Origin of the sequence: Microcoleus sp. A006_D1, from assembly GCF_036702805.1 — a bacterium.
Taxonomy (GTDB): domain Bacteria; phylum Cyanobacteriota; class Cyanobacteriia; order Cyanobacteriales; family Microcoleaceae; genus Microcoleus.
Genome location: NZ_JAUBVZ010000003.1, coordinates 408,618 through 523,960 on the forward strand (window position 1 = coordinate 408,618; position 115,343 = coordinate 523,960).

Genomic DNA, 115,343 nt, shown 5'->3' on the forward strand with positions numbered 1-115,343 from the left:
GTATCGAAATAGGTTTGGCTGTGGAAATTATCTTAACAGTATCTGCGGTTAGCCGATTCATCAAATATTTATGTAGTTCGATCGCCAATGGTTGGCCTCAAAAGGTTTATCATCTGATTAGCAGCCGCGTTGCACACGTGTATCGAAATAGGTTTGGCTGTGGAAATTATCTTAACAGTATCTGCGGTTAGCCGATTCATCAAATATTTATGTAGTGCGATCGCCAATGGTTGGCATCAAAAGGTTTATCATCTGATTAGCAGCCGCGTTGCACACGTGTATCGAAATGGGTTTGGCTGTGGAAATTATCTCAACAGTATCTGCGGTTAGGCGATTCATCAAATATTTATGTAGTGCGATCGACAATGGTTGGCATCAAAAGGTTTATCATCGGATTAATCCTAATTTGTGGGACGTTGCTCTGAGCAGCGTCCAAAATCCGCAATGACTTTTCTACAATTATGTTATATATAGCCGCACTTATTCCGATGATAATATAGCATAGATATAGCAGACTGTCAAGCAAAAAAACATGAAAAATATCGAATCTTCGAGGCGAGTTCTTGTTTGCCAAAACCGCACTTGTCGCAAGCAAAGTGCAGCCAAGGTACTGACAGCTTTTCAGAAATTGTCCGGTGCAGAAGTTGAAGTTGTAGCTAGCAGTTGTTTGGGACAATGCGGCAACGGGCCGATGGTGTTGGTGCTGCCAGAAGAGGTTTGGTACAGCGGTGTTGCTGAGTCGGAAGTTGCTGCCATCACCGAGCAACATTTGCGGGGTGGAAAGCCGATAGAGAGGATGCTTTACCGCAAGTTTCACCGGGTTTCTAAGTAGTCATGCTCGAATTTAAGCAAATTCTTCCGCACACAGCCGGCGCAGAATTTCGGTAACTTCGGCGGCGACTCTGGCGTCGAGTTCGATCGCTTTGCGATCGCCACTGCTGGAACCGTCTAAAACTTTTTCGGCCCGCAAAGTCAGGGCTAAGGTTCTGAGTTTAGCAGGCTTTCCCGTCGCTTTCGGGCGATCGTCCACAAACCGCACTAAAGCCACATAAACTGTTTCGATCGTTCCCCTCCTCGAACTCACTCCATAACCCAATTTTGAGATAATTACCGGAGCAGAGATGAGGCTATCCATACCCAAAGTTTTGATTGCTACGTCCGCGTATCGAGCGGTGTCATGTCCCATTGCTCTCACAATGCTTTCTAAGCTGCTCCACTGAGAGCCTTTCATGCGCGATCGCTGTTCGAGATGGAAGTGCCATCCTAGCATAGAAATCAGCCTGGTCAAGTCATAAGCCGATACGGAATTATTTTGTTCGCGGCTGTTTTCGGCGGCAGTTAGCAGCACTTGTTTTTTGCTGAGATCGAATATTTTGGGGTTGCTTAGATAAGAGATGTCGCCGTAATCGCCCTGAAAAGTTACGTCGTTATTGCCAGTAGTTTGCTTCAGCCACTGCTCTAATCCTGTGCGAGTATCAAAGCGTTTGAACATCGCGGCTAAGGAGTTTGAACTTGCTATATTTTCGGTATAGCTAATCATGTGTTTTGCTAAATCGTAAAAGTAAAGATCGTGTTTTTGCCCATTTCCATCTCTAATCACGCAGTTGTCTATGTCACAGTCGGGATATTTGGTATTTAGTTGACTGACGATATTCAGGAGCGGGATAATTTTAGTGGCGCTCCAAAATTCACCTGTGGTAAGTGCATTTTTTCCCAGCCACTGCGCCTGAATTTTGCCCCCGACAAAAGTGCCAATGCAAACGCAGGCTTGTTTGATGTCTTCGTGGAGAAAGTTTAAAGCTTGAGGGTTAATTTGAGGTAGTTCTCCGAGGCTGGGAAATAAGTTAAGTTTGAGGGGGCTATTGGCTGGGGGACTGTAGCTAATTACTTTGATGCCATCGGGTTTCTGTTTGAGATAATCGGGATAGTTTTTAATTTCTTTTTGGTAAATAGAGTTTTGAATTCCCCGGTCTAAAAAGGCTAGTTTTTCTGAGTTTGCATTGACATCTATTTCGGTTTGGAGGTAGTTTTTGAAGATGCGCGATCGGTCTTTTGCGAGTTCGAGGGAGGTGAGGTTCATGAGAATAGTTATTAGCTGGTTGCGAATAAGTAAATAACTATACTAGGATTTAGCCCAAGAAACCTGGTTGCAGACAGCAAGTGCCTCTAGGACTAGATATCTGAGTGCGAGTTTGGCGATTCGCTGCGAGATAGCTAGGCTTCACGTGCTTTTTTGCCGTGTACTTGAATGCGTTTGTCGGTTTTTTGTTTCCTAACCCAAGAGAGAAATTTCTGGAGTTGGGGATCATTTTTGAGTTTTTCTAGGGTGTTGAGCTCTTGGGCTAGGTGTTTGTTGTCGAAGAGAGAGTGAATCTGGCGGTGACAGGCAGAGCAAATGTCGATCGTCGGGCTGGGATCTTCATTTTTGCGCTTGGTGTTTTGTTTGGGGATGAGGTGGTGGGCGGTTAATGCTTCCATTTGTCGATCGCACAATTGGCACTGCATAATTTCCTCATTACTGCTGGATAGGAGAATTGCTACTTTAAATTTAACGTCATTTAGGGCGATCGGCTTTGAGAGAGTGACTAAAGGTCGATCGCACTTCGCAAACAATAAAAAACCCCCTGTAGGGGGTTTTAATTGCTGGTGGGGCAGGAATCTTGCCTGCCCGCTAAGTAGAAAAGCCTACGCTCAAATCACGTACAGCAGCACAAACAAAACAATCCAAATTACATCGACAAAGTGCCAGTAAATCTCAGTCGCTTCGATGCCGAAGTGGTGTTCGCTAGAATAGTGACCTTCCACGCGCGATCGCCAAACTACCCCAGCCATCAGGATTACACCAAACGTCACGTGCAAGCCGTGAAAAGCAGTCAAAACGTAAAAGCAACTGGCATACAAATTAGTCGTCAAGCCAAACTCTAAATGAGTGTATTCGTAAACCTGACCGCACAAGAAAACGACGCCCATGGCGATAGTCACGAGCAACCAATTTCGCATACCCGTCGCATCATTCTTTTTGATGGCAGTATCCGCATTGTGAATCACAAAACTGCTAGCAATCAGAATTACTGTATTAATTCCCGGCAGCAATAACTCTCGCGCGGGCGTACCTTCAGGCGGCCACATGGGAGCCATCGCCCGATAAATCAAGTACGCGGCAAACATACCCATAAATATCATGCCTTCAGATCCCAAGAACACAAGTACGCCTAAGATTCGGTGGTCGGGATGCTCTTCGCCGTGGGCTTCTATTTCGGCGCTGTGGTGGTAATTGAGAGCTGTTTTTGCTGGATCAATCGCAGGAAGTTGTTGCATAATAAATTGCTAGTTGGTAATGGGATTTTGAAGGAAGAGGGAAGTTCGGCAGCGGATTTTGTAAAGGATTTAACGGATGTAACGGATTGCAGGAAGAGGGAAGAGGGAAGAGGGCATTAGTGTCAACTTAAGACTAAAAGCGATGAGAAATCTCGCTTTTATCCTCTTGCGAGATCCCCTAAATCCCCCTTAGGTCGGGGGACTTTGAGTGTGTCCGGTTCCTGCCTTAAGAAGGGGGACTTTTATCGCTTCCGGTTCCCCCCTTCTTAAGGGGGGCTAGGGGGGATCGAGAGCTTAATCGTCAGACAACAGATCGGTACTACGTTTGACCTGTTTGTTGACATTAATGACTGATGACTCATGATTCATAACTGATGACTAATTGCCATCTTGACTTTCATCAGCAGGAGAATCAATGTTTATCTCGGATTCAGGCTCGACCAAAGTTGCAGTACCGCCAAAGAAAGCGGAAGCTTGAGCCTCTGCGATCGGAATACCGCGTTTCTCGCCACTGGCGCTGGCGATCGCATTTTCCCTCAACTTCAGCCTGAGACGTTCCCCAGTGTTCTGAATTTTTTCCATGCCGTAATCGTAAGGCCCGGTTGCCAATACCGGCACTCCTTCAAAATTTTCGATGGGTGGCGGCGAAGTCGTCATCCATTCCAAACTCAAAGCTTCCCAAGGATTATCACCTGCTTTCGGGCCGTACCTCCAACTCCAAATCACGTTAACAATAAACGGGATTGTAGAGACTGCCAGCATATAAGCGCCGATCGTACAAATGACATTAATGGTGGTAAATTTCGGATCGTACATTGCCACGCGCCGGGGCATTCCTTGCATCCCCAAAGCGTGCATCGGCAAGAAAGTTACAGTAAAGCCCACATAGGTTAAAACAAAGTGAACTCTACCCCAAAATTCATTAAGCATCCGCCCAGTCATTTTGGGGAACCAGTGGTAAAAAGCAGCGTAAATTCCAAACACCGAGCCGCCAAACAGCACGTAGTGTAAGTGAGCGACGATAAAATAAGTATCGTGAACGTGAATGTCGAAAGGTACGGAAGCTACCATGATCCCGGTGATGCCGCCGAGGACGAATGTTGAGATAAAACCCATCCCAAATAGCATGGCGCTGACTAACCGGAGTTTGCCGCCCCAAATTGTTGCTAACCAGCTAAATATTTTAATTCCAGTTGGTACGGCGATGATCATGGTGGTGATCATGAAAAACATCCGCAGCCAGCCCGGTGTGCCGCTGGTGAACATATGGTGCGCCCATACGATTAAGCCTAAAAAGCTGATGGCGAGACTGGAATAGGCGATCGCCAAATAACCAAAAATTGGCTTGCGCGAGTGCACTGGCAAAACTTCTGAAATCACCCCAAAAAAGGGCATGATCATAATGTAAACTGCCGGGTGCGAATAAAACCAGAATAAATGCTGGTAGACGATGGGGTCGCCGTTGCCAGTCGGGTTAAAAAATGCCGTTCCTGCTAACAAGTCAAAGGATAGCAAAATCAAAGCTGCTGCTAACACTGGAGTAGCAATTAAAGTCAGCGCTGAAGTCGCAATCATTGCCCAGCAAAACAAAGGCATTTCATTGAGACTCATGCTGGGAACCCGCATCGTGAAGATGGTAACGGCAAAATTCACCGCACCCAAAATCGAAGAAGTTCCCAGGAGCAAAACGCTGAGAATCCAGATTTCTTCCCCAGCTTGAGCAGTAACTAAGCTCAAAGGCGGATAGGAAGTCCAACCCGCCTGGGGAGCTCCGACCAAAAAACTGCTCAACAGCAAAATGCCGCCTACGGGAATCAACCAAAAGGCAACGGCATTCAGCCTGGGAAATGCCATGTCTTTTGCCCCAATCATTAAGGGGAGCAAAAAGTTAGCAAATCCGGCGCCTGCGGGTACTATCCACAGGAAGATCATCACCGTGGCGTGAACAGTAAATAAACTGTTGTAGAGTTCGGGGGTGACAAAATCGGAGTCTGGTGTGGCGAGTTCGGTTCGCACGATAGTTGCCATCACGCCGCCGATTAGATAGAATCCAAAAGTTGTAACTAGGTATTGAATACCAATGACTTTGTGGTCGGTATTAAAAGTGAAGTAGTCTCGCCAATGTCTGTCGGCCGGCGCTGTTCCGCGAGCCTCAATGTTGGCAGTTTCTTGGAACTGTGCTTGTGTCATATTTATGAGTCATTAGTTATTAGTCATTAGTTATTAGCTAAGGATAAAATACTCAGTGCCAGGAACTAATGACTATTTTTAGTGATGAGTTGGGTGAAGTTGTTCCAGAATTTCGGAATTGACTTTTATTTCCCTGACGAAGGGAGCTAAAAATTCCCCATCTGACAATTTCTCGGGATTGACTGCAACTGCTTGCTCTAAGTTTTGAGTGCTAGCAACTTCTGCTTGCTGTTCTTTCACCCAACTGTCAAACTCTTCGGGGGTGTGAACTACTGCTACAGCTTTCATCGCTCCGTGATAAGCGCCGCACAATTCAGCACAAACAACTCGGTATTCGCCGACTTTATTTGCTGTAAATCTCAGTTCGCTCGGCCGCCCGGGAATTGCATCTTGTTTGAGGCGAAATTCCGGCATCCAAAAGGCGTGTAGTACGTCTTGAGCTGCGATATTTAGCTGCACGTCGCGGTTGGCTGGCATATGCAGTTCGCCGGAACTAAGGCCGCTTTCTGGATAGCTAAAAATCCAGGCGTATTGCAAACCCATGACATTTACAACTAAGTCTGGTGCTTTGTCTTCATTTTCTGGGGAAGCGCCTACGCCTAGAGCAATCCGTTTGTCCGGCGGAATTTGAGGGGTGTTTTGGGGCATATCTGACAGCGTGGCTGCGATCGCACTTCCGCGCATTTTAGATTGCGATTGCATGGTTCCGTGGTCGTGATTCCCCATCGGATCGAGGCCTCCCATTGAGTTGTAAATCTCAAAACTGTAGACTCCGATTCCTAAAATTATCACCGCTGGCACGGCTGTCCATAGAATTTCTAAAGGAAAGTTGTCATGCCAAGGTGGGCCGTCGGTGTTGTCTCCTTGACGGCGACGGTATTTAATTGCTGCAACGATCAGAATTCCCTGAACCATGATAAATAGTCCGGTGGAAATGGTCATCATTGTGTTGAAGAGTCCGTCTATCTGGGATGCTTCATCAGAGGCGGCGATCGGCATTAAACCGTGATTCTGCCCGTACCAGAGACTGATCAGAGTCACTCCGATGCCGGCGAGCATGGTGAGGATGGAACTTGGAATGTTCACGCTGGTACCTTGTAGTAGCGACACTTCTTCGCTTGAACAATATGGGAAGCGCCTCTGGGTTATCAATTTTTAATTGTAAATTGACATTTTGAGGGTAATCCCTATCTTAACGCTTACTTAAGGCTTCGTATTTTTGGGCGATCGCTTGTTCGCATTAATACGACTTATGTCCCTTGACAAAAATCACTAAAAATGGTAAAAAATCCTTTTGTTTGGCGGCTAAATTTGAGATTTTTTCTCAAACACCATTAAATGCTGCTGGGGCAACATCTCTTTTGTCTCTTTCCATACTAAACCAACGGCTGCCATTTCTTTTTTCACCTGCTGCTGCGTCATTTTGTGCAAGCCTTTAATGGGGATGAGCGGATTTTCGCCCCGATACTCGATCGATACCGTGCGGCCTCCGGGTTTGAGGGCTTTGACAATTCCTTGCATCATTTCTCTGGGATATGCAAATTCGTGATAAGCATCGACCATCACAACTAAATCTACGCTATTTTCCGGCAAATTCGGATTGTCGATATTTCCCAAAACTGGCTCAACATTAGAGATATTTTTTTCTTGTTTGTTCAATTCAATAAAATTGAGCATCTCCGGCTGCACGTCAACTGCTAAAACCTTTCCTTGGGGAACTAGGGGAGCGATGCGAAAGCTAAAATATCCAGTTCCTGCTCCAATGTCTGCTACAATATCGGTTGGTTTTAAATCGAGATTATTTACTAATCGAGCTGATTTTTCTTCCATGCCGCGGGATGGTCTTTCCAGCCAACCTGCGCCTTGATATCCCATGACTTGGGCAATTTCTCGACCCATGTAAAATTTGCCGGTTCCGTCGGGATTGTGGACTGTTCGCTGCTGGTAAATTGCATCGCTGTTGCTTGTGTCAGTGGCATTGGCTGCTGTGCAAGCGTTCTGCGATAATAGGCAAATTATTGTTAAGATAATTGCGGTTAATGGTTTAATAAATTGTGCGGTTTTTCTCACGATATTTTTGATTTTGTGTTTGGTATTTGAATGTTTGCTCGCGAGCGGGTGCCAAATCTCGAATTATCATCAAACTCTGCGATTGCTTCGTTCCTCGCAATGACATGATGGGGTTTATTTATTTCCATCTAATTCTGACCAAATTTAATTGACGGCGGATGATAATAATTTGATTGTACCAGCATTTGCATCGATTTCGACTTCTTTGCCGATCGGCAAAGTGAACTTATCCCGAATGTGTCCCACCATCGAACCGTACCAAGCGGGAATATTCAAGGGGCGAACGTGATCCGTCAAGACTTGAGCTAAGGTGAGGGACTCTTGGGGTTTTTCAGCCTCGCACTTGGTGCACTGTCCGAAAATAAAACCGGATATTTTATCGAGAATGCCAGCTAATTTAAGCTGCGTCAACATTCTATCGACGCGATAAACCTCTTCGCTAACTTCCTCAACAAACAAAATACTCTTTTCCCACTCCGGCAAATAAGTCGAACCCACCAGTGCTGCTATTACTGATAAATTGCCGCCGATTAGTTTTCCCCTAGCTGTGCCGCGCCGGATTGTTTCAATGGGCACAGTTTTGGAGTTTTGGAGAGTCACAGAACCTCCGTCAAACAAAACTTTCTTGACGTAATCTATTGTAAAAGGACTCCAATTTGATACACCTAAAGGGCCATGAAAAGTAACTATATTAGTTTTAGCATGAATTGCCAATAATAGCGCCGTAATATCGCTGAATCCCATGATAATTTTGGGATTGTTGCGGATCATATTGTAATCCAAAAGCGGCAATATCCGACCGCAGCCCCAGCCACCCATCCCAGTAAAAATAGCTTGCACTGAGCCATCGGCAAAGGCTGCGTTGACATCGGCGGCGCGATCGGCATCTTTGCCTGCTAGATAGCCGTAGCGGTCGTAAAAATGCTCTCCCAGTTTAACTTTCAAGCCCAGGTTATCCAGAACTTTAAAAAATGGCTGAACTTCTTTTTCGTAGCTGAAGGCGGCAGGATTGATTAAGGCTACGGTATCACCGACTTGTAGGCGGCGCGGCTCGATCGCACTTTTGGGAAATAGGTTGGTTTGGGCGATGGGCAAAAGCTGAGTACCAATAGCAGTCAGCCCAAAAGTTCTGAGCAGATAGCGGCGGGGGAGAGTCATAGCTGTTAGGTGATTTGTGCTATAATTGTATAGCAAAGTTTCTGCCAGCCCAGCTAAAAATTGCCATTTCCCAATGAAAACAGAAAGTAAAATCTCAGCTAAAAAATCCTGGGCCAAATCTTTAGCCCGTCCTGCTGCGGAGTTTCCGCTGACTCAGCTATCAGTTAAAAGCGGTAAAATTCCCGAGGGATTGCGCGGCACTCTCTACCGCAACGGGCCCGCACGTTTGCAACGCGGCGGCATGAATGCGGGACATTGGTTTGACGGCGACGGTGCAATTTTGGCGGTGGATTTTAGCGATGTTGGTGCTACGGCTGTTTATCGCTACGTGCAAACAGCGGGATATCAAGCTGAAGAAAAAGCTGATAGATTTCTCTACACTAATTACGGCATGACTGCACCGGGCCCTGTGTTGTTGCGGTGGACTAAACCTGTTAAGAATGCTGCGAATACTTCTGTTTTAGCTTTGCCCGATCGCCTTTTGGCATTATGGGAAGGCGGCGCGCCTCACAGCCTCGATTTGGAAACTCTGGAAACTCAGGGAATCGACAATTTAGGCAATAAGGATAGTAAATTTGCTTATTCTGCTCATTGTAAGCGCGACCCGATTACTGGGAATATTTTTAACTTTGGAATCACCCCAGGCTTGAGTACAAAGTTGAATGTTTATCAAAGCGATTTTACGGGCAAGATTGTTAACAAAGCAACAGTTGCTTTAGATGGGATTCCGCTGTTGCACGATTTTGTGCTTGCTGGCAAGTATCTGATATTTTTTGTGCCACCAGTGCGACTAAATCTAGCGCCAGTGTTAGCAGGAATTGGCAGTTATGGCGACTCCTTTGAGTGGAAACCGGAGTTAGGAACTCAGATATTAGTTTTTGACTCCGAAACTCTTTCTTTAGTTAGTCGCGGCGAAACCGATGCTTGGTTTCAGTGGCATTTTGCTAACGGTTTTGTCACCGAAGATGGTGAAGTTGCAGTTGATTTTGTGCGCTATGCTGACTTGCAAACTAATCAGCGACTGAAAGAAGTACCGACAGGTGAAACTCGCACCGATGCGGAGGGGACTCTTTGCCGAGTGCATCTCAATCCTCAGACTGGGAAAGTGATAGGAATAGAAGAATTGTTGGATAAAGCTTGCGAGTTTCCGGTTGTACCTGCTTCAGAAATTGGCCAAGACTCGCGGTATATTTATCTGGCAATGTATCGGGCTGATGTTGATATTGTAGCGGAACGTTATGGTGCGATCGCCCGTTTGGACACGCAAAATGGCAATCTCACAATTGCCGACTGCGGCGAAAATCGCTATCCCGCAGAGCCCATCTACGTTCCAGATATTTCATCGGAGAAAGGTTGGATTTTGACAGTTGTTTACGACGGCAATTCTGATAGCAGCGAAGTGTGGATATTTGACAGCAACGGACTTTCTCGCCCCCCTATTTGTCAGCTAGAATTGCCCGGTGTCATACCTTTGAGCTTTCACGGTACTTGGAAATCCGCAGTCTGATAATTATGTAAAGAAGTGTTGCGGAAGATTTATTAAAAATTGTTGCCGCTTTTCTGTCAAGTTGTTAAGGTGTGTGTAGAGAGGAAATTCTCATATCTAGGAGGTGTGGAATTTATTCTCTACATTGCTCAATTATCCTGTGCTACTTTAAGCGCATTTTATGCGCGACTGCACAGACTCTCGTATGTCTCCGCAGACTGAAAGAGGGCTTACACAAAGAAACCCGGTTTCTGACAAAAATAAGAGGTTTAGCGACAATAAATCTAGGAAGAAACCCAGTTTCTGACACCCTGTAAGTCCTCTAGGAAAAAGCGGTAATAAAGCCCGCTTTGGCATGATTCCAGACTATGTTTTCCCATCTCAGGTTTGTCTGCTTGAATGAGGTTGACCGACCATATTTTTGACCGATTTCTGGCCAACCAAAAGTTTAGTTCAGCTCACGCGCACGTCTACGATTCAAAAGGTTTGAGTTTTGAGTTAACTCCACAAATCAATTAGGTATATCGAAACTAGATAGCCTTGCCCAAACTTATTAATTATGAGTTGTTACCGCGAAAACATTCAACTCATAACTGATAATTCATAACTCACAACTCATAACTCCGTGCTGCGGTGAGCATCAAAATCAGAGGGTTTAATCTATGCAGCTTCAAGGAAAAACAGCTATCGTTACAGGGGCTTCGCGCGGCATTGGGCGATCGATCGCCCTGGAATTAGCCAGACAAGGAGTCAAACGCTTGGTGATTGTCGCACGCAACCGCAAGCAATTAATCGAATTGGCAGAGGAAATCGATGTTTTTGGCACAGAAGTAGTGCCGTTAGCTTTGGATTTAACTCAGTCAGTAGCGGTGAATATTGCGATCGCCCAAGCTTGGCGAGATTGCGGCCCGATTCACCTGCTAGTCAACTGTGCTGGCGTTGCACACCAAGCATCTTTCTTGCGTTCCCCGCTACCGTTAATTGAGGAAGAAATCGCCTTGAATTTGCTGGGAACTTACACAATTACCCGCTTGATAGCGAGGCGAATGGCTGCTCAAAAAGACGGAACAATCGTCAATGTTTCGAGCTTGATGGGCAAAATTGCCGCTCCGACAATGGCCACTTATTCTGCTACCAAATTTGCCATTTTGGGATTCACCCAAGCTTTGCGTAGCGAGTTAACTCAGTACAATGTTCGAGTCACAGCTTTGCTGCCATCTCTAACAGATACTGACATGGTGCGAGACTTGGAGCAATTTCGCTGGGTAGTGCCGACAACTCCCGAAAAAGTTGCCCTAGCACTTGTCGCGGGTTTGCACAAAGATGCGCCGGAAATTTTGGTGGGATACCAAAGTCATTTAGCAGTTTGGTGTCACCGCATTGCCCCTTGGTTGCTGGATTTTGTGTTGCGGATGGCGACTCCACAACTTTCACAGAAGTCGCGGGGCGATCGCAAATTGCGGGAGGCTTTGGCTAGCGGGCGATAAACTAATGTAGCGTGCTTATGGCGCACCTTACGGCTATATGTAGGGTGCGCCATAAGCACCTTACAGCTATTAATCTTGCCTCTAATCACTTTTGAAAAATGATATTATTTCCACTCGCCTTGCAGGGTAAAAGCCGCCCAATAATAGGGAGACTGCCATTTTTCCTGCTGCATCATTTCGATCTGTGCGGCCCTCAAAGCTGCCGCCGGCGCTAACTTTTGTTGCACCATTTTTTGATAGAACTTTTGCATTAACACAGCAGTTCCTTCATCATCCACATACCACAAACTCACCGCCACCCGCTGCGCCCCCGCATACATAAAACCCCTTGTTAATCCCACCATTCCTTCGCCTTTAACATTCTGTCCCATTCCCGATTGACAAGCACTTAAAACCACTAAATTTGCCGCCAGTTTCAAGTTGAAAATATCCGTGAGGCGCAAGAAACCATTGACAAGATTGGCTTTATCATCTATCATCGACATCAGAATTCCTGACAATTCGGGATTTTTGCTGTTAGCCATGCCGTGGGTGGCGAAGTGCACGATTTGATAATTGGCTAAATTGCGATCGGTAGCAGTAGTGCGACTGGCATCAAAATCAAGTATTTGACGGGTAGAAGCTGAGGAGAATAAGCTGGATATTGTTTGGGCTTCTTGGCGGGTAAATGGTAGGCGTTCGGGCGGCCATCCCCGATTAGAAGCGCGAAGCGATCGATTTAAACCGAGGTTGTTTGCTTCTAATTTTTCTGTTGTTGCTTGGGTGATTTTTCCTTTAATTCTTTCATCGTCTGGACTGAAAACAGGATCGGCTAAAATTGCTAAAGTTTGGGTGGGTGGTTTTCTATCTCCGTAATTTTGCCTGAGAATGGCGAGAGTTGAGGCAGAAGGCAGAGTGATAATTTCATGTTCGACAATTAAGGGAACATTGGTATTTTGTCCGGCGGTTTGGGGAATAGTTAAAGCTTGAAAAGGGGTATAGTGCAGCACGCCGTCGGGAACAATTAATAAGCGTTTGTTTCCTAATTGGGCTGCTGCGGGTTGTAAAATCACTTGACCCAGATTTGCACTTGCTTGGGCAACTTTTTGGGTAATATCTCTGTAAATTGGGCTAGTTATTGCCTCTAGGAAGTTCTTAGCTGCTGTTTCAATGTCGGCGCGTTTTGGCAATTCATAGCTGGTGAGTCCTGTTGATGTCACAACCCACAAGTAACTGCGCTCTTCGCCGAGGGAATATTGCAATAAAATCGTGTTTTCATCGAGAATCTGTTTCTGAATTTCTGGCCGTGTTAAAGGTTGGGGTTGGGTGAGGGCAGCGTAGCGGGGGCTGGATGTACGAATCCCGGTTTGAAGTTGCTGATATTGTTGCAAAAGTGCGAGGCGCTGTTTGTCGATTTCATCGATTTTAGTTTGATTGGGATTGGGGGTGCTGATTGTTTCGATGCGCTGCTTTTCAATGGCATCGAGTTGCTGTTGCACGCTCTTTTCTTGTTGCAGTAAATCGGGGGAAATACCTTCGCGAATGTTGGCGTTACTTTCTTGGAGGAGTTCGAGGAGACTGCGGGCGCGAGAACGTTCGCTGGCTTCTAAGGCTTTGGTATCATAACCGGATTTAGGATTAGTTTTGTGCAGTTGCATTAACAGGTCAATGTAGAATTCGTAGTAGTTCTGTACTGTGGCAAAGTATGAGGTTCGGAGTTCTGGACTGGTAATTTTGGTGCGGAGGTTTTCGATTATTTTGATAGAGGCTTCAATGTTAGTGAGGGCTTCAGTGAGACTGCCTTGAGCGCGTTTGGCATCGGCAATACTATAGAGGGTGTTCGCTTCTCCACTGGGATCGCCTACTGCCCGAAACCGGGCCAGGGACTGGTTGTAATACTCTAGCGCTTTCTGTTTTTCTCCCAAATCGTAGTAGACACTGCCGATGCTTGCGAGGGTGATGGCTTCTCCACTGGGAGCCTCCACTGCCCGAAACAGGGGCAGGGACTGGTTGTAATAATCTAGCGCTTTCTGTTTTTCTCCCAATTCTGAGTAGAAACTGCCGAGGTTGAGGAGGGTGCGAGCTTCTTCACCGCGATCGCCCACTGCCCGACTCAGGGGAAGGGACTGGTTGTAATACTCTAGCGCTTTCTGTTTTTCTCCCAAATCGTAGTAGACACTGCCGATGTTGGTGAGGCTGTAGGCTTCCCCACTGCGATCGCCTACTGCCCGACTCAGGGGAAGGGACTGGTTGTAATACTCTAGCGCTTTCTGTTTTTCTCCCAATTGTGAGTAGACACTGCCGATGTTGATGAGGGTGTTCGCTTCCCCACTGCGATCGCCTACTGCCCGATACAGGAGAAGGGACTGGCCCAAATACTCTAGCGCTTTCTGTTTTTCTCCCAATCCTATGTAGATATTGCCGATGTCGGTGAGGGTGTTGGCTTCCCCACTGCGATCGCCTACTGCCCGATACAGGAGAAGGGACTGGTTGTAATACTCTAGCGCTTTCTGTTTTTCTCCCAATCCTTTGTAGATATTGCCGTTCTTGCTGAGGGTGTTCGCTTCCCCACTGCGATCGCCTACTGCCCGATACAGGAGAAGGGACTGGCCCAAATACTCTAGGGCTTTCTGTTTTTCTCCCAAATCTGAGTAGACTCTGCCGATGTTGATGAGGGTGTTCGCTTCCCCACTGCGATCGCCTACTGCCCGACTCAGGGGAAGGGATTGGTTGTAATACTCTAAAGCTTTTTGTTTTTCTCCCAAATAGTAGTAGACAATGCCGATGTTGTTGAGGGTAGCAGCTTCCCTTTTAGCGTCGCCTACTGCCCGACTTAGGGGAAGGGATTGGTTGTAATACTCTAAAGCTTTTTGTTTTTCTCCCAAATAGTAGTAGACATTGCCAATGTTTTTGAGGGTGTTAGCTTCCCCACCGCGATCGCCCGCCTCTCGATACAGTTTTAATGCTTCTTCATATTTGACGATCGCACTTCTTAAAGCTTCCACCGTTCCTTGCTGGTAAAGTTTCTTTGCCTCTTCAAATACTTTTTCAGCAGCCTCGCTACTGTTAGTTTGTGCTGTTTGTACGACTTTGCTAACGGGCACGGCTGCTGCAACTGGCTGACTTAACTGAAGTGAAAGTGCGATCGACATACTAGCCAAAAACCATTGAGTGCGATCGACGAGCATAGCCACCCCTTTTGTATTTGATTCAATCTTAGTCACTAGCTCGCTTAGTGTAAAGGCAGGAGGAAGTGAGGGCGATCGGCATTTTTGCTAGAGTGAACGAGTAGTGCGATTCCCTGCGGGATCGCTACGCCGCGCGTACTTTTTCCCAGCATGAACAACATCCTAACTACCCCCGATCCCGTAACCAGCCACTGGGATTGCCCCGAATGCGGCGGCACCGGTACCCTCAGCCCAGAAATTTGCCCTGTTTGTCTCGGAGCAAAATACATCGATCTCGCTACAATAACGAACTGGATGCTCGATTTTATGGAATCTCGCGGCTGCAATCAAGCTGAGATCGATCGATTGCGAACCGAAAACCCAGACCCGCTGACATTAACATTTTGCCTCGAACTTTGTATCGCCCTTAAATAAACAATGATATCAAGTCTGCTTAATTGCTTATAAATCATTTACGGGCATCGGGCATGGTCGGAAAAAAACGCAGTCTACAAGTTGATTTAACTGAAACGAAATAATGCCCAATGCCCTATTCCCAATGCCCTATTCCCAATAATTCATTTTCCATGCACAGGATGTTGACCGTAATAAGGCAAAGCGTCCGACCAATTAGGGCGACTTCCTTGTTGCCACTCCAAATAAGCCAAATCCAACACACCAGAAACCGACGCACCCAACTCGCTACCAACTTCAATCAACTGATAGGAATTTCCCCAACTTTCCAGCTTTTCCTGCCAAGATTCCGCCGTCATTACCGCATCGGAAAACAACTCAGTTACACCAGAATTACTGTTAACTGAATAAACAGCGCCAAATAATTGACCGCGCTGTGCAGGCATTTGCAGCGCAATATCCTGAGTTGACATAGATTTTTTACTGCTGCTGCAAGCGACAGCCGCCAAAGTTGAAATTGCAAAAACCGGAATATCCAACTGTTGAGCCAAAGTCCGCGCTGTCACCATACCCATGCGAGTCCCCGTGAAACCTCCGGGCCCCTTCGCCACTGCAATAAAAGCCAAATCCGCCCAAGTTTGCGGCGCGATAAACTCTACTAAATGCTGATGCAAATCTGTGGCTAAACTGCGGCCCAAATTCCAAGTTTGGCAGCGATCATCGCCCGCAAAATTGCTGATTGCTAAACCTAATTCGGGTGTTGAGGTGTGCAAGGCTAAGCCGTATTTTTTAACGGATGTTCCGTCTGGGAGATTGCTATTCACGATTAATGATAATTTTCCTTAACAAAAAACAGAGGCAAAGCGACAACCAAGCAACCCAAAAGAATCCCAAATATTCCCGTGTTTAAAATCCTGGAATTACCCATGCCACCAGTGAGCAGAAACAGCACTACTAAACTGGCAAATAAATTCTTATTCGCAAATTCTTTGTCTTGAGAAACTTGATGTTTGACCACCATAAAACCGGATGCAACTATGAGCGCGAACCAAGAATTAAAAATGACGATTTGAGAGCCAAAGATAAACCAAACTAAAGCAAACATGAGCGAATCGAGCCAGAAATCCTGAGTTCTCAACTTCGGCAGCCAAAATTCTTGGGTAGCAACAGGGGCGATTTTCTTGGCTAATTGATTGTGTTGCAGCCGCAGGAGTTTGTTTCTCAATTGAATCTTGGGATCGATTTGCAATACTTCTTTCCACTCGGGGAGGCGAGAATTGTTAACTCTTCCCAACAGCTTAACGGCTGCGACTTTGTTTAACTGCAAATCGGTGAGTCTGGTGGCAATTATTTGGGATAAGTGCGGATAGTGAATGGGATTGTCTTCGGTTCTGTTGATGACGATATTGAGCTTTTGCTTGGCTTGACTGACTTGGATTGTAACATTGTACGGGGCGATCGCATCTTGTAAAGCTTGCTGAATTTCGGCTTGTTGTTCCCGACTCAAAAGCGACGGTACCGGTGACAGCGCAGGCTTCGATTCTGCGGGCGTTTCCGGCGCATCTAGCACAGGTTGCGCGTCTAAATACACCGGCTTGGGGTTCAACTGCCGGATGACTGCTGATGCTGAACTGTAGCGCCGATTGGTGGCACTTTGGAGCATGGTATCGAGGATGCGGCCGAAATCGTCACTAACAGCACTCTTCAAATAATTTCGCCAAGCCCAAGCATCCTCTGCGCTGTCGAACAAATCGAAGGGAGGAATGTGAGTCAGCAAGTGAATGCAAGTAACACCCAAACTGTAGATATCGCTGGCAAAAACTGCTTTTCCCATCAATTGTTCTGGGGCTGTATAAGCAGCACTGCCGATAATTGTACCAGTTTGTGGCAATCCGGTTGCTGTTACTTTCTTGGCTGCACCAAAGTCTACTAAAACGATATCTTTTTGGAATGGAGATGGTTGATAGGAATTTTCTAAGGCGGGTAAAGGGGCTGGAGATAGTCGGCGGCGAATGATATTTTCTGGTTTGATATCGCGGTGAATAACTTTGGATTTGTGGACAAAGTGGAGCACGGGCAATAAGTCGTTGAGAATTTGCCGAATTTGATTTTCGGTGAATGCTCCTTTTTGTGCTAATTCTTGGGCGAGGTTTTTGCCGTCTATAAATTCTTGTACTAAATATTGTCTGCTGTCTTGTTCAAAATGCGCGATTAATTCTGGAATCTGGGGATGTTTCCCCAAGGTTTCTAGCTGGGCGGCTTCTTGGTGAAAAAGTTGGGCGGCTTTTTCGGCGGCGGTGTTTTGTGGTAAAAATTGCTTGATTACGCACTGCGAAAACATCGGCGGTTTGGTTTCATCAACTGCTAAAAATGTTCTGCCAAATCCTCCTTGTGCGATCGGCTTTATGGTACGGTAGCGAGATGCTGATGGCGATTGTTCGTTAGTTAACAACAATTTTGAGCCGCAACTTTGGCACAATTCTGCATCACCTGGATTTTGCGGATTCTGACAAGTTGGGTTTAAGCAATAGGACATTTGATTTTAGATTTTGGATTTTAGATTTTAGATTGGGGAATTGAGGATTTTAGAATTGATAATTGGTAATTGGTAATTGGTAATGGCGAATTGGGAATTGGCAGCCCCAAGCTAGTAACACATAACTAATCACAAACGACTAATGACCAGTGACGAATGACGTTCGCGAGCGGGGACGCTCGCGCTAATGACTGATGACTGATGACTGATGACTGAGGGCGGGTTTTGTCCTTTTTTTAGTCATTTGTATCATATATCCTTAGCTAAACCCGCCCCTACTACTACTGATGACTAATGACTAATGACCAATGACTAATGACTTCTTCGTTAAGTCGGTACAAGTTCACCCGGCCGCAATTTTGCCCATTTACCGGTCTCTTGTTTGAAACTTTCACAGCCAACTACATCCCATTCCATTTCAATTTCATCTTGGCGGGGGCGAATGTTGACGTTGATAGTGGGTTCTACGGGGTCGAAATCGGGTGTTTCGGTGAGGTGGATTTGTTCGTGCTGTCCTTCTACGGCGTGGTAGGTGAAGCAGCGGTCTACATAGTGGCAGTTAATACAAATACACATTCTTGATATCCTCTGTGCATTTCAAAAAGATTGGTGAATTTCGAGCTTTCTGTTAATCTAGCGTAGCAAGAGCTTTATTGTGTGTAAGTTTATTTATTTTTGTTGCAATGTCGAATAGTTTGCCACCTGCTTTATCTCCTGAGACTTGGCCGTTCGATTTGGAACTGCTGACACCGCCTGTTTATTTGGTGGGCGGTGCGGTGCGGGATGCGCTGCTGGGGCGCCGATCGCACTTTTTTGATTTGGATTTCGTTATGCTAACACGGGCGGTGAAAACTGCTCGAAAAATTGCCGATCGCACAAAAGCTGGATTTGTCTTGTTGGATGCCGAACGACAGATTGCGCGGGTGGTGTTTGCGGGCGGTACGGTGGATTTTGCGGAGGCTTTCGGGGGGAGTCTGGAGGGGGATTTGCACCGCCGCGATTTTCGGATAAATGCGATCGCCTGCAATCCTTTTACCGGAGAAATCATCGATCCTTTGGAGGGTCAAACTGATTTGCGGTTGGGTTTGCTGCGGATGATTTCGCGATCGAATTTGGAAGATGATCCGCTGAGGCTATTAAGAGCTTACCGTCAAGCGGCACAGTTGGGTTTTGCGATCGAACCGGAAACACAATCTGCGATTCGGGAATTAGCGCCGTTGTTGAGTCGCGTGGCTGTGGAACGGGTGCGGACAGAATTGGGTTATTTGTTGAGCAATAATCACGGTGTTCCTTGGATTTGTAAGGGTTGCGAAGATGGTTTGTTTTCTATTTGGTTTGAAAGTGCGATCGACCGTTTCGATATTTTGACAAAAATTGACTTGTGTGCTACAAATTTGGCGGTAATTTATCCAGAGTTGGGGATAGAGTTTTCGCGATCGATTCGAGATACGATTAAAACGCCGTTGTTGGCAATTGCGAAGTTAGCTATTTTGGCAAATTCCGACCCAACAATCGCTGAAACAGAGTTGCTGCGGTTGAAGTACAGCAATGCAGAGATTAAAAGTGCGATCGGGCTTTTGAAATACTTGCCAAAATTGCAAGCAAACCCAATTGCGGAAATGTCTTTGCGAGACCAGTATTTTCTGTTTCGCGATGTCGGAATAGTATTTCCAATTTTAGCAGTTTTAGCCCTAGCGGCGGGAGTTGCAGTTGATGAGATTTCGCTGTTAATTAATCGCTATCTCGATGCTGATGATATTATTGCTCATCCCACACAATTAGTTAGCGGTAATGAGTTAATGGAATCTTTGAATTTGCCCAGAAGTCCGCGCATCGGTCAATTATTAATGGAGATTCAATTAGCGCGGGTGGAGGGGAGAATTGCCACTCGCGAAGATGCGCTAAAATTCGCGGCTGATTTTGTTGATGTTGATTGATATTTCGGAAATATTGCAACATTATGATCTCTACAAAAATCTCTTGACAACCATCCATAGAATTACTATCATTGAAGTGATGATTATGCAAGAAAAATAGTTAAATGGAAGCTGTGAGTCTGATATCATCTGTGAAAGCAGCGAATGGGAGATTGCGAGAAGTTTATCAAAGCGAATACGGCATTCTCTACCAGGAAGACTGTCTCAAGTTTTTAGGTATTATTCCCGATTCCTGTGCGGATATTGTGTTTGCAGACCCGCCATTTAATCTCGGCAAAGATTATGGTAACGGTACGAGCGATATGTTGAATTCCAGCGATTATCTTGCTTGGTCAAAACAGTGGCTAAAAGAAAGCATTAGAGTCCTTAAACCGGGCGGGAGTCTATTTATTTTCAACTTGCCAAAGTGGTGCATTGAGTACGGTGCATATTTAAACCAACAGGGCATGGACTTTCGTCACTGGATAGCCTGTAGAATGCCTAAAGCCTTTCCTCGCGGCAAGAAAATGTCTCCCGCACACTACGGATTGCTTTACTACACAAAAGGCGAACCAGCCGTTTTCAATAAAGTTTATACGCCGATTCAAGTTTGCAGACATTGTGGCGGAGAGATTAAAGATTACGGCGGACACCGCAAAAAATTAAATCCTCAAGGTATTAACTTAATGGATGTTTGGGATGCTTCCGAAGATGTTTGGGAAGATGCTTCAGAAGATATTCGAGAACAAAATTTGTGGACGTTAATTGAGGAAATGTGGACAGATATTCCGCCAGTAAGACACCGACAGCACAAGAAAAGGGGAGCCAACGAATTAGCTCCGATTATGCTGGAACGCATCATTGCTATGGCATCGAATCCGGGACAGGTTGTAATCGATCCTTTTGGAGGTTCTGGCACTACATTTTATGCAGCAGAAAAGTTGGGCAGGTATTGGCTGGGCACAGAAATCGGCGATATTGAACCAGCAGTGAAGCGGTTACAAGACTTGGCAAATGGCAACGTAGAAAATTGGGAATCAGCAAGAGGAAAGACAAAACATAAAATCCGACAAATTAAACAAAACGAGTCAATCCAACTCGAATTGTTTTCTTGAACAACAACATTTTATATTAAAGCGCGACCATCTGTGCCTTTAGTAATTGTGGGTACGCTGCTGTCAACGGCATCATGTTCAATAACAAATATGGCTAAAAAACCTGCTTGTATGTTAACAGCACGCCAGACATCAAAGTAAGGTTCTAGTTCCTCATAGTTACCAATTCTATCAGTCAGATAAGGGTACAGTTTGCGGCTGGGCAAGACTAATGCTGTCCCTAAAAAAATACCTCGTAAAATACCGAGAACCAGTTTGTTAACACTGCGGTGACTTGATGAGATATTTCCGGTTTCCCATTCTAAGGCAAATAAATCCTTGTCTAAAATTTTGGTAGCATCCACTCTTCCAGGGGATCTAGTTGCAAATCTGATTTGAGTTTCAAGCTGCCACCCAAAATTGTCCTGAAGAGCAGCCATACAAGCAGTTTTGATAGGTTTAACACCGTTTCCGTGCCTGGTTGGATTTATCGTAAAGTTTGATGCGCCCACTGGCCAGGCGATGGCGTCAATAGCAATCCTGATTTCATTTTTAATCACTCCCCATTCTGCTGACTCCTCAAAGTTACCGCGACTAATAAGTGATACTTCTTGAACTATCTTCACAGGATACTAACCCTGTTCGTTGATAGTTGCTGTTAATTCTGTCGGCAATTCAAATTTACCATCTGTACCCGCTTCAAACGTAAAAACTTTCAACACTGCATCCACATTCAGCGGCCCGTAAATGTGCGGGTAATCCTCACCTGCGGCAAATTCATACTTAAGTTCTGATTCTACTTTTGCCGAGTCAATCGACAGCAGCAGTAATCCTGTTTGTCCCACAAAAAATTTATTGGCAGATTTCAAAACTTGCGGTAAAGTCGAACAGTGGATAAATCCTTCCGTATCTAGCGTATCTCCGCGATAGGATTGCACTTGTTTTGCTTGTTCCCACTGTTGGCTGCGGGTGATGTGAAAGATGACGCTCATAGTTAGATGGGTTTTAAGTGCGATCGACAATTGGCAGTAAAATCTGAGAAGGACAACTCCCGCCGCAACTTACTGTCAGCGTCATAATTTTAGCATCAATTAACCGCGCTGCACCGGGAGGCTCACCAGTTCCCGGATTCACGTCATAAGCGGGAAAACAAGCCGCACTCAAACTCAGGCGGAAAGCATTACCTTTGGCAATTTGCATACAAGTTGCTTGCAGCACAATTCTTACAGGTGTTTCACCTGAATTCACCCGCACATAACCTTGAGTAAAATTGTAGACGCTGCCGCTCTCTTTTACCTCAGAAAGTATCGCGCACAAATCAAAACTCGGCGCATCTGCGGTACAAAATACTTCGACAAATACTTCTCCTGCGACGCGCAAATCTGCTATGAGCGGTGCAGAAGTGTATGTTAACACGTCGGTGCGGCAGTCAATTGTCGATCGCTCGATCGCACCAGCAGGAAATGTCGCGTGTCCTCCCAAAGATGGTACTGGCCGCCAAGGATCGTGTACAAATATATCATCAGTACAAACATCCGCGCAACTCTCTGTTAAAATCCCCGCATCTTCTCGCATCGCCGCCAGTCCGTTAGTTGCTAAAAAATAATATTTATGATGATTGTGAGGCCACTTATCAAATTGACGCCAATTATTGCTCCCCATCTCGAATAAAGAAATGGGCGACTCATCTAATATTCCTGTATCAAGTCCTTTGAGGAAGCAATCGAACCAGCGAATTTGCAACTCATCCACAGGATTAGAAGCGGCCAAACTGCAATCCAGCGCTCCAACTTTTCGCCCCCAAGGTAAATGCGCCCAAGGCCCGACTATCAAATGCTGCGGATAGGAACTCCGGCCCGCCATTTCCTTGTAAAGATGGATTGTTCCCCGCAAATAAGTATCAAACCAACCACCAACGTGCAGCATTGGAAAGTCTAAATCTTTGATATTGGGCGAGAGTTTCTCCCAATACTCGATCGGTTGATAATTATCGAGCCAATCGTGATAATATGAGTCTGGTGCTAATTCTTGAATAATCTCAGGACGCGCTGGAAAGGTATCGTATAGCGGCAGATTTCTCGAAGCTGCGTAGAGGGATTGATGGGCAGAAATATCGCCTTGTAAGCGAGCAGTTTCGGCGGCCAACTGAATTGCCCATCCGAGATTTGATTGCAAACAAAATGCGCCGCCTTCATAGGCCCAATCTGCGTATAAATCGCAGCCTACCATTGCCGGACAAATTGTAATTAAAGCGCTGGGTTTAGCAGCCGCCGCGTAGAGTTGAGTCATGCCTTGGTAGGAAAAGCCGTACATTCCCACTTTGCCGCTACTTCCCGGCAAATTCGCGGCCCAATTGACTGTATCAAATCCGTCTGCTGTTTCGCTCACAAATAGGTTAAATTCGCCTTCGGAAGTGCCGCGTCCCCGCACATCTTGGATCACAACGATGTAGCCGTGTTTGGCGTACCATGCCGGATGAGAATATACTACCGTAGATGCGATCGCCCTGCCGTAAGGTTGCCGCATTAACAATACTGGAAATTCGCCCGCCGCATCGGGGCGGTAGATGTCAGCATCCAAACGCACGCCATCTCTAGTTAGCATTGACGCTGTTTCTTTCGGACAAACTTTCAGCATAAATCCTCAAAAAATCAACTAAAAAAGTTCGGATCAAGGACTGAAGTCCTGATAGCGGTTTTCAGTTGAATGAAGTACAGATGCTCGGGTAGGGACACGGTACTGCCGTGTCCTGTATTTCATCCGATTAAAAACTGCTATACTACAAACCTAGCATGATACAAGTACATCCGATCGCCCTAAAACTCTCATATCTTCCTCATCGAGTTCGACTGGCGTACCGCTGCGAATTAGTTCCACAAAATCCTCATTCGGAACCATGATGCACAAAGTGTACAAACGTTCGGTACCCGTATTCTCAATTACGTGAGTAGCCATCGGAGGCACTAACAAACTATCTCCCGGTTTAATACTAACTGTTTTGCCGTCGCAGGTTGCTCGACCTCTTCCTTTGAGTACAAAAAACATTTCTACTGCCAATTGATGGCGGTTGGGAGGAGTTTTGCCCCCCGCATCGAAAATCTCGACGCAAACAGTTAATGAAGCATTCGCTGTTACCGGATCGAAGACGATCGCTAATCTATTAGTATCACCTGGACTGATGCGAAATGCTTGGTAGTCTTTCGGAGACTTCATAACAGGAATCATGCACTGGTTTGTCATTGTTTTTTGTTTTTAATTGTTAATTATCGTAGCTGAAGGAAGAAGGATGAAGGAAGAAGCAAGAAGCAAGAAGGAAGAAGTAAGAAAACCCTGGGCTTTAGCAATTAAGAACTTCCTAACCGTCACGGACGGTTGCTATATGTTTCTGCTGTCATTAGTGAGAAACCAGAGTCATTAGTCCGTCGCTCCACTTCCCAAGTTTATTGCTAATGACTAATGACTAATGACTAATGACTAATTCCCGAGTTATTTAATTGCTTCTAACATAGCCTGAGAATCAGACAAAAACCCAAAACATTGTTTAACGTTATAAAGAGTAGCGTGCCAGCAATACTCTGGAGATGTCGTAGCTGTACAATCTTTGACTAAAATGCAGTCGTAATTTAGAAAACAAGCATCTTGCAGGGTAGCCATGACGCACTGATCGGCGTTTACTCCTGCAAAGAAAAGTGTAGTTCTTCCCAGGTTCCGCAGGATACTATCTAAAGGAGTATCCCAAAAGCCACTCATTCGATATTTATCTACACAAATATCCTCGGGTTGCTGCTCCAATTCATCCACAACGGCGGCAGCCCAACTCCCCGCCATCAACACAGATGCGCCGTTTTTTGGCAGCGGATCTCCTAAACCTACGCCGTCGCCTGTGGGATTGTAAACGTGACGCGAAGCTGCACTAATATTCAGCAAATCGGGGCGGTTTCCCCAGTTGATCCAAATAATTGGTACTGCGTGCGATCGCAATTTTGGCAGCAAATTTTGTAAAGGATTAATTGGAGCGCGGGCGGGCGTTACATCTACGCCAATATGTGCTAGCCAACCGTCGGGGTGACAGAAATCGTTTTGCATATCTATCACCAACATTGCTGCTTTTGCTAAGTCCAAGCGCAGGGTTTTAGTTTCTGTTTCCAGGGTAACAGGTTGAGGCGCGATCGGCGATCGGGTGATGTCGGCAATTTTAGCATCAACTTTCCAAGCATTCGGCGGTACGCCCAAGGTGCGGAGAGAATCAGGATTCATATGGATTGTGACTCAAAAACAATTTCAATTTTAGAACTATTTGATTCATCCTAACTTGCGATCGCCTAATTTTTTGCTAAGATTAAGTATCAGACGTAACTGTTTTGATAAATTTTAGGATTTATTAACTTTAGCATCCGGCAATCCTAAAATAGGAATAGATGTAAATTCACGGAAAGGGTAAATCTATGAGCTTTACAATTCAAAATGCTTTAATTCCGGTTGACAGCGGTTATGAAACCGCAGACGTGCAAGTGGCGGATAATTGCATAAGTGCGATCGCACCAAATCACCCCCCCTTGAATTCCCCCCCTTACCAAGGGGGGGATAGGGGGGGTGGAACAATAATTGATGGCAAAAATAAGCTGCTGCTGCCAGGTTTTGTCAACGCGCACACCCACTCTTCGGAAATGTGGCAGCGCGGGATTATTCCCCCTTTGCCGCTGGAGTTGTGGATTGCAGAATTGTACGATTTTACGCCTCTCAATCCCGAACAAGTTTACTTGAGTGCCTTGGGAACAGCAGTAGAAACATTGCTGTCTGGCGGCACCAGCGTAGTCGATCATTTAGTTTTGATTCCGGGGCAAGAATTAGAGACAATCGCCGCCGCAGTTCGCGCTTATCAAGAAATCGGCATCCGTGCTTTTATCGGGCCGTTAATTCAAGATGAATCCCTGACAGCGGGAATGCCTGCGGGTGATGGCGGCATGGAACACGCTGCTTATATTCGCTCGACAAAGGCAACTTTGGAATTAATGGAAGCAGCCATAAAACAGTTTCACAAACCCGAAAAAGGTGTTAATATGTTGTTGGCGCCGACGGGAATTCAACTGTGTTCCGATGCTTTGTTTGAAGGCTGCATCGATTTGGGCGATCGCTACAATCTTTGCCTGCACGCCCACCTCTTAGAAACCAGCGCTCAAAAACAGCTAGCTCAAGAAAAATACGGATGCAGCGCTGTCGAACACCTGAAACAAATTGGTTTCTTGAGTTCCCGCACTTCCTTAGCGCACTGTGTATGGCTGGACGATTCCGATATTGCGATTATGGCAGAAACTGAAGCGACAGTCGTACACAATCCCCTCAGCAACCTGCGCTTAGGAAGCGGGATTGCACCGATTTTGAAATACCGCCAAGCCGGAGTCAACGTATCTTTCGGCTGCGACGGCGCCGCTAGCAACGACTCTCAAGATTTGCTGGAAGCAATTAAAATGGGTTCGATTCTGCACAACATCACGGATTTGGATTACCGCCACTGGATTACACCGCGCCAGTCTGTAGAAATGGCATCGCTGGGAGGAGCAAAAGGCTTGAATCTCGCCGATGAAATGGGTTCGCTGACAGTTGGCAAAAAAGCAGATTTTGTGCTGTACGATTTAACCAGTTTATCATTACTGCCGCGCACCGATCCGATCGGTTTGCTAATTTTGGGACGCCCGACAAATGCGGTAGATAGTGTTTGGGTAAACGGCAAACAAATTGTCGCCGAAGGTAAGGTGAAAACGATTGATGTTGATGATTTGAGGCGGCAATTATTCGATCGCAGCGAGTGGAGCAGCAAGCGTCAATCGCCTATGGTGAGCGAGATTGAATCGCACTACCGCCAAGTCATGAAATTGCCTGGTTATTCTTAGGGGGATCGCAGAAAGACTCGGCGGTTGAAACCGCGACTACACAGACAAAACCCGGATGGTGCGCGGGTTGAAGAATAAAGGTGCGCCATGCGCACCCTACAGTATGATGTTAAGCTGTGGTGTTTGCGAAAAATTGATGATTAAACTGCACAAATGGCGGCGGATACTGGCTTTAATAGTTGTTTTTGCGATCGCCCTTACCTCCTCCGCAATTTTCTCCCCCCGAATGGAGGCTCAAACTGCGCCAAAAACCCCAACAACCGAATTGCGCGGCATCTGGCTGACTAACATTGACAGCGACGTTATTTTCTCCCGCAACAACATCATTGATGCTGTAAATCGGCTGGAAAAACTCAACTTTAACACCATCTATCCCACGGTTTGGCAAGGAGGCTATACGCTGTATCCCAGCGCTGTAGCCAAACGAGTATTCGGAGAGTCGATCGACCCATCACCAGGATTGCAAGACCGAGACATTCTCAAAGAAATTATAGCACAATCGCACCAAAAAGGTATAGCAGTAATCCCGTGGTTTGAGTTTGGTTTCATGGCTCCCGCCGAATCGGAATTAGCCCGACTTCACCCCGACTGGCTGGCGCGGCGGCGCGACGGTTCAACTATTTGGAAAGAAGGCACGCACGATCGAGTTTGGCTCAATCCTTTTCATGCCGAAGTCCAGAAATTTATCTTAGATTTAATCCTAGAAATTGTCAATAATTACGATATAGATGGCATTCAATTTGACGACCATTTCGGTTTGCCCGTAGAGTTTGGCTACGAGCCGCAAACAGTGTTAATGTATGAGAAACAAATCAAAAGTCCTCCCTCCAACGACGCCCGCGAAACCTTCTGGGTGCGCTGGCGCGCCGACAAAATCAACGACTTCATGGGGCGAATTTCCCGCGCCATCAAATCCCGCAAACAAAAATGTATTGTCAGCTTATCTCCCAACCCTCTGCACTTTGCTTTACCCGCCCATTTGCAGGACTGGTTTAGCTGGGAAAGACGCGGCTATATCGAAGAACTTATAATACAGGTTTATCGCAATGATATCAAGCGTTTTAATGCGGAGCTAGAACGGGAAGAAGTCAAACTGGCTAAAAAGCACATTCCAACTGCGATCGGGATTTTAACTGGTCTGAAAAATAGTTCGATTCCGCTGAAACAAATACAAGAGCAAGTGCAAGAAGTCCGAAACAGAAATTTTGCAGGTGTTTCCTTCTTTTTCTACGAAAGTTTGTCGAATTGGGCCAGCGAAACCCCGGAACAGCGGAATTTTGCTGTGCAAGAATTCTTTCCCACAAAAATGCAGCGCCCGCCAGTTTAAAACCGTTTGTAGTGAGGACTTTAGTCCTTCTTTTTAGAATGTTTAAGGACTCAAGTCCTCACTACGAACCTTTGACAATGTAAAAAATCAAAAGCCTAATTTTTAACCCACGGTTAAAATGAAAAAACACCTAAAGCGCTTAGGAATTGTCATCTTATCTTTTACCGCTTTCCTAATAATTGGCTTTCTGACTCCCACAAAGTGGGGACATTACTCGCAAACGGATTGCACCGTTTCCGTACAAGTTTATAACGGAGGCATCCACACCGAAATCATTGTTCCTGTTAAGAATGAATATTTTGAATGGAATCAATATTTACCTCTGACAGAAATAGGACGCGAGGCTGCTTCGGATTATAAATATCTATCTTTAGGCTGGGGAGACCGAGCTTTTATGCTGGAAACTCCCACATCAGGAAGTATCAATCCAGTTACAGGTTTAAAGGCGCTTGTTTTCCCTAATCCATCTACCGTACAAGTCCAAGGTTATCAGATTTTTTCCCCAAATCCAGAAACCAAATGTGTTAAAATTAGTGGAGAAAATTATCTAAAAATGGTAAACTTTATTAAAAATACATTCCAATTAGATGCCGGAGGTAATAAAATAAAAATTAGCTACGGCTACGACAAAAACGACAGTTTTTACGAAGCAAAAGACAGTTACTGGATTTTGAGAACTTGCAACGACTGGACGGCAGAAGCTTTGCGAAAAGCTGAGGTAAATACTCCTTTGTGGTCAACTCTATCGTCATCGATTATGTTTCAGTTAAATAGCGGTTGCCAATGTAGAAGTCATTAGTCAGTAGTCAGTAGTCATTTGTTGGTTGTTATTTGTTATTTGTTATTTGTTACTCGCTTGGGGCTGGCAATAACGAATAACGGATTACCAATGCCCAATGCCCAATGCCCAATGCCCGATGCCCAATTACCACTTACCAATTGCCAAATTATGAATGTAATTCCAGCGATCGACCTTTTGGACGGAAAATGCGTCAGACTCTATCAGGGAGACTACGCGAAGTCCCAAATTTTTAACGACAATCCCGTGGAAGTCGCCAGACAGTGGGTAAATGAAGGCGCAACCATGCTGCATTTAGTAGACCTCGATGGGGCCAAAGCCGGTCATCCCGTCAACCTAGCAGCCATTGAGGCGATCGTCCGCGCAGTAGACGTTCCCTGTCAAGTAGGCGGGGGAATGCGCGATCGCCCTTCTGTCGCGGCCATTCTAAATATAGGCGTCCGGCGCGTCATTCTCGGCACTGTCGCCGTCGAACAACCGCAATTAGTCGGCGAATTGTGCGCCGAATTTCCGGGTCAAATTCTGGTGGGAATCGATGCCAGAAACGGTAAAGTTGCGACTAGAGGCTGGTTGGAAACATCGGAAGTTTTAGCAACAGAATTGGCGCAGAAAATGGCAGAATTAGGTGCTGCTGAAATTATTTACACCGACATTCACCGTGATGGTACTATGGAAGGGCCGAACTTGGAATCTTTGCGCTCAATTGCTAACGCTATTTCGATTCCGGTGATTGCTTCCGGCGGCGTTAGTTCGATCGCAGATTTGTTAAGTTTGTTGGCTTTGGAACCAATTGGTGTCAAAAGTGCGATCGTCGGTAGAGCAATTTATACCGGTGATATCTTGCTAAAAGAAGCAATTCAAGCCGTCGGACAAGGGCGGTGGCAAGATGTACCCCTAGATTTGGGTTCTTCCAGTTTTGCTTGAACATCTGAATCAGTACAACCAGCCTTTAAAAAAAGGAGCCCTTGAGTTTGTCTGCATCCAGAATTATCTGATTAGAATGTCTTTCTTATCATCATTGTACCATGTTTTTTAACCCAACAATTACAGCTTTAAGTTCTGGGATGGCATCCTTACTTGCTCCCATACCTTTGCTAGCAACAGTCGATCCCGAAAATTCGCCGATCGTTATGAGCGGAGTTTTGCTCAGTTTGGTAGTGATTTATATCGCCAGTAAAATCGGCGCAGAAGTGGCTCTAAAGTTTGATTTGCCCCCGGTTTTGGGTGAACTTGTAGCAGGGGTGATTATTGGAATATCTGCTTTACACTTGATCGTTTTTCCCGGAAGCGGGCTGTCAGCCTCAGACTCAGGGATTATGACAGTTCTGCAATCGATTAATCATCTGTCTCCTGCCGCCCTCACCAGTGTCTTTGAATCGCAGAGTGAAGTCATTGCAGTGCTAGCTGAATTAGGCGTGATTATTCTGCTGTTTGAAATTGGCTTAGAGTCGGATCTCAAACAACTGAAAGCAGTGGGAATTCAAGCCACCGTTGTCGCCTGCGTAGGTGTGGCAGTTCCCTTTGCCGCTGGTACTGCGGGCTTGATGATAATTTTCCACACGGCGGCAATTCCAGCAATTTTTGCGGGGGCAGCTTTGACGGCAACCAGCATCGGAATTACATCTAAAGTGTTGTCTGATTTAGGACAACTGAGCTCTAAAGAAGGTCAAATTATTGTCGGTGCGGCGGTGATTGATGATGTGCTAGGAATTATTGTCCTGGCTGTTGTTGCGAGTTTAGCGAAAACCGGTGAGATTGATGTTGTTAATGTCATCTATTTGATTGTCAGTGCAACTGCGTTTCTGCTAGGTTCGATTCTGTTGGGTGGTGTTTTCGACAAAACCTTCTCGGCGGTGGTGGGTCAACTCAAAACTCGCGGCAATATTATCATCCCGGCATTTATTTTTGCCTACTTCATGGCTTTTCTGGGCAATGCAATTCATCTCGAAGCGATTTTGGGTGCGTTTGCTGCGGGCTTGGTGTTGGATGAAAGCGATGCCCGCCAGGAGTTGGATGAAATGGTGAAACCCATCGCCGATTTGTTTGTACCCATCTTTTTTGTAACCGTCGGCGCGCGCGCAGATTTGGGGGTTTTGAACCCAACAGTGCCGGAGAATCGGGCGGGGCTTTTGATTGCGGTATTTTTGATTGCGGTGGCGATTGTAGGCAAGTTGGTGACAGGTTGGGCGGTGTTTGGTGTACCGGGAATCAATCGATGGGCGATCGGAGTTGGGATGATTCCTCGGGGCGAAGTCGGGTTAGTTTTTGCCGGTATCGGTTCGGCTAGCGGGGCTTTGGATAAGCCGCTGGAGGTTTCGATTATCATCATGGTAATTCTGACGACTTTTTTGGCCCCGCCATTTCTACGGATTGCCTTTGGCGATACGGTAGAGCCTCCAGCTAGCGGGGAACCTTCCAATATTTAGGAAGAAACCGGGTTTCTGGCAATTATGCAAAGTCTAAGAAACCCGGTTTCTGGGATTTTCTCGGTTGGGTGGCGAAATATTTAGGAAGAAACCCGGTTTCTGGCAATTCTGCAAAGTCTAAGAAACCCGGTTTCTGAGAAAATCTGGGTTGGGTGGCGAAATATCTAGGAAGAAACCGGGTTTCTGGCAATTCTGCAAAATCTAAGAAACCCGGTTTCTCAAATTTTCTCGGTTGGGTGGCGAAATATTTAGGAAGAAACCGGGTTTCTGGAACTACAAATTTCACCTGCAATTAACCAAACAAATAAGGACACGACAGTGCCCAAGGAGTGTCAACTTAAAATCAAACGTAGTTACAGACTGCTGTTTACCGCCCAGGCCAGATCCCCCCTAACCCCCCTTAAGAAGGGGGGGACAAGATTCTGATCAAAGTCCCCCTTGCTTTCGGGGGATTTAGGGGGATCAGGCCTCAGCTACAAGCGAGATTTGTCAATTTTGGGCACTGCCGTGTCCCTACCGAAATTAACCAGGTTTGCTATTACTTAACAAACAGCATTTCTTGATAAGTAGGCAGCGGCCACAAATCATCAGCCACTTCACCTTCCAAAGCATCAGCATACTGGCGAACCTCATCCATCAAAGGACGAATAGTTTGCGAAGCATACTGCATATGATCTTCTGTCGTAGCAAAATCGTGCTTGCTCAAAGCATCACTCAACTTGCTCGCAGTATCCATCATCGACTTAACCAGCGTCGCGACTTTTTCGGCAGTTGCCTTTTCCAACTCAATGCCAATCTCTTTCAAGCCAGCAATCGTGCTGGAAAGATCAGACAAATACCTCACCGCTGCCGGATAAATCATGGTTTTGGCAATGCTTCCGACCAGTTTTGCTTCGACTTCAATTGCCAGCAAATACTGCTCTGCATAGACATCATAACGGCTTTCCAATTCAACCGGAGTCAGAACACCTGTCTTTTCAAACAAGTCTTCAATGTATCCTGCCTTCAACACGGGCAAAGCATCTGCGGTAGTCCGCAAGTTGGCTAAACCCCGTTCCTCAGCCATTTTGTGCCATTCTTCAGAATAGCCGTTACCGCCAAATACCACAGCGCCGTGATCGTCCATCACTTCTTTCAGGACTGTTTGGATGGCAGCATTCAGGTCAGTTCCCTTAGCCAAATCGCTTTCTAATTTGTTAGCAACCCAGTCCAAAGAATCTGCAAGAATTGTATTCATTGCGACCAGCGGGCCGGAAACAGATTGACCCGAACCTACTGCACGGAATTCAAAGCGGTTTCCAGTAAAGGCAAAGGGCGAAGTCCGGTTCCTGTCGCCAGCATCTTTTACGAAAATAGGCAGTGTTTCTACGCCTAAATTCATGATTCCCCGACCTTGAGAACCTTGAATTCCGCCCTGGCTAATTTGCTCGAAGATATCTTCTAATTGCGAGCCCAAGTAGACAGAGATAATCGCTGGTGGAGCTTCGTTTGCACCTAATCGGTGGTCATTGCTGGCAGTTGCAACTACGGCGCGCAACAAGGGGCCGTATTTGTGAACTCCGCGAATCACAGCGCCGCAGAACACGAGGAATTGCACGTTAGAGTGCGGTGTATCACCGGGGTCTAATAAGTTTCCTTGGGTGGCATTACCAACTGACCAGTTGACGTGTTTGCCGGAACCGTTAATGCCTGCGAAGGGCTTCTCGTGCAGCAAGCAAATAAAACCATGTTTCTTCGCAGTGTTGCGGAGAATTGTCATGGTTAATTGTTGGTGGTCACTGGCGACGTTTGCTGCTTCAAAAAATGGTGCAATTTCAAACTGGCCTGGTGCTACTTCGTTGTGGCGGGTTTTCGCAGGAATTCCCAGGCGGTACATTCTTTCTTCTACTTCCTGCATGAAGACTTGAACGCGCTCTGGAATTGCTCCGAAATAGTGGTCATCAAATTGCTGACCTTTGGCGGGAGGCTTGCCAAACAGGGTGCGACCTGCTAACAGTAAATCGGGGCGGTTGTTGGCGAAATTAGAATCTACCAGGAAGTATTCTTGTTCGGCACCGCAACTGGAATTTACGGGAGCAACTTCGGTATTTCCTAATAGCTTTAATACTCTGGTTGCTGCTTTGTTCATGGCAGCAATGGAGCGCAAAAGCGGTGTTTTCTTGTCTAGTGCTTCACCTGTCCAGGAGATGAAAACAGTGGGAATGCACAATGTCATGCCGTTGTCTGTTTCCATCACATAGGCGGGGCTGGTGACATCCCAGGCTGTGTATCCACGAGCGGCGGCGGTGGAGCGAATGCCGCCGTTGGGGAAGGAGGAACCGTCGGGTTCGCCTTGTACTAGAAGTTTACCTGCAAATTCTGAGATGACGGAGCCGTCGCTTTGGACTGAGATGAAACCGTCGTGTTTTTCGGCGGTGCTGTTGGTGAGCGGGTAAAATACGTGGGCGTAGTACAGTGCGCCTTTGGAAATAGCCCAATCTTTCATGGCTACTGCAACTACATCAGCTACGGAAGGATCGAGTGTTTGCCCGGTTTGAACGGTATTTTTTACTGATTTGAAAATGCTTTTGGGCAGGCTTGCTTGCATTTTGCTCAGATTGAAAACGTCTGTTGCCCACATATCTTCGAGCCGCTTGGGAGGCTGGGCCGGCATCAGTTTGCGGTTGACGATTTGAGAAATTGCTTGAACGCGCGATTGGTTTCCACTCATGGTTATTTTTATGGGGATTATGGGACGAGTAATTGTGAAAAAATAGATACTAGCAAAAGTATAACATTGACGAGTTTGTTGGATTTATCAACATTTTTAGTCAAGGCTAACTTTTTGGAGAATGCCTTTTTTGGGCAGGCTCTTAAAGATTGGAGGAGCGAGGATGAATCACTTTGCTTTCCATCGGGCGTGACAATCTGTGTCAGATGCGGTTGGATTTCGGCTATTAGCAAGAAAACAGATGACAGGAGCCTGTGCTAATTTGAGTCAACATTATAGATGTCGGCGCTGTACAGATTTAGTAGCTAATTTTTACCCTAGTCATCTCAAAAATTTTGTGCGAGTCAATTCCGATTTAATTCAGGTCAAAACTATTTGTGGTTTTTAACTATTGAGCGATCGATAAATCGCAGTTCAGCTAACAACGCACTTGTTTAGGGTTCTGGAGAATTATTGATAGTACACAATCTACACTTGGAGAGTCTAAACAATGATTAAGAAAATAAATGTATCGTAGGCTACGGAATTTTAGTTTTTTAGTCGAAGGGTCGATCGCCCGGAGCGCACGTAACCACAGGATTTTATTTGTAGGGTGCATCAGCAGCCGGTTATTTAAGCAATAATTGAGGGTTTAAAGCTGACGCACCTTACTAGCTGATTATCCTTCATCAGACTCCAGGTTCTCACCAAGAGTTTGTTGTGCAGCGTGTCGAATACGCAGGATGCGAACTGTGGACACCTCTTCACTTTCTACAATTGCGAAAAGAATACGGTATGAATTGCGTCCTTTACCGTAGATTAGCTGCCGAATTTCCTTACTGAAGTATTGATTTTCCCTTGCCAAAGGACAGCGTTTTGGCATTGACGATAGAGATGCGATCTCCTTCAACAATCCATCATACCACTCCCTAGCTTTCTCTAGTGACATCACCTGAGAAAGCCGCAGAAATATACTGTCAACTTCTGCTTGTGCAACGCTAGAAATTTCAGTGCGATATGTCATCAATTGGCTGGTAAATTGTACTTGCGCCGCTGTGATTCAGCAAACTCGTCAAAAGAACAAAATCGTCCGCAATCAAAATCATCCAAACCCTGCTGGATAGCCTGAATATCTTCTTGGGAGTCTGGTGTTTCCGATTCCAAAATCAGAGTTAGCATTTGCGCCGCCACAACGCTAATATCTTGTCCCTGTCGATCGGCTTTTTCGCGAAGCAGTGCCTCTATTTCTGGACTGAGGGAAATCGCAATAGTCATAGACTTGCTTCCTTAGCATCAAAACCCGTGTAAGTAATTATAGCAAACTGCGAAACTGAAACAAAGGGTCGATCGCGCGGATCGCACAGCAGAAAGTTCGGCAACGGATTATGTAGCGGATGTAGCGGATGAAAGTTCGGCAACGGATTGTGTAGCGGATGTAGCGGATGTAACGGATGTAACGGATGAAAGTTGTAGGGTGCATCAGCAGCGCATTATGCGATCGATAATTGAGAGTTCAAAGCTGACGCACGATACTAGCTTACTTAATCTTTGCTTTCACGGCCCTCGACTCCACTGTAAATCCGGGAATATCTTGCAATTCTGTGGCGCTCAAACTGTATTGTTCGCAAACCAAACTTAAGCGAGTCCCGGTACTTTTAACAGCGTTGACTGAGTGAGTTAAATCTCCTTGAAAATAGATCAGTGAATTGGCTTGCGGCTTAATTTGCCCGACTTGCTGTTTGTTGCGCCGCAGTATTAACTCTCCTCCTTGCAAATTTGGGGGTACTTGCACGTATAATACGCTGACGGCTGCGGGAGGTTCGACGGTTTTGCAGTACGATCGCAAGGAGCGATCGATATGGGCATCCACGCGGGAACCTTCGCCCAGCAGCAGGGGGTTGAGGTAAAAAGCGTTGCATTCAGGCTGTAATGCTTGGTCTAGATAGGGTTTGAACAAGGGGAAGCGGCGCTCTACTTCGGCGATTTGGGCGCGCTGAAACACCACGGAAAAGCCTTTTGTGCCAATGAAATCGCGGTTGAGGTTGTTGATTGCAAAGTAAGGTGAGGCTAGTATTGCTCCTCGTAAGTCGTTGAGATAGTCGATCGAGAAGGCGTTAGGATGTTGGCTGTAGTATTTCAAGGCGCTCAAAAATCATCAATGTTCAAAAGGCAGGTAGGAATGCAGCAATTGCTCAGATTTGGGATTGCTGCGTTGCTCGTAGTGATATAGTATCGTAAATTGCGATCGCATGAAATACAGAATAGACCTCTTGCAAAAGTCCTTTTAATCAAATTTTCGGACGGGCTAGAAGCCCATCCCACAAGAAAAAAAATTTTGTGGGATGGGCTTTGAGCATCGTCCTAATTATTTTTGCAAGAGGTCTAATACCCGGCGAATAGAGTTCGCGTCGATACCCGGCGAATAGAATTCGCGTCGATACCCGGCGAATAGAATTCGCGTCGATACAGACAAAACCCGCCGACGCGGGTTGAAGAATGAGAATACCCGGCGAATAGAATTCGCGTCGATACAGACAAAACCCGCCGACGCGGGTTGAAGAATGAGTCGTTAAAATTACGTTATTTTCCTCAGTCCGCGGAGGCGGACATCGTTTGTGTAGACGCGAATTCTATTCGCCGTCTTCGTTTGTGTAGACGCGAATTCTATTCGCCGTCTTCGTTTGTGTAGACGCAAATTCTATTCGCCGTCTTCGTTTGCGTAGACGCGAATTCTATTCGCCGTCTTCGTTTGTGTAGATGCTTATCTCTGAATAGAAAACAACTGTTGTCGAACCAGCCGTTTATAAACATCTAAAGCTAATTTCCTAGCTCTCAAATCCTCAGTTAACTTCTTAATCTGGAGCTTGTGAGTATTTTGCTGCTCCACAATCGCCCACTCGTTTTTGCGATAGATTGCTTCCCCTTCTTTTCGGGCTTGCTTAAACATTTGACGCATCGCTAAAGGGCTCAGTTTGCGATCGCTCTCACAATAAGCATTCATCGTTTTGCCGATCGCCCAAGTCGCCATAAACGCATCAGAAGCCCCTAAATTCGTGCCAAGGTTCGGTAACAACTTCGCAATGTCGATCGCAGTCAGCCAAGCCGACACAAAGCCCAAACTGCCCACAATCCCCTCAAATAGCGATTGAGATTCCAGATCCGTATAGCCCCAAAGCCCGCCAACTTCCGAAATCAAAGCAAACTGAATATCAAGGGCTACCGACTCCGTATAGGTACTCATCAACGGAGACGGAAATCCCCCTAGTACAGCAGTGGCGATCGCACCATACAAGATTTTTTGATCGATCACTTCTGCCCGTTGCTGAACATCTTTGATCGGTTGAATAGTTCTATCTCCTTGAATTGTATAGCTTTGATTCACTAACTCATGCAACTGCTCGATCGTGGCTGCGTCCAAATTGAAAGTGTCTTTAATTTGCTCAATTATATTCTTTTCAGACGGATGAGGTTCTGCCTTGGCCGCAATCAAACGATAGGCTGTGTAGTAAGTTAGCTCCTGTTCGACTGGGGTGATAATTTGAGCCAATTCTGCCGATAGATCGATCGACTCATCTAGTAAATGATCCCACATCATCCCCCTCGCAAACACTCGTGCACTAGAGCGGAGTTGCACTTTTTCCGATTCATTTAAAATGCCATCGGCTTTAGCAACGCAAATCAGCACTTTCAGCCTAGCCAAAGCTTCCACCGAGATTACCGGAGTCTCAGCATTAGCCACCGTAGCCTGAGCATTTGGGCGATCGGGTTCTGGAACAATCAACAGCGGACAAGTGACACGGTGTAGAATAAATTGGCTCAAACTACCCAACAACATTTCCTGTAACTGATCGCGTTTGCGTCGCCCCATCACAATCATATCGACATTTTGGGATCGCTTCAAAATGCTATCCCCAAACTCTTCATTCGTGATGACATAATTCAGTTCGCAGAGGGATTCTAGCGGATGAAAAAGCTCTTTGAGTTCTTCTCTACTGATTGAATTCGGTGCAGTTTCGTGACTGGGAGCAGATTCTGCATAATCTAACTCAGGTTCAGTTATATGCAGAATCGTCATTTGAGCCTGAACTTGGGTTCCCTTTAACCAAACTTTCAAAAAGTCCACAATCGCGATCGAATTTGGGGAAATATCAGCGGCGACTAAAATCTTCATTGTCTCGATTCACTCCTAATCTTCTATATCAAGCTGCCGTCTAGCAATTTCATCAATGTCTTGAAATTGCCCTGCTTTGGCAGCCCACAATAAACCAAAAATCACAAACAAACTAATCGGAAGCAGCACCCAAACCAGCGACCACATCACTACCGTACCATCTCCAACTCCAAACCAACTACTGTGCATGACTACTTCTTTAGTCATTTGCTCGATCACAGTCAGCAATGGTAAAAGTGTATAAACTATGAATTGATTGAACATGATGTTTAACCTATGATGATGATTCTACTGGTGATTTCCAAGCCCCTAAAGACTGGATGTAATCAGTTAAATCAGATAGTTCTTGTTCGGATAGGTAATTGAAGGAAGGCATGATCGACATTGGGTTATAGTCACGCGGATTCTTAAAGTGTCCGATTAAATAATCCCGTGCGGGAGCGCCAATTTCCCTCCTCCAAATCTGCCCTTCATTGGATAAATCTGGGCCTTGGCGGGCGGTTCCTAAAAGGTGGGGGCGATCGTAATAATAGTCACCAGATTTAGAAATCCCGAACGTCGATGCTAAATTTTCATCTGCTTTCACACTTCGTACCTGCTGAGAATGACAGTAAACACAGCCTTCTCGTGTATAAATGTGCCGCCCTTTTAATTCCGATGGTGTGTAAGCTACCAAGCCCACGCTGGGCACAGTAATCGACGATGTAAATGCGGGTGCGACGGCTAAACCGCTAAAGGCTAATCCAAACAAGATGGATAACCCAATGATAATCGGAAAAACTCGAATGTACCTCATTTTTGTGTTGCCTCTAATTGACGATTTTCTGGTAATATTGATTTTTCAGCAGATGCTGGGGATGTTGTCAGGGTTTGCCAAATATTCCACAGAAACACGCTTTGTCCAACTAACAACATACCGCCGCTGATCGCACGCACAATGTTGTATGGTGTACGCAGCATCATTGTTCCAGTGGGTGAATTTCCCATTTCCCATTCGTTGCCTTCGATTAAGCCGATCGCAGCCATTGAAGCAACATAGCCCACAATCCCCAACACAGTCAGCCAGAAATGCCATTCTGCCAAGGATTGCGAGTATGATAATTTACGTGATTTTTCCAGATAGAAATAGGTAAATGCTACCAATCCAGCGATCCCAAATCCCAGAAATCCTAGGTGCACGTGGGCGATCGTCATGTAGGTAAAATGAATTTTGGCATTGAAGGACATAATTGCCAAGGAGCTGCCCCACAGAGACGCACCAGCATATCCCAAGTACGCCAAGATGCTAAAACGATAGCTCACGTCTGTCTTCAGCACAGACAGCGCTCCGAGGGCTGTACCGCCGAAATTGACGATCGTCGCAAACACCGGCACAAACATCGCCAACGAAGCCGTAACCGACGCAGACATTACCCACATTGGCACTGGCCCCCAAATCACATGATGCCCGCCATTCCAGGGATAGAAAGCAGCTAATGTCCAGAAACCAACAAAGGAAATCGTGTGACTATAAAGCGGTTTTTTCACCTGCTTTGGCACAATATAATAGAGCGTCGCCAATCCCAATGTGGTCAACCAAATGCCGAACAAATTATGACTGTAGAACCAGTTAACGATCGCATCTTCGATGCCGCTAAATCGATTCGCATTACCCAAAGTGTAGTAAATAGGGAATGGAATAATCGCCAACAAAATATACCACAAAGAAACATATAGCCGTTCTTCGCGCCGCTGCACAAAGGTAGAGAAGATATTACCTGCGACAGCGATTTCTAGCAAACCAAATCCCATATCAAACGGAAACGGAATCTCTGAGTATTCTTTGCCCTTGCTGAAACCCATCATGATCGCCAGACAACCACCCAGTAAATTGAAATTCCATCCCCAAGCGGTTAATGAGCCCAGTGATTCTGAGAATAATGGGGCTTGAGTGAGGCGAGGAACCATATAAAAGGCGGCTCCCAAATATCCCATACTCATGAAGCCAAAGATGCCGATATTGACGTGTACTGGACGCAATCGCCCATAGGCAAAGGCTGGAATGCTTTGCAAAAATTCTGGATAAAACAGTTTGACTGCTTCAATTATCCCGATAATCATCGCAATTGTTAGCCAAAACAAGCCCGAAAATAGCCACACCTGCATCGCGTGATCGGTGCGCTCAAGGGCGTGAATACGGAAAGGATTCCGCTGAGGCTGAGTAGATAAGACGTTGGTTTGGGTAATCGTATCTGAATTAGTCTGAGTTGAAGTCATAAGGTTTACTAAAACAGGAATGATTTCCCTAGGAAAGTTGACAAGTGATGCAATTCTAAAGACAACGTAAAATGTGTCTTTTTGTATACAAAATGAGTAAATGTACTTTTTTATGGTAACGTACATTTCCCCAAAAAAACCATAGTGCTTAATTTATAGTCTCGTCAAAAGACGGGTTGTCAAACTCCTGTATTGAGGAAAGCGCGATCGACTTTTAACGCAAGTTCCATACACCCAAACCCCAACTTTCGAGCCAAATTAACTTTATTTCTTTATCTTCTTGGTTCGCAATGCTAATGTTGCGGCGGCTACAATTCGCGCCCCGGCCGAACCTGTTTCTTGCTTCCATCCGTTAAATCCGTTAAAAAATCCGTTGCTAATCTTCCATCCGTTAAATCCGTTAAAAAATCCGTTGCTAATCTTCCATCCGTTAAATCCGTTAAAAAATCCGTTACCGAACTTGCTAATTCCATCCGTTAAATCCGTTAAAAAATCCGTTGCTAATCTTCCATCCGTTAAATCCGTTAAATCCGTTAAAAAATCCGTTGCTAATCTTCCCTTAGCTAGCGCGGTCAAATTTATGTTTAACAGGAATTTTGATGGCAAACTCTGTTCCCTCACCCAGACTAGAGAAACACTCCAGCTTGCCCCCATGTTTTTCAGTAACAATTTGATAGCTGATCGACATTCCCATACCCGTTCCTTTGCCAACAGGTTTAGTTGTGAAGAAAGGATCGAAAATGCGCTGCCGAATCTCTTTCGGTATGCCCGAACCGTTATCGGCGATCGCAATTTCCACCCAATCGGCATCGATGACACAGGTTCCGATCGTAATTTGACTGGGATTTTCTTTAATTTCCTGGTAATTACGCCGCGCATTATTCTCTTCCAAGGCATCAATGGCATTGGATAGAATATTCATAAACACTTGATTCAGCGGGCCTGCATAGCATTCAGTCAGCGGTAGAGAACCGTAGTTTTTAATCACCTGAATTTCCGGTCTTTCTGAGGAAGCTTTGAGGCGGTGTTGCAAAATCATCAAAGTGCTATCGATTCCTTCATGGATGTTGACTGGTTTAAGATCAACTTCGTCAGTGCGGGAAAAATTGCGGAGGGATAGCACAATGTTCCGAATGCGATCGGTACCCATTTGCATCGATGATACCATCTTGGGCAAATCCTCTTGAATAAATTCTAAATCAATCTCTTCAGCTTCGGTTTGAATTTCCTCCACCGGATTTGGATAGTATTTTTGATAGAGTTCCAAAAAGTCTAACAAATTTCGGGTGTATTCTTCGACGTGAGCGAGGTTTCCGTGAATAAAGCTGACTGGGTTGTTAATTTCGTGGGCAACTCCAGCAACCAGTTGTCCCAAACTAGACATTTTTTCACTTTGAATTACCTGTGACTGGGTGCGCTGCAACTCCTTTAATGTGGTTTTGAGTTCAAGAGTACGTTCTTCTACTCGCGCTTCTAGTTCTGCATTGCTGTTTTCTAAAGCAATGAAAGATTCGCGCAATTGCCCTCCCATCTCGTTAAAAGAGCAGCCGAGAATGTTGAATTCTGCGATGTTGCCGGGTTCGACTTTCTGTTCTAAATCGCCGAATGCCATTGCTTGACTTGCCTGATTTAAGCGCCGGATGGGACGGGAAATCCAGCGGGAGGTGAAAATGCCGATCGCCGTTGCCGCAGCCAGCGCCCCCAAACACAGCAGAATCGTGGTTTTGGTGTTGGCATGAATCTGTGCCATGAAGCTGCTATCCGGGATGCTAGTTACTACCAACCAGTCCAAACCATATTTGTCGCGCCAGGGCGTAATATGCACGTGATATTCTTCTCCTTGAAAATCGAGGTTCAGTTTTTGAGTATTGGTAATAGTTTTAAAGTCGGGAATTTGTTGCTGAAGCTGCTGGGCAATACTCCGTACAACTGGGTTAGAACTGTCTGTGGCTTTGAGGCGCTTAATTTCGTTATTGGCCACGATAAAAGGCTCCTCCTTTGAGGAAGTGGCAACCAACATCCCATCGCGTTCCATAATAAACACTTGCCCCGAGCGGCTGACATCTAAGTTTCGCAAAAAATCACTCAGTTTTGATAGATGGATATCTGCTCCCACGACGGCAATGAGTTTTTTGTTGTCATCATAAACTGGACGAGCTGCTGATGCGGCAATGTAGGGGGGATAGCTGGGATCGTAAAAGGTATAAATCCGAATCCATATTGGTTTTCCTGCTTTCACAGGTTCAGTATATGGAGGCTCGTTGAGGGTATCCCACGAACTTGTACTCAAAATGCGAGTTCGGTTGCCATCGCTGTCGGTTGAGTAAGTGGTCACATTGTTGGGCCGACTTGCGGTTTTGGTTGATATATCATCAATGGTGACAGTATGACCATCGTAGCGGGAGGCTCCTGGGGCTTCCCCGGTGGGAAAATTTATGTAAATGTAACTGAGGTCGTAGGCTTGCATTTGATGCCACAAGTATTTGCCTTGAGTTTTCTGATCGCGCAAATCGAGCAATCCCATGCGAATTACATCGGCATTGATCTGGATGACTTGCTGCGGAATCGACAAATAAGTATTCAAATGGTGATCTAGCTCACTGCTGGTGCGCTTCATTAGCTGCTCGCCTAGATCCTGAACTGCTTTCTCACCATTTTTGAAAGATAGATATCCCACGAGTCCGACAGCGCCGAAAACTTGCAGCACGAAGGGAATAATCAGGACAAGTTGCAGCGGGAATGCCCGGACTTTGCTAAAGGAAGATTTTTTCATGAGTTATAAATCTGGAATCGAAAACGACAACTACAACTCCAGCTTGCAACAATTTTTGCCGATCGTGCAAATTTCGATCTATCTGCCCTCAACAGGCTACTCCAAGGCTTTTAATAGATGAGTTGGAGCGATTGGCAGGTGGGCCCGGTTTTTTGTGTGCTAATTCCCAAAGTGCGATCGGGCCAACAGGTTAATAGTTATAGTCGATCGCATAAGCTACTGTAAAATAATTATGCGTTTCTTTCGTTTCGGCTGTCTTGGTATTTTAGGCTTGTTAATTATTCTCTCGGTGGCGCCCCGACAAATTATGAAAGCGGATATTCGCAGCGCTGATTGGAGTCCAGACGGCAAATATGCGATCGCGATTGTCAGGCATCCGATGCTGTTTGCTATGCCGGGTGGGGGAAGCGATGCGCCGTGCGATGTATTTCTGTTCGATGCGTCTGGAAAAGAGTTGAATAGTAAAAGTTTTGAGATGGTGCAACTTGTGTCTGTGGGCTGGCGGGGCGATTTGGTTGAAGTTGGGATGTTCGACAAATGGGAATTGCCCAAAATAGATAATATCAACATTCTGCTGTTTAGTGCTGCTTACACGGGCGATTTATTGGAAGTCGAAAAACTCCTGACAAAAAATGCCGATATTTATTTCAAGACTTACTTAAACCAAACACTGTTACACGCGGCTGCTTTTGGCCCGAATCAGGCAATTGTACAGTTGTTGCTGCAAAAAGGATTGGATCTAAGGGCGATCGACAAATCGGGACAAACGCCCCTGCACGCGGCAGCAGCAGGAAGAGGTAGCGGTAGGGCTATCGACTTATTGAGCGCCAACGGTGCAGATTTGGAGGCGATCGATCGCAGCGAATACGGACAAACAGCACTCGACATCGCAGCAGAAAGCGGCAATTCTGAAGCAATCAAAGCCTTGATTAATCGAGGCGCTCGTGTCAAAGACAACACCTTTTTTTCTGTAATTAATAGGTTTGAGTCTGAAAAAAAGAAGCAAGAGATAATTGAATTACTTCTCAAGAATCAAGCCCAAATACCATCAGGTTTACTGTACAGCGCTGTCTCCCGTGGAGGTATCGATATTGTAAAATTATTGATCGATCGCGGTGCTGACATCAACGATTCCGATCCTTACGACAATACTACTCTCTTGATGAGAATTGTACAACCTAATACTGGTATTTCTCCGCAATCAAAACCTGCATTAGTGAAGTTATTTCTCTCCAAAGGTGCGGATGTGAACGCGCGGAATAAAAATGGTGCAACTGCTTTAAGCATTGCTGACAAATCATCCACACCGGAGATTGTTAAGCTGCTCAAACAGCACGGCGCTAAAATATAACTCGGCGGTTGAAACCTATCATAAACAAACTTTCGTCCGCGGCTCGAATCAGCTTCGCCGAACGTCCTAGGCAGACAGTTTTAGTATAACATCAAATCGATCTATCTCTCATACTCTTGGTAGATGAAAACTTGACTGGCTGATTGGGGTTGATTCTGTTTTTTGATGCGAATCAAGCGATTGGTAAGGTTGGGATTTTCACTTAAGCAGGCATGAAGTGCTTGGGCTTGTCCTCCATAATCGCGATCGTCCTTACAGATGATGATACCTGAGTGAGCAACACGAGTTCTGTGTAGTGCAATAAAATCATCGCGGTTTAACGTGACTAGAATTCGCTGCTGTTGGGTAGCGAAAGCGAGGACTGTCTCATCGGGGATACCCTGGTTAGCATTTTGAGCCTCGTAGCAAGTGAGGAAATCGTATCCTAGTTGCCGCAAGTATCCAACAATATCTAGGGGGAAGTTTTCGTCACAATAGATTTTAGTCATCTACCCCGTCTGAGTTATTATAAGCGATCGCGCGATCGACTTCTGAGGAGTTTTGTTCGTAGTATTCCCAAGCAGCAGCGAGGTTTTGGGGAGTTAGGCTTGGATAGTTGCGCAGAAGTTCTGAATCGCCTGCACCTTGCTGGCGGAAAGAAACCAGCGTCCAAACAGGAATCCGGGTACTGCGAATGCGGGCATTACCGCCGCAAATGCCGGGAGTTTTCTCGATCGCATTAGCTTTGAGACGGCTTTCTAACAGTCCTCTTTCTTCGGGCGAAAGCGATTCTATAACTTGGACAAGCGACTCGATTAATCGCGCATTCATACTTAAATTGAGCTAAGGCTATGGCATCATTGTAGCAAAGTTTTTCCAAAAATTATTGAATATGGAAAATTACTCTATCTAGTTCATCCTTTGGTCAGATGACAGTCCTGAATTCTTTCAGCAATATAGATAATATTTGAGGTCAGAGTATATGCCGCAATACTTCGGAAAACTCCAAACCACAGAACAGCCTTGGTCAACTATCGGCCCTGTACAATCGATCGACAAAACCGATTCCCTACGGGATAGCTGCGCCGATCGCACAATTCACTTCAATTGCGGCGCAACTTCCCTCAACATCAGCGTACTCGCAGCGAATTTAGTCAGAGTCCGAATGTCCCCGACTGGCGAATTCACAACTCGCTCGCACTCAGTAACTCTTCCTGACGAAGAATGGGAAATCGTGCCTTTTGAAGTGCGAGAAACTGAGGAAAAGATCGAAATTGAAACAGCAGAAATATTAATTTCCGTAAAGCGCGATCGCCCTTCAGTTCAATGCTTTGACAAATCAGGAAAACCCTTTGCTAGCGACTGCGATCGCGCGATGGGATGGCGCGCGGGCGCAACTGCTGGCTGGAAGCGGATTGAAGCCGACGAACACTTCTACGGTTTCGGCCAACGCACCGGCTTTCTCGACAAACTCTCCGAAGTCAAGACAAACTGGACAACCGACGCCCTCGACTACAATTCGCAGACAGATGAAATGTACCAGGCGATCGCATTTTACATCGCCCTGAATCCCGATCGCGCCTACGGCATCTTTTTCAACACCACTTTCTGGAGTCAATTCGACATCGGCGCCGAAAAACCGGGCGTGTTGCGGATGGAAACCAGAGGCCCAGAACTCGACTACTACATCATCTACGGCCCCGAACCCGCCCGAATTTTAGCCACCTACACGCAGTTAACCGGCCGGATGCCGCTTCCGCCAAAATGGGCGCTGGGATACCACCAATGCCGCTGGAGCTACGAATCTGAGGACGTTGTGCGGGAGTTGGCGAAGGAATTTCGCGATCGGGCGATTCCCTGCGATGTCATCCACCTCGACATCGACTATATGCACGGCTACCGCGTTTTTACTTGGAGCCCCAAGCGTTTCCCCGATCCCGCGCAACTGATCGCAGACTTGAAAGCAGCGGGTTTCAAGGTTGTCACCATTATCGATCCCGGTGTCAAGTACGAACCGGAAGCAAATTACGAAATATTCGATCGCGGTGTGGAAAACGACTATTTCGTCCGCACCGCCGAGGGAAAGCTTTTTCACGGTTACGTTTGGCCAGATAAAGCCGTGTTTCCCGACTTCATGCGCCCGGAGGTGCGCGAGTGGTGGGGCGAATTGCACAAAACCCTCACAGATATTGGGATTGCGGGGATTTGGAACGACATGAACGAACCTGCGATCGCGGAACGGCCTTTTGGCGACGGCGGCGAACACATCTGCTTTCCGCTGGATGCACCGCAGGGCCCGGAGTTCGATCGCGCAACGCACGCGGAAACGCACAATTTGTACGGTTTGATGATGGCGAAAGCTTGTGCGGAGGGGTTGAGAAAAGTGCGAGGGGGCGATGGCTTACGCCCCGCTACGCTACGATCTTTTGTGCTGACGCGATCGGGTTTTGCGGGCGTACAGCGTTACTCCTCCGTGTGGATGGGCGACAATCAATCGTTGTGGGATCACTTAGAAATGTCCTTACCAATGCTTTGCAACATGGGGCTTTCCGGCGTGCAGTTTGTCGGCTGCGACATCGGCGGTTTTGCGGGGAATGCAACCGCTGAAATGTTCGCGCGGTGGATGCAGGTGGGGATGCTGTATCCTTTGATGCGCGGTCATTCTGCCATGAGTACGGCTCAGCATGAACCGTGGGTTTTTGGCGATCGCACTGAGCAGATTTGTCGCGAATACATCAATTTGCGCTATCAGTTGTTGCCTTACATTTACACGCTGTTTTGGGAAGCTGCGACTGCGGGAACGCCGATTTTGCGACCCTTACTCTATCACTTTCCGCGCGATCGGACAACTTATCACCTTTACGATCAAGTATTGCTCGGCCCGTCGCTGATGGCTGCACCCGTTTATCGGCCGGGAGTTGAGCATCGCGCCGTGTATTTGCCGGAGGGAACTTGGTTTGATTGGTGGACTGGTGAATGCTATCACGGCCCGACGCACATTTTGGCGATCGCACCTCTGGAGAGAATGCCGCTTTACGTGCGGGGCGGTGGGATAATTGCGTTAGCGCCTGTGCGTCAATTTGTGAGCGAAGAGGCGATCGATTCATTGAAAATGCGAATTTGGCCCGGAACTGGTGAATGGACGCTTTATGAAGACGACGGACACAGTTTTGAACATGAACAAGGTATCTGGGCAACGACTAATTATAAAGTGTATTTAGAAGGGGAAAAAACAATCGTTGAAATTGCCGCGCGACAGGGAAAGTTTGCGATTTTAGAGCGCGAAATTACTGTAGAAGTTGTTGGGATTGGGGAACAGCAATTTACCGACGACGGTACAGTGCGGCGTTTGACATTTTAAGCAAATTTCTCCGCCATACCCGTAGGGACACAGCACTGCTGTGTCCTCATATTCTTGCTGTAAGCATCACAATCAAACAGGTTTGTAGTGAGGACTTCAGTCCGCATCAGGTTTGTAGTGAGGACTTCAGTCCGCATCATTCAGAACAATAACTCAGATTCCAAAACATCGAACCAATAACGCTTATTTCAACGGCAACGATCTAATTTGTGTGCAGGCTGCTAATTTCAAAGCTATAATATTACTTTCAGCTACTGGGAAGGAAAAGAGTTCAACAAAAAACACGAATTTATTCCCTTTCACGATCGAGAACTATCGCTATTTCTGCCCATAGAAACAATTATTGAAGAATTGAGTTAACAGTTATCCGTAACCACAAATAATGCAGCTTCTTCAAATTACCACATTCCAAGCTTTGCGGCGCAGCTTGGGGCTGATAATCCAAGCCGCACCAATTGAACTCCGAAATTTGATCGTACTCAACATTATTCGCGGTGCAGCCCCATCTGGCGTGCTATTTTTAAATAAATTAATCATTGATGAAGTCTCTCGGTTGCTGTCGCAACCCAAAACAGCACAGCCCTTAACTTTGATGCTCGATCATCCAATGTTGCTGTGGAGTGTTGCCGGAGTCTTAAGTCTCAAATTAGTCGGCGATTCCATCGAAACCATGAGTTCCTTTACGGTAACATCTTTACGCGATCGAGTTCAAGGCGCAGTCGAAGGAAAAGTCCTCGAAAAAGTCGCCAATTTCGACGATATCGCCCTGTTTGAAAACCCGGAACTATTAAATATTGTAGAACTTGCAAAAACCGGAGTATCCAAAATACAGCAACTAGCATTCAGCATCAGCATGACAATCACGGGAATTTTTATTTTCATTCCATCTGTCAGCCTTGCTGCTGCCATAGCTTGGTGGGTTCCATTGCTGATGTTGATTTCATCAATTCCCTCAATTTACATCGAAAGAAAATATACCAGAATCATCTGGAGAGTTCAAAAGAAGCAAGCTAAAATTAGTCGCGAAATGAACTTGTCATCTAGGGTATTAATGGGGGAAGAATACGCTAAAGAATTGCGTTTGTTTGGGCTGCAAGAACTTTGGCTTAAACGTTGGCAAGGTCAGTTCGTGCAGTTTTTTAGCGAAATGCAGGGCATCCGAAAAAAGGCATCAATTATTGTACTCTTGTGGTCGATATTTAGTAGAGTGGGAGTAGCTTTGCCCTTTGTTTATGTAGTAATGGGAGCTTTGGGAGGGCGCTATACTTTGGGAGATTTGGCGCTATATTCGGGTTTGATTGTCCAAGTAGAAAACAGTTTAGAATTATTGATTAATAGTTACACTAATTTGTACGATATTTGCCTCGGTGTCAGTCCGATTTTTCAACTGTTGGATTTAAAGCCAGAATTGCAGTCTCCGCTTATTGATGTGACATCTCGCTTGCCTAGTTTACCAGATGTCGGGCAAGATGCCCGCCCCACAAAAGATAAAATTGGTATCGAGATTAAGGATTTATCTTTTTGCTATCCCGGTAGCAAGAAAAGCACGATCGCAAATATCGACTTAACCATTAATCCGGGTGAAATGCTAGTGCTTGTCGGTGAAAATGGCGCGGGTAAAACCACCCTTGGCAAACTCCTCGGCCGCCTGTATGACCCGACAAGTGGTACGATCGCCTGGAACGGTCAAGATTTGCGATCGTACTCTCTAGCATACGTGCGATCGCGCATAGCAGTAGTCATGCAAGATTACGCCCGCTTCCCCTCGACAGTACGAGAAAATGTCGGCTTCGGCGACTTGCTTTCCTTGTCGGATGACACCGCAATTAATCAAGCAATTTCCGAAGCCGGAATTGCAGCCAAAGTCAACAGTTTAGAGCAAGGTTTAGAAACGCCCTTGGGGAAACAATTAGAAGACGGCATCGACTTATCGGGGGGACAATGGCAAAGAATTGCGATCGCGCGCGCCCTCATGCGGCTTGACACAGCCGAAGTCCTAATTTTTGACGAACCAACCGCCGCCCTCGATCCGAAGACAGAACACGAAATTTACAGCATCTTCCGCCAAATCGCCGCCGGGAAAACCACGATTGTGATCAGTCACCGGTTGGGATTGGCCAAAATTGCCGATCGCATCGCAGTCATGGAAAATGGTAAAATAGCAGAAATAGGAACTCACGACGAATTGATCGCATCAAACGGAATTTACTGTTCGATGTTTACCCGTCAAGCTAGCAGTTATATTTAAAGTTAAACAAACAAAAATTCATGAGGGCGGGTGTACCGGAAAGAATTGGTTTAAACCCGGAACCCTTGTAAGGATAAATTAAAATCAGATGATTCATTACTCCAATCCTCGGACTTCTTTTGTTAAGTGCTGTCAACTCTTAACTGTCAACCATCAACCATCAACTGTCAACTCTCAACTCTCAACTCTCAACTGTCAACTGTTCCGGATTTCATGGCAAAATCTAACAATCTGTGAGCCATTTCTAATTTGCTGCAAGGTGCTATTTCTACTTGCTTCCCGGCGGCATTAATTAATATTGCTTGATTGGTATTGCTGCCGAAACCTGCACCTATTCGATCGATCGGGTTGGCCGCGATCGCATCCAGCTTCTTAGCCCGCAATTTTTCCAACGCAGGCTTGACAATATCCCCAGTTTGTGCTGCAAACCCGATCAGTTTTTGGTGCGGCTGTTTCAATTTTCCCAACTCTGCCACAATATCCGCTACCGGCACCAAAGGCAAAGAATTCGGCAGCGATCGCTTCGGCAATTTCTCACTACTGTACTCAGCCGGTTTCACATCCGCAACCGCCGCCGCCATCACCGTCAAATCCGCATCGTGAAAGCATTCCAGCATCGCCTGCCGCATTTCTTGTGCACTCGTAACTGCGATCGCCCGCACCCCAGACAGCGGCAATTCCCCAGTGATACTATGTACCAGCGTCACCGTCGCGCCGCGATGCTGTGCAGCTTGCGCCAAAGCTACGCCCATTTTGCCCGTGGAAGGATTGCCGATAAACCTGACCGGATCGAGGTGTTCCCGGGTTCCTCCCGCACTGATTAACACCCGTTTGCCGACTAAATCTCGATCGCCCTTCGTATACAACAGCGACTCTATGTGAGACAAAATCTCACCAGGTTCTGCCATCCTGCCCGCACCCGCGCGATCGCACGCCAGCATACCCGTTCCCGGATTCGCCGCATGATAGCGCCCATCCGCCAACACTTCGCGCCAATTCCGCTGCACCGCCCGCTGTTCCCACATATCCGTATTCATCGCCGGTGCCAGCAAAATCGGGCAATTAGAAGCCAACACAGTATTAGTCAGCAAATTATCAGCAAAACCCCCCGCCAGCTTAGCCAAAGTATTAGCAGTCAGGGGAGCGATCGCAAAAACTTCCGCCCATTCTCCCAGTTGAATATGCAGCGGGCGGCCGTGATTTGCTTGCCAAAAATCTTTGTCAGTAAAAGCAGGATGGCGGCAAAGAGTAGCAAAAGTCAAAGGCGTTACAAACTCTTGAGCAGCATCAGTAACAATCACTTTAACATCTGCTCCAGCCTTCGCTAAAGTTGAAACTACTTCACAAACTTTATAAGCAGCAATCCCGCCACTAACGCCGATTAAAATTCGTCTGCCATTCATCTCATTAGACCAATACACTTCAGTTAAGTCCGATCCCCCCTAACCCCCCTTAAGAAGGGGGGAACAAGAAGCTCTCAAAGTCCCCCTTCTTAAGGGGGATTTAGGGGGATCTCCGGGCAATAAACAGTGCTAACTAAACCGTATTGGTCATTAGACAAGATTGCATTCATGCGCTTTTCTATCTTAAAATTATCTGCGTTGCATCTGTGTTTATCCGCCTTACATCTGCGGTTAGTCTATCAATCAAAGATGTATGCAATTAAAGTCTATTTTCCCATAAAAAAGAATCAAGAAAGAAGTTAAGATGAAAATAGACAAAAATCCATAACTCATCTATTCAATCCGCAACAAAATATGCTGCTAACTTCTTCCTCAATTCCGCCCTTAATTTTTAAGCTAGATTTTTAAGCCTATGCTTCGTCGTAGGCTTCCATATCCAGAAGGTGGAGATAAGGTTCAACCATCTCCGGCCGCTGAAAGGCAAGCGATCGCAACAAATGCCAATCATTCAATCCCTCAAAAGGATCTGTATAATCGTCAACTTCCAAACGGACAGCCAATTCTGCCACGTCCTGAGAAGTAAGTACAGCAATATCGCGCGATGCTTTGGTTAAAGTTTTCATGTTTTTTACCCTGCCCGAGACTTCCGCCATACTATATAATAAGCCTTTAATCACATTTCGACACAGTTTCTACAACAAAACTTCGCATTACATCTACAACTTCGGGCAGAATCTCGTGTCCCATGTTAAATTCTCGATACTGCACCGCAGCTCCCCAAGCAGTCAAACTATCGCGCGATCGCACAGCAGCACTAACGGGCACAATAGTATCTTGAGTACCGTGCACGATTAAAACAGGCGGCAAAGCACTCCCAGCAACAGGAGAAATCGACGGGTGCAAATAACCGCTCAGACAAATTAAGCCAGCTAGGGGTAAAGTCAATCCCACATCCAAAGTCATCGCTCCGCCCTGAGAAAAGCCGCCTAAAATCGTGCGAGACAAAGGTACGCCCGTGCTGCTTTCCAAAGACAGCAACAATTCCCTCAGCAATTGTCGGCTTTCTACCAATCCGCGAGCGTCTTTACTTTGAAGGTCATACCACATTTTGCCGCCCGTTACCTGGGGATGGGGAAACGGGCCATCGGGAAACACAAACTGATAATCCGGCAAATTGAAAGCCGGTGCTAAAGAAGTCAAATCCCGAGCATTAGCACCCCATCCGTGCAAAGCGACAATCAAAGCGACTGGTTTGCGATCGGTTGTTGGCGGAATGCTAATAAATTGTAAAGACATCGTAATTAGTAATTGGTAATCTGGCCTTGCTACAATTATAAATTGTTGCAGGTGGTAAAATCCAACTTTTAACTGTAGGATGCAGTCGTGCACCTTACTACGGTACGCTAACTAACTGTAGGGTGCGCAATGCAGCCTTACCAAGGTAACAATTCGCACCTTACATAACAGTCCCGATTTCCTTCAAGTAAACCCGCGTAAACGGTTCGTCATCCCCGAGACTGTACTGTTCGATCAACCCCTGGCGGCGAATAGAAATATTATTCCCTTCACGCACCACAACAGTATCCTCATCAGTGCTTTCTCTGACCAAAATCATCTCAGTTTCCCCCGGATTGTCCAGCACCACCATATTGCTGCCCCGATAAAACATTCCCTCAGCTTCCAAAACATCTTCGGGATATTCAGCAATCAACAAATCGAGCTTAGGATTCCGCAGCAAAGTTTGCACGTTAAGATTGTAATTCTTATTCAAAACCTTTTCCGAACGGTTGACAAAAAGTCCACCGCGACAAACAGCGCCGATTGTCCAATCGGGATGCTGCAAAAGAATGTGGTCGATTGTTTCTTGCAGTTCGTGTACCGAAATTGTGTTAAAAGTAATAATCGGAATTCTGGCTGATTTTCCCGATTCAAAGAAAGTATCGATAATATGCGAAGGCACATCAACGCCTGATCCGACAGCCGGGTTGAGGTGCATGAAAATTCCCGGCGCGGCATTGATTTCGATAATCCCAAAATTGCCTGTTTTCCAAGATTTGGCGAGAGTTTCTGTTATCACATCAATCCCCAAACAAGTTAACCGAAAATGTAGGGCGATATCTTGAGCCAAAACAATGTTATCCGGGTGAATAGTGCGGGTAGCATCGATGCTGACGCCGCCAGCGGAAAGATTGGCGACTTTGCGCAGAGCAACAGTGCGATCGCGCTCCAGGACACTATCCAACGACAGCCCTTGTTCTTCCAGATACATTTGCATCGCTTCGTCGGACTGAATTTTGCTCATCGCCGAAGTTGGCGTATCCAAACGTTCGGGTTTGCGGTTTTCGCGGCGGATCAATTCGCGAATTGTTGAGTCGCCGTCTCCTGTTACCGAAGCTGGCCGGCGTTCAGTTGCAGAAACAAATTTGCCATCCACGCACAGCAGCCTAAAATCAGATCCTGTGATGCTATTTTCCACAATTACGCGCACCGATTCTGTTTCGGGAATTGCCTTAACTGCTCTTTTAAAAGCCGCCTGCAATTCCTCAGCATCTCGCACATCTGCGGTGACTCCAATTCCTTTATGGCCGACTACTGGTTTAACAGCAACTGGGTAGCCAATTTCTCTCGCAACTGCTAGAGATCCGTTTTCTGTGGAGACGATATCGCCTTTGGGAACCGGAAATCCTAATGTAGCGAGAAAAGCTTTACAATCGTCTTTGCGCGTGGTAAAATCTGAGTCTAAATGGCTATCAGAATCAAAAGTTGTTGCCGAGCCGCGCACCAGTTTTTTGCCGTAACCGTATTGCATCAGTCCTTCATCCCACAAATAAAATGCGGGTATGCCTTTTTGGGATGCCGATCGCATTAATGAATAAACTGTCGGGCCTCCGTAAACAGACTGGCGGAACATATTTTGCAGCGCGCCAATTTGTGCTTCTAAGGGGAAATCTTGATTTTGATTGATGGCTTCAAACCAATCCCAAACAGCGTAAACTACGGCTCTGGCACTACGGGCATGAAGTGCTTCTATGCTGATTCTGCTAAACTGAGAAAACGGCTTGACGTTCCAGTGTTGGAAGTGCAAACCCATGTCGAGTTTTGCTACTTCTGAGGCGGTGCGGCCGAACAGTTGGGCGTGGTTGGAGAAAGTTTCGTGCAGCAGTTGCGGGTAGCGATCGCCAATAATTTCATGGTAATGTGCGATCGGCAAAGGTTCGCTCGCATCCGTCACCGCAAAATCGCAAACTAAAGCCGCTGTTTCTAAATAAGGGTTGGGCCCGATGTAGTGTTTGAAGTTAAAAATATCAAAAACATCGGTTTTTCGAGCATTGACGCGGGCTGTCTCGGTGCTTTTTTCTTGCAGCATTTTCTAACCTCCTTTTAGCTAACTTTTGACAATAACTCTCTTGTCTGTGCATGGGATACTACCTGCGGGCATAGATATTGCAGCAGTGAGACAAATACTCCGACCAATTCTGCCTTCAGCATAGCGGGAGAGGGCTATAAAGGCTTCGCGAGCGGGTAAAGATGGGGAGAGTGGGAGAGTGGGAGAGTGGGAAAATCTTCCTTCAACCTCTGACTAAGCACTGATGACTAAGCACTGATGACTAAGCACTTATAACTAAGCACTTATAACTAATGACTACTTCCTTCCCCCATTGATAAAAAAAGCTATAACTTTGGAGAGGTACAGTGCCCACTTATAATTGTTTATGACTGTGAAAGAGAATTTAAGAGGCAGCAAATTATGAAGATCGCACAAACTGCTCTCAGGGATCAAGTTCATCAATTAGCTGAGGAAGCATTTCATCTGAAACTGATTTCTGGGTACGGCGACGGTCAACACAGCAACGAATATCAGATTGTCTGGAACGGCAAACCCAGACACCTGCCTTTGGAACGGGCGCGTACAGTATTGAGCAATTTGATCGAGCGATCGCACTAAGGGGCGATCGGACTAATCTAGAACTTGCGCTCATCAGCCCGGTTTCTCGGAGAAACTAATAGGAGAATCGGCGAAGCATCCAGTCAGAAACCCGGTTGATGACCCCGCACGCGTGAGTCCTGCAATTTAAACTCATTTTTTGACCCCTCCTCTATCCTGTGAGGAGGGGTTAGTTTTTTTTACCAAAAATAGTGTAACAGGCCGCAGCAAGAGTCAAAAAACCCGAAATGCTTGAGTTTTGTCCGTCCAGGAGTTATCAAAGTCAGATAAATTTCTGTATCTATATATACCTTTTGGCAGTTTGCGTAAACAAAAATGTTATGGTTTATTAAAATATAATCAATTCAGAGTGCAGATCATATGGCTGGCCGCAAAAATCAGGGGAAGTTGCTAATTATTGGCGGCGCGGAAGACAAAGAAGGGGACTGCAAAATTTTGCGGGAATTCCTGCGGTGCGCCGGAGGCGGTAAAGCCCGCATTGTAGTGATGACGGCTGCGACAAGCCTCCCGGGAGAAGTCGGAGATAATTACATCCGAGTGTTTGAGCGGTTGGGCGCGGAAGATGTGCGAGTCGTTGATACGCAGAAACCCGAAGATGCCAACAATCCAGATTATTTAGAAGCGATCGAACAAGCAACTGGCATATTCTTTACGGGCGGGGAGCAAGCGCGGATTATTAGCTGCTTGAAAGATACCATACTCGACGCAGCTATGCACAAACGCTACTCGGAAGGGATAATCATTGGCGGTACCAGTGCCGGCGCGGCGATGATGCCAGACATCATGATTATTGAAGGAGAATCACAGACAAATCCCCGCTTTGATGTGGTAGAAATGGGCCCGGGAATGGGTTTCCTGCCGGGAGTTGTCATCGACCAGCATTTCGCCCAGCGAGGCCGTCTGGGACGCTTAGTTGCGGCACTCTTGCTGCAACCAGCAGTCTTGGGATTTGGGATTGACGAAAATACAGCTATTTTAGTCAGCGGTGACGAGTTTGAAGTCATTGGCGAAGGCGCTGTAACTGTCATCGACGAGTCGGAAAAACTCCACGACAATATAGATGGACTGTTGAAGGATGAGGCTTTGGCGATTTGCGGGGCTCAGTTGCACATCCTCCCCCACGGCTACCGATTTAATTTGAAAACTCGCCAGCCGGTGTTAAAGCGGGTAGCCGCGGCAGTGTAGAAAGGGCGATCGCGTCACTTACTTGCAACGCTGCACAAGTCTCAAAATTCTGTAATGTGCCGATCATCGGCAAACAGAGGCGGATTGAGCGAAGTATCAGCGTTGAAAAACCCAGTTGATTCGTCCCAGACACTAATAAATAAAAAGAAGAGGATTTTACCTCTTCTTTTATTCCTGCGGTTTCGGTTTTTTTAAGCACTTTTCTGTTGGTCAAAGAACGACTGCTGCCCTTCTTCAGTCGATATTAAATTCCACCCTTGAGTTTTCAGCTTCTGGAAAGTTGCCCATCCCTTAGAACCGCCCGGTTCCCGGTAGTCAGATGCAGCGAACTGCGGAAAAGCTGTATAAGGCCGCCAAGCTTGACGGGCTTCGGTACGCAAGTGTAAGATTTTTTCTCCATTGCCTCCCAATCTGGGCAACCAACACATTTGTTTTAGCATTTTTAACGCTCCAGAGTTTTTACAGTAACGGTAATTAGCCAACATCCCACATTAAACTTTTAGAGCCATCTTAGCCACTGCTCGGAATATCTAACAGGTAACAGGGACGAATGAGATTTTCACCGATTACCAATTACTGAGGTAGCAGCAGTCGTTTTAGCTGATTAGGGTTAAACCAAGTTTGCCAATCAAGAACTAGAAAACAAGTGCCGTTAAAGTTTAAGCAAAAATAATCATTGTTCTTCTCGGCTCAAACTCGACTTCAAGTCGATCGCGCGAAAATCCAGTTGAATGAATGATTCATTTTTCTGGTTTTCCTTACTTGATAATTACAAGCTCATCCTCGCTCTTTCCGCCTAAAATGACATCTTTCTACGGTATTAGCTCTCTCAGCTAAAAAATGTTCCTTTAGTTACAAATATTAAATTTTTATCACGATTTATCTAGTTATCAAAAGTTAAATTACTTTTCATAAACAGTGCTTAATATTTTTTAGTTACTTTAACTACATTTTTGACTTAAATCAGGCCTCCGGGTGCACAGCGTGCACCTTACTCAACTAGGCCCTCGATCTCCCTGGCACACCCCTTAAAAAAGGGGGGGACTGGAAACCCTCTCAAAGTCCCCCTTTTTAAGGGGGATTTAGGGGGATCGAGACTTCGATGCAAACGAGAGAGACAAAAAACTTTCGACTTAAGTGTGCGAACCTTACAGAATCATCGTGACGGGTTTAACTCTTGAGAACGATGGCGACAGATTGGCAAAATTGTAAAAATGAATACTAATCACAGTTAGAAATTCTGCACACAAGGTATTCATGGCCGCTGCAATTGAATTCAAACTCTTCGCTCCCAACAACAAAGCAGCTACACTGCTCGGCTCTTTTTCTAAATGGGAAGAAATTTCCTTAGAAAAAGATGAGAGAGGTTATTTCCGCACTAAAATTCAGCGAGCAGACGGTATTTATCAATAAAAGTTTCGACTTCAGCCCCAAAGTCTATGTTTTGAACCGGACGAATGGGTAGAAGTTAATGACCCCTACGCTACTGAGATCGATCGCACTACTCATAGGATGGGCGAAGAGTTCGGACAATCCAGTAGGCAAACTCCCAACCAGCCGAATAAACTGCAATGGTCTTTGTTGACAAATCAGCCAAATCATGAGTTGTTGGAATACTATAAACACATGATGCGGCTGCGGCAAAATTTGCCTGCACTTTACACCGAAAATATTGAATTTTCCCACGAAAATCCCGCCGCTAAGGTGCTCGCTTACTACCGCTCTTTGCGATGAGGGAACGCGAGCAGTAGTGGTTGCCAATTTTGCGGATATTTATCTATCTGGTTACTGCATTCCTAACTTCCCGGCTGGGGGAAATAGGCACGAGTGGATGTACAACAAAATCGTACAAGTTGGAGACGAAGGCTTTAAGTTTGATTTGCCGGAATGGTCAGCCCAGGTATTTGTCTGAGAGCCGGAGAATTTATGTCTACAGGTAGATGATGGGCGAAGTTGTACAACATTAAATTGTATTTATGCGTACAAAACTCAAGTAATCGGGTTGTGCTACCGGGCAGGATGGCTGTAACGATGTTTTTTTTGTATAAAAACTCGGTTTCTGCGTCCAAGGCTGCGATCGCAATTCCGGTGATTGAGAATAAGAATTGCACGGCGCCGTGCCAACTGTCAATTAACAAAAACTTTGTGGGAGGACAAACTCTATGGGCTGGCTCCAAAGACTGTTTGGTTTAGAAAAACTGGAAAATCAAGAAAATGTGCAAGCTCCTGCTTACCAAGCACCTGTAGCTGCACCTCAAGCTGAGGCTCAACCTGTGGCCCAACCGGCTGCTGCGACTCAAACAATCGCCCCGGAACGCATGGGATTGAATGGAGAATACGATCAAAGCGGTTTAGCTAAACGGGTGGCTCAGGCTTTCGATGCAAATCCTGATGTTGCGGATATTGAGACTGTTTATGTGGCTCAACTGGGCACTACAGTGGTTCTCAAAGGGACGGTTCCCAGTCAGGAAATTGTCAACAAGTTAGTGACAATTGCTAAAGGTGTTAAGGGTGCAACTGGGGTGGAAACCGATCAAGTTACTGTCGCCTAGCGCCACGGTTGTTGATAACAGTTAAGCTGTTGTGCATTTAAATTGCATATTCGGGGTGATGCTCAAAGCCCACCCCACAAGAGTTTGATTATTTCTTGGCATACAATTTAATTGCTGAACAGCTTACCAGTTAACTGTTAACTGTTATCGCCACCTTCCTGACGGTGAGGGCGTTCTTAATTGCACTTTCCCCAGGTTGCCGATTGCAAGGAAATGTCTTGCTTGTTGTCTTACATTTTTTTGAGTTATGTTGCTGTAGATAAAAAATATGACTGGGGAAACCTTAGTACCTACTAGAGGCAAATTAGAACGGAGTCTTGCACAAGGGATTCAAGCTTTGTACCGATCTCTATTCGGACACCAAACGAGTCAGGCGGTGTGCAATCTTTTGGATAATAAATTGATAATTGTGATCGAAAATGCGATTACTCAACCAGAAAAATTGCTGGCTCAGAACGGTCAGGAAGATTTGGCATCCCAGGTGCGATCGCAATTAGAGTCGGTTCTGCAATTGCAACTGAAAGAGTTAATCGCACAGGTTTTGGGTGTGGGAGTGATTGATTTGTTCAGCGATGCGACATTCCAGACAGGCCGCACCGGGACGATCGCAATTTTGGAGTCTGCACCTCAAGTTCGCGATGCTAGTCAAAAGTCTAAAACTCAACCAGAAGCGACTGATAGTTGAGGTGATGGCGGAGAATAGTTTCTAAATCCTTGATGTTAAAAGGTTTAGAAAGGTATGCAATGCAGCCGGCTTGGAGAATGCGATCGCGGTCTTCTGTTTTTGCTAGTGCTGTGACCGCCACAATCGGAATATGTATGAGCTTAGGATTTTGTTTGATGCGCTTGACTAATTCTATACCGTCTATATCCGGCAGGCAAATGTCGAGTACGATTAGGTCGGGAACTCGATCGACTGCTGCTGACAGAGCTGTGTACCCGTCAACGGCTCCCACGCACTCGCAGCCGAATAAATCGAGTATTTGCCTCAGCAGCTCTAAGTTGTCGTGATTGTCGTCTACAGCCAAAACTAAAGGACGGCGGTCAACCCCCGATTCTCCGCTCTTTAAAGACGATGATTCCAAATTCTTATTCCTATTAGGGTAGTTCATAAATAATGCCGATCGATATTCGATCAAAAAAGTTATCCCCGAGGCATTCTTCAAGTGGCGCTCAGGCACTTGAAATAGATTGGCTCGTATTGGTAGGTTTCAGACGGCCAGTCTGCGGTATAGCCCGATTGTACAATATCGGTGCAAGCTGGAGCAAAAACTGCACCATTCGATCGATGCCACAGCATCTCCATAATTTTACTGATACCCGAGCAAATTGCCAACTTACCCCCTAAGGTTGCGTCAGCTTTGACAACAAGAGCCGATCAGGAAAAATCTTGCGAATCAACTATCCTACGTTAATTTCTGCTTTGAAGAGTGGCGGCGGCTTTTCCATCTAGTACAAACAGTAGACGCTGGTCTCCCTACGTAAATCCACCTAAAGGAAGATTCTAAGCGGCACTTAATTTTAGCAACTTCCACCTGCTGAGAGATTCTTGTTTGTCTAGTTTAGACTTCAATGTTTTTAAGTAGTAATGATCACAATTTTAGCAAGTAAAAAAAACATTTTTTACTGGATATTTACCGGATATTAACCTAGGAGGTTTTGATGACCATTCCAATCAGAGACGACCTGACTTACATTTTGCTCAAACAGATTGGCAGCGGCAACGGCAGGGGAGAGTCGGAAATTAGGAATGCAGCCGAAGAGTATGTCGGTCGAGAGGTGGCGGAAGCGGAACTGCTCGGTCATTTGGACTACCTCAACCAAAGAGAATTTATCAAAGCGGAGTTTAGCGGAGAACCTTACGGAGGCACTGAATTATTGCCGCCTTTAGTGGCATTTCAAGAAGCTGATTTAACAGAAAAAGGCCGCAAACTGTTGCAGAAAATGGAGACGAATCCTCCTAAGTCCCTGCATCAAGAAGGATCGGCAGTTCCGATCGCCTCTAAGGATATGCCGTTTTTGGAAAAAGTGATGGTAAACGGCCACTTGGAGGACATTTTTGACGCCCGGGACATTACAGAATTGGTGTACCGGACAATGCGCGATTTGATGACAACAGAAGCCAGCGATCGCGTGGAAGCCGAACTGCACAAAGAAGTTTTGCCGACAGACGACAAAACCCTGCAAAAAGAAATAGCAGACCTCTGGAAGGATACGAATCCGCTGGTGGGATTGCTGAGCCGGGTGCGTCCGCCTTGGCAAGGGCCTGCACCTTTTGTGATCGATTCCAATTTGTTTGCTTTTCGGGTGGAACAAGAAGGCGGACTTCCCTCTGGGGTAAAACCGGAAACTGCGATCGCCGCTGTATTTTCGGCAACGAAGGATGAGTTGTCCGAGGAGCGAATTCAGGAAATAGCGGGCTTTTTGCCGGACAGAATTCGGGAAATTTGGGAGTCGGCTTAACGGGATATTTCTGAGTATAAATACTGAGAAACCGGGTTGAGTCTCGCAGCATTCTGGCTCTTAGTGCAGAATGCTGCGAGAGTCAACCCATTTTGTGGATGCGCTCCAATTAGTTTGTACTCAGGAATGCAAGTCCTGATTCTCGGCGGGTTGGGTAAATCCCACAAACGCAGCGAAAGTGTTGTAGTCTATAATACAGGGCCAGTTCATACTGTGGCTCGCAAAAATGCTGTTAACAGCCCTGGAGATCAAAAGGGATGGCCCGCCGAAAAGTTAGAGAAATGTCAAGATCGACTCTAGAACAAGAGATTTTACTCAATCGAATTACCAATCGCATTCGCAACTCTTTAGAACTGCAAGAGATTTTGACGACAATGGCGCGAGAAATCCGCAGCTTTTTAGGAAGCGATCGGGTCAAAGTTTATCGCTTTGAGGCCGACGGTAGCGGCGAGGTGATTGCTGAGTCCACCAACGGCGACAACTTGCCATCTCTGTTGGGTTTGCGCTTTCCTGCGGGCGACATTCCCAACAGTGCCCGCTCCATGTTTGTCAAAGCGCGGCAGCGAGTGATTGTAGATGTGGGATTGAAGCATCAAACAATTAATCGGTTAGATTGTCCCGAAACCGGCAAAACTTTAGCAGTTGAAGATATTCGCTATTCTCCTGTAGACTCCTGTCACGCTGAATATCTCAAGGCTATGGGGGCACTTTCTTCTCTGACGGTGCCGATTTTGCATCAAAATCAGCTTTGGGGGCTGTTGGTGTCTCACCACAGCCAACCGAAACGGTTTAGCGATCGAGAATTGAAAATGGTGCAGTTGCTTGTGGATCAGCTTTCAATTGCGATCGCCCAATCTTTTCTGCTCAGTCAAGCTCGACAGCAAGCGCACGACGAAGCCGTTGTCAACCAAATTAGCAGTTTGCTGCACTCTCCTCTGGAACTAAACGAAATTCGGCAAGCAGTTCTCGAACAAACTGTCAAGCATTTGCGCGGTTCGGGAGGGCGACTGTACATTGCAGCCGAGTTTGGCGATCGACCGGCTAAACTTTATACCTGCGGCCAGCAGCCCCGGGACACCGACTTGGAACTCAGCGAGTTTTGGCAGCAGATCATGGGGTTTGCCAACGAAGACGATCGAGCAGAAACTGCCGATCGTAGCAGCCAATTAGGTATTTTTCAAAATCTATATTCCGAGCATTACAGATCGATTGATACAAATATTACCAGTTTGATCGTCCCGCACTTGTATGCGATTTCCGATATTTCTAAAGAACCTCAACTCAAATCTTTATCTGCCAATTTTCTCGAAGCTGACCTTCGGTCATTTTTGGCAGTACCGCTGCAATACGGCCAACAGTGCATCGGCTGTCTCACGGTTTTTCGCGCAGCCGTAGAAACCGAAATTTTGTGGGCTGGCCGTTGCAGTTCCGACGCCCGGAGCGATCGTCCCCGACAGTCCTTTGCAGCTTGGAAAGAAATCAAAATCGGCGAAGCTCAAAAGTGGAGCAGCGACGAACAGAAGCTAGCAAAATCTTTAGGCACTCACCTGTACATGGCTGCAATGCAGAGGCGCGTCGAGGCGATGATCCGACATCAAGCTTCTCACGACCCATTAACAGGTTTAGCGAATAGATTGCTGTTTAATGAAAGACTGTCTTTAGCTTTAGCTAACGCTCACCAAAATGCAGAAATGTTGGCGGTGATCTTTCTAGATTTGGACAGATTTAAAAATGTTAACGATACTCTCGGTCACCCGGTGGGCGATTTGTTGCTGCAAAGTGTATCTCGGCGTTTGACTAACTGTTTGCGCGTGGGGGATTCGATCGCCCGTTGGGGCGGGGATGAATTTACTGTGCTGCTGCACAATGTCAACAGCCCTGAGGACGCCACTAATGTGTGCCAGGCAATTATCCAGAGTTTAAGCAGTCCTTTTGATTTTGACGGTCTGGAACTTTATACTAAGGCGAGCTTGGGAATTGCTTTGGCTCCCTATGACGGAGAAGATGCAGAAACTTTGCTGAAAAATGCTGATGCTGCGATGTACAAAGCAAAACAGAAAGGTCGGAATAATTATCAGTTTTACACGCGGGCGATCGGCAATCAAGTCTCCGAGGAACTTAACTTAGAAAATCAGCTTTACAAAGCTCTGAAAAAATCAGAGTTTGTGCTGCACTATCAACCGCAAATAAACTTAAATACCGGCAAAATAGTCGGCATGGAAGCTCTGATTCGCTGGCAGCATCCCCAACGCGGTTTGATTTCTCCCGATCGATTTATTCCCTTAGCTGAGGAAACAGGATTTATCTGCCAAATTGACGAATGGGTGATGCGGACTGCTTGCTTGCAAAATCGAGCGTGGCAGTTAATGGGATTGCCGCCGATGCGGATAGCTGTGAATTTATCAGGCCGCCAGTTTCTGCAAGCTAACACGGTACAAACCATCGCTGAAATATTGTCTGAAACCGAGTTAAATCCGGAATATTTAGAAATAGAAATTACCGAGACCATTGCCATGAGTGATGTGAATTTTACGGTTTCGGTATTGCAGCAGTTGCAACAAATGGGAATTCACATTTCTCTGGACGATTTTGGTACCGGTTATTCTTCGCTGTGGTCGCTAAAAAACTTGCCGCTAAATAATTTAAAAATAGACAAATCCTTCGTGGCAGATTTGCTCAACGGCAGCAGCGGTGCTACTATTGTGAAAGTGGCGATCGCCCTGGGACAGGGCTTGAATTTGCAGGTGATTGCCGAGGGAGTGGAAACAGCAGAACAGTTGGAATTTTTGCAGTCGTTGCAGTGCGAGATGGGTCAGGGTTACTTCTTTAGCAAGCCAGTACCGGCGGCTGCGGCCACGGAATTGTGCCTAGAAAATCGATCGGGCAAAATAGTTAGTTTAAATTAACAATGAAAGCTTTCGCAGGAGTGGGAGCATCTTGCTCGCTAGAGATATAATTCAATACGGTTCAGTTAAGCCCGATCCCCCCTTAGCTTGCCCCCTACTCCCCCTTAAAAAGGGGGGACAAGAAGTTGATCGACAGTCAACCCCTACTCCCCTTCTTAAGGGGGATTTAGAGCAATACGCTTGGGCTAAGACAGATCTCCCTGGCACCCCCCTTAAAAAGGGGGGGACAAGAGTGTTCTCAAAGTCCCCCTTGCTTTCGGGGGATTTAGGGGGATCTCCGGGCAATAAACATTGTTAACTGAACCATATTGCGGTATAATTCTGATGTAACGGGATTTGATCTCACTTCCAAACAAACACTTTTGCTTCGTATTCCGGCAAGTCAATCATAATATTATCATCGCCAGATTCCACATCATAATTCCCCGTCCATTCGTGCCAAGTTCCGTTTGCCGGGAAGTGGGGAACGCTGTAACCGCCTAGATAATTTTCCGAGAAATTCGCCACTACCACAACTCTCGAACCTTCATCGTTCCAGCGAGTGTAAGCAAACACTTTCGAGTCGGGGTCTTCGTGGAAAAAGTCGATGTTTTCCGTGTAAAGTGCTTGGTTGTTTTCACGCAGGTGAATCAAGCCTTTGTAGTATTCCCACAAACCTTTATTCTGGTCATTTCCCAGCATCGTCCAGTCAATTTTAGCTTGCTCGATCGTTTTGGCTTTGTATTCGCCAAATTCTTCGCCCATCCAAATCAGCGGCACGCCAACTGCTGTCATTAACAGCGCCGTTCCCAACTTGGCGCGCTTGAATGCTGCTGCATCAAAAATCCCGCGATCGCCCAATTCTGAGAATACGCGATTGTGGTCGTGATTGCTCAAATAATTGACTACATTCGTAGCACCCAAGAAACCTTGCCGCTTGCAGTCGATTACGTCTTTGAGGCGCTCTAAATCAAAAGTATCGCCGCAGATGTGTTCGACAATGCAGTGATAGAAACTGTCGTGCCAGCAGCCGTCCATCGGGCCTTCTAGATTCGTGATGCTGGGAGTTTCGGGAATGTATTCGGCAACGGTGTAAAACGGTTTTGGGCCGGCGGCATTTTTGGCTTCTTGAACTATCCAGTGCATAAAATCGTAGTTGGCAATTTGTCGCGCCGCGTCGAAACGAATGCCGTCGAGATGATATTCTTGAATCCAGAAGCGGACTGTATCGCCAGCAAATCTGCGTGCGGGGAAAGTTCCTAAGTTTTCGTCGTAGAATTCGTAGTTAAATTCTGGGCCCCAATTGTTGTCGGCATCGCGGGGGGCGTGGTGGTACCAATAATCGTGATCGATTTGAGTCAGAGGGCTGGATGATTCGGAGTGGTTGTAAATCCCGTCCATGATGACGCGAATGCCGCGCCCGTGACACTCGTCTATCAGGTTTTTGAGTTCTGCTGTGGTGCCGTAGCTGGACTCGGCAGCGAAGAAGTAGCGGGGGTTGTAGCCCCAACTGTAGTCGCCCGGGTATTCTTTGAGGGGCATGAGTTCGATCGCGTTGATGCCGAGTTCGGCTAGATAATCGAGTTTTTCGACGACGTGCTCGTACTTGCCGCGCGCCAGGGGATCGGCTTCGCCGCCGGAAAAGTCGGCAACGTGCATTTCGTATATTACTAATTCTCGATCGCCCGGTAGCGGTTTGTCGTCGTGTTGCCACACGTAGGTATCGACAATGCGATCGCCGTCTTTGATCCGAATCAGGGCGTTTTGAGTGGGATTGTCGATATCAGTAGCGTAGGGATCTACCACATCTACCCACTGATCTGCTTCCAGAAACCAGCTTTTGGACTGCACGCGGAATTTGTATTGATAAACGCCATCCTTCAATTCAACTCGCGTGCGGAAATAACCCTCTTCGTCCTTTTCCATCGAGATTTCTTCCCAATTAGAAAAAGACCCCATCAAGGCAGCTCCTTTGTTGTAGGGAGCAAATAACTTGAATTCAATTGGAGCGGCCATAATACCTCTTTCTAAAATATTTCAGTAGCAGTTAATACTTTTAATCTCGCAAATTAAAGCGACCTCAGGCATCACTCTGCGGATATAATTTCTGTAAGTGCTTAACTATTCCTAAAAGTAGGAGTATCTGACCGGGTGGGCGCATTTTATGAAGTGACATCGCGCAATATCGGCAGTGCGATCGGAATTTATCTCACTTCTTATTGCTCAACCATAACTATTAGAAACGTGAGAATTATTTGGCATCTATCTTAAGGTTGATTTCCTTAAAAAAAGATTGTTTTAAATATCTGCACTGCGATAGATGAGGACTTTAACTCTAACTTGTTTAAATTTAAAATTATTTGGCTGCCGGTGCGCGATCGCCACCCTACATTTTTGACAGTAAGGTGAGCAGTGCGACCCTACTGTTTTGGCGATAAGGTGCGCACTGCGCACCTTAATTTCAACTGCTTTTAACTACTTTTTGCCTGATAATAAGCAGAAAGAATTGGTTTAAAGCCTCTTCATTTTAGGGAGAAATTAAAAGAAGACTATTCATTACTCCAATCCTATTCCTTCTAGGTAGAAGTCGCACTCATCTGTCAACTGTCAACTGTCAACTGAATAAAGCTTCATCCAACCAAGCCCGAACGGAGGGCGAGAACAGCCGCTTGAGTGCGGTCGTCAGCGCACAGCTTGTTCAGAATATTGCGGACGTGAGTCTTGACTGTACCGACAGTAATGTACAGTTTTTCGGCGATCGCAGCATTGCTGTAACCCTGCACGATCAGTTCCAAAACCTCTAACTCCCGCTCGGTTAAAGGGTAAGTTTCAATGATGTGACTGAACTCGGGTTCGGCCGCCTTAATTGTGACTCTTTTGCCCTCAGCCTTCGGTTCTTCCGGGGCAGACTCCTTGGTGCGAGCTTGTTTGAGGACGATGCGGGCGATCGCCGGATCGATCCATGAGTTACCTTCGTGTGTTACTTTTACTACATCCAACAACTGATCGAAGCTGATATCTTTCATGCAGTAAGAGTCAGCTCCGGCGGCAAAAGCTGCCAGCACTTCTTCTTCATTGTCCTGAAAAGTCAGAATCAAAACTTTGGTATTAGGATCTGTGTCCGCTATAGATTTTTTGAACTTTTGTGTAAGTTCAATGCCGTCAAAATCTGGCAAGCCAATGTCTACGATTGCTACGTCAGGTTTTGAAGACTGAAGCAGTTTCAATCCGTCGGTAGCGTTGGCTGCATCGCCGACAACTTCTATCGTGTCACGCTGTTGTAAAGCTGTGCGGATGCCGACTCTTGTCAGGTCGTGGTCTTCAATCAAAGCAACGCGAATTTTAGTCATCTTTCTTCCAATAGCCCGCTAAACTTTTAAAATATCGTCAACTGACTCAGCTAAACTGAGTAAATTTGAGAATGTGTCCTGATTTAGGGTTTGACAGCCCGCACATCTTTTTCCAGCATACTCATGCAGTCGCCAAGATTGCAAGTTAATTTTCAAGTTATTTTGCGGAGAATGCCTGGAAAGCGCGATCGGGACTGGTAAGCTCTCAATGTTATAACAGTTTACATGAATTATCCCATTGTCCGCCCGTTGATAGAGGTAAAGATACCTGTACCTCGGTAAGTTTAAAGTATAAAAACTTTTGATGCACTTGGTACGTCAAAGTCAATAAAGCTAGCAGCACTCCTTCTTTAGCCGGTGTTAGGACTCACCTTCAAGGCTTATTTTTTATAAAACCAGTTATGACTCACTATCACGGCAATAAATCTTTTCGCTCTGAATTTTCCGACGCGGAAATACTATACAAGGCATCAGAAATAACATCCCCCCAACGGCCAATTAACGATCGCGAAACTCAGGACGACCGCCTGTGGTCGGCAACTCCTCACATAGTTTGGAAAGCAAACGCCAGCGGCTGGGCGACTTATTTAGGGCCGCGCTGGGAGGAGTACACGGGAGTACCAACAGCAGCAGCTTTGGGTTTTGGCTATCTGGCCCGCGTCCACCCAGAAGATCGCCCTCGTCTGTTGGCGCGATCGCCGACTTCTGAGAACCGGCAAAGTTACGAAATCAAATTTCGTCTCCAGGCGCGCTGCGGCAGATACCGCTGGAACCTCGCCCGAGGCTCGCCCGCCAACCCAGACAGTCACGATGTTTTAGAGTGGGTGGGAACCTACACAGATATAGAGGCGCTCCCACAAACTCCAGCCGCGCCTGCTGTAGAACCAGGATTTTTGGGCTCGGAAGCAAGCGAGGAAGCTAACTTGAAAGCCGAAAATTTGGGCAAAATGGACGCAGTACCAGATTTGCAGGCGCTCGATCGGTTTACAAATCTGTTGAGCCAGCGGGCTGGTAATTTGCACGAGTTGTTACAAGCGATCGCGGACGCAACCGTGGAGGCGATCGCCGGAGCTGAATTTTGCCTGGTGGCGCTCCCAGACTGCGATTGCAGCGGTCTCAAACTCAGTGCTGTCGGGGGCGGGTCAAACTTTGAGAAAGGCACAACCCCGCACCTGCAAGACAACCTGCTGCTGAAAGCGTTTGCGACGGGAGAGTCGCAACTGTGGCGCTCCGAGTCGGGCACAGCAGTGCCGGCGGCGGCCTGTGCTGCGGCGATCGAGTCCGGGGAAACCGGGCGTTTGGGCGTGCTGGCGGTTGGTAACGGCAAAGACAGCGCGGCCATGGACAAGGGCACTCTGCAACTGCTGGCGGTGATGGGAAGACAAGCTGCGATCGCGATTAACAGCGCGCGGGCGATCGAAAAATTAAAAAAGCAGGAACAGCTTTTAGACTTGCAAAACGAGCTGCTAATTCGCCAGCAGGAAGAATTGGAAAATCAGGGCCGGCGCATTCAACAGCAAAAATTGCAACTGCTAGAAGCAGCAAAGTTAAAATCGCAATTTTTAGCCACCATGTCCCACGAATTGCGAACTCCGATGAATGCGATAATCGGTTTTTCCCAACTGCTACTGCGCCAGCACAAACAACTGCTGACCGACCAGCAAACGGACATGGTGGGGCGCATTTTAAATAACGGTAAAAACCTGCTCGTGCTGATTAACGATATCCTCGACCTCTCCAAAATCGAGAGCGGGCGCACAGAATTAAAAACTGAAGAATTTGATTTAGCGGATTTAGTAATGGATGCCGCCCTGGAGTTCGGAAATCAAGCCACCGACAAGAATGTGGCAATGTCCGTCAGCGCCTGCTTGCAGCATCAGTTTATAGTTAATGACAAGTTGCGCCTGCGCCAAGTTTTGGTGAATCTGATTTCCAACGCGGTTAAATTCACGCATCGGGGCAGTATTTGCATTGAGGTGCGGGAATTAAATGGCGATCGGCTAGCGATCGTCGTTCGGGATACAGGAATCGGCATCTGTGAAACCGATCTGCCCCACATTTTCGACAAATTCCGCCAAGCCGACCAAACCACAACCCGCCATTATCCAGGTACTGGTTTAGGACTAGCGATTAGCGCCTACTTAGTCCAGATGATGAACGGCACAATTACGGCAGAAAGTCAACTACAAGAAGGTTCGACATTTCAGATCGAAATTCCGCGAAAAGTTCAGTAAAAAAACCAATTCCTAACGGCAAACATTGTACTTCACTCACATCGAGATATCTCTAATTGTCATTGCGAGCTCTTAGCCAAGCAATCCCAGATTCGGCGATTGCTTCGCTAAGAGCTCGCAATGACATAGTATACTCATGAACTAAAAAAAACAAGTATTAAAACCGGAGTTGGCATAGAAACAGCGGACATTTCAGAGGTTTATTTATGTCCGACAATTACACCAAATCCGGCTGTTAATGCCTGCTTTATTCTTCAGTCTGCGGAGGCAGACTTCGTATGTGTAGTAGCGGTTTCAACCGCCGAGTCTTATCTTCGTTTGACAAGACGGGGTTTCAAGCGCCGAGTCTTATTTCCTAAAGACTAGAAGTTTTCCCTACTTGAGCCTGAGTCTCAATTGGTTTAACATCGGTGTAGCCCATATTATTAGCTACGTCGCGCAGCACCGAAATTTGCTGTTCAAACTCCAGACCTTCAATTTGACCTAACACGCCATTCACAGCCTCTGTTGCCTCATATCCTTCGGGGATATCGACAATTTTTTCCCCCATACCAATAGCCCAAGCATACCAAACCACCAACTGATTGTTAGCAGTTAAAGCTCCGTAAGCGCGAGAATAGGGCGTGTCGTCGCGGTTGACAATACCTCGCATGATATTCAGTTGTTGGTCATGGGAAAGGTTGTAAAAATCATTTAGCAGCACGGGCGCTAATTCTGGTTCTGCGGCGGCGGGAGCTGCTGGCGTAATTGAATCTCCCATTTTTTCATAAATAAAGTACAGCAGCGCCAGTTTTTCGTCTGTACCCAACCCGTTGATTTTCTGAACCATGTTTTGAGTATCGTCTGAGAGAGCGTGAGAATTGGTGGCGGCGGGTGAGTTCATAAATAAAATTCCTTAAAAATGCTTCCAGAATATATAAATATCAACATTTGTAAGTACAAGTCACCATCCCCGAGAGGTAATGCGATTTTAGATTTTAGATTTTAGATTTTAGATTTAAAAATTGGGAATGACTTAGTATGTATGGGTTTGGATCACGGGCGATAGTTGCATTATTTTGGAAACAGGTGTAATGTTGAGCCGTCACCTTGCAGAAATCATCCTTGAGATAGAAGCCAACAATACATCTGCGGGTAGATGAAAAAGCCAAAAGATAAAGTAATGATAAAGAAATTGAATAGTTAAATAAAACTAGCAAGGAGTTGGCTATGTCTGAAATAAATACAGAATCAAATAACACTCAAACATTTGACGCTGCTCAGATAACTGAAAGCGTGGAAGCTGGAGAACAAAAGTTGCCAAAGGTGGATGTATCCGCAGACTACGAAGCTTCAAAAGAATTCAGTGTTAGTGAAATCGATCGCACGAGTGCCGGCGCCGAAGCAGCCGCCGCTGCAACTGCACCTAAATTTGAGATTCCCGCTCCTCAAGAAATCCCAATGCCGGCCGATACAAGCGGCAACCCGGCTGATTTTCTGTCGATGGCTAAGGAAATTAACCCCGCAGGTGTACCGGGCAATGTTACCGATGATTTGGTGCAAAAGGCGATCGAACTTGGCACTCCCGGCAGTTAATTTAGCAATTCTAAATCCTCGACGCAGAAGCTCTATTTTGTAGGGTGCCCGGGCGCACCTTACGGCTACAATTCGCGCGTAAAAGCACTTTTTGCAGAAGTCCTGAATTCTCAATTGAGTGTACGATCGGCAGAGATAATCTCATTTTTGTAAAAAGTATTTTTTTGCTTGAGTGCTTTCCGAGTTCTGAATGCAGAACACAGATGCTACGGAGCTGGATTGTGGTTGAAGCGCGATTTTTCAAGTATTCTCGGCTTAAATTTATCAGGCCGTCGATTGCCACGCATTAGTTCGCATCTGGGAGGAATCGCCCCGAGTGAAAGCTGTTTGATGGTCTCCTGTTGACCGATCGATCGTATGGTGCTAGCGCGCTCAGCATAGCAAGCGCGCTATTAGGAAACGAGTCGAAGGCGATGGTATTCCCTTCATATACTCGTGTTAAGGGCTGCGTCGTCTCGATTCAACAGCCGTCCGGCCCACAGAACTTGTGCGCGCTCAGTACCTCCGCCTCACAGATATAGGCGATGCCCGAATAATCGTCGAAAAACTTCGCTGCGATCTCATCCGAAATCTTCATGGCCATATCCCGACTTTCGGTGAGCACCTCGATCTTTACATTCGAGTAGTGGTCGGAAACGGAGGGGTGTCCCGTCGAGCGTACGTTGCGACTGCCTTGACCGCCAGCGTCCACCGCCGTATAACCGGTCGCCCCGGCTGCGTCGATGATCTTGGCGATCTTTTTCAGCAGCACCTTTTCTGTGACAATGACGAGCTTGCTGGCTGGCTTAGCCATGTGGGTTACCTCTTGATGTGTGTATTCATTGAACTATTATAGAAACTCAGGAAAATAGCGGCATCGCCCGATCGTGCTGATACTATAGCCGCCGCGTTAGTCACCCGACCAGGGGATCACGGGCAGACCGCGACCCGTCTGGGATTAGCCGCCCCCCAGCGCCTGGGCGAGTCCGATGTAGAGCGGTATTCCCAAGGCAATCGCCACCGGCGTGCCGACGGCTGTGGACGCTCCTATGTAGGCAGAGGGATTGGCCGACGGGATACCGGCTCGTAAAGTGGGCGGCCCTGAGATGTCTGAACTGGAGGCAGCCATAACGGCTAGAACCACGACGCCACCAAGGCTGAATCCCGTGGTGTAGTGGGCAATCATACCGAGACCAAAGGCGAGCAGCCCATGCAGCAGCGGTGCGACCACGGCGTATACGGTGTACCACTGGGCAACCTTGCGCAGCTCGCCAATCCTTGCCGTGGCTTCCATACCCATGATCAGCATCAGTACCGAAAGCAGTCCACGGAAAAGGGGATCGTAGAAGGTTTTATAGACACTTTCCGGCTGGGTTAGCAGACCTAGAGCGAGGCCGAGCAGCAGTGCTGTTAGGGCAGAACCCTGGAGGCTTTCCTTGACGATGGGCCATATCTTGACCCGTTTGTCTTCGCTACTGCGCTGCTCGCTGGGATAATCGCCTGCGATAGCGCGCTGCTTGTTGAGACGCTCCTCCTGCTTGGTGGTATGAATGCTGGCCAAGACGATCGCAGTCACGAGCGCTGGGATGTCCATGAACGGATAGAGTGCGGCGGACCATGCCTCGTATGGGATATTTTGCGTTTCCAGTAGTGTCAGGGCGGCCGCGAAGGTAGAGCCACTCACGGCACCGAATAAGCCCGCGGTCGCAATACCATCCTCGGTTTTGACGTACGGCAGCTTGCACAGCGTGTAGCGTCCGATGAAGACGATAAGTATCCCCAATATCACGGCGAACGCTGCGGGCAACAGCATCTCCACCAGATTGGCATTGCGGATCTCCTGACCACCGGTCAGGCCGACTTTCATGAGCAGCATGAAGACGATGAACTGATAGACCGGATCTGGAATTACCAGTTCGCTACCGAGGGCGGCAACGATCATACCACCAATCAGAAAGCCGAGTGTTGGGGACTGTAACTGCGCCACGAAGCGCACAAAGAAATCGGACAAGAAATCCACTTGGTAATTCTCCTCAATCAGAATTTAGGGGTTAAAACGACAGGCAAGCGTGTCCTCGAATCCTGGGTGGCTGGCTCCACGCATCCGGGTGAGAGCGAGTCAACCCGCCAATTTATTGCATCTGTATCCCAGTGCGTCATGTGCTGGAATATCAGGTTTCGCTCCGGCGATCGCAAATGATCGCGCTAATCAGTGGTGATTCATTGGCAATGGTTTGTTGTGAACAAATTTTACCAGCAATTTGTGCGTAAAATCCGAGCGATGCATCTGGGAAAGCATTTTCGGGTACCCACTCATACCAATTCACTATGAAGTTGCACCTATATATAGCTTCAAGGATATAGTCGCAACCACAGAGAGATAAAACTTCTTCATTCGTGAGAGATTTGATAATTATATTTACCTGTTTTTTTAGTTGATCTAAACTCGAATAATTTCCCCGTTTTAGGTCTTTTCTGGTATGTTTCCACAATTTTTCAATCGGAAGTTGATTTGCCTCAATTGCGGAACGCACCACGACAGAGATACAAACGAATCTAAAAATATAGAAAAAGTCGGGATGGGATATCGCCACGACTATAAACGGACATGGAGGGAAGGTAAGACTACTGGTAGCGCGTCCCAATGAAGTTTGATATTCCCAGCCCTAAAGGGACGGGGAGTATATCACATCTATGAAGTTTTAAGTGTCGCTAATTGCTTGATTTTAAGTCGATCGCCCGATAAATCTTGCTCGCAGTGCGATCGCCCAAAATTTCCACTACCAAATCCACCCGATCGCCCTCCAGCATCGACTGCATAAATAACTCAGGATGCAGCGCTTTCCAGAAATATTCAACAAACCGATTAATTTCGGCTTCCGACATTCCCGACTTACCCTGCGCCATCATTTCCCGTTCCGCCTGATTGCGCCACACTTGAGAAAGGCGGTAATCTTGGGGATACAAAACCATCAACCGATCTAATCGGTTCCACAGCGGCAAATAGTCGTGTAGCTTCGCATTCATATCGCGCGCAAACTGACAGTCAGCCTCTGTAGAAATCGGAAACGGCGCAGTTGCTAAAAACTCGTTCAATCTGCGATCAGCCACTGGATTCACGCCGACAAACCAACCTTCAAACAGTACAATATCCGCACCGCAAATAATTTCTGGTTGAGTTCTGTCTCCTGCACCTCCGTAGGCAGATTTGTCAAACCGGGGAATTTCTATTTTTGGATGGTCAACTGCTGCTAAATTGTGAGTTAGAGAACCGCGCAACTTGTCTAAAACTGCGATTCCCAAATCAAGATCGTGAGTTCCCGGGGGGCCACGCCAAATTAAACGCGGGTCTGCTTTTTGGAGTTGTTGGCGATCGGCATAAGTCTTGTAAAGGTCATCTAAAGAAATGCTGACCGTAGAATATCCCATTTTTCCCAGAATCACCTTCAAAACTTGACATAAAGTCGTTTTCCCCGTTCCTTGTCCTCCTAAAATTCCTTGAATTAGAGGACGCTTTAAACTTTGTTTTTCAGTCGATAATTGCATCGCCAGTGGCAGCCACAGATTCCACAAAGTTTCGAGAAAAACACTTGACTTGAGCGGGAAAGTATGCAGTTGATCAAGCAGAGACAAGAATAAATCTGTTTTGTGACGGACAACATCGGCTACATTGTCAGGAGTAATGTTAAAAGCGCGCGATCGCGAAGCCCTCGAAGAGGATCGCGCCTCATCCGCAAGTTCCCAAACTGCCAGCAATTCTAACTCGGCGGCGCTGATCTTCCTGAGCGGGCGATCGCCAGCTATCCATGCTTCTAAAATTTCTACAGGATTTAAGTTCGATCGATCCATCTGTTTAAAAATATCGGGCGGACACTCAAAAGCAGGGCCCCTACAACTCAAAACTTGTTAAGAGCCAAGCTTGAAAGCTTCCACAAATAAATTGTAAGTAACACCAATTTTCAGAGCTTGCAGCATTTCCACCCATAAATAACGGGCTCCTTGCCGCCGCCAACCATAAAGCAGCAGGCTCACCAACTCCGTCCACAATACTAACAGCGCCGCCGCGATAATATCCCAATCAGCCGATTGTCCGGCGATCGTCGAAAGAGCGGTTCCCAAAAAAGTGCCGAACAGCAAGCTAATGACCAAAAGCGAAATCCGCCGCCAAGGATTGTTCGCCCAGCGTGCGAATTGCTCGCCCAGAACGTCTAGCAATCTGTTAATTCGGGTATTCTGCATAGAAGTAAAAATTTATACTGATAAGTGAAAAAATGCGGGTCGAGAGCGACTCCAAATCTTTACCGAGTGTGTAGGCCCCCATCTAAAATTTAAAATTTAACATTTAAGATGGTATTGAGCGATCGGGAGCTGATAGCCCCGAACCGTCAAGTAATTAAGTGTAACTGTATCTTGTGGCACAGTAGCCCCAGGTTCTACATTCAAGATAGTTATGACTAATTGGGGTGTGCAGTCTATCTATTCTTTAAGCTGAAAATTTATGAATCTTAAAATTTACCAGATTTTAATTGGATTGTCGATCGTCCTAATGACAGGAATCTTTCTCGGACGTTTTGAAATCACGATCTCCAACGGTGCAAATCAGCCTGGCGATCTGCCGAACGCAGCCACCGCACTCCCCCCAACACCCCCGGTGTCGAGAGTCGAGACAGCTTCGGTAGACACCGCCAGTCAGCCGAAACCGGAGTTACCCCCGGAACCTGTGGAGGAAAGTAATTCCTCAATTCCTGTCAATGGCAAAGCGATCGGCAGTTTGCGCGTCAGCAACCGGAGCGATCGCCCCGTGCGAGTAGCCCTGCTGTCGAAACGGCAAGCCGAGAAATCCTACGGCAAACCGGCGCACTGGGATTTTGCACCGGGAGAAGGCGGTGGCAAGGGACTGATGCTATCGCTGCCGGAGGGCAAGTTACAAATCAAACCGGGAGACATTCTGGTGGTTTTTGCTCAGGATGGTTCTCGCCGCTACTGGGGGCCTTACGTCGCCGGGGAGACAGCCTCGCCCGCTTGGAAGGGCACAGTCGGAGAATGGCAATTAATTTTGCAGCCTTGAAGGAAGGAAGAAGGAAGAAGGAAGTCGGAAGAAGGAAGAAGGAAGAAGGAAGGAAGAAGACATACACAGCAAGCTTTGTCGCGAGCCGTATTTGACATTTCATTAGGTGGATTTACTTAGCTGCGGCCCGAGATTTTGGTCGAGAAAGCCGGTTTCTTGGGTATTGCTGAGCGTGGTGCAAGATTTGAGTTGAACCGGATTTGATCGAACTTGGAGTTTCCTGAAGCCGAATTTTTCGGTAGACTCTCTATGCGAGTTAAAATTTACAATCTAAAATCGCAGGAAGTCTGGGTGAAAGAAGTTATTAAAAATTTGTCAGAGTTTAGGAATCGCCCGTTAGCACCTTTGTTACTGTCGCTGTTGTGGCTGGGCGCGATCGGCTTTGTAGCTTTTTTGTGGAATCTTGGCAACATCGGCTTAGTTGACGAAACTGAACCGCTGTTTGCCGAAGCCGCCCGTCAAATGACGGTGACAGGGGATTTCATCACGCCATATTTCAACGGTGATACCAGGTTTGACAAGCCGCCGTTGATTTACTGGCTGATGGCGGTGGCTTACCGCACTCTGGGCGTTAATGAATGGGCCGTGCGGCTCCCCTCGGCCTTGTGCGCGATCGGGCTTACTTGCCTCGGATTCTATACTCTATCGCGATCGAAATCGAAATCGAAGGAAGAAGGAAGAAGGAAGAAGGAAGAAGGAAGAGGGAATGACGAAGAAGGAAGAGGGAATGACGAAGAAGGAAGAGGGAATGACGAAGAAGCAAAATTCTCCCAATCTCCCAATCTCCCGATTTTTCTTTCTACTCCTTGGATTGGTGCTGCTTTAATTGCGTTAAATCCTCAAACTATTGCCTGGGGAAGGACGGGCGTTTCAGATATGCTCTTGAGCGCCTGTATGTGTTCGGCACTCCTCGCCTTTTTCCTCGGTTACACCCTAGAAGAACAGAGATCACAAGCAGAACTTTCCACTGTTTCTACTTCGCGATTTCCTAATAAGTGGTATCTGACTTTTTATGTACTAATTGCTTTAGCAATTCTGGCTAAGGGGCCTGTGGGAATTGTCATCCCAGCCCTGATTGTTGGCAGCTTTACGCTGTACTTGGGCAATTTTCGGCAACTTTGGCGAGAAATGCGTCCGGTGTCGGGAATCTTGATTATTCTGGCGATCGCCCTGCCTTGGTTTATTCTGGTTACTTTAGCCAATGGTCAAACTTATATTGACAGCTTTTTCGGCTATCACAATTTTCAGCGTTTTACTGAAGTAGTCAACAAGCACTCCGCGCCTTGGTATTTTTACTTTTTTGTAGTGCTGCTTGGTTTTGCACCTTGGTCGATTTATTTGCCGCTGGCGATCGCCCGTACCCGTTTTTGGCAGCGTAGTTATTGGCGTCGTCAACCGCGATCGGCTCAATTGAGTTTATTTGCCTTATTTTGGTTTGGCTGCATCTTCTGCTTTTTCACGATCGCCGTGACAAAGTTGCCTAGTTATGTACTACCTTTGTTGCCAGCGGCCGCGATTTTGGTAACGCTGCTATGGGGTGATATTATTGCAGGAAAAGAACCCGAAAATAGGCGAATAAAGTTAGAAAAAAAACCGAATTCTCTACCGAAGTCGCTGTTAGTTACATACTTTGTTAATATTGTATTTTTATTAATTCTAGCCGGAGCAACTTTCTACTGCTACAACTGGCTGGGAGACGATCCAGCGATGCCCAATTTTCCCGAAGCACTTCAAAAGTCCGGATTGCTGATTGTCGGCGGTGCGATTTGGATAACGGCGGCTGGGGCGATCGCACTTTTACTCTGGCAGCGGAAACAGCGCTGGATTTTGGTTGCCAACTTCATCGGATTAGTCGCATTTATCATTTTTGGTTTGACTCCGGCCTACAATTTGGTCGATATCAACCGCCAATTACCTCTCAGAGAGTTAGCGAAGGTTGTTGTCCAACAAAAACTGCCGGGGGAAGAGTTGATGATGATTGGTTTCTGGAAACCAAGTCTGGTTTTTTATACCCAAGATCCGGTAACTTTCTACCGACTTTCCCGAGGGGCGAAAAACTACATTGAGGAATCCAAAAACAACACTTCTCCCTCTATTATGGTGCTGGGATATCCACACAAGTTTAAAGAATTCGGATTGCAGCCAAATCAATATCAATTGTTGGATAGTCGGGGCGCGTACCAACTGGCGAGGGTTCCGAGAAAGGCGTTTTTGAAATAGTGGATTGTACTGCGGTTTTGGCGATCGATCGTATAATGTCTGAGGTTGAAGCTGCGGTATGCTCCGATCGGCTTAGAAACATAACTTTGACGAAAAGGTGGTATAATATCTACACAATAGTGTTATCCCATATTTGTGCTATAATTGGTAGTTATATGGCAAGTTCATACTTAAATCGTCAGAAGTAAAATGTCATACTCAGCTTTACCAAACATAGTATTTGCGGTGGGACGAACAGGAGCGAACGGGGTACAGTTGCTTGGTACAGGAACTCTATTAAATAGTCCAGGAAAGTTTGTTACTGCTGCCCATGTTACTAATAAAGATGACCAGAATCTAGTTGTGGTTCTAAGAACTTACAATTCGATTGATGACTATCAAGATACTTCTGATTCTCAAGTTCAGGTAATTCCAGTTCGCATTGAAGCTATCGATCCATTCACGGATTTGTGTATTTTATCTGCTGATATTGATGTGTCGTCTAACCTATCGATAGGTAGCACGGATATTCTAAACGTGGGCAGTGTTGTTGATATTTTTGGTTATCCTCACGCAGATCATGGGAGATTGGTACTTACTCATCAACGAACTGAGATCGGTGCACGAATCTTAATTAAAAATGGAATAGTCAAAACCAAGCACGTCGTGCTGAATACTCAGGCTCGCCCAGGTCAATCTGGAAGCCCTATATTTTCTGCATATACTACTACAGTCGTTGCTATCCTCATTGGGTCATATGCTCCAGGTGGTGGAGGTGGTATTTCATTGGCTGGAGTAGATCCGCATACCCTCCATCAGACTACTCATGCGGTTTCTGTTGAGTACATTAGCGAAATGTTGTAGATATGGAAAATAAATTAGCACAAGTATTACAGATTGATAGTGAAGAGTGGCTCGCAACGCTGCCTAGATATCAACGAAATAGGATAAAACAGCTAGTGGATGCGACTAACTCTTACGAAGAGGCAGCGAAACAGTGGCTCAATGCAATGCCAGAGAACACATTCCCATTAGGATCAGAACAAACAAAAAATTTATTGATTGAAAAAGTCCGCGATGAAATTGAAAAATTCTTAAGTGGCAATGAAAGATACGCTGATGAACAACAACAGCTAGTTTCTTCGTCAGAGATACTACAAAAAACTTTTGTTAGTTCTGTTTCAGCAGCAATTTCGCCAGCAATAGGCATAGCAGCAGCCTACGTCATGCCTGTGATTGTTCTTGAATTAATGACAATGAGTAAGATTGCCGATCGACAGATCGCGATCGCAGGACAGACTAGCAATGCAGTGTTATTGTCTGAAGTTGACTCGGCATCGGTGCAAGAAACAAAGTATCTTCTCTCAGTGCCAGGAATGCGGGAATCAATTCGGGAAGGGCTGGCAACGCCAATAGAAGAGTGCGATCGGGAGTTACAGTGGTGAGTTGGGATCTGGTATACACCAAGCAGGCGCAAAAAGATGCCAAAAATCTGGCTTCTAGTAATTTACGAGACAAAGCGCAAACGTTACTCGACATCATTCAAACCAATCCGTTTCAGAATCCGCCACCCTACGAGCAATTGGTGGGAGATTTGGCAGGTGCATATTCAAGACGAATCAACATTCAACATCGTCTGGTGTACGAAGTAATTGAATCTGAGAATACGGTCAAAATTTTGCGGATGTGGACACATTATGAGTAATGTTTCTAATTGATTCAGCAATACAGGGAAAGAGCGATCGCCCTTTAGAGTGGTGAGTTGGTTAACTATACGTGCAATAATCAGCCATATTATCTGGTCTGCGATCGCCTAGACATATTATGGACGCACTAATCGGCAAAAGTTTACAGGGCGGAAAATATACCCTCGAACAAGAACTCGGGCGGGGCGGCTTTGGGATTACTTTCAGAGCAAATCACCGCTATTTAGGACAGCCCGTGGTGATTAAAACCCTCAACGAATCTCTGCGGCGCGATCCTAAGTTTGCTGAGTTCGATCGCAAATTTCAAGACGAAGCAAGGCGGTTGGCTTCCTGCGTGCATCCGAACATCGTGCGCGTCAGCGACTTTTTTGTGGAAGACGGACAGCCCTACATGGTAATGGACTACATAGCCGGTCAGGATTTGGGCGATGTAGTCGGTACAAACAATCCCCTCCCAGAAAATCTGGCAATTCTCTACATCACTCAAATTGGGGCTGCTTTGAAAGCAGTTCATCAAAAGGGTTTGCTGCACCGAGATATCAAGCCGCAAAACATCCTGCTGCGCCAAAACACTCAGGAAGTCGTGCTGATTGATTTTGGCATTGCCCGCGAGTTTACCAGCGGTGCCACCCAAAATCACACTAATATGGTGTCCGACGGTTACGCACCTCCAGAACAGTATTTCGCCCAAGGAAAATATACGCCCGCCACAGATGTTTACGGGCTGGCGGCGACGCTTTACACTTTACTCACAGCACGGGTGCCGGTGGCTGCAATTTTGCGCACCAGCCAGCCGATGCCTTCACCCCGGGACTTGCGGCCAGAGTTAAGTACGACTGTCAGTCAAGCGGTGATGCGGGGGATGACGGTAGAGGCTCAGAATCGCCCTGCTAGCGTGGATGAGTGGCTGTCGCTGCTGCACGGGCAGGGTGCTGCTGCGTCGCCGGACACCGGGCCGACGGTGGCGGTGATACCGGGACACGGGCCTCAGTCGCCGGCAAATGTGAGAACAGCGCCTGCTGTGGTGACGAATGGGGACAGCAATCGCAAGCTTTGGTTGATTTTGGGGTTGGTGGCGATCGCCCTGATGGTTGCAGGTTTAGTCGGTGTGGCGAGGGTTTTCCTCAACAGACAATCTTCGGAGCCCGCACCGGTGGCGAACAAGGACGATCGCACTTCGGCCCCCGCAGATCCAGATGCGCGCACCAGCCCCGCACCAATTCCCTCTTCAACACCCGCACCAATACCCCCTCGCCGAGAAACTCCGCCGCCTGCTGCTGAAACTCCAACTCCAACCCCAGCGCCAACTCCAACTCCAGCGCCAACTCCAACCCCGGCGCCAACTCCAACCCCGGCGCCAAATCCAGCACCAACTCCAACCCCACCAGCGGGGGCGGGCACGGGGACACCGCCCCTACAAGAGCCAACGGAAAAACTTGTTGACAAGCAATTGCCGCCCGATCGACCCGCACCCAGCGAACCACCGGCAACCAGCTATCAGAAGACTCCCACCATCCCAGGATTTGCGGTTGGTACGCCGGAAAGTCAGATTTTATCCGCATTGGGAAATCCGACAGACTCTCAAAGCCGCGGCTATTGGCCGAATACTCGCACCGCACTTTACGAATTGCTGCCGAACCGGGTGACTCTCGGCTATATTTACGATCGCGATTCCGGCCAACTGGTGCAAACAGAGGGTTCTTTTGCCCCGACGGTGGACGATTTGGTGGTGCGCACCGCGTTAAACGGGATGGTTGGTGGCGCGGATCGCGAGATTTTGCAGGGGTTTAGAGATGTGCAGCAGCGCCGGAGTAATCGATTTACTTTTAGGAAGGGTTCTGTCGAAGGGACGATCGAACGTAATGAGCGCGATCGGATTTACATCGGCGTGTGGGACGACAACTTGCATTAGGAATCTCGCACGGGTGTTGAGAAACCGGGTTTTTTTACGAAAATATTTGCTAAAAACCCTCAGTCTCGGTAAAAAACCCGGTTTCTTGGTTTGGTAGTGCACCCAAAACTATTGGTAAAACAATCTAAAATTCCCAATTCCCAATCTAAAATCTAAAATCCAAAATCTAAAATCAATTGACGTTACACAAAATATGGTCTACAATTAGAGGACACGAGGGGCTGTAATGGTTTCGACAGGGTGGCGAAAGCTGCTCCGTGATGCAGGTCGAGAGGGAGTCCACTCTCGTTAATATCGGCTCAAACAAAAAAGTAAATGCGAACAACATCGTTCCTTTCGCTCGCAAAGCCGTAGCTGTAGCCTAAAAACTTCTCTAGCTTGGTTCAGAGTGTATGCAGCTTAACTCCGTTAAAGGCAGCATAACAACCCCCAACGGATGCCCTAGCTAAACGTTTCTAGTCGTCTAGCCGGGAAAGCAATCACTAGAAAATCCCCCCATTTGGGATAAAGATGGTTCCCGCCCCAAGGATTAGAGGGGATAAACCTGTGAACGATCGGAAGGTAAATACCCATTTTGGACGGCAGTTCGATTCTGCCCAGTTCCATAAAAGAAGTGACGTAAAATCAATGGTTTAAGCCATTTGAAAGTCGCTTTACAACATTCAAAGGGCTCGCGAGTTAACTCGCGAGCCCTTTTGTTTGGCATTTAATCTTGATTCAATCTAAAATCTACAGTCCTGGACGCAACAAGACCAAAGAAACCGGGTTTTTTACCTAATCGGTGGACGACAGCAGAGGATTTTCGTAAAAAAACCCGGTTTCTGGCCACCCGTGCCTAAGTCCGAATCTAAAATCTACAATCTCAAATTTCAGATCACAAATCGTATAAGTTACCAACCCATTAGCTAAGCTGCGGGATCACATAATTAGAACTTCACCTCATCCGTGCGTTCTTCGGGGCTGTCGGGCGATATACTTATAGGCGGTAAAGCATTAAAAATCTTTACAAAGTCCCCGCTCTCTAAGCCTACTCCTACGAAGGACGGGTGAAAAATTATATGGCGATCGCTCAAAAGCTGGAAAAATGAACCCAGGAATTGACTTACAAGGAAGTTTCGTAGAAGCCCTAATCAATTGGGGCTTACCGGCAGACATCGCCCAAGTGCTTTGGCTACCACTGCCAATGTTGCTGATGATTGTCGGTGCTGTTTTCGGGGTACTGACTAGCGTCTGGCTAGAGCGGAAAATTTCCGCAGCCGCTCAACAGCGGATTGGCCCCGAATTCCTCGGCCCTCTGGGAGTGCTCGCACCCGTTGCCGACGGCCTGAAGTTGGTATTCAAAGAAGACATTGTACCGGCAAAAGCTGACGCGCTGCTGTTCACGCTCGGCCCGGTAATTGTCGTGATTCCCGTGTTTCTGTCCTACTTGATCGTACCCTTCGGAGAGCATATGCTCATCGCCGATATGGGGACAGCAATATTTCTGTGGATTGCTCTTTCTAGCATTCAGCCGATCGGCTTGCTGATGTCGGGCTATGCTTCTAACAACAAATACGCCCTCCTCGGCGGACTCAGAGCCGCCGCTCAATCCCTCAGCTACGAAATTCCCCTAGCTTTAGCAGTATTGGCAGTTGTGATGATGTCCAACAGCTTAAGTACGATCGACATCGTACACCAACAAGCAGGCTACGGCATCATCGGCTGGAACGTCTGGCGACAACCCGCAGGTTTCCTAATTTTCTGGATCGCAGCACTCGCAGAATGCGAACGGTTGCCCTTCGACCTTCCAGAAGCAGAAGAAGAATTGGTAGCAGGATATCAGACTGAGTACACAGGCATGAAATTTGCTTTGTACTACATCGCTTCCTACGTTAACCTCGTCCTTTCTTGCCTGCTAGTAGCCGTTTTGTACCTCGGCGGCTGGGAATGCCCGATTCCCGTCGGAGTCATTAGTAATGCCCTGGGATTGAGCGAGACGACTCCTTGGTTGCAGGTAATTACTGGCACGCTGGGTATTACAATGACCCTGCTCAAAGCCTACTTTTTCCTGTTTCTAGCTGTACTACTCCGCTGGACTCTGCCACGAGTTCGGATCGACCAATTGCTAGATTTGGGATGGAAGTTTTTGCTTCCGGTTGCTTTAGTTAATTTGCTATTAACCGCAGCTTTGAAACTTGCCTTTCCCTTTGCTTTTGGCGGTTAATTCATAATAGGTAAAGGGCAATAGCTAAAATAAATAAAAAAATTAGCTGTTAACCAATTACCTATTATAAATTAGTAATTACCAAAAACTCAAGTACAGAGAGAGAACACCATGCTAAAATTCCTCAATCAAGTAGGCGAATACGCCAAAGAGACTCTTCAAGCTGCTAAGTATATCGGTCAAGGGCTATCTGTTACCTTTGACCACATGAGACGGCGGCCGATTACGGTGCAGTATCCTTACGAGAAACTAATTCCTTCCGAACGTTTCCGAGGCAGAATTCACTTTGAATTTGACAAGTGCATTTCCTGCGAAGTCTGCGTTCGGGTTTGTCCGATCAATTTGCCTGTGGTTGATTGGGAATTTAACAAAGAAACTAAGAAGAAACAGCTCAAGCACTACAGTATAGATTTCGGTGTGTGTATCTTCTGTGGCAACTGCGTAGAATATTGTCCGACGAATTGTTTGTCGATGACAGAAGAATACGAATTAGCTGCTTACGAACGTCACGAATTGAATTATGATAACGTCGCCCTTGGACGTTTGCCCTACAAGGTTACAGATGACCCGATGGTAACACCATTGCGGGAATTCGCTTATTTGCCGAAAGGTGTGATCGACCCTCATGAAGTTTCCTACACCGATCGCCGCGCTGGTCTCCGCCCAGAGGAAATTCAGGAAAGTAAGTAATTAGTCATTAGTCAGCAGTCATAAGTCATTAGTGAAATAACCAATGATTAATGACTGCTAACTAATGAGTAAAAACCAACAATAGAAAACTAAGGATTGAGGATTAAAAATTGTGAATCTAGCCGAAGGGGTTCAACTTGTTTCATTTGGCATACTGTCCGTAATGATGATTGGAGGAGCATTAGGAGTAGTTTTGTTCTCCAACATCGTTTACTCAGCATTTTTGCTGTGCGGCGTATTTACCAGCATTGCGGGTTTGTACCTGTTGCTGAATGCTGATTTTGTCGCAGCAGCGCAAGTCTTGATTTATGTTGGCGCTGTCAACGTCTTAATTTTGTTTGCCATCATGTTGGTAAACAAGCGAGAAGACTTCCGCACGATTTCCAACGCTTGGGTGCGTCAATTAGCAACCGCAGTGGTTTGTGGTGGCTTGTTTGCGCTGTTGGGTACGATGGTGGTGTCTACTCCTTGGGCGATCGTGACGACGACGGGAGCCCCTGCTGAAAGTTCGATTGTAACGATCGCCAAACACTTCTTCACTGACTATTTGCTACCTTTCGAGTTAGCATCAGTATTTCTGTTGATGGCAATGGTAGGAGCAATTGTGTTGGCACGCCGCGATTTCTTTGTGGATGAACTGTCAACCAAGCAATCGGAAACACCAGCTTTTAGCTTGCCAGAACGGCCCCGCGAATTAGTTTCGGCCGGTGATGTTTCTTCACCCGAAACAAAGTAAAAATAGGCTGTACACTGCGCACCTACTTCTTCGTAGGGTGCGCACTGTGCACCTCATGCGAGAAACCGAGTTTCTGTTCGCAGCTACTCTATCTGCCTGTTTTGTAGTAATTTTGACTGAGAGCAACTCAAAAAATTTATGCAACTGCAACTCCAGTATTTCCTGTTATTAGGTGCTGCACTTTTCTGCATTGGGATTTATGGTTTAATTACCAGCCGAAATGCAGTGCGGGTATTGATGTCGATCGAATTGATGCTGAATGCAGTCAATCTCAACCTGATGGCTTTTTCTAACTATCTTGACCCCGTACAGATTAAAGGTCAAGTATTTACCGTGTTTGTAGTAACGGTTGCGGCTGCTGAGGCCGCCGTCGGTTTGGCGATTGTTTTGGCGATTTACCGCAACCGCAATACTGTAGACATGGAAGAGTTTAATTTGCTGAAGTGGTAATTAGTCATTAGTCATTAGTCATTAGTCATTAGTCATTAGTCATTGGTGATTAGTCATTAGTCATTAGTCAAAACTTCTGACAGTTTCATGGCTTACGCATGGGGCTAGAAACGTAGTCACAGACGGCTGTTGGACGATTAGGCCCTGATCCCCCCTAGCCCCCCGAAAGCAAGGGGGGAACTGGAAGCATTCAAAGTCCCCCTTGCTTTAGGGGGATTTAGGGGGATCAGGCCTCGGCTATAAACGAGAGATACAAAGGTTTTCAAGCTTAAGTTGACAGGCTTTGGATACGGTGCCGTGTCCTTGCTCGCAACCAGTTAATTACTGTCTTTGGTTCTAGTAATTTCGAGAGTGATTCTGCCGCCAAAGTCAGGGATAGGAGCGGCAGGTTTTGATAGTTGTAGCTTGACTTGCTCGACTAAAGGTAGTTCTAAAAGCGCTTGGGCGATCGCATCCGCTAACCGTTCGATCAATAAAAACTTCGAGTTTTTGACTAGCTGTTGAATCAGAGTAATTGCACTCCGGTAATCCAGAGTATATTGAATATCATCACTTTTTCCAGCGGGCGACAAATCTAGCCAGAGAGTGACATCCACCTCAAACCACTGCCCCAAGACTTGCTCCTCTGGCAGATAGCCAGTGTATCCGTAGCAGCGAATTCCTGTAAGTTGAATAGAATCCATTGTGAAATAAACTAAAAGTGCATCTACCAATTTACATTGAACCAGATAAATTTTTATTTCCTCTCTCTATCTCTGCGCCAATATTTCTCTCTGCTGTTCGTGCGCTCTTATGATATCTTAAATATTAAAGCTGCCCTCCCTTCTCCAACCTGTCCAGCAAATCCTCAGCAACCTGACACCAGTTCTGTCTAATTCCTGCATCTTCTGGCTTTTCTGTCAAGCTCCGACCTTTTAGTTCTGGATATTTATTGTAAAACAATTCATCCACTTTCTGATAAAAAATATCCTTATCAATATTCAGGTTTTTGCGGCGCTTGCCAATCTTTTCTTGACGGGCTATTTCTGTATCCAAAGATGTATCTGGAAAATGCGGAAGTTCTGGAATTTTAGGCAAATCAGGCAGTTTTGGCAGCGTAAAACCAGATTTTATCGCACTAAAAGCTAGAATCCCCGGCAATAAAACCACACTTAAACTCATTAGGGTTTTCCAAGGAATTAACTTAAATTTGCTGGTGTTGCTGTTGATAATTTGATTGTTTTGCACAACAGGAGGATTGTTGTTGGTAGCGGTTTGAGTGCTGTGTTTGAAGGGGCGCCCGACAAAGTTCATTGTCACCATTTGGGAGATGATGTTGCCAATTTGGGATAATTTTGGATCTTTGAGGGCTTCGCGGACTTCTTTTGCGGACTGGTAGCGATCGCCCGCCCGATCTGCTAGCATCTTATCTAACACGGTTCCCAGGTTTTGACTGACTGTGACGTGCGATCGCCAATCCCAAGTTCTGTTATGGATATCGTAGATTTTTTGAGGCTTTTTGCCGCTTAGCAGCACCAAAGCCGTCACGGCTAAAGCGTACAAATCACTAGCCGCCGAAACTTTCCCCAGCCGCATTTGTTCTGCGGGCGAATAACCCTGTTTGCCGATCGCAGTATCCGATTGTCCGCTAAACTGAAATACGGCCGTTGCTGCGATTTGCTTGACTGAACCGAAATCAATTAAAAATGGCAGTTTGTCAACACTGTGCTGGATGATATTGTCGGGCGAAACATCGCGATGAATTAAATTGCGGGAATGAATGTATTCTAAAACTGGTAAAATTTGAAATAGCAGTTGAGTAACTTCAGCTTCGGTAAAATTTTTACCTTGCTGCTGGCGGGATATAAGTATTTCTTCGTAGGTTTGGCCGGGGATGTAGTCTTGAACTAAAAATAAAGATGGATTCCCGCCCAAATCGGTGCGCAGGAGTTCTCGAAAGCGGGGGATTTGCGGGTGTTGGAGGGTGTAAAGCATACTCGCTTCGCGATCGAACAATTCGGCCGCTTTCGGGCTTTGAACCACCGGGGAAAACTCTTTGAGCACGCATTGTTCGCCGTAGCGGTTGGTATCTTCTGCGAGGTAAGTGCGCCCGAAGCCACCGCGGCCCAATTCGCGGATGATGCGGTAGCGTTTTTCGAGGGTGGAACCTGGGGCGAGGGGGGAGGAGTTAGACATAAACCACGGCTAATTGTTCGAGTTGGGGAGTCGCGGAGCACGGTATAGCTTATTGTAGCTAAGTTTGGTTGGATGCGAGGGCGATCGATCGTTTGTTTTCAGGATAAATGAAGTAGAAAACACACTTTGCTTAAGATTCAGTATCTTGTTTTAAATTACTTAATGCTGACATCAACACATAGCGACAGTTTCAGGATTTAAACATGGGGGTAGAAACCAGGTTGCTAGGAGTTTTGCGTTGAGTAACGACAAATATAGGAATAAACCTGGTTTCTGAGGTAGCGAGTGCGATCGCACTGTTCTATTCTACAACTCCCGATGCGTAAATTCCTGAGCATCTTTCCCCACATAACTCGCGGCAATATGGCCATCTCCAACAACTCGATACTTATAGGTAATCAAACCCTCTAAACCAACTGGGCCGCGAGGTGGCATTTGCTGCGTGCTAATCCCCACTTCTGCGCCGAAACCGTAGCGGAAACCGTCAGCAAATCTAGTCGAACAATTGTGATAAACTCCGGCTGCATCGACTTGATTTAAAAATGTTTCGGCGGCTTCGCTATCTTCGGTGACAATCGCATCTGTATGTCTAGAACCGTAGGTATTGATGTGATTAATTGCCTCTTCCACAGAGTCTACTATTTTGATTGACAAAATCAAATCGCTGTATTCTGTAGACCAATCCGCTTCATTTGCTGCTGCAATATCCAAGATGGCGCGAGTTGGTTCGTCTCCCCGCAATTCGACTTTTTTCTGCTGCAAAGCTTGGGCGACGGCGGGCAGGAAAATGGGGGCGATCGCACTGTGAACTAACAATGTTTCAATGGCATTGCAGGCGGCGGGATACTGAGTTTTGGCATCGACAGAAATCTCTACTGCTTTCTGAATGTCCGCTGCTTTGTCTGCGTACAAATGACAAATTCCGTCGGCGTGTCCCAAGACGGGAATCCGCGTATTTTCTTGCACGAACCGCACGAAGGAATTAGAACCTCTGGGAATGATCAAGTCTACGTATTCATCCATTTTTAGCAGTTCGATTGTTTCTTCCCGCGTGGTAAGCAACTGCACTGCTTCGGGATTTACCGCCGTTTCTGCTAATGCTTGATGTATCACTTTTGTCAAGATTTCGCAGGAACGGACGGCTTCTTTGCCGCCTTTGAGAATTACGCCGTTGCCCGATTTGATTGCCAAGGATACTATCTGAATTAAGGCTTCTGGGCGCGCTTCAAAAATAATCCCTAAAACGCCTAAAGGACAGGTAACGCGCTTCAGAATTAATCCTGTGTCTAATTCGCGGTGGATTTGCACAGCACCGATCGGGTCTGGGAGTTTGGCAACATCTCGCACGCCCGCGATCGCACTTTTCAACTTGCTCTCATCTAATTTTAGGCGATCGTACAACGGTTTCGCAATACCATCCGCCTCAGCAGCTTTGCAGTCAGCAGCATTCGCCGCCAAAACATCCGCAGCCGCGGCTTCTAAAGCTTTAGCAATAGCTTCTATAGCTTGATTTTTGGCATCAGCGGACAAAACTGCCAGTTTTCTAGCAGAGGCGCGCGTTTTTTGGGCAATTTCAATAATCGACATGGCATTCATTCAGTTGACAGTTGACAGTTGACAGTTGACAGTTGACAGCACTTAACCTGGAATGAAGAGGATTGGAGTAATGAATTGTCTGATTTTAATTTCTCCCTACAAGGGTTCCGGCTTTAAACCAATTCTTTGTGGTAACTTTTAAATAGTTTTGATTTTTGAGTTTTGAGGTAGGAGTTGAATTCTCGGAAATAAATTGGGCTGGCAGTTTTCAATCTTAACAATTTACAGGAAATTATATATTTTTGTTGAGACCCCTTACCGCGCTCCGCAATTATAGGTTAAAACAGTGAAGTATAGATAAATTCCCACGGTAATTACTTTTTGTCAATAACCTTAGGAGATTATTATGTCATCTCAAGCTCCTTTACGCAAGGCAGGGCGATCGCCCAAAGCCGGCGTTAAACTGATACAGAAAACTGGCGGAAATCTGGTTTTAGCTTCCGGCGTCACCATCACCCTGCTATTTGGTATGGTGTTGGCGCTATCCTTAGCCTCAGTTTTGATTGTCAACAGTCCCGATCCAGTCGTCGGATTGGCGATCGCACTTCCGATAACTCTAATTTTTAACATCGCAGCTTTTTTCCTATCACCTTACTTGATGGACTTAACCCAAAATTGGCTTTACAAAACTCGCTGGGTTTCCCTAGCAGAAATTGAAAGCCACAGTCCCGAAACAGCAAAAGTTATTCAGAAAGTTTGCAAACAGAAAAACCTGCAACAGCCGCGGTTAGGAATTATCGACGATCAAAACCCCACAGCTTTTACTTACGGTTCCTTTCCTAATAGCGCTCGCTTAGTCGTCAGTCAAGGTCTTTTCACCTATTTAGACGACGATGAAATTGCCACTGTTTACGCCCATGAACTCGGTCACATCGTTCACTGGGATTTTGCAGTAATGACTTTAGCTTCAACTTTAGTGCAGATTACTTACTTAATTTATACTACAGCTCAAAGCCTGGGCCGGAAGGGCGGCGACAAAGCTAAAGATGCGGCAGGTAGCGTCGCTGCTGTGGCTTATTTATTTTACATCGCCGGCACTTATTTGTTGCTGTATTTGTCGCGGACGCGAGAATATTTTGCCGACCATTTTGCCGCCGAAACTACCGGAAACCCCAACGCTTTATCCCGCGCTTTGGTAAAGATTGCTTACGGTATTTTGGAAGAAGGACAAAGAGCAACGGAACCCAGCCGCTTGTTAGAAGGAACTCGCGCTTTAGGCATTTACGATGCCAAAGCTGCCACTTCTACAGGTACCGCTTACCGGATTTCTTCAGAACCGGAAAAAATTGGGCGAGTGTTTCTGTGGGATATGTTTAATCCGTGGGGTTGGTGGATGGAGTTGAATTCGACTCACCCGCTGACTGGTAAGCGAGTTCGCGCTTTGAGCACCTACGCCGAACAATTAGGCTTGGATATTGAGTTTGACATGGGCAGGATTGTCGGCGAAGGCCACCATTTGAGCAAGCGGAAATTGTACGGTAATTTCTTTTTCGATTTGCTGCTTTACAGTGCGGAAACTCTGGGCTTAGCGGTGGGTTTTGCGATCGGCATTTCGCTGTCTGCTGCGAATCCGATGATGATGGTTGCTTGTCCTTTAATCGGTTTGGGCGCGGGAATTTTAATCAAAGCTTTGGTAATGTTCCCGAATTACGCACAAGCAGAACAGTTGGATGTTTTAACCTTAATGTCTGACCCTTATGCTAGTCCTTTACGCGGTCAACCTGCTAAACTAGAAGGTGAATTAATTGGTCGCGGCGATGCGGGTTATGCGTTTGGTTCTGATTTGAAATTGCAAGACAAAACGGGAATGATTTATCTGCGCTATGCTTCTCGTTTTGGGCCGATTGGTAATTTTCTGTTTGGGATGAAGCGGGTTAAAAGTTTGATCGGTATGGATGTTAGCGCTTTGGGTTGGTTCCGCCGAGGTGTTGCACCTTGGATGGATTTGATTAAGCTTGAAAGCGATAGCGGTACGACTGTTAGCAGCTATCACCGCTTTTGGTCTTTTGTGATGGGACTCGGTGCGATCGCGATCGGCATTGCATCTCTATTCGTCTGATTTGCAGCTTAACAGTTGACAGGACTGAAGTCCTTACTACGAACCAGGTTTGTAGTGAGGACTTCAGTCCTCCCAAACACAAACAAACTGCTTGATTACCGTCCGCGATTTCGCCTTAAAATTGCGTGCGGCTGGGAAAAATATCTAAAATCTGGCGCCGTTGAAAGTAAAACGGTATTTGTAGCCGGATTTCATATAAAGTATTGGTTTGTAGTAGCTCTCAACAGCACAGCGCTGCTGCGAACTTTTATTTAAGGCATTGTTTCACTGTAATGTTCATAGCCCGCTTGCACAAGTTTCTAACTGCGACTGTGGATGAAAAATCCCGATCGCGCACAATATTTTGGTTAACTCTGAGCTTGACATTTGCCGCAATTTATGCTATTTTAGGACTCAAGCAAGCCTTCAGCGGCGAGTATGTAGTGCAAGACGATGCGAGGCAACACGTTTTCTGGATGATGCGGTTTGTCGATCCGCAATTATTCCCCAATGATTTCATTGCTAACTATTTTCAATCCGCCGCCCCCGCCGGATATAGCATACTCTACAAAATAGCCGCCACAATTGGCGTTCATCCGCTATTCTTTCACAAAATATTGCCGTTTTTCCTCAGCTTAATCTCCACTTATTACTGTTTTAGCATTGCCCTAGAAATGCTGCCAGTGCCGATGACCGGATTTATTGCCTCTTTGCTGCTTAACCAACATATGTGGATCACAGACGATTTGGGTTCTGCAACGCCAAGAGCATTTGTTTATCCGATATTTCTAGCTTTTTTATATTATTTACTGCGACGTTCCTTGCTGCCATGTTTAGCGGCGATCGGTCTGATGGGACTATTTTATCCTCCTTACGCATTGGTGGCTGCGGGTATATTAGTTTTGCGGCTTCTGGGTTGGGAAAATGGTCGTTTTTGCTGGTCGCGCGATCGCACAAATTACCTATTTTGCACCACTGGTTTGGGAGTTGTGTTTTTGGTAATGCTACCCTATGCCCTAGATAAATCAGAATTTAGCCCAACTTATACAGCAGCAGAAGCTAAACAAATGCCGGAATTTGCGGCAGATGGCAGAAATGCTTTTTTTCGGGCAAATCCCAAACATTATTGGCTAACTGGTAGGGGTAGCGGGATGTTTCCCCAGTCGCTATTTACGCCTGTCACTCACTGTGCATCATTGTTATGGCCGCTGCTATTGGTATGCCGATCCTCTTCGAGGGCTTCGCTAACGCACTTTCCTGCTTCAAAACAGATTCAAAGTAGCATCTGGGTGTTGCTTCAGCTATTTTTAGCATCTTCAGCCATGTTTTTGGCTGCTCATGCCACTTTGTTTAAGTTATATCAGCCTGGACGCTATACTGCTTATAGCTTGCGATTTATTGTAGTGTTCTTAAGTGCGATCGTCCTAACATCGATCGTAGATGGAATGCTAAATTGGGCTAAGGAAAATGAAACCAGCTTTGGGATTAAAAATTTAGTAGCAATAGTTACTACAGCGATAATTGCTTTTGTAGTTGTGTGTTATCCGAGTTTGGTAGAAAATTTTCCCAGGGTTGGGTATGTAGAGGGTAAAATGCCCGATTTGTACCAGTTTTTTCAGCAGCAACCGAAAGATATTACGATCGCTTCTATCGCGGGAGAGGCGGACAATTTGCCAACTTTTAGTCAACGCTCAGTTTTGGTGGCAAAGGAATATGCAGTCCCTTATCAAAAAGGATATTACAGCCGATATCTACAGCGAATAAACGATTTGATTCGCGCTCAGTATACTCCCGATCAAGCGATATTGCAAAAATTCATTAATCAATATGGAATTGATTTCTGGATGCTCGATCGCGCGGCATTAACTCTTAAGTATGTAGAGGATTACGGCTGGATCACTGTCTTTGATTCTACACCGGAGGCGATGCTTTCTCTCAAACAAGGGAAAATTCCCGCATTAGCTCCAGCAATGACAAGTTGTGCTGTTTTTCAGAATCAAGTTGTTGTGGTTTTGGATGCGTCTTGTATTCTGAAATTGACTAGGAATTGAGTTTGTAGGGTGCACACTGCGCACCTTACCACTATTCAGCAAGTAAGGGCAATCCCCCCTGCGGCTCATGCTCATGAGGGGTGAGGTTGCGGATATCATAAAACTAAATAATCTCCGAAATTAAAAGCAAATATAGATCCGGTGTCAGCTTGGTAGAGAATGAAAAGTGCACAAAAGCTCGATCGCAAATTATCCATACAGCAAAAACATGGCAACACTTTACGTTAACCCGCAAACAGGCAGCGATGGAGCAGCCGGCAGCCAATCTGCTCCCTTCAAAACGATCGCCCGCGCTATAAACTCCGCTGCATCCGGAACAGTTATTCAGCTAGCCGCGGGAACTTACAGCGCAGCCAGCGGCGAAAAATTTCCTTTAGAAATTCCCTCAGCAGTCAAAGTGAGCGGCAATGAAGCCAACAAAGGAAGCGGCACTCTCATTCAAGGAAGCGGCAAATTTGTCAGTCCCACCGCTGCGAGTCAAAATATCACTATACTGCTAGCAACTGATGCCGAATTGCGGGGAGTAACTGTCACCAACCTAGATAGTCGCGGCACCGGAGTCTGGATTGAGTCAACTTCTCCCACTGTGGCTAACTGCACTTTTACTAAATGTAAGCGCGAAGGTGTTTTTGCCACAGGTACCGCTAATCCTGCGATTCTCGACAACAAATTTATCGAAAACTCGGCGGCTGGCGCGATCTTGGCTGGAAGTGCTAAAGGCGTGTTGCGGCGCAATCTTTTTCAAAATACCGGTTTTGGTATTTCTCTACAAGCTCAATCGGCTCCTTTGATTGTTGACAACCAAATTGTCGCCAATCGCTCCGGTATCGTTTTAACGGGGAGCTCTAAGCCAGTTGTGCGGAAGAATCGCATTGAAAAAAATACCGAAGATGGTTTGACTGCGGTGGAAAAATCGCTGCCGGATCTTGGTACGGCTCAAGATTTGGGGGGCAATATTTTTGCTAATAATGGCGAATTTGATTTGCAAAATGCTACTGCGGCTAAGATTTTTGCGCTGGGAAATCAGCTCAATCCTTCGCGGGTAAAAGGTTTATTTGAGTTGGGAAATGTGACTCCGACTCCAACTCCGACTCCAACTCCGACTCCAACTCCGACTCCAACTCCTGGTGTAAAGTTTAGCGACATCAGCACGCACTGGGCTAAGGATTTTATCGATCGCCTCGCTAAGATGAATATTGTTAACGGGTTTCCCGACGGTACTTTTAAACCTGACGCGAGTTTAACTAGGGCTCAGTATGCGGCTTTGCTGGCGAAGGCGTTTGAGTTGGCGCCGCGCCGCGAGGCGACGGTTTTTAAAGATGTGGCGGCAAATTATTGGGCGCAACCAGCCATCATCAAAGCTAATCGAGGTGGGTTTTTGGCTGGATACCCCGATAGCACGTTTCGCCCGGAGCAGAATTTGACTAGAGCTGAGGCGATCGTATCATTAGTAAAAGGCTTGCAGTTTGCGGGCGGCAATCCTAATTCTTTGAGCGTTTATGCCGATCGAGCTTTGATTCCCAGTTTTGCCACCGACTCCATAGCAACAGCCACAGAGCGCAAAATCGTCGTCAACTATCCCGCGCGCGACAAGCTTTCCCCCGCCCGCGACATCACCCGCGGCGAGATATCCGCCCTCGTCTACCAAACGCTGGTAGCCACAAACCGGGCTGAACCAATTAACTCTCCCTACATCGTCTAAGGCAATTGGGAGAAAGGGGACAAGGAAGAGTTGGAATCAACCTGTCTCCCCCCTCCCAAATCTTGATTTGCGAGTGTCCAAATCGTTTTATGATAAAAGATTAAGAAATTCAGCAATCTTTAAGGTTCGACTGTCAGATTATGGCTAAAATTCAATTCTCCCGGGGTATAGACGAAGATGCTGTGCCCGAAGTGCGCCTAACCCGTTCTAAAAGCGGAGATCAAGGCACTGCCACGTTTCTGTTTGAAAATCCTAAATCTCTCAGCAACGATAGTACCCAAGACATTACTGGAATGTATCTGATCGACGAAGAAGGCGAACTCCTGACTCGCGAAGTTAAGGCGAAGTTCATCAACGGTCAGCCAGCAGGCTTGGAAGCTCTTTATTTAATGAGAAGTGCCACAGAATGGGAACGCTTTATGCGTTTCATGGAACGCTACTCGGAAGCAAACGGCTTAGGATTTAACAAGGCATAATGGGTAGTTGGTGATTGGTAATTGGCAGAGCGCCAGTTGCCGATTGCCGATTACTTAAGACAAGAAACTATGACGCAAATTCCTCACCCAGATTTATCTCAAATAGCAGTAAACTGCGCGATCATTACTGTTAGCGATACGCGCTCGGCTGAAACAGACAATAGCGGTTTGTTAACAAAGAAGCTGCTAAAAGATGCAGGTCATTCTATAGTAGCTTACACCGTTGTTAAAGATGATGCGACAAAAATTGTATTGCAAATGCAGGCGTTTTCCCAGCGTGAAGATGTCGATGCAATCATTTTTAACGGCGGGACGGGCATCGCTCCCCGAGATACTACTTACGATGTGATGGAGAGTTTGCTCGACAGGATCTTACCGGGATTTGGGGAGATATTTCGGTATTTGAGCTATCAAGAAATTGGTTCGAGGGCGATCGCCTCTCGCGCAGTTGCAGGCGTGTATCAAGGTAAGTTAGTCTTTTCTCTTCCCGGCTCTAGCAATGCCGTAAGATTAGCTGTGGAAAAGCTGATTTTACCGGAATTAGTACACTTGGTGCAGCAGTTGCGCGGAAACTGAGGGCGAAAGTTATCGGCGGGCGATCGAGCTTTTAGTCGATCGCCCGCATCCGCTTTTTGTTAATAGACTTGAATTGCAAAAGTCCTTTGAATCTAATTTTCGGACGATGCTCAGAGCAACGTCCCACAAGAAAAAAAAGTTTGTGGGATGGGCACGCGAGCCCGGCCTAGCTATTTTTGAAAGAGGTCTAATCATGACTTACGCTCAAAAACCAGATTGATAGCGTGCAGTCGATCGATCCTTTAATAAATTTTAGGGTGAAAAGCCGATCGAGGTGCAGTGCTGTCCTCGCTCGCGAGAAGGGTTCGCGATCGGGACGCGGGCATTAAGATATACACTAGAAATATTATGTATCGCCAGTTTTTGCAATGACGCTGCCTACCGGATCACGTTCTCCCGCCCTCTTCCAAACGCTGTCGCTGGTAGCCGATCCGATCGCCTTTTTCGATCGGTATTCTGCCAAATACGGCGATACATTTACCGCCCGCGTACTGGGGCCCGCCTCGCCCCCCGTCGTGTTTCTGGGCCGTCCAGAAGCCATCCAGGCCGTGTTTACAACCTTCGCCGATGCCTTTGAATTTGGCAAAGTGACCAACGTATTTCGCCCGCTGGTGGGAACAGAATCCCTAATTATGAACGAAGGGGCGCGACATCTGCGCCAGCGACAGCTATTAATGCCCGCGCTGCATCGGGAGCAGTTGCACAGTCAAGGGCATTTGATTGTGGATTTGACGCGCAAACAAACACTGGATTGGAAAGCTGGAGATGCGATCGCAGTCCGCCAAGAAATGTCAGAAATTTCGCTGCAAGTAATCCTGCAAGTTGTCTTCGGATTAGTACCGGGAGAGCGCTACGAACAGCTCAAAAACTTACTCAGCAAACTTTTAGAGGCGATTACCTCAGAGTTGTACTCAATTCAATTTTTCTTTGCGCCGTTGCAGCAAAATTTCGGTTCTTGGAGTCCGTGGGGGCAGTTTTTGCAGCAAATGGCGCAGATTGATGCGCTGATTTATGCGGAAATTGCCGATCGGCGATCGCACTCTCTCGATGCGTCTCGCACGGATATTCTGTCAGTATTGATGATGGCCCGCGACGATATGGGCGAATCCATTGGCGATCGAGAATTGCGCGATCAGTTGATGACGCTGTTGTTATTGGGACACGAAACCACTGGATCTGCATTGACTTGGGCGTTTTACTGGCTGCATCAGTATCCCGAATGTCTCGCTAAATTGCGCGGCGAATTGGATGAATTGGGCGAGAATCCCGATCCGATCGCACTTTCGCAGTCGCCGTATTTAACCGCAGTTTGTAAGGAAGCGCTGCGGGTTTATCCCATCGCCTTAATTTCGCAGCCGCGCAAGGTAAAAAGGGCGATCGAACTCGAAGGCTATACATATCAACCGGGAACCATTTTAATCCCCTCTGTGTATTTAGCGCACCGTCGCCCAGAAACCTACGAAAATCCGGATCAATTCAACCCCGATCGCTTTTTAGATCGCAAGTTTTCCGCCTCAGAATTTTTACCATTTGGAGGCGGGAGTCGAAGCTGCATCGGGATGGCGCTATCGATGTTTGAGATGAAACTGGTGTTAGCAACGGTGTTATCGGCGCGCGAGTTTTCATCAAATCTCGATCGGCTAATTCGTCCAACCCGCCGGGGAATCACCTTTGTACCGCCGGATCGGTTTCGATTGAGCGTTGTGGGCGATCGCAATTAAATAGGTTCGCAGCATCGGACTTCAGTCCTCAAAAATTAGAGGACTAAAGTCCGAACGATCAAACTATAGGATTTCATATCATTAACCGCAAACACTTTCGGCAAATCAAACTTGAGTATTTATCGCCTCAGCAACAATAGTCCGGTGTCGGAGAGTATTGCAAGTAATTGTCGGCGCAACAAAACCAGAATCAACCAAAGCCTGCTCAATATCCAACCCAAAATACTGATCCAAATAAGGCTCCGTACTCTTGAGCAAAGTCAAAATATAAGGAGGCATTTTAGCATAAACTTCAGACTGAGGATTCATATCCATAATTGTCAAATGTCCGCCAACACGCAGCAAACGCCTCGCTTCCCGAAATACTTCCTTCGCAGCTTTCTGCGGCAATTCATGACAAACTAAACAAATAGAAACCAAATCAAAACGACGCGCAGGTAAACCCGTAGATTCAGCAGCAGCGTGAAGCCAAGTCGGAGATTTTTGATTTGACAATTCAGATTGTCGCTGTTGGGAACGGTATTGAGCAACTGCCAAAAAATAAGGCGATAAATCCACCCCGACAATATTTGCTTCCGGGTAAACATCCCCAAGCGCAAAGGTACTCATTCCTACACTGCATCCCAAATCCACAATATCTTGCGGTGAAGAAGCAATTTGAGCTTTGACGATTTCGTGATAGCTGGCGCGAAGTTTAGCATCGCCACCTGCACCAGCTTCCGGCCAAATTCCCGCATGAACTGCACGGGCTGCAACTTCAACTTCTGTAGCAGCTTCCCAACTCATATTACCTTGTTCGTAAGCGTGGAATGAAGTTAGATAATATGGAGGGTAAACCAGATCGGGATTTTCTACGCTGAGCAATTCTGCATCCCAATTCCGGGCCAAAAGTGCTTGTGCTTCTTGTCGCCAATACACTCCGATTTTTTCAGCTCTTTTGATCATCATTTCCCGGGCTTGGTGCTTGGCTAGAGCGGCCAAAGGCTTGATGGAAAGTACGCCATTTACTAAACGCGAGGCTAATCCCGGAGTTTTGTTAACTGCAACAGTCATATTTTATATTTTTCTATTTTGCGCCATCGATTCTAACACATCTCGGTCATTTTTAGTGAGTTGAGCCCATGAAACTTTACTTTGTGATGGCGAGTGAAACGCGAATGTTGTGTGAAAAAGACTTTTTTTAATGAACCGCAGAGGGCGCAGAGAAGGCAGAGGAGCGAGAAGAGAGAAAAGACAAGAGTATTGCAGAACTGGCTCTCGTCCTGTAATGTTTATTTGTAGCCACCTACTTAGTTCTGGGGAATTTACCCGGAATCTGGAATCGGATTTGCCGAAGTTGGAGTATTGGGAAGAGCACTATCAAATAGGGTTATTTAGGAGTTTGTCGTGAGCAAATCTATTGTAGAATTGGTTGACAATTTGCCGGATTCTGGGATTACTGTGATGATGCTCAAATCCCTGGATTTTGTGGTTCCGGGCGAGTGGAACAACCTATCTGGTTTTGACAATACTATTCGATCGCACACAGGGGAAACCGATCGCACATTAGTGCAAAAAATTCGCGCTCGGGCGATCGAGCTTTACGCCAACTCCAACGAGCCCTATCAAGGCGCAGTCAAGCTTTACCAGCTTGCAGACAGCGCCGACAGTGCCTTGGGTGCCACCGCTATGGCGAATAAAATCGGCGAAAAAATCGGCTTTCTCTCGTTTATGAGCCGCCTGACTCCCAAAGCTGACACCACTCAAACGATCGACTTGTGCGTCAAAGTGGCGATCGAGCTCATAGTCTTTTGCAAACTTAACAATATTTCCCTTGACAATGTGGGAAGCTTTGGTAATTATTTATCTCATTACAAAGGCGAATCTCTGATGCGGATGGCTGCATTAGTATGCGCTGACGGTTTAATTCCCCTCGGCCCGGACTTCATTAGAGTAGCGCAAAATACCCTAGGCGGCTTGAATCCTTCAACCTTGCAGCAAAACTCAACATTCCAAAATATCAGCAACCTAATTCCCGGCGCAAATAATTCACAAAAGTTCGGATTTGTGACAGCAACTTTCGCCTCAGCCCAAGGTTGGATGAACAATTTAGTACAGTCTCGCGGCTTAACTCCCGCCACAGTTTTAGGCAATCTCAAGCAATACGTTGATGTTACCGATGACAAATTGGATTATGTCGCTGCGTTTTTGGACATGACTACCAATTATTACGAACATACGGGAATTCAGACAGTTGCTCGCCAATTGATCGATCGAGCTTATGCTGAAATAGCCTCTGGCAGATACTAGGAAAGTCGTTCCCAGGCGAGGGAAAACAGCGAGGCCCAGCCTCGGGATCTGCGTTCCCAGGCTCAGCCTGGGAACGAGGGAATAAACCTCGCAATGTGAGTTAAAATAAGCAGATTCTGTTTAGCAAACCTCTTTTAATCGCATTGTGAAAAACAAATCGCTTCCTTCATCCGTAACAGTCAAGCTCGGCAAATTTGTCTGGACATCAATGTGGCAATTAATGATGTCAAAACTAGCGCCGCCCGATCGCACCGGAGCATACATTCGCCCCAGCAGCAGTTTCCGCAATTTTGTCAGCACAGAAGCAGACAACCCTCATCAGCCCGCCACGGGACGATATCGCCTGTTTGTGGGTAAAGGGTGCCCTTGGGCGCACCGCACTCTGGTGACGAGAGCGCTCAAAGGGCTGGAAGATGCGATATCGGTGTCGATTGTCTATCCTTCTGAAGGGGGAATGTGGGTGCTGGAGTCGGAGACTTTTGGCTGCAATACGATGCCGCAAATTTACCAGTTGGCTTTGCCGGGCTATCAGGGGCGGTGTACGGTGCCGGTGCTCTGGGATGACTCGAAAAAGGCGATCGTCAATAACGAGAGTTCGGAAATTATTGTGATGCTAAACTCGGAGTTTAACGAGTTTGCTAGCAATCCTGAAATGGATCTTTATCCTCTGGATTTGCGATCGCAAATTGACGAGTGGAATGAGAAGATTTACCAATCGGTGAATAACGGTGTTTATCGCTGCGGTTTCGCGCAATCTCAAGCTGCTTATGACTCGGCTTGCAGTGAATTGTTTGCTGTTTTAGACGAGATCGATCGATCGCTCTTGAGGAGTCGTTACCTTTGTGGCGATCGGGTGACTTTAGCAGACGTGCGGCTTTTTACTACTCTATTCCGTTTTGATGCTGTCTACTACAGCTTGTTCAAATGCAATGTGCGCCGCATTCAAGATTACGAGCATTTGGGAGCTTATCTGCGCGATTTGTACCAGTTACCGGGAGTTGCTGGCACTTGCGATTTGGAGGCTGTGAAGCGCGATTATTACGGCAATTTGTTCCCGCTGAATCCCGGCTGCATTATCCCCGCTGGGCCAGATCCGGCGAGTTTGCTCAAAGCTCACGATCGCGCAGGGCTCAGAAACCGGGTTTCTTCCTAAAATCTCGTGAGGATGCGTAAATTCTCGCAGAAACCCGGTTTCTTGGATGGTTGGGCGCAGGTGTTCAGAAACCGGGTTTCTTCACTTAATCTCGGTGAGGATGCCAAAATTCTCGCAGAAACCCGGTTTCTTGGACTAGGCGCGCGGGGATCAGAAACCGGGTTTCTTCGTAAAATCTCGTGAGGATGCCAGAATTATCGCAGAAACCCGGTTTCTTGGATGGTTGCGAGTTGGCGCGGACTCGATCTTATTCTTGAATTTCACTTGTTGGCTGGCTTACTTCTTCGTCTTTAACATCAAAATCAATTCGTGCGTAAATCTCTCTCAGCGGCATTTGAAATTCTACGAATTCTAGGGTTAATACCGATTCGTCTGAATCATATTCTGTTAATACCCATTTGCCATTAGAGTTTTTAGCAAATTGTTCGATGTGATAGCTATATTGGTCAATTAAAATGTATTCTCAAAATTCCGGGATTGAGCGATAGGCGAGAAATTTACCACCGCGATCGTAGTCTTTGGTTGAATTGGATAAAACTTCAACGATTACCAGAGGATTTGTAACAATTGTTTTGTTACTTCCTTGATAAACTGCTTCTCCTTGAATCACCATGATATCGGGATAGACGTAGCGGCGAGTTAGGGGTATCCACAGGCGCACATCATTGATAAATGTCTCGTAATCTTGACCATTTACACTCAAGGGGAATTTGCGACAAAAATTCAGTGCGAGTTTGTTGTGGTTTGCTGTTCCGCCTGTCATTGGTACGATTTCCCCATCATGGTATTCACTTTTGTCGATCGCACTTTCTTCTAATGCGAGATATTCCTCTGGCGTGTAGTAGCGTTTTTCGGTTTGTGGTTGCTTTTCGATTGCTGGTTTTTCTTGGGTTTGCATTGTCATTGCCTTCTGCTCTCAAGTAATTTTATGATAACATGAAATATTTGAGGAACAGAAACCGGGGGAGTCAGAAACCGGGTTTCTTAGCAAAAGCTTGGCATCCTCACCAAAATTCTCGCAGAAACCCGGTTTCTTTCTAGTCGCGTGGGGAGTCAGAAACCGGGTTTCTTAACAAAATCGGGCGTGAAGATGCCAGAATTCTCGCAGAAACCCGGTTTCTTGGATGGCTGGGCGTCGGGGCTCAGAAACCCGGTTTCTTCACCAAATCTCGTTAGGATGCAAAAATTCTCGCAGAAACCCGGTTTCTTTCTAGTCGGTGGTTGTCCCGATATCCTGTGGGGTTGGTTGGCTGGTAACGCAGATTCTTATGCTCAGCCTCGCCTTAACCCTCTGACAAACCCTCGATCGACAAAATGGGAAGAAGCAGATACAAGGTAATATATTCCAACAACCAACCGCACTTTGTCACCTGTACAATTATCAACTGGATTCCTGTATTCAGTCAAGCAGAAATAGCACAAATAGTCTTGAATTCCTTAAGTTTTATGCAACGGGAGAAGCGTTTGGCTTTACACGGTTACGTGCTGATGGAAAATCACTTGCATTTAATCGTAACTTCTTCATTTACCAGGCTCTGCCTGGGAACGAGGAAATAGTCTCGCTAAATGTCCTGACTGTGATTTCCCCGCCTAAATCCTGAGCGAGTAAATCGATACCGTTAATAACTTTATTTGGCTGTGCAATACTCAAAATCTCATAGCACTTTTCCCGATAATCAGGACGTTCTTGGAAATACTGAATCGATCGCTCTAGCGGTTGCATCACTTGATAAGCTGCTTCAGCTTTGCCGATCGCCTCTTGAGGAATAGCACTCGCCAACCTGAGCATTGCCAAATCCATCAAATCTCTCGAATTTACCTGATCGCTCGGCCATCGATCCGCATTGGCCAACAACTTTTCCGCAAAAATATCAACTTGATTCAAACAAGGAACAGGCGACCAATTGGGATAACTCGGTTCACCAAACTCAATTCGCCCTTCACAAACCATCTCAAACTTAATCGTTGTCCCGTCCACAATCACCGGAAATCTGATCCCGTACTGGTTGGCTTGAATGTCCTGTGGTAAAAAAATGCCGCTGCGCCCAGAAAAAATCGCATCATAGCCGGCTTCAGCAACTTGGCGGCGCAGGAGACGGTAGCCACCATCCATCGGACACATAAAGTCAATATCCTTGCTCAACCGATATTCCCCCTGCTGCATACTTACCAGAGTTCCGCCACCAAAGTAAGCCCGACATTCCTGTAGAAATTCGACGTTTAACAGGCTGAGTACAGTGAGGATTTTTTGATGGAATTCGTGTTTAAAGGTCGATCGATAAATCACGTTATTTTCTGGAGTTTCTGGCGAGGGACAAATGCTGTCAAGTTCCGTTACCAACCAAGACTGATAGAATTTGCTGATTTGTTGAATAAAAAACAATTCCTCCGAACTCGGTTTTCCCAAAACTCCCCAATAATCCCAGCCCGATTCGTAGCGGCACAGCATTTCTTTGAGAGTCAAAAGTTTGATATCAGCAATTTGCCAACATATCGCCTGAAGAAATGGGAGTTTTGCGGGAATTTTTAAGGTGGTAGCCACTTCTTCATTGTTCATAAATTTTTATTTTTTTAAATTAACCGCAGAGGGCGCAGAGAGCGCAGAGTTAGAGAACGAGGGATGCGCCCCGTGCCACCCTGATTCACCGTAGGGGCGGATATAAGAGTACCCGCCCTCTTATATCCGCAGGTTCGAGCCTAAAAACGCAGTATTTAACGACCAGATAAAATCTCTTCAAGTGCTAACTTCAGCGTCGGATACTGATATTGAAAACCGCTCGCCAAAGTTTGTTTAGGCAAAACTTTCTGCCCTTCCAAAACAACTTTAGCACCGTCTCCCAAGAGCAATTCTAAAGCAAAACCTGGCACCGGCAACCAAGAAGGCCGACTTAAAACTTCACCTAAAGTTTCGCACAATTCATTCATCCGCACCGGATTCGGTGCTGTCGCATTCAAAACACCTTCTACTTGCGGATTTTGCAGGGCGTACAAAATTAAATCAACCACATCCTCGCGATGAACCCAAGAAAACCACTGTTTTCCTGTGCCAATTGGGCCGCCAGCAAATAGTTTAAAAGGTGGCAGCATTTTTGCTAGCGCGCCTCCCATTCCCAAAACTATCCCCAGCCGCAAAATTGCTAGCCGTGTGCCCGCATTTTTGGCAGGTTGGGCGGCTGCTTCCCACTCTTTGCAAACTGTTGCTAAAAAATCGTTTCCCGCAGGGCTGTTTTCGTCAAACTCGGCGGTTTCGCTGGTTCCGTAATAGCCGATCGCCGATCCACTCACAAACACAGATGGCCTAGGATTAGCATTGACGATCGCCTCGACCAATTTTGCCGTCGTCAGTTTGCGGCTGTCCAGAATCGCTTGCTGGCGCGCCTGTGTCCACCTTTCCTCCGCAATCGGCACCCCAGCTAAATTGACAACAGCGTCGCAGCCCGCGATCGACTTTTGCCACTCACCAGACTCCGCCGGAGTGTACCCGACAACTTCCAAATTTGGATAAGCCGAAGCCGGAAAAACTCGCCTAGCCTTCGCCGCATCCCTGCTCAAAACTACCGCTTGATGTCCCGCAGCTTGCAGCTTCTCCACCAGCCGGCTACCTACAAATCCCGTTGCTCCCGCGATCGCTACTTTCATCTTTCTTCCCGCACTTCATATCAACAGCAGTTTACACGATCGTCCAAACTTGTCATAGATTATACAAAAATAAATAGCAAGCTCGATCGCCTCCCCACAAGCCAAGTGGATTTTCATTAAACTGATAAAGGACGCGAGGATCAAAAACAATGCCTGCACAAAAACCAAAGCTTCTAATTGCTGCCGCTATCATCGCAGCAGGTAGCGCCGCGGTCTACTTTTACTTCCAGAGTTTGAGCCAACAAATATCCAACCCCCAAGACAGCGCCAGAGTTGTACCCGACGAAGCAACGATGGCCGCCTTCATCTCCCCCAATCCCCAAGCGCTGTCCGAGTTGCAACAATTCGGCACCCCAGGCGCTCAAAAGTTGGTCGGTGCGGGTTTGAAGGCCTTTCAAGAACAAAGCTTGGCAGGCACTCAAATCGACTTTGATAGGGACTTAAAGCCTTGGCTGGGCGGCGTGATGGTGGCTTTGTTGCCCCCCGATGCTGCGGCGAAAACAGAGCCTCCTAAACTGCTCGTTGTAGTCAGCGTCAAAAATAAAATTAGCGCCTGGAATTTTGCGAATAAATTAAAATCTCAGCAAGGCGCAACAATTCAAGAAACCGAGTATAAAGGAGTTAAAATTTCTGAGATTGCAGAGCCAACCGGCAAGCGCTACAGTGTGGCTTTGCTGAACGACCAATTAGTCATGGCTCCTTTGAGAAAGCCTGTGGAATTGGCGATCGACACTTTTAAAGGATCACCCTCCCTCGCCACGCAGCAGAGTACAACTAAGTTTTTTGCAGAAAGTGCTGGGGTACCGAATCCGATCGCAACTATTTACATTGCTGACTATCCTGCCGCCATGCAGCAATTGAAAGCTAATTTGCCAGATGATTTTCAGTTACCTTCGACAGTGCTTTCGCAGTTCAAACAAGTCAAGTCTTTGGTAGCGGGAATTGGGGCGGACAGTGCGGGATTGAGAATCAAAACTATCGCTCAGTTAGACCCTAAATTCGTGCAGCAAAAGCCGCAAGTCGCATCGAAATTGTTGCCCAGATTTCCCGGCGAAACCATTGCTTTAGTCGGCGGCAAGGGAATTAATCAAATTTGGTCGCAGGCGACAGCAGAGGCAAAAGATAGCCCGGAAGTTGACAGGGGAATTCAACAGGTGAGGAGTAGTTTTAAACGGTTGGATTTGGATGCGGATCGTGATGTTTTTGGGTGGATGAATGGGGAATTTGCGATCGGGGCGATCGGTTCGGATCAAGGTATTTTGTCTCAGTTGGGGATGGGGGCGGCGATGATTTTTGAAACGAGCGATCGCCCTGCGGCGGAAGCAACCCTGAAAAAACTCGACGCGATCGCCAAAAGCAATCCCACAGTCAGCGTCGCCCCCAGACAAGTGCAGGGGAAAGAGGTTACAGAGTGGCAAATACCGCAGCAAGGCACTTTATTCGGGCACGGTTGGCTGAATGAAAATTCTGTGTTTGTAGCTTTCGGCGGCCCTTTAGTCGATGTCATCACCACAGCGCCGCCGCAACCCTTAAGTAGTAGTCCGAGTTTTCAGGCGATCGCCACTGCTTTACCGCAGGCCAACCAAGGTTACTTTTACATAGATATGGAAAAAACCATGTCATGGGCGAACCGTTATTTGCTCGCAGTACAGCCCAATTTAGTTTCGCCGCCCGTCGCTGAATTGCTCAATTCTCTGCGAGGAGTCAGCGTAGCCACAACTTCGACAGAACCGACAACTGCTCAGCTTGAGATGCTTTTTGCCTTCAAATCTAACAATTAGGGAATCGGTAATCGGTAATTGGTAATTGGTAATCGGGAATTCTATCCGTTACATCCGCTACACAATCCGTTGCCGAACTTCCTTACATTCTTTACATCCCGTACACTAATAACTAATAACTAATGACTAATAACTAATGACAACTGACAACTGACAACTGACAACTGACAAAAAAAAGATGCTGCCTCTCAATCGAGGGCAGCTACTTCAGTAAAGCATTTTAATGTCTCTCAAAACTTCAGGATTAACCTTCAGACGTTCCCGACTTATTCGGCAATTGCAAGTCATCAGGATCTACATAGTGACAAACTGCTTTATCCATGCAAATCAATGCCCAGCCAGATTTATCGATGCTCATCAACTTGTAAGAAGCGGGCTGAATAAAGAAACCTTTGTGGTTGCGGGTTGCTGGTTTGATGTTAACGTGGCTATCGTTGCTCATGTCGTTACAACTCCTAGTATTTATGGTAGTCAAGTCTGAAAACCGCTGAGCGGGTTTGTCGATCGTCTAAGTTTTCAAATACTAGCACTGACTTGCTGAGTTTTCCATAAAGTTATTTATTGATTTATTACGATCTCGTAATAAACCGCAAAGCCGATTTCGTCGATCCCCGCCCCAAAATCGGCTTATTTTCGCGGTTACGACTCCATAAGCCACTGTTGAACGCGAGCGAGACTCTTCCAATCCGGTTTTCTGCTTAATCCTTCTTCAAAATTTTTTTTAACTTCGTCGAACAACTCATCGGAAGCCATCAGGAGTTGCTGAGCGACTTCTACGTGGGGGCGCACTCCTTTTTCTTTGAGATCGAGGATCGCGACTGCTAGGTTGATGCGAGCTTGGGGGTCGTGAGGGTTCAATTTAACGGCGGTTTTCGCTGCCTTTTGAGCCGATGTGGGTTTATTTTCCAACAGGTAAAGCCACGAGAGGCTAGCCCAGGCATTGCCATTTTTCGGGGATTTCTCGCACACTTCTTTGAACACGGGGATCAGATTAGCAGGGGCTTCGCCAGCTTGGTAGCGATCGAAACCTTCTTTAAACAATTCTTCTGGCGTCATTCGATTTTGGATTCTAGATTTGGGATGTTGGATGGAAAAGGGCATGGGATAGTTTACAACTTTCTGCCCCATGCCCTATTTTCCAATTTTATGTAGAAAAAGAACTGCCACAGCCACAAGTTTGAGTAGCGTTGGGGTTGGTGAACTTAAAGCCGCCGCCGATCATGGAATCGCTGAAGTCGAGCACCAAACCGTAGAGATAAAGAATGCTCTTGCGATCGCAAACTACCTGAAAACCCTCGTAGTCGAACACCTCATCGTCCGATTTCACAGTGCTGGGGTCTGCGAAATCCATCACGTAAGACATACCAGAGCAGCCGCCCTGCCGCACCCCTACCCGCAAGCAGAGGTCTTTACCTTGTTTTTCTCGAAGAGCTAAAACTTGACAGACAGCAGAGTCCGTCATTTGAATGCCCCGCTTTTGGGAAATCGCTTGAGTCATAATTTTCCGAACTCCTGAGACTGTGCAACGCGCTTGAGCTTAATCTTATCTATCCATTGTACAGGGAAGAAGGAAGAAGTCATTAGTCATTAATCATCAGTCCTCAGCAATAAAATCAAGGGTTTGAGCAATTAAGAAAGTCTGATCGCCGAGGGCGGTTGCGATAGATGCTGAAGGCATAATTTTTACCTTCTAATTTTTAATTCCCCTGGGGTCTCGTTCCCAAGCTCGATGTCCTCTCCCCCTATAGGGTTTATGATTGAGAAGCAGCGGTTGACCCTTTGTGGCACCGCAACAATGCTTCACCCAACGGGCTTACTCTATGGCAGCGCTGAATCGCTCTACTCTTCGTCGGCTACAAAACTTACCTCAAATTCCCAGCGTGTGGGAGGGCGACCGCCGACCGTTATCTAATGCTGACTCGCACATGATGCTAGAGGACGACGACGATCCAGAAGCCGGTGGCGAGTGCATTCTCTGGGTGGATGGCTCTGAAGGCATCGTGAGGGCTATGGACATGGTAGGCCCAGATGCCGGCCCAGAGGCGATCGTCCGGGCTCTGCTGCGGGCAATGGAACATCCCCAAAGTCCGGCTCCCGCAGTCCGCCCCCAAAAAATAGTAGTCAAAAACCGAGAAATTCAATTTTACCTGCGCGGCGTACTTCAAGATTTAAGTATTTCCATTGACTACGTGCCGGAATTGCCGTTAATTGACGAAATATTTCGGGGAATGGAAGAGGTGGCTGTCAATCGGCCTCCCGAGTTACCGCCTCAGTACGCCGAAGTTCTCATGGAAAAAGCAGCTCAAATTTGGCACGACGCTCCCTGGCGGACTTTGAGCGAACACCAAATTATATCTATTGAAATCAATCAGTGGGATGTCGCCAGCCTCTACGTGTCCGTATTGGGCCAAGGCAGAATGGATTACGGAGTTTTGCTCTACCGCTCTCTAGAATCCTTGAAACGGTTTCGAGAGCGAGTGGTCAACGATGACTCTTTTGAAGATTTAGAACAGGCTTTTTTAGGGCAAGACTGTTTGTTTCTCACCTTTGAAAGTGTCGCAGATATTGATGAAGACGACGAAGAAGATGAAATTGATTTAGCCGATTTGCCTCCATCGGAAATTGAACCGAATTTTGGCAACCTGCATCCTTTAGAAGGATTGCGATCGATTCTTTACGAAGAAGAAGCCCTGACGATGTTAGTTGCTCTCGAAGCATTTCACCGCTTTTTCCGCAACAGTCGCCGGAAATTGGGAGCAGAGACGTTTCCCGAACTCAACAGCCGCTACCGCATCCCAGTTCCCCAGGCTGACGGAGAAATTCAGCAGGTATCAGTTAAAGTTTCGACGATGCCCGAGGTGTCCGACGAATTATTAGAGATGCTCGACGATGACGATGATGATGATGAGGATGATGAGGATGATGATGAATTTGAAATGCCCCTGCTGCGGGACGATTTGGTGCCGCCAAATTCATTTTTGAGTCTGGGCGTCATACCTTGGGAAACGGTAGAGTTTCTGCGCGGAAATGCCCAGTTTCATCAAAGTGCACAAATTGATATTAATGCCGACGGTGACGGTTTGCCGGTGGTGATGATCCAAACTTCTAATCCCAAAGCAAAAACTATGATTCAGGATTTGAAAGAAGCTGGAGGGGTGAAGGCAATTTGCTTTAATCCGGGCGAAGATCCTTTTCAAGACGAGCAATACGATTTGGGTATTTTGCAAGCTCACAATGGAGAACTCTATTTGTTTGGAGAGTTCAATGAAGACGATCCGGTGCATCAGGAAGCTCGCAAAAAGTGGGAGCGCCGCTGTCAATCAACGAAGGGTTGGTGCGGTTTGGTGATTGCTAAAGGGTTGATGGGTGCTTCTCGCGGTCAGCCTCAATTTAAGGATATGATCGCTTTGTTTGAGGTGCGCTGGGTGTCAGCTAAAGACTTAGGAATTGGGCCGCTTCAGTTGATGCCGATGTTTTAGAAGAGTTGACAGTTGACAGTTGACAGTTGTCAGTTGACAGTTGACATTTGTCAGTTGACAGTTGACAAGTTGTCAGTTGACAGTTGTCAGACGGAAGACGGAAGACGGAAGAGTGAAGAGTGAAGATGTAAAAGTAATATGTAAGGTTCTCTTCGGCGCACCCTACTTGTTGAATTATTCAGGAGAATTATTATGTCAAATTCTACTCAAAAGCGAGAAGTGTTGATCGCCCTTGATGCCGAATTCGCTGACAAAATAGACCAGCTTACGGATAATTGGACGGAGGCGATCGAACAAGCTCTCCGTCTCTGGTACGCTAAGCAAATAGAAGATAAGTTGCGGAAGTTTTATCTCAACCGCAGCCAAGAAGATATTCAGGATGAACAAGAGTGGTTTGATTTGGTAGAAGAACAGATAGAGGAAGCATGGAACGCCGATGGACTCTAATTCAATAATTACAACTTATCCCAGACAAGGGGAGATTTATCTTTCAAGGGCTTTGCGTCAGTTGGGAGATACAAAAAAAAGACCTGTAGTTGTGGTTTCTCCTGACATCCGCAACGAGTTTAGCGATTCTGTGATTGTTGTTCCTTTCACAAGTAACCTTGCGGGCGTAGACAATCCTACTCGCATCTTAATTCCGGCGGGTGAGGGAGGATTACAAGTTGATTCTTTAGCTGTATGCGAAAATGTCTCTGCTTTGCGCCAAACTTATCTGGAACAAGGCCCTTACGGTGAAATTAGTGCGGATTTTTTGGCAAGAATTCAGAGAGGGGTGCAAGTGGCGATCGGCATTTACGCACTTTGAATGTTTCGGAAATTCTAAAATTTGTTACAATCTGTAAAAATACTGGATAAGGATAAGTAAAATGCGGGTTGCGATCGCAGGTGCGGGACTGGCTGGAATGACCACAGCAGTCGATTTAGTGGATGCCGGCCACGAAGTAGAAATTTTTGAATCCCGTCCCTTTGTAGGCGGTAAAGTGGGTAGTTGGGTAGATCCCGACGGTAATCACGTTGAAATGGGTTTACACGTCTTCTTTGGCTGCTATTATAATTTATTTGCGCTGATGAAAAAAGTGGGGGCATTTGACGATTTACTCCTCAAAGATCACGTCCACACTTTTATCAATCGAGGCGGCGAAACTGGTTCTTTGGATTTTCGCTTTCCGGTGGGTGCTCCTTTGCATGGATTGAAGGCATTTTTCACTACATCTCAGCTATCCGTACAAGACAAAATCCAAAATTCGATCGCCCTGGGAACAAGCCCGATCGTCCGTGGTTTGATAGACTTTGATGGAGCAATGAAAACTATCCGTAAGTTGGATAAAGTTAGTTTTGCTGACTGGTTCCGGGGTCAAGGCGGCAACCAAAACTCGCTCAAAAGACTCTGGAACCCGATCGCCTACGCACTAGGTTTCATCGACACCGAAAATATTTCTGCCCGGTGTATGTTGACAATCTTCCAATTCTTTGCAACAAAAACCGAAGCCTCTATGATGCGGATGCTGGCCGGTTCTCCCAGCGAATATCTGCACAAACCAATTGTGGAATATTTGGAAAGTAAAGGTACGAAAATTCACACCAGGCGCAGAGTGCGAGAAATTCAGTTTGAAGAAGGTGCAGAAACGCGCGTGACAGGTCTGATAGTAGCTAACGGCGAAACAGAAGAAAATATTACCGCAGATGCCTACGTTTTCGCCTGTGACGTGCCTGGAATTCAAAAAATATTGCCGCCAGCTTGGCGCAAATGGTCGGAATTTGACAATATTTATAAGTTGGATACTGTGCCGGTTGCGACAGTTCAATTACGGTTCGACGGTTGGGTAACGGAAATGGAAGATGAAGCGAAACGCAAACAGTTGAGCCACGCTGTAGGAATCGATAATTTGCTATATTCAGCAGATGCAGATTTTTCTTGTTTTGCAGATTTGGCACTGACAAGTCCCAAGGATTATTATAAGGAAGGACAAGGTTCGCTGTTGCAATTGGTGCTGACACCGGGCGATCCGTTTATCAAACAGAGCAATGAGGCGATCGCCCAACACGTACTCAAGCAAGTTCAGGATTTATTCCCCTCAGCACGGGAATTAAACATGACTTGGTACAGTGTAGTTAAGTTGGCTCAATCTTTGTATCGCGAAGCACCGGGAATGGATGTTTTCCGCCCTGCTCAAAAAACTCCTGTTCCTAACTTCTTTCTAGCAGGAAGTTACACTCAGCAAGACTACATTGATAGCATGGAAGGTGCAACACTTTCAGGACATCAAGCGGCTAAGGCAATTCTCGAAGTTTACGGTCATTAGTCATTGGTCATTAGTCATTGGTCATTAGTCATTGGTCATTAGTCGATAGACTGAAAAATGTAAAATGCTAAAAGCTAATGATTTTCTCTCGTTCCCAGCCAGAGACTGGGAACGAAAAAAAAATTAGAAAAAAAACAATCTAAAATCTAAAATCTAAAATAGAATGACTGATTGGTTAGAACATAGTGTACAAGTAGAAGTGGCAATTCCCATCGAATTAGCGTGGCAACTCTGGTCTGATTTAGAGCAATTGCCGCGCTGGATGAAGTGGATTGAATCTGTTCATATTCTCGAAGAAAATCCAGAATTATCGCGCTGGAAACTCGCAACGGGCGGGTTAGAATTTAGCTGGCTTTCTCGGATTGTCAAATTAGTGCCGAATCAGATCATGCAGTGGGAATCGGTGGACGGTTTGCCAAATCGTGGTGCGGTGCGATTTTACGATCGCAAAAACACCAGTATTGTCAAACTAACGGTAGCTTACGGAATTCCCGGCTGGCTGGCAAAATTGATGGACAATTCATTTCTAGCGGGAGTAGTTGAATCGACTCTTCAGGCTGACTTGGAAAGGTTTAAAGAGTATGCTTTGAAAGTTAAGGCGACATCTTGAATTTTGAGGACTGAAGTCCTCACTACAAACTGGTTCGTAGTGAGGACTTCAGTCCTTTAATTTTAAATTGTAACGCGAGAGTCGATCGCCCTTTTGCCTCAGTATCATAGAAATATGCTGCTGATTGCTTCCCGGTTCAGTTATGAGTTATTGCCTAAACCCCGCCTGTCAAAACCCGCAAAATGCCGATCGAACCCAATTCTGCCTGAGTTGCGGCTCCAAACTCTTGCTGAGAGAGCGTTACCGCGCCATCAAACCCCTCGGGCGCGGCGGTTTCGGCCGCACTTTTTTAGCAGTAGACGAAGACAAGCCCTCAAAACCGCGCTGTGCAATTAAACAGTTTTTCCCGCTATCCCAAGGAACCAGCAGCAGCGAAAAAGCAGCAGAATTATTCAACCGAGAAGCAGTGCGGCTGGACGAATTGGGGAAACACCCGCAAATTCCCGAATTGCTGGCGCACTTTCAGCAGGAACGCTATCAGTATTTGGTGCAGGAATTTATAGAAGGTCAAAATTTACAGCAAGAATTGGCGGGGGCTGGGGCTTTTAGCGAAAATCAGATTCGTAGTTTGCTAAATGATTTATTGCCAGTATTAGAATTTGTACACTCGCGCAATGTAATTCACCGAGATATTAAACCGCCCAATATTATCCGCCGTCGCATTTCTCAAACTCCGATTATTTATACTTACCCAAAATTAACCGGCGAATTAGTTTTAGTTGATTTTGGCGCTGCAAAACTTGTGGAGGGTTTGAGAGAAACAGGTACTGTCATCGGTTCGCCCGAATTCGTCGCGCCGGAACAAATTCGAGGTCAAGCAATTTATGCCAGCGATTTGTACAGTTTGGGCGTAACTTGCATTTATTTGCTGACTCAAATATCTCCGTTTGATTTGTTCGATATCAATCAAGATGTTTGGGTTTGGCGAGATTTTTTGAAGGTTCAAATCGATCCGAAATTAAGCCGCATCCTCGACAAAATGATCGAACCGAGTCTCAGCCGTCGCTACAAATCTGTAGCTGAGGTTCTCCAAGATTTGCAGCCGCAGCATTCGGCTGTGCAGATTCCCCCGACTCCGGTAGCTGCTGCAATTCCCGTGCCGCAGAGGATGCCTGCGGTGCAGAATGCC

The 115,343-nt window shown here is 46.5% G+C and carries 105 protein-coding genes, 1 other RNA gene and 1 pseudogene (1 of these 107 only partly in view); 55 read left to right on the forward strand and 52 right to left on the reverse strand.

Annotation, left to right across the window (positions count from 1 at the left end; translation table 11 throughout):
• The 3 genes from QUB68_RS07460 to QUB68_RS07470 form a co-directional block, all read left to right on the forward strand.
• The coding region (locus tag QUB68_RS07460; RefSeq protein ID WP_332990850.1) for a hypothetical protein at positions 1 to 191 on the forward strand (191 nt) is incomplete at its 5' end.
• Between the two features lie 77 nt (positions 192 to 268).
• Complete coding sequence (locus QUB68_RS07465; RefSeq protein ID WP_332990852.1) at positions 269 to 448, forward strand: hypothetical protein; 180 nt, start codon at positions 269 to 271, stop codon at positions 446 to 448.
• Positions 449 to 532: 84 nt separating this feature from the next.
• On the forward strand, positions 533 to 832 hold the full coding sequence (locus QUB68_RS07470) for a (2Fe-2S) ferredoxin domain-containing protein (RefSeq protein ID WP_332990854.1): 300 nt from the start codon (positions 533 to 535) through the stop codon (positions 830 to 832).
• A 12-nt stretch (positions 833 to 844) separates the two neighbouring features.
• On the opposite strand, the gene QUB68_RS07475 is transcribed toward QUB68_RS07470, so the two are convergent.
• The 7 genes from QUB68_RS07475 to QUB68_RS07505 form a co-directional block, all read right to left on the reverse strand.
• On the reverse strand, positions 845 to 2,080 hold the full coding sequence (locus QUB68_RS07475) for a hypothetical protein (protein ID WP_332990856.1): 1,236 nt from the start codon (positions 2,078 to 2,080) through the stop codon (positions 845 to 847).
• A gap of 134 nt (positions 2,081 to 2,214) precedes the next feature.
• Positions 2,215 to 2,613 carry an HNH endonuclease gene (locus tag QUB68_RS07480; protein ID WP_332990859.1) on the reverse strand — a complete coding sequence of 133 codons (399 nt, stop codon included), beginning with the start codon at positions 2,611 to 2,613 and terminating at the stop codon, positions 2,215 to 2,217.
• Between the two features lie 78 nt (positions 2,614 to 2,691).
• On the reverse strand, positions 2,692 to 3,318 hold the full coding sequence (locus QUB68_RS07485; protein WP_332990860.1) for a cytochrome c oxidase subunit 3: 627 nt from the start codon (positions 3,316 to 3,318) through the stop codon (positions 2,692 to 2,694).
• Between the two features lie 378 nt (positions 3,319 to 3,696).
• Positions 3,697 to 5,508 carry a cytochrome c oxidase subunit I gene (gene ctaD, locus QUB68_RS07490; RefSeq protein ID WP_332990862.1) on the reverse strand — a complete coding sequence of 604 codons (1,812 nt, stop codon included), beginning with the start codon at positions 5,506 to 5,508 and terminating at the stop codon, positions 3,697 to 3,699.
• 78 nt (positions 5,509 to 5,586) lie between these two features.
• Positions 5,587 to 6,594 carry a cytochrome c oxidase subunit II gene (locus QUB68_RS07495; protein ID WP_332990864.1) on the reverse strand — a complete coding sequence of 336 codons (1,008 nt, stop codon included), beginning with the start codon at positions 6,592 to 6,594 and terminating at the stop codon, positions 5,587 to 5,589.
• A gap of 219 nt (positions 6,595 to 6,813) precedes the next feature.
• The gene (locus QUB68_RS07500; protein ID WP_332990866.1) at positions 6,814 to 7,578 is read right to left on the reverse strand and encodes a class I SAM-dependent methyltransferase; all 765 of its coding nucleotides are present in this window, start codon (positions 7,576 to 7,578) and stop codon (positions 6,814 to 6,816) included.
• Between the two features lie 144 nt (positions 7,579 to 7,722).
• Positions 7,723 to 8,736 carry a S66 peptidase family protein gene (locus QUB68_RS07505; RefSeq protein WP_332990868.1) on the reverse strand — a complete coding sequence of 338 codons (1,014 nt, stop codon included), beginning with the start codon at positions 8,734 to 8,736 and terminating at the stop codon, positions 7,723 to 7,725.
• Positions 8,737 to 8,809: 73 nt separating this feature from the next.
• Here QUB68_RS07505 and QUB68_RS07510 point away from each other — a divergent pair, with 73 nt between their 5' ends.
• Together QUB68_RS07510 and QUB68_RS07515 are read left to right on the forward strand one after the other, a co-directional pair.
• Positions 8,810 to 10,243, forward strand: coding sequence for a carotenoid oxygenase family protein (locus tag QUB68_RS07510; protein ID WP_332990871.1), 1,434 nt, complete (start codon positions 8,810 to 8,812; stop codon positions 10,241 to 10,243).
• A 641-nt stretch (positions 10,244 to 10,884) separates the two neighbouring features.
• Positions 10,885 to 11,709, forward strand: coding sequence for an SDR family NAD(P)-dependent oxidoreductase (locus QUB68_RS07515; RefSeq protein WP_332990872.1), 825 nt, complete (start codon positions 10,885 to 10,887; stop codon positions 11,707 to 11,709).
• Positions 11,710 to 11,813: 104 nt separating this feature from the next.
• Here QUB68_RS07515 and QUB68_RS07520 read toward each other — a convergent pair whose 3' ends face one another.
• Positions 11,814 to 14,876, reverse strand: coding sequence for a CHAT domain-containing protein (locus tag QUB68_RS07520; RefSeq protein ID WP_442923053.1), 3,063 nt, complete (start codon positions 14,874 to 14,876; stop codon positions 11,814 to 11,816).
• Between the two features lie 150 nt (positions 14,877 to 15,026).
• Between QUB68_RS07520 and QUB68_RS07525 the strand changes: the two genes are divergently transcribed.
• Positions 15,027 to 15,290: a hypothetical protein gene (locus QUB68_RS07525; protein ID WP_332990877.1), complete on the forward strand. Its 264-nt coding sequence runs from the start codon at positions 15,027 to 15,029 to the stop codon at positions 15,288 to 15,290.
• Between the two features lie 143 nt (positions 15,291 to 15,433).
• On the opposite strand, the gene tsaB is transcribed toward QUB68_RS07525, so the two are convergent.
• The 3 genes from tsaB to QUB68_RS07540 all read right to left on the reverse strand — a co-directional run bounded on the left by tsaB (position 15,434) and on the right by QUB68_RS07540 (position 18,381).
• Positions 15,434 to 16,093 (reverse strand): tRNA (adenosine(37)-N6)-threonylcarbamoyltransferase complex dimerization subunit type 1 TsaB, encoded by a 660-nt coding sequence (gene tsaB / locus QUB68_RS07530; RefSeq protein ID WP_332990879.1) that lies wholly within the window; start codon positions 16,091 to 16,093, stop codon positions 15,434 to 15,436.
• Positions 16,094 to 16,095: 2 nt separating this feature from the next.
• The gene (locus QUB68_RS07535; protein ID WP_332990881.1) at positions 16,096 to 17,805 is read right to left on the reverse strand and encodes a serine/threonine-protein kinase; all 1,710 of its coding nucleotides are present in this window, start codon (positions 17,803 to 17,805) and stop codon (positions 16,096 to 16,098) included.
• Positions 17,806 to 18,132: 327 nt separating this feature from the next.
• Positions 18,133 to 18,381: a Ycf34 family protein gene (locus tag QUB68_RS07540; RefSeq protein ID WP_332984083.1), complete on the reverse strand. Its 249-nt coding sequence runs from the start codon at positions 18,379 to 18,381 to the stop codon at positions 18,133 to 18,135.
• A 107-nt stretch (positions 18,382 to 18,488) separates the two neighbouring features.
• On the opposite strand from QUB68_RS07540, the gene QUB68_RS07545 reads away from it, so the two are divergent.
• On the forward strand, positions 18,489 to 19,742 hold the full coding sequence (locus QUB68_RS07545; protein ID WP_332990884.1) for a CCA tRNA nucleotidyltransferase: 1,254 nt from the start codon (positions 18,489 to 18,491) through the stop codon (positions 19,740 to 19,742).
• A 104-nt stretch (positions 19,743 to 19,846) separates the two neighbouring features.
• Positions 19,847 to 20,836 carry a DNA-methyltransferase gene (locus tag QUB68_RS07550; protein ID WP_332990885.1) on the forward strand — a complete coding sequence of 330 codons (990 nt, stop codon included), beginning with the start codon at positions 19,847 to 19,849 and terminating at the stop codon, positions 20,834 to 20,836.
• Between the two features lie 11 nt (positions 20,837 to 20,847).
• Here the strand turns inward: QUB68_RS07550 and QUB68_RS07555 are convergent, their stop codons facing one another.
• The 5 genes from QUB68_RS07555 to QUB68_RS07575 all read right to left on the reverse strand — a co-directional run bounded on the left by QUB68_RS07555 (position 20,848) and on the right by QUB68_RS07575 (position 25,072).
• Positions 20,848 to 21,441, reverse strand: coding sequence for a restriction endonuclease (locus QUB68_RS07555; RefSeq protein ID WP_332990887.1), 594 nt, complete (start codon positions 21,439 to 21,441; stop codon positions 20,848 to 20,850).
• A 6-nt stretch (positions 21,442 to 21,447) separates the two neighbouring features.
• Positions 21,448 to 21,807 (reverse strand): DUF952 domain-containing protein, encoded by a 360-nt coding sequence (locus QUB68_RS07560; RefSeq protein ID WP_332990889.1) that lies wholly within the window; start codon positions 21,805 to 21,807, stop codon positions 21,448 to 21,450.
• Positions 21,808 to 21,820: 13 nt separating this feature from the next.
• The gene (locus QUB68_RS07565; protein ID WP_332990891.1) at positions 21,821 to 23,452 is read right to left on the reverse strand and encodes a CocE/NonD family hydrolase; all 1,632 of its coding nucleotides are present in this window, start codon (positions 23,450 to 23,452) and stop codon (positions 21,821 to 21,823) included.
• A 150-nt stretch (positions 23,453 to 23,602) separates the two neighbouring features.
• The gene (locus QUB68_RS07570; protein ID WP_442923054.1) at positions 23,603 to 24,040 is read right to left on the reverse strand and encodes a cupin domain-containing protein; all 438 of its coding nucleotides are present in this window, start codon (positions 24,038 to 24,040) and stop codon (positions 23,603 to 23,605) included.
• Positions 24,041 to 24,301: 261 nt separating this feature from the next.
• The gene (locus QUB68_RS07575) at positions 24,302 to 25,072 is read right to left on the reverse strand and encodes a cysteine hydrolase family protein (protein WP_332990895.1); all 771 of its coding nucleotides are present in this window, start codon (positions 25,070 to 25,072) and stop codon (positions 24,302 to 24,304) included.
• Between the two features lie 188 nt (positions 25,073 to 25,260).
• Between QUB68_RS07575 and QUB68_RS07580 the strand changes: the two genes are divergently transcribed.
• From QUB68_RS07580 to QUB68_RS07600, 5 genes are all read left to right on the forward strand, one after another.
• A complete protein-coding gene (locus tag QUB68_RS07580) occupies positions 25,261 to 26,706 on the forward strand; it encodes an amidohydrolase (protein ID WP_332990897.1) in 1,446 nt (481 codons plus the stop codon).
• A gap of 136 nt (positions 26,707 to 26,842) precedes the next feature.
• On the forward strand, positions 26,843 to 28,033 hold the full coding sequence (locus tag QUB68_RS07585) for a glycoside hydrolase family 10 protein (protein ID WP_332990899.1): 1,191 nt from the start codon (positions 26,843 to 26,845) through the stop codon (positions 28,031 to 28,033).
• Between the two features lie 118 nt (positions 28,034 to 28,151).
• Positions 28,152 to 28,832 (forward strand): DUF2459 domain-containing protein, encoded by a 681-nt coding sequence (locus QUB68_RS07590; RefSeq protein ID WP_332990900.1) that lies wholly within the window; start codon positions 28,152 to 28,154, stop codon positions 28,830 to 28,832.
• Positions 28,833 to 28,982: 150 nt separating this feature from the next.
• The gene (hisA, locus tag QUB68_RS07595; RefSeq protein ID WP_332990902.1) at positions 28,983 to 29,756 is read left to right on the forward strand and encodes a 1-(5-phosphoribosyl)-5-[(5-phosphoribosylamino)methylideneamino]imidazole-4-carboxamide isomerase; all 774 of its coding nucleotides are present in this window, start codon (positions 28,983 to 28,985) and stop codon (positions 29,754 to 29,756) included.
• A 101-nt stretch (positions 29,757 to 29,857) separates the two neighbouring features.
• Entirely contained in the window at positions 29,858 to 31,258 is a 1,401-nt protein-coding gene (locus tag QUB68_RS07600; RefSeq protein WP_332990904.1) for a cation:proton antiporter, read from the forward strand.
• Between the two features lie 22 nt (positions 31,259 to 31,280).
• On the opposite strand, the gene QUB68_RS07605 is transcribed toward QUB68_RS07600, so the two are convergent.
• The 11 genes from QUB68_RS07605 to QUB68_RS07655 all read right to left on the reverse strand — a co-directional run bounded on the left by QUB68_RS07605 (position 31,281) and on the right by QUB68_RS07655 (position 43,147).
• Complete coding sequence (locus QUB68_RS07605; RefSeq protein ID WP_332990905.1) at positions 31,281 to 31,544, reverse strand: hypothetical protein; 264 nt, start codon at positions 31,542 to 31,544, stop codon at positions 31,281 to 31,283.
• A 252-nt stretch (positions 31,545 to 31,796) separates the two neighbouring features.
• Complete coding sequence (locus QUB68_RS07610) at positions 31,797 to 33,968, reverse strand: glutamine synthetase III family protein (RefSeq protein WP_332990908.1); 2,172 nt, start codon at positions 33,966 to 33,968, stop codon at positions 31,797 to 31,799.
• 658 nt (positions 33,969 to 34,626) lie between these two features.
• Positions 34,627 to 34,971 (reverse strand): type II toxin-antitoxin system RelE/ParE family toxin, encoded by a 345-nt coding sequence (locus QUB68_RS07615; protein WP_332990910.1) that lies wholly within the window; start codon positions 34,969 to 34,971, stop codon positions 34,627 to 34,629.
• Positions 34,971 to 35,222 (reverse strand): hypothetical protein, encoded by a 252-nt coding sequence (locus QUB68_RS07620; protein ID WP_332990912.1) that lies wholly within the window; start codon positions 35,220 to 35,222, stop codon positions 34,971 to 34,973. The genes QUB68_RS07615 and QUB68_RS07620 overlap by 1 nt, the downstream gene beginning before the upstream one ends.
• 262 nt (positions 35,223 to 35,484) lie before the next feature.
• Positions 35,485 to 36,096: a 2OG-Fe(II) oxygenase gene (locus QUB68_RS07625; protein ID WP_332990914.1), complete on the reverse strand. Its 612-nt coding sequence runs from the start codon at positions 36,094 to 36,096 to the stop codon at positions 35,485 to 35,487.
• Positions 36,097 to 36,708: 612 nt separating this feature from the next.
• A complete protein-coding gene (locus QUB68_RS07630) occupies positions 36,709 to 38,118 on the reverse strand; it encodes a universal stress protein (protein ID WP_332990917.1) in 1,410 nt (469 codons plus the stop codon).
• Between the two features lie 15 nt (positions 38,119 to 38,133).
• The gene (locus QUB68_RS07635) at positions 38,134 to 38,382 is read right to left on the reverse strand and encodes a cbb3-type cytochrome oxidase assembly protein (protein ID WP_332990919.1); all 249 of its coding nucleotides are present in this window, start codon (positions 38,380 to 38,382) and stop codon (positions 38,134 to 38,136) included.
• Between the two features lie 10 nt (positions 38,383 to 38,392).
• Complete coding sequence (locus tag QUB68_RS07640; RefSeq protein WP_332990920.1) at positions 38,393 to 38,914, reverse strand: cbb3-type cytochrome c oxidase subunit II; 522 nt, start codon at positions 38,912 to 38,914, stop codon at positions 38,393 to 38,395.
• Positions 38,911 to 40,374, reverse strand: a complete 1,464-nt coding sequence (locus tag QUB68_RS07645) for a cbb3-type cytochrome c oxidase subunit I (protein WP_332990923.1) — start codon at positions 40,372 to 40,374, stop codon at positions 38,911 to 38,913. The genes QUB68_RS07640 and QUB68_RS07645 overlap by 4 nt, the downstream gene beginning before the upstream one ends.
• Positions 40,375 to 40,638: 264 nt before the next feature.
• On the reverse strand, positions 40,639 to 40,950 hold the full coding sequence (locus tag QUB68_RS07650; protein ID WP_332990925.1) for a hypothetical protein: 312 nt from the start codon (positions 40,948 to 40,950) through the stop codon (positions 40,639 to 40,641).
• A complete protein-coding gene (locus tag QUB68_RS07655; RefSeq protein WP_332990927.1) occupies positions 40,934 to 43,147 on the reverse strand; it encodes a sensor histidine kinase in 2,214 nt (737 codons plus the stop codon). The genes QUB68_RS07650 and QUB68_RS07655 overlap by 17 nt, the downstream gene beginning before the upstream one ends.
• Here QUB68_RS07655 and QUB68_RS07660 point away from each other — a divergent pair.
• Entirely contained in the window at positions 43,146 to 43,268 is a 123-nt protein-coding gene (locus tag QUB68_RS07660) for a hypothetical protein (RefSeq protein ID WP_332990930.1), read from the forward strand. The genes QUB68_RS07655 and QUB68_RS07660 overlap by 2 nt on opposite strands.
• Before the next feature lie 111 nt (positions 43,269 to 43,379).
• Positions 43,380 to 44,498: an ankyrin repeat domain-containing protein gene (locus QUB68_RS07665; protein ID WP_332990931.1), complete on the forward strand. Its 1,119-nt coding sequence runs from the start codon at positions 43,380 to 43,382 to the stop codon at positions 44,496 to 44,498.
• A 101-nt stretch (positions 44,499 to 44,599) separates the two neighbouring features.
• Here the strand turns inward: QUB68_RS07665 and QUB68_RS07670 are convergent, their stop codons facing one another.
• Together QUB68_RS07670 and QUB68_RS07675 are read right to left on the reverse strand one after the other, a co-directional pair.
• Complete coding sequence (locus QUB68_RS07670) at positions 44,600 to 44,986, reverse strand: DUF5615 family PIN-like protein (RefSeq protein WP_332990932.1); 387 nt, start codon at positions 44,984 to 44,986, stop codon at positions 44,600 to 44,602.
• Complete coding sequence (locus tag QUB68_RS07675; protein WP_332990934.1) at positions 44,979 to 45,308, reverse strand: DUF433 domain-containing protein; 330 nt, start codon at positions 45,306 to 45,308, stop codon at positions 44,979 to 44,981. The genes QUB68_RS07670 and QUB68_RS07675 overlap by 8 nt, the downstream gene beginning before the upstream one ends.
• Positions 45,309 to 45,459: 151 nt before the next feature.
• Between QUB68_RS07675 and QUB68_RS07680 the strand changes: the two genes are divergently transcribed.
• Positions 45,460 to 47,838 carry a glycoside hydrolase family 31 protein gene (locus QUB68_RS07680; RefSeq protein ID WP_332990936.1) on the forward strand — a complete coding sequence of 793 codons (2,379 nt, stop codon included), beginning with the start codon at positions 45,460 to 45,462 and terminating at the stop codon, positions 47,836 to 47,838.
• 382 nt (positions 47,839 to 48,220) lie between these two features.
• A complete protein-coding gene (locus QUB68_RS07685; protein WP_332990938.1) occupies positions 48,221 to 50,086 on the forward strand; it encodes an ABC transporter ATP-binding protein in 1,866 nt (621 codons plus the stop codon).
• Positions 50,087 to 50,274: 188 nt separating this feature from the next.
• Here QUB68_RS07685 and coaBC read toward each other — a convergent pair whose 3' ends face one another.
• The 4 genes from coaBC to QUB68_RS07705 all read right to left on the reverse strand — a co-directional run bounded on the left by coaBC (position 50,275) and on the right by QUB68_RS07705 (position 54,856).
• Positions 50,275 to 51,489 (reverse strand): bifunctional phosphopantothenoylcysteine decarboxylase/phosphopantothenate--cysteine ligase CoaBC, encoded by a 1,215-nt coding sequence (coaBC, locus tag QUB68_RS07690; protein WP_332991165.1) that lies wholly within the window; start codon positions 51,487 to 51,489, stop codon positions 50,275 to 50,277.
• Between the two features lie 410 nt (positions 51,490 to 51,899).
• Positions 51,900 to 52,112 carry a protein IsiD gene (gene isiD, locus QUB68_RS07695; protein ID WP_106150386.1) on the reverse strand — a complete coding sequence of 71 codons (213 nt, stop codon included), beginning with the start codon at positions 52,110 to 52,112 and terminating at the stop codon, positions 51,900 to 51,902.
• Between the two features lie 46 nt (positions 52,113 to 52,158).
• Positions 52,159 to 52,785: an alpha/beta hydrolase gene (locus tag QUB68_RS07700; protein ID WP_332990940.1), complete on the reverse strand. Its 627-nt coding sequence runs from the start codon at positions 52,783 to 52,785 to the stop codon at positions 52,159 to 52,161.
• A 160-nt stretch (positions 52,786 to 52,945) separates the two neighbouring features.
• Positions 52,946 to 54,856: an ATP-binding protein gene (locus tag QUB68_RS07705; RefSeq protein ID WP_332990941.1), complete on the reverse strand. Its 1,911-nt coding sequence runs from the start codon at positions 54,854 to 54,856 to the stop codon at positions 52,946 to 52,948.
• A gap of 381 nt (positions 54,857 to 55,237) precedes the next feature.
• Between QUB68_RS07705 and QUB68_RS07710 the strand changes: the two genes are divergently transcribed.
• On the forward strand, positions 55,238 to 55,435 hold the full coding sequence (locus QUB68_RS07710) for a hypothetical protein (RefSeq protein WP_293149664.1): 198 nt from the start codon (positions 55,238 to 55,240) through the stop codon (positions 55,433 to 55,435).
• A 360-nt stretch (positions 55,436 to 55,795) separates the two neighbouring features.
• Positions 55,796 to 56,620 (forward strand): cyanophycinase, encoded by an 825-nt coding sequence (locus QUB68_RS07715; protein ID WP_332990944.1) that lies wholly within the window; start codon positions 55,796 to 55,798, stop codon positions 56,618 to 56,620.
• Positions 56,621 to 56,811: 191 nt separating this feature from the next.
• On the opposite strand, the gene QUB68_RS07720 is transcribed toward QUB68_RS07715, so the two are convergent.
• Positions 56,812 to 57,060: a hypothetical protein gene (locus QUB68_RS07720; protein ID WP_332990946.1), complete on the reverse strand. Its 249-nt coding sequence runs from the start codon at positions 57,058 to 57,060 to the stop codon at positions 56,812 to 56,814.
• Positions 57,061 to 57,877: 817 nt separating this feature from the next.
• Between QUB68_RS07720 and QUB68_RS07725 the strand changes: the two genes are divergently transcribed.
• The 5 genes from QUB68_RS07725 (at position 57,878) to QUB68_RS07745 (ending at position 59,857) form a co-directional block, all read left to right on the forward strand.
• Entirely contained in the window at positions 57,878 to 58,033 is a 156-nt protein-coding gene (locus tag QUB68_RS07725; RefSeq protein WP_332990948.1) for a hypothetical protein, read from the forward strand.
• 99 nt (positions 58,034 to 58,132) lie between these two features.
• Positions 58,133 to 58,354 carry a hypothetical protein gene (locus QUB68_RS07730; RefSeq protein WP_332990951.1) on the forward strand — a complete coding sequence of 74 codons (222 nt, stop codon included), beginning with the start codon at positions 58,133 to 58,135 and terminating at the stop codon, positions 58,352 to 58,354.
• A 16-nt stretch (positions 58,355 to 58,370) separates the two neighbouring features.
• Positions 58,371 to 58,532: a hypothetical protein gene (locus QUB68_RS07735; protein ID WP_332990952.1), complete on the forward strand. Its 162-nt coding sequence runs from the start codon at positions 58,371 to 58,373 to the stop codon at positions 58,530 to 58,532.
• A 250-nt stretch (positions 58,533 to 58,782) separates the two neighbouring features.
• Positions 58,783 to 59,172: a BON domain-containing protein gene (locus tag QUB68_RS07740; RefSeq protein WP_332990954.1), complete on the forward strand. Its 390-nt coding sequence runs from the start codon at positions 58,783 to 58,785 to the stop codon at positions 59,170 to 59,172.
• A 268-nt stretch (positions 59,173 to 59,440) separates the two neighbouring features.
• Positions 59,441 to 59,857, forward strand: coding sequence for a DUF2294 domain-containing protein (locus QUB68_RS07745; protein WP_332990956.1), 417 nt, complete (start codon positions 59,441 to 59,443; stop codon positions 59,855 to 59,857).
• Here the strand turns inward: QUB68_RS07745 and QUB68_RS07750 are convergent.
• On the reverse strand, positions 59,826 to 60,284 hold the full coding sequence (locus QUB68_RS07750; protein WP_332990958.1) for a response regulator: 459 nt from the start codon (positions 60,282 to 60,284) through the stop codon (positions 59,826 to 59,828). The two genes, QUB68_RS07745 and QUB68_RS07750, sit on opposite strands and share 32 nt — an antisense overlap.
• A gap of 550 nt (positions 60,285 to 60,834) precedes the next feature.
• On the opposite strand from QUB68_RS07750, the gene QUB68_RS07755 reads away from it, so the two are divergent.
• The 3 genes from QUB68_RS07755 to QUB68_RS07765 all read left to right on the forward strand — a co-directional run bounded on the left by QUB68_RS07755 (position 60,835) and on the right by QUB68_RS07765 (position 64,541).
• Positions 60,835 to 61,635 (forward strand): DUF2267 domain-containing protein, encoded by an 801-nt coding sequence (locus tag QUB68_RS07755; protein ID WP_332990960.1) that lies wholly within the window; start codon positions 60,835 to 60,837, stop codon positions 61,633 to 61,635.
• 126 nt (positions 61,636 to 61,761) lie between these two features.
• Positions 61,762 to 61,935: a hypothetical protein gene (locus QUB68_RS07760; protein ID WP_332990962.1), complete on the forward strand. Its 174-nt coding sequence runs from the start codon at positions 61,762 to 61,764 to the stop codon at positions 61,933 to 61,935.
• Entirely contained in the window at positions 61,893 to 64,541 is a 2,649-nt protein-coding gene (locus QUB68_RS07765; protein ID WP_442923049.1) for an EAL domain-containing protein, read from the forward strand. Before QUB68_RS07760 ends, QUB68_RS07765 begins: the two co-directional genes overlap by 43 nt.
• Before the next feature lie 342 nt (positions 64,542 to 64,883).
• On the opposite strand, the gene QUB68_RS07770 is transcribed toward QUB68_RS07765, so the two are convergent.
• Positions 64,884 to 66,536 carry an alpha-amylase family glycosyl hydrolase gene (locus QUB68_RS07770; RefSeq protein ID WP_332990965.1) on the reverse strand — a complete coding sequence of 551 codons (1,653 nt, stop codon included), beginning with the start codon at positions 66,534 to 66,536 and terminating at the stop codon, positions 64,884 to 64,886.
• 614 nt (positions 66,537 to 67,150) lie between these two features.
• The gene (locus QUB68_RS07775) at positions 67,151 to 67,870 is read right to left on the reverse strand and encodes a response regulator transcription factor (RefSeq protein WP_332990968.1); all 720 of its coding nucleotides are present in this window, start codon (positions 67,868 to 67,870) and stop codon (positions 67,151 to 67,153) included.
• Between the two features lie 401 nt (positions 67,871 to 68,271).
• Here QUB68_RS07775 and QUB68_RS07780 point away from each other — a divergent pair, with 401 nt between their 5' ends.
• A complete protein-coding gene (locus tag QUB68_RS07780) occupies positions 68,272 to 70,104 on the forward strand; it encodes an ATP-binding protein (protein ID WP_332990970.1) in 1,833 nt (610 codons plus the stop codon).
• Positions 70,105 to 70,459: 355 nt separating this feature from the next.
• On the opposite strand, the gene QUB68_RS07785 is transcribed toward QUB68_RS07780, so the two are convergent.
• Positions 70,460 to 70,987 (reverse strand): orange carotenoid protein N-terminal domain-containing protein, encoded by a 528-nt coding sequence (locus QUB68_RS07785; protein ID WP_332990972.1) that lies wholly within the window; start codon positions 70,985 to 70,987, stop codon positions 70,460 to 70,462.
• Positions 70,988 to 71,313: 326 nt separating this feature from the next.
• Here QUB68_RS07785 and QUB68_RS07790 point away from each other — a divergent pair, with 326 nt between their 5' ends.
• Complete coding sequence (locus QUB68_RS07790; RefSeq protein WP_332990973.1) at positions 71,314 to 71,679, forward strand: hypothetical protein; 366 nt, start codon at positions 71,314 to 71,316, stop codon at positions 71,677 to 71,679.
• 460 nt (positions 71,680 to 72,139) lie between these two features.
• Here the strand turns inward: QUB68_RS07790 and QUB68_RS07795 are convergent, their stop codons facing one another.
• The 4 genes from QUB68_RS07795 to QUB68_RS07810 all read right to left on the reverse strand — a co-directional run bounded on the left by QUB68_RS07795 (position 72,140) and on the right by QUB68_RS07810 (position 75,897).
• Complete coding sequence (locus tag QUB68_RS07795) at positions 72,140 to 72,472, reverse strand: P-II family nitrogen regulator (protein ID WP_332990974.1); 333 nt, start codon at positions 72,470 to 72,472, stop codon at positions 72,140 to 72,142.
• Positions 72,473 to 72,616: 144 nt separating this feature from the next.
• Entirely contained in the window at positions 72,617 to 73,678 is a 1,062-nt protein-coding gene (locus QUB68_RS07800) for a sodium-dependent bicarbonate transport family permease (RefSeq protein ID WP_332990977.1), read from the reverse strand.
• A 692-nt stretch (positions 73,679 to 74,370) separates the two neighbouring features.
• Positions 74,371 to 75,507, reverse strand: a complete 1,137-nt coding sequence (locus QUB68_RS07805; RefSeq protein WP_332990979.1) for a glycerate kinase — start codon at positions 75,505 to 75,507, stop codon at positions 74,371 to 74,373.
• A 57-nt stretch (positions 75,508 to 75,564) separates the two neighbouring features.
• Positions 75,565 to 75,897, reverse strand: coding sequence for a DUF565 domain-containing protein (locus QUB68_RS07810; RefSeq protein ID WP_332990981.1), 333 nt, complete (start codon positions 75,895 to 75,897; stop codon positions 75,565 to 75,567).
• Positions 75,898 to 76,156: 259 nt separating this feature from the next.
• Here QUB68_RS07810 and QUB68_RS07815 point away from each other — a divergent pair, with 259 nt between their 5' ends.
• From QUB68_RS07815 to nuoK, 11 genes are all read left to right on the forward strand, one after another.
• Positions 76,157 to 76,726 carry a hypothetical protein gene (locus QUB68_RS07815; protein WP_332990983.1) on the forward strand — a complete coding sequence of 190 codons (570 nt, stop codon included), beginning with the start codon at positions 76,157 to 76,159 and terminating at the stop codon, positions 76,724 to 76,726.
• A gap of 249 nt (positions 76,727 to 76,975) precedes the next feature.
• Positions 76,976 to 78,946, forward strand: coding sequence for an ArnT family glycosyltransferase (locus tag QUB68_RS07820; RefSeq protein ID WP_332990985.1), 1,971 nt, complete (start codon positions 76,976 to 76,978; stop codon positions 78,944 to 78,946).
• A gap of 189 nt (positions 78,947 to 79,135) precedes the next feature.
• Positions 79,136 to 79,789, forward strand: coding sequence for a S1 family peptidase (locus QUB68_RS07825; protein WP_332990987.1), 654 nt, complete (start codon positions 79,136 to 79,138; stop codon positions 79,787 to 79,789).
• Positions 79,790 to 79,791: 2 nt separating this feature from the next.
• A complete protein-coding gene (locus tag QUB68_RS07830; protein ID WP_332990989.1) occupies positions 79,792 to 80,370 on the forward strand; it encodes a hypothetical protein in 579 nt (192 codons plus the stop codon).
• Positions 80,367 to 80,630, forward strand: a complete 264-nt coding sequence (locus tag QUB68_RS07835; RefSeq protein ID WP_332990991.1) for a Txe/YoeB family addiction module toxin — start codon at positions 80,367 to 80,369, stop codon at positions 80,628 to 80,630. The genes QUB68_RS07830 and QUB68_RS07835 overlap by 4 nt, the downstream gene beginning before the upstream one ends.
• A 119-nt stretch (positions 80,631 to 80,749) precedes the next feature.
• Positions 80,750 to 82,543, forward strand: a complete 1,794-nt coding sequence (locus QUB68_RS07840) for a serine/threonine protein kinase (protein WP_332990993.1) — start codon at positions 80,750 to 80,752, stop codon at positions 82,541 to 82,543.
• A gap of 217 nt (positions 82,544 to 82,760) precedes the next feature.
• Positions 82,761 to 83,151, forward strand: a transfer-messenger RNA (tmRNA) gene (gene ssrA, locus QUB68_RS07845).
• Between the two features lie 476 nt (positions 83,152 to 83,627).
• Positions 83,628 to 84,746 carry an NADH-quinone oxidoreductase subunit NuoH gene (gene nuoH / locus QUB68_RS07850; protein WP_332990995.1) on the forward strand — a complete coding sequence of 373 codons (1,119 nt, stop codon included), beginning with the start codon at positions 83,628 to 83,630 and terminating at the stop codon, positions 84,744 to 84,746.
• 111 nt (positions 84,747 to 84,857) lie between these two features.
• Positions 84,858 to 85,436 (forward strand): NAD(P)H-quinone oxidoreductase subunit I, encoded by a 579-nt coding sequence (gene ndhI / locus QUB68_RS07855; RefSeq protein ID WP_332990997.1) that lies wholly within the window; start codon positions 84,858 to 84,860, stop codon positions 85,434 to 85,436.
• A gap of 112 nt (positions 85,437 to 85,548) precedes the next feature.
• Positions 85,549 to 86,172 (forward strand): NADH-quinone oxidoreductase subunit J, encoded by a 624-nt coding sequence (locus QUB68_RS07860; protein WP_332990999.1) that lies wholly within the window; start codon positions 85,549 to 85,551, stop codon positions 86,170 to 86,172.
• Positions 86,173 to 86,316: 144 nt separating this feature from the next.
• Positions 86,317 to 86,622 (forward strand): NADH-quinone oxidoreductase subunit NuoK, encoded by a 306-nt coding sequence (gene nuoK, locus QUB68_RS07865; protein WP_332991167.1) that lies wholly within the window; start codon positions 86,317 to 86,319, stop codon positions 86,620 to 86,622.
• A 317-nt stretch (positions 86,623 to 86,939) separates the two neighbouring features.
• Here the strand turns inward: nuoK and folB are convergent, their stop codons facing one another.
• The 3 genes from folB to QUB68_RS07880 all read right to left on the reverse strand — a co-directional run bounded on the left by folB (position 86,940) and on the right by QUB68_RS07880 (position 90,393).
• A complete protein-coding gene (folB, locus tag QUB68_RS07870; protein WP_332991001.1) occupies positions 86,940 to 87,305 on the reverse strand; it encodes a dihydroneopterin aldolase in 366 nt (121 codons plus the stop codon).
• Positions 87,306 to 87,429: 124 nt separating this feature from the next.
• On the reverse strand, positions 87,430 to 88,797 hold the full coding sequence (locus QUB68_RS07875; protein ID WP_332991002.1) for a serine/threonine-protein kinase: 1,368 nt from the start codon (positions 88,795 to 88,797) through the stop codon (positions 87,430 to 87,432).
• A gap of 306 nt (positions 88,798 to 89,103) precedes the next feature.
• On the reverse strand, positions 89,104 to 90,393 hold the full coding sequence (locus tag QUB68_RS07880; RefSeq protein WP_442923050.1) for a glutamate-5-semialdehyde dehydrogenase: 1,290 nt from the start codon (positions 90,391 to 90,393) through the stop codon (positions 89,104 to 89,106).
• Positions 90,394 to 90,739: 346 nt separating this feature from the next.
• On the opposite strand from QUB68_RS07880, the gene QUB68_RS07885 reads away from it, so the two are divergent.
• From QUB68_RS07885 to QUB68_RS07910, 6 genes are all read left to right on the forward strand, one after another.
• Positions 90,740 to 92,452 carry a zinc metalloprotease HtpX gene (locus QUB68_RS07885; protein WP_332991006.1) on the forward strand — a complete coding sequence of 571 codons (1,713 nt, stop codon included), beginning with the start codon at positions 90,740 to 90,742 and terminating at the stop codon, positions 92,450 to 92,452.
• 272 nt (positions 92,453 to 92,724) lie between these two features.
• Positions 92,725 to 94,482, forward strand: a complete 1,758-nt coding sequence (locus QUB68_RS07890; RefSeq protein WP_332991008.1) for a hypothetical protein — start codon at positions 92,725 to 92,727, stop codon at positions 94,480 to 94,482.
• A 208-nt stretch (positions 94,483 to 94,690) separates the two neighbouring features.
• The gene (locus QUB68_RS07895) at positions 94,691 to 96,184 is read left to right on the forward strand and encodes a DUF1565 domain-containing protein (RefSeq protein WP_332991010.1); all 1,494 of its coding nucleotides are present in this window, start codon (positions 94,691 to 94,693) and stop codon (positions 96,182 to 96,184) included.
• A gap of 140 nt (positions 96,185 to 96,324) precedes the next feature.
• Positions 96,325 to 96,660, forward strand: a complete 336-nt coding sequence (psb28, locus tag QUB68_RS07900) for a photosystem II reaction center protein Psb28 (RefSeq protein ID WP_332991011.1) — start codon at positions 96,325 to 96,327, stop codon at positions 96,658 to 96,660.
• Between the two features lie 69 nt (positions 96,661 to 96,729).
• Positions 96,730 to 97,236: a MogA/MoaB family molybdenum cofactor biosynthesis protein gene (locus QUB68_RS07905; protein ID WP_332991013.1), complete on the forward strand. Its 507-nt coding sequence runs from the start codon at positions 96,730 to 96,732 to the stop codon at positions 97,234 to 97,236.
• A gap of 368 nt (positions 97,237 to 97,604) precedes the next feature.
• Positions 97,605 to 98,957 (forward strand): cytochrome P450, encoded by a 1,353-nt coding sequence (locus tag QUB68_RS07910; protein WP_332991015.1) that lies wholly within the window; start codon positions 97,605 to 97,607, stop codon positions 98,955 to 98,957.
• A 105-nt stretch (positions 98,958 to 99,062) separates the two neighbouring features.
• Here QUB68_RS07910 and QUB68_RS07915 read toward each other — a convergent pair whose 3' ends face one another.
• Positions 99,063 to 100,010 carry a class I SAM-dependent methyltransferase gene (locus QUB68_RS07915; RefSeq protein WP_332991017.1) on the reverse strand — a complete coding sequence of 316 codons (948 nt, stop codon included), beginning with the start codon at positions 100,008 to 100,010 and terminating at the stop codon, positions 99,063 to 99,065.
• A 333-nt stretch (positions 100,011 to 100,343) separates the two neighbouring features.
• Here QUB68_RS07915 and QUB68_RS07920 point away from each other — a divergent pair, with 333 nt between their 5' ends.
• Positions 100,344 to 101,246 (forward strand): hypothetical protein, encoded by a 903-nt coding sequence (locus QUB68_RS07920; RefSeq protein WP_332991019.1) that lies wholly within the window; start codon positions 100,344 to 100,346, stop codon positions 101,244 to 101,246.
• Positions 101,247 to 101,454: 208 nt separating this feature from the next.
• Positions 101,455 to 102,399, forward strand: coding sequence for a glutathione S-transferase family protein (locus QUB68_RS07925; RefSeq protein WP_332991170.1), 945 nt, complete (start codon positions 101,455 to 101,457; stop codon positions 102,397 to 102,399).
• A gap of 247 nt (positions 102,400 to 102,646) precedes the next feature.
• On the opposite strand, the pseudogene QUB68_RS07930 reads toward QUB68_RS07925, so the two are convergent.
• The 3 genes and pseudogenes from QUB68_RS07930 to thyD form a co-directional block, all read right to left on the reverse strand.
• A pseudogene (locus tag QUB68_RS07930) lies at positions 102,647 to 103,297 on the reverse strand (Uma2 family endonuclease).
• Between the two features lie 627 nt (positions 103,298 to 103,924).
• Positions 103,925 to 104,956 (reverse strand): nucleotidyl transferase AbiEii/AbiGii toxin family protein, encoded by a 1,032-nt coding sequence (locus QUB68_RS07935; RefSeq protein ID WP_332991021.1) that lies wholly within the window; start codon positions 104,954 to 104,956, stop codon positions 103,925 to 103,927.
• Between the two features lie 155 nt (positions 104,957 to 105,111).
• Positions 105,112 to 106,038 carry a thylakoid membrane protein ThyD gene (gene thyD / locus QUB68_RS07940; RefSeq protein ID WP_332991023.1) on the reverse strand — a complete coding sequence of 309 codons (927 nt, stop codon included), beginning with the start codon at positions 106,036 to 106,038 and terminating at the stop codon, positions 105,112 to 105,114.
• 149 nt (positions 106,039 to 106,187) lie between these two features.
• On the opposite strand from thyD, the gene QUB68_RS07945 reads away from it, so the two are divergent.
• A complete protein-coding gene (locus tag QUB68_RS07945; RefSeq protein WP_332991024.1) occupies positions 106,188 to 107,819 on the forward strand; it encodes a DUF3352 domain-containing protein in 1,632 nt (543 codons plus the stop codon).
• 244 nt (positions 107,820 to 108,063) lie between these two features.
• Here QUB68_RS07945 and QUB68_RS07950 read toward each other — a convergent pair whose 3' ends face one another.
• The 3 genes from QUB68_RS07950 to QUB68_RS07960 all read right to left on the reverse strand — a co-directional run bounded on the left by QUB68_RS07950 (position 108,064) and on the right by QUB68_RS07960 (position 109,317).
• Positions 108,064 to 108,261, reverse strand: coding sequence for a hypothetical protein (locus tag QUB68_RS07950; protein WP_332991026.1), 198 nt, complete (start codon positions 108,259 to 108,261; stop codon positions 108,064 to 108,066).
• Positions 108,262 to 108,458: 197 nt separating this feature from the next.
• Entirely contained in the window at positions 108,459 to 108,875 is a 417-nt protein-coding gene (locus QUB68_RS07955) for a tetratricopeptide repeat protein (RefSeq protein ID WP_332991028.1), read from the reverse strand.
• Between the two features lie 88 nt (positions 108,876 to 108,963).
• A complete protein-coding gene (locus QUB68_RS07960; RefSeq protein WP_332991030.1) occupies positions 108,964 to 109,317 on the reverse strand; it encodes a HesB/IscA family protein in 354 nt (117 codons plus the stop codon).
• A gap of 322 nt (positions 109,318 to 109,639) precedes the next feature.
• On the opposite strand from QUB68_RS07960, the gene QUB68_RS07965 reads away from it, so the two are divergent.
• From QUB68_RS07965 to QUB68_RS07990, 6 genes are all read left to right on the forward strand, one after another.
• Positions 109,640 to 111,298, forward strand: a complete 1,659-nt coding sequence (locus QUB68_RS07965) for a DUF6930 domain-containing protein (protein WP_332991031.1) — start codon at positions 109,640 to 109,642, stop codon at positions 111,296 to 111,298.
• Positions 111,299 to 111,490: 192 nt separating this feature from the next.
• Positions 111,491 to 111,745, forward strand: coding sequence for a hypothetical protein (locus QUB68_RS07970; protein WP_332991033.1), 255 nt, complete (start codon positions 111,491 to 111,493; stop codon positions 111,743 to 111,745).
• Complete coding sequence (locus QUB68_RS07975) at positions 111,735 to 112,106, forward strand: type II toxin-antitoxin system PemK/MazF family toxin (protein WP_332991035.1); 372 nt, start codon at positions 111,735 to 111,737, stop codon at positions 112,104 to 112,106. The genes QUB68_RS07970 and QUB68_RS07975 overlap by 11 nt, the downstream gene beginning before the upstream one ends.
• A gap of 61 nt (positions 112,107 to 112,167) precedes the next feature.
• Positions 112,168 to 113,604, forward strand: coding sequence for a 9,9'-di-cis-zeta-carotene desaturase (gene zds, locus QUB68_RS07980; protein WP_332991036.1), 1,437 nt, complete (start codon positions 112,168 to 112,170; stop codon positions 113,602 to 113,604).
• Positions 113,605 to 113,767: 163 nt separating this feature from the next.
• Positions 113,768 to 114,214: an SRPBCC family protein gene (locus QUB68_RS07985; RefSeq protein ID WP_332991037.1), complete on the forward strand. Its 447-nt coding sequence runs from the start codon at positions 113,768 to 113,770 to the stop codon at positions 114,212 to 114,214.
• Between the two features lie 142 nt (positions 114,215 to 114,356).
• Positions 114,357 to 115,343, forward strand: partial view of a serine/threonine-protein kinase gene (locus QUB68_RS07990; protein ID WP_332991038.1) — the beginning only. Its footprint extends 1,008 nt past the window's final position; the window shows 987 of its 1,995 coding nt (coding positions 1-987); the start codon lies at positions 114,357 to 114,359; the stop codon falls past the right edge of the window.

Bases quoted from the DNA above. Each gene is read 5' to 3' on its own strand.
- QUB68_RS07635 (WP_332990919.1), bottom strand. From the start codon at position 38,382: ATGTTCAATCAATTCATAGTTTATACACTTTTACCATTGCTGACTGTG.
- QUB68_RS07715 (WP_332990944.1), top strand. From the start codon at position 55,796: ATGGCTGGCCGCAAAAATCAGGGGAAGTTGCTAATTATTGGCGGCGCG.
- QUB68_RS07950 (WP_332991026.1), bottom strand. From the start codon at position 108,261: ATGAGCAACGATAGCCACGTTAACATCAAACCAGCAACCCGCAACCAC.
- QUB68_RS07575 (WP_332990895.1), bottom strand. From the start codon at position 25,072: ATGAATCCTGATTCTCTCCGCACCTTGGGCGTACCGCCGAATGCTTGG.
- coaBC (WP_332991165.1), bottom strand. From the start codon at position 51,489: ATGAATGGCAGACGAATTTTAATCGGCGTTAGTGGCGGGATTGCTGCT.
- QUB68_RS07520 (WP_442923053.1), bottom strand. From the start codon at position 14,876: ATGCTCGTCGATCGCACTCAATGGTTTTTGGCTAGTATGTCGATCGCA.
- isiD (WP_106150386.1), bottom strand. From the start codon at position 52,112: ATGAAAACTTTAACCAAAGCATCGCGCGATATTGCTGTACTTACTTCT.
- QUB68_RS07985 (WP_332991037.1), top strand. From the start codon at position 113,768: ATGACTGATTGGTTAGAACATAGTGTACAAGTAGAAGTGGCAATTCCC.
- QUB68_RS07875 (WP_332991002.1), bottom strand. From the start codon at position 88,797: ATGTCTAACTCCTCCCCCCTCGCCCCAGGTTCCACCCTCGAAAAACGC.
- QUB68_RS07935 (WP_332991021.1), bottom strand. From the start codon at position 104,956: ATGAACAATGAAGAAGTGGCTACCACCTTAAAAATTCCCGCAAAACTC.
- QUB68_RS07810 (WP_332990981.1), bottom strand. From the start codon at position 75,897: ATGCAGAATACCCGAATTAACAGATTGCTAGACGTTCTGGGCGAGCAA.
- QUB68_RS07680 (WP_332990936.1), top strand. From the start codon at position 45,460: ATGCCGCAATACTTCGGAAAACTCCAAACCACAGAACAGCCTTGGTCA.
- QUB68_RS07765 (WP_442923049.1), top strand. From the start codon at position 61,893: ATGGCCCGCCGAAAAGTTAGAGAAATGTCAAGATCGACTCTAGAACAA.
- QUB68_RS07770 (WP_332990965.1), bottom strand. From the start codon at position 66,536: ATGGCCGCTCCAATTGAATTCAAGTTATTTGCTCCCTACAACAAAGGA.
- nuoH (WP_332990995.1), top strand. From the start codon at position 83,628: ATGAACCCAGGAATTGACTTACAAGGAAGTTTCGTAGAAGCCCTAATC.
- QUB68_RS07485 (WP_332990860.1), bottom strand. From the start codon at position 3,318: ATGCAACAACTTCCTGCGATTGATCCAGCAAAAACAGCTCTCAATTAC.
- QUB68_RS07510 (WP_332990871.1), top strand. From the start codon at position 8,810: ATGAAAACAGAAAGTAAAATCTCAGCTAAAAAATCCTGGGCCAAATCT.
- QUB68_RS07545 (WP_332990884.1), top strand. From the start codon at position 18,489: ATGTCGAATAGTTTGCCACCTGCTTTATCTCCTGAGACTTGGCCGTTC.
- QUB68_RS07815 (WP_332990983.1), top strand. From the start codon at position 76,157: ATGAATCTTAAAATTTACCAGATTTTAATTGGATTGTCGATCGTCCTA.
- QUB68_RS07565 (WP_332990891.1), bottom strand. From the start codon at position 23,452: ATGCTGAAAGTTTGTCCGAAAGAAACAGCGTCAATGCTAACTAGAGAT.
- QUB68_RS07965 (WP_332991031.1), top strand. From the start codon at position 109,640: ATGGCAGCGCTGAATCGCTCTACTCTTCGTCGGCTACAAAACTTACCT.
- ctaD (WP_332990862.1), bottom strand. From the start codon at position 5,508: ATGACACAAGCACAGTTCCAAGAAACTGCCAACATTGAGGCTCGCGGA.
- psb28 (WP_332991011.1), top strand. From the start codon at position 96,325: ATGGCTAAAATTCAATTCTCCCGGGGTATAGACGAAGATGCTGTGCCC.
- QUB68_RS07600 (WP_332990904.1), top strand. From the start codon at position 29,858: ATGTTTTTTAACCCAACAATTACAGCTTTAAGTTCTGGGATGGCATCC.
- QUB68_RS07610 (WP_332990908.1), bottom strand. From the start codon at position 33,968: ATGAGTGGAAACCAATCGCGCGTTCAAGCAATTTCTCAAATCGTCAAC.
- QUB68_RS07975 (WP_332991035.1), top strand. From the start codon at position 111,735: ATGGACTCTAATTCAATAATTACAACTTATCCCAGACAAGGGGAGATT.
- QUB68_RS07670 (WP_332990932.1), bottom strand. From the start codon at position 44,986: ATGACTAAAATCTATTGTGACGAAAACTTCCCCCTAGATATTGTTGGA.
- QUB68_RS07740 (WP_332990954.1), top strand. From the start codon at position 58,783: ATGGGCTGGCTCCAAAGACTGTTTGGTTTAGAAAAACTGGAAAATCAA.
- QUB68_RS07780 (WP_332990970.1), top strand. From the start codon at position 68,272: ATGACTCACTATCACGGCAATAAATCTTTTCGCTCTGAATTTTCCGAC.
- QUB68_RS07710 (WP_293149664.1), top strand. From the start codon at position 55,238: ATGAAGATCGCACAAACTGCTCTCAGGGATCAAGTTCATCAATTAGCT.
- folB (WP_332991001.1), bottom strand. From the start codon at position 87,305: ATGGATTCTATTCAACTTACAGGAATTCGCTGCTACGGATACACTGGC.
- QUB68_RS07750 (WP_332990958.1), bottom strand. From the start codon at position 60,284: ATGAACTACCCTAATAGGAATAAGAATTTGGAATCATCGTCTTTAAAG.
- QUB68_RS07560 (WP_332990889.1), bottom strand. From the start codon at position 21,807: ATGAGCGTCATCTTTCACATCACCCGCAGCCAACAGTGGGAACAAGCA.
- QUB68_RS07880 (WP_442923050.1), bottom strand. From the start codon at position 90,393: ATGAATGCCATGTCGATTATTGAAATTGCCCAAAAAACGCGCGCCTCT.
- QUB68_RS07910 (WP_332991015.1), top strand. From the start codon at position 97,605: ATGACGCTGCCTACCGGATCACGTTCTCCCGCCCTCTTCCAAACGCTG.
- QUB68_RS07505 (WP_332990868.1), bottom strand. From the start codon at position 8,736: ATGACTCTCCCCCGCCGCTATCTGCTCAGAACTTTTGGGCTGACTGCT.
- QUB68_RS07630 (WP_332990917.1), bottom strand. From the start codon at position 38,118: ATGAAGATTTTAGTCGCCGCTGATATTTCCCCAAATTCGATCGCGATT.
- QUB68_RS07915 (WP_332991017.1), bottom strand. From the start codon at position 100,010: ATGACTGTTGCAGTTAACAAAACTCCGGGATTAGCCTCGCGTTTAGTA.
- ndhI (WP_332990997.1), top strand. From the start codon at position 84,858: ATGCTAAAATTCCTCAATCAAGTAGGCGAATACGCCAAAGAGACTCTT.
- QUB68_RS07745 (WP_332990956.1), top strand. From the start codon at position 59,441: ATGACTGGGGAAACCTTAGTACCTACTAGAGGCAAATTAGAACGGAGT.
- QUB68_RS07795 (WP_332990974.1), bottom strand. From the start codon at position 72,472: ATGGCTAAGCCAGCCAGCAAGCTCGTCATTGTCACAGAAAAGGTGCTG.
- QUB68_RS07585 (WP_332990899.1), top strand. From the start codon at position 26,843: ATGATTAAACTGCACAAATGGCGGCGGATACTGGCTTTAATAGTTGTT.
- QUB68_RS07470 (WP_332990854.1), top strand. From the start codon at position 533: ATGAAAAATATCGAATCTTCGAGGCGAGTTCTTGTTTGCCAAAACCGC.
- QUB68_RS07515 (WP_332990872.1), top strand. From the start codon at position 10,885: ATGCAGCTTCAAGGAAAAACAGCTATCGTTACAGGGGCTTCGCGCGGC.
- QUB68_RS07620 (WP_332990912.1), bottom strand. From the start codon at position 35,222: ATGACTATTGCGATTTCCCTCAGTCCAGAAATAGAGGCACTGCTTCGC.
- QUB68_RS07655 (WP_332990927.1), bottom strand. From the start codon at position 43,147: ATGAAAAAATCTTCCTTTAGCAAAGTCCGGGCATTCCCGCTGCAACTT.
- QUB68_RS07685 (WP_332990938.1), top strand. From the start codon at position 48,221: ATGCAGCTTCTTCAAATTACCACATTCCAAGCTTTGCGGCGCAGCTTG.
- QUB68_RS07705 (WP_332990941.1), bottom strand. From the start codon at position 54,856: ATGCTGCAAGAAAAAAGCACCGAGACAGCCCGCGTCAATGCTCGAAAA.
- QUB68_RS07590 (WP_332990900.1), top strand. From the start codon at position 28,152: ATGAAAAAACACCTAAAGCGCTTAGGAATTGTCATCTTATCTTTTACC.
- QUB68_RS07755 (WP_332990960.1), top strand. From the start codon at position 60,835: ATGACCATTCCAATCAGAGACGACCTGACTTACATTTTGCTCAAACAG.
- QUB68_RS07700 (WP_332990940.1), bottom strand. From the start codon at position 52,785: ATGTCTTTACAATTTATTAGCATTCCGCCAACAACCGATCGCAAACCA.
- QUB68_RS07525 (WP_332990877.1), top strand. From the start codon at position 15,027: ATGAACAACATCCTAACTACCCCCGATCCCGTAACCAGCCACTGGGAT.
- QUB68_RS07615 (WP_332990910.1), bottom strand. From the start codon at position 34,971: ATGACATATCGCACTGAAATTTCTAGCGTTGCACAAGCAGAAGTTGAC.
- QUB68_RS07645 (WP_332990923.1), bottom strand. From the start codon at position 40,374: ATGACTTCAACTCAGACTAATTCAGATACGATTACCCAAACCAACGTC.
- QUB68_RS07970 (WP_332991033.1), top strand. From the start codon at position 111,491: ATGTCAAATTCTACTCAAAAGCGAGAAGTGTTGATCGCCCTTGATGCC.
- QUB68_RS07840 (WP_332990993.1), top strand. From the start codon at position 80,750: ATGGACGCACTAATCGGCAAAAGTTTACAGGGCGGAAAATATACCCTC.
- QUB68_RS07730 (WP_332990951.1), top strand. From the start codon at position 58,133: ATGGGCGAAGAGTTCGGACAATCCAGTAGGCAAACTCCCAACCAGCCG.
- QUB68_RS07785 (WP_332990972.1), bottom strand. From the start codon at position 70,987: ATGAACTCACCCGCCGCCACCAATTCTCACGCTCTCTCAGACGATACT.
- QUB68_RS07760 (WP_332990962.1), top strand. From the start codon at position 61,762: ATGCAAGTCCTGATTCTCGGCGGGTTGGGTAAATCCCACAAACGCAGC.
- QUB68_RS07955 (WP_332991028.1), bottom strand. From the start codon at position 108,875: ATGACGCCAGAAGAATTGTTTAAAGAAGGTTTCGATCGCTACCAAGCT.
- QUB68_RS07890 (WP_332991008.1), top strand. From the start codon at position 92,725: ATGTTCATAGCCCGCTTGCACAAGTTTCTAACTGCGACTGTGGATGAA.
- QUB68_RS07825 (WP_332990987.1), top strand. From the start codon at position 79,136: ATGTCATACTCAGCTTTACCAAACATAGTATTTGCGGTGGGACGAACA.
- QUB68_RS07775 (WP_332990968.1), bottom strand. From the start codon at position 67,870: ATGACTAAAATTCGCGTTGCTTTGATTGAAGACCACGACCTGACAAGA.
- QUB68_RS07725 (WP_332990948.1), top strand. From the start codon at position 57,878: ATGGCCGCTGCAATTGAATTCAAACTCTTCGCTCCCAACAACAAAGCA.
- QUB68_RS07580 (WP_332990897.1), top strand. From the start codon at position 25,261: ATGAGCTTTACAATTCAAAATGCTTTAATTCCGGTTGACAGCGGTTAT.
- zds (WP_332991036.1), top strand. From the start codon at position 112,168: ATGCGGGTTGCGATCGCAGGTGCGGGACTGGCTGGAATGACCACAGCA.
- thyD (WP_332991023.1), bottom strand. From the start codon at position 106,038: ATGAAAGTAGCGATCGCGGGAGCAACGGGATTTGTAGGTAGCCGGCTG.
- QUB68_RS07540 (WP_332984083.1), bottom strand. From the start codon at position 18,381: ATGTGTATTTGTATTAACTGCCACTATGTAGACCGCTGCTTCACCTAC.
- QUB68_RS07820 (WP_332990985.1), top strand. From the start codon at position 76,976: ATGCGAGTTAAAATTTACAATCTAAAATCGCAGGAAGTCTGGGTGAAA.
- QUB68_RS07475 (WP_332990856.1), bottom strand. From the start codon at position 2,080: ATGAACCTCACCTCCCTCGAACTCGCAAAAGACCGATCGCGCATCTTC.
- QUB68_RS07535 (WP_332990881.1), bottom strand. From the start codon at position 17,805: ATGTCCTATTGCTTAAACCCAACTTGTCAGAATCCGCAAAATCCAGGT.
- QUB68_RS07640 (WP_332990920.1), bottom strand. From the start codon at position 38,914: ATGAGGTACATTCGAGTTTTTCCGATTATCATTGGGTTATCCATCTTG.
- QUB68_RS07665 (WP_332990931.1), top strand. From the start codon at position 43,380: ATGCGTTTCTTTCGTTTCGGCTGTCTTGGTATTTTAGGCTTGTTAATT.
- QUB68_RS07790 (WP_332990973.1), top strand. From the start codon at position 71,314: ATGTCTGAAATAAATACAGAATCAAATAACACTCAAACATTTGACGCT.
- QUB68_RS07675 (WP_332990934.1), bottom strand. From the start codon at position 45,308: ATGAATGCGCGATTAATCGAGTCGCTTGTCCAAGTTATAGAATCGCTT.
- QUB68_RS07570 (WP_442923054.1), bottom strand. From the start codon at position 24,040: ATGATTCCTGTTATGAAGTCTCCGAAAGACTACCAAGCATTTCGCATC.
- QUB68_RS07925 (WP_332991170.1), top strand. From the start codon at position 101,455: ATGTGGCAATTAATGATGTCAAAACTAGCGCCGCCCGATCGCACCGGA.
- hisA (WP_332990902.1), top strand. From the start codon at position 28,983: ATGAATGTAATTCCAGCGATCGACCTTTTGGACGGAAAATGCGTCAGA.
- QUB68_RS07945 (WP_332991024.1), top strand. From the start codon at position 106,188: ATGCCTGCACAAAAACCAAAGCTTCTAATTGCTGCCGCTATCATCGCA.
- QUB68_RS07905 (WP_332991013.1), top strand. From the start codon at position 96,730: ATGACGCAAATTCCTCACCCAGATTTATCTCAAATAGCAGTAAACTGC.
- QUB68_RS07885 (WP_332991006.1), top strand. From the start codon at position 90,740: ATGTCATCTCAAGCTCCTTTACGCAAGGCAGGGCGATCGCCCAAAGCC.
- QUB68_RS07720 (WP_332990946.1), bottom strand. From the start codon at position 57,060: ATGCTAAAACAAATGTGTTGGTTGCCCAGATTGGGAGGCAATGGAGAA.
- QUB68_RS07660 (WP_332990930.1), top strand. From the start codon at position 43,146: ATGAGTTATAAATCTGGAATCGAAAACGACAACTACAACTCCAGCTTG.
- QUB68_RS07550 (WP_332990885.1), top strand. From the start codon at position 19,847: ATGGAAGCTGTGAGTCTGATATCATCTGTGAAAGCAGCGAATGGGAGA.
- QUB68_RS07805 (WP_332990979.1), bottom strand. From the start codon at position 75,507: ATGGATCGATCGAACTTAAATCCTGTAGAAATTTTAGAAGCATGGATA.
- QUB68_RS07960 (WP_332991030.1), bottom strand. From the start codon at position 109,317: ATGACTCAAGCGATTTCCCAAAAGCGGGGCATTCAAATGACGGACTCT.
- QUB68_RS07895 (WP_332991010.1), top strand. From the start codon at position 94,691: ATGGCAACACTTTACGTTAACCCGCAAACAGGCAGCGATGGAGCAGCC.
- QUB68_RS07830 (WP_332990989.1), top strand. From the start codon at position 79,792: ATGGAAAATAAATTAGCACAAGTATTACAGATTGATAGTGAAGAGTGG.